General features: G+C 65.8%; 108 protein-coding genes, 1 tRNA gene and 3 pseudogenes (1 of these 112 running past the window's edge). 62 read left to right on the forward strand and 50 right to left on the reverse strand.

Going from position 1 to position 112,625, the window contains the following annotated elements; all coding sequences use genetic code 11:
• Positions 1–63: 63 nt before the first annotated feature.
• The 4 genes from uvrB to QX121_RS22775 form a co-directional block, all read right to left on the reverse strand.
• Positions 64–3,177 carry an excinuclease ABC subunit UvrB gene (uvrB, locus tag QX121_RS22760; RefSeq protein ID WP_315813094.1) on the reverse strand — a complete coding sequence of 1,038 codons (3,114 nt, stop codon included), beginning with the start codon at positions 3,175–3,177 and terminating at the stop codon, positions 64–66.
• A 188-nt stretch (positions 3,178–3,365) separates the two neighbouring features.
• Positions 3,366–3,548, reverse strand: coding sequence for a hypothetical protein (locus tag QX121_RS22765; protein WP_315733962.1), 183 nt, complete (start codon positions 3,546–3,548; stop codon positions 3,366–3,368).
• Positions 3,549–3,751: 203 nt separating this feature from the next.
• Positions 3,752–3,964, reverse strand: a complete 213-nt coding sequence (locus QX121_RS22770; RefSeq protein ID WP_315733961.1) for a hypothetical protein — start codon at positions 3,962–3,964, stop codon at positions 3,752–3,754.
• A gap of 66 nt (positions 3,965–4,030) precedes the next feature.
• The gene (locus tag QX121_RS22775) at positions 4,031–4,954 is read right to left on the reverse strand and encodes a LysR substrate-binding domain-containing protein (RefSeq protein ID WP_315733960.1); all 924 of its coding nucleotides are present in this window, start codon (positions 4,952–4,954) and stop codon (positions 4,031–4,033) included.
• 90 nt (positions 4,955–5,044) lie between these two features.
• Between QX121_RS22775 and QX121_RS22780 the strand changes: the two genes are divergently transcribed.
• The 3 genes from QX121_RS22780 to QX121_RS22790 are packed head-to-tail and all read left to right on the forward strand — an operon-like array spanning position 5,045 to position 6,782.
• Positions 5,045–5,809 (forward strand): sulfite exporter TauE/SafE family protein, encoded by a 765-nt coding sequence (locus QX121_RS22780; RefSeq protein ID WP_315733959.1) that lies wholly within the window; start codon positions 5,045–5,047, stop codon positions 5,807–5,809.
• A 7-nt stretch (positions 5,810–5,816) separates the two neighbouring features.
• Entirely contained in the window at positions 5,817–6,056 is a 240-nt protein-coding gene (locus QX121_RS22785; RefSeq protein WP_315813095.1) for a hypothetical protein, read from the forward strand.
• Between the two features lie 30 nt (positions 6,057–6,086).
• Complete coding sequence (locus QX121_RS22790) at positions 6,087–6,782, forward strand: glutathione S-transferase family protein (RefSeq protein ID WP_315813096.1); 696 nt, start codon at positions 6,087–6,089, stop codon at positions 6,780–6,782.
• On the opposite strand, the gene QX121_RS22795 is transcribed toward QX121_RS22790, so the two are convergent.
• Positions 6,779–7,561, reverse strand: a complete 783-nt coding sequence (locus tag QX121_RS22795; protein WP_315813097.1) for a crotonase/enoyl-CoA hydratase family protein — start codon at positions 7,559–7,561, stop codon at positions 6,779–6,781. The two genes, QX121_RS22790 and QX121_RS22795, sit on opposite strands and share 4 nt — an antisense overlap.
• 102 nt (positions 7,562–7,663) lie before the next feature.
• Between QX121_RS22795 and QX121_RS22800 the strand changes: the two genes are divergently transcribed.
• The gene (locus QX121_RS22800; RefSeq protein ID WP_315813098.1) at positions 7,664–8,293 is read left to right on the forward strand and encodes a helix-turn-helix domain-containing protein; all 630 of its coding nucleotides are present in this window, start codon (positions 7,664–7,666) and stop codon (positions 8,291–8,293) included.
• Here the strand turns inward: QX121_RS22800 and QX121_RS22805 are convergent.
• The 4 genes from QX121_RS22805 to QX121_RS22820 all read right to left on the reverse strand — a co-directional run bounded on the left by QX121_RS22805 (position 8,268) and on the right by QX121_RS22820 (position 10,513).
• A complete protein-coding gene (locus QX121_RS22805; protein ID WP_315813099.1) occupies positions 8,268–8,753 on the reverse strand; it encodes a hypothetical protein in 486 nt (161 codons plus the stop codon). The genes QX121_RS22800 and QX121_RS22805 overlap by 26 nt on opposite strands.
• Before the next feature lie 15 nt (positions 8,754–8,768).
• Entirely contained in the window at positions 8,769–9,440 is a 672-nt protein-coding gene (locus QX121_RS22810; RefSeq protein ID WP_315813100.1) for a hypothetical protein, read from the reverse strand.
• Between the two features lie 171 nt (positions 9,441–9,611).
• Positions 9,612–10,295 carry an HAD family phosphatase gene (locus QX121_RS22815; RefSeq protein WP_315813101.1) on the reverse strand — a complete coding sequence of 228 codons (684 nt, stop codon included), beginning with the start codon at positions 10,293–10,295 and terminating at the stop codon, positions 9,612–9,614.
• Positions 10,292–10,513, reverse strand: coding sequence for a cysteine-rich CWC family protein (locus QX121_RS22820; RefSeq protein ID WP_315735657.1), 222 nt, complete (start codon positions 10,511–10,513; stop codon positions 10,292–10,294). The genes QX121_RS22815 and QX121_RS22820 overlap by 4 nt, the downstream gene beginning before the upstream one ends.
• A gap of 140 nt (positions 10,514–10,653) precedes the next feature.
• Between QX121_RS22820 and QX121_RS22825 the strand changes: the two genes are divergently transcribed.
• From QX121_RS22825 to QX121_RS22840, 4 genes are all read left to right on the forward strand, one after another.
• Positions 10,654–12,174, forward strand: a complete 1,521-nt coding sequence (locus QX121_RS22825) for a DUF1800 domain-containing protein (protein ID WP_315813102.1) — start codon at positions 10,654–10,656, stop codon at positions 12,172–12,174.
• Positions 12,171–13,394 carry a DUF1501 domain-containing protein gene (locus QX121_RS22830; RefSeq protein ID WP_315813103.1) on the forward strand — a complete coding sequence of 408 codons (1,224 nt, stop codon included), beginning with the start codon at positions 12,171–12,173 and terminating at the stop codon, positions 13,392–13,394. Before QX121_RS22825 ends, QX121_RS22830 begins: the two co-directional genes overlap by 4 nt.
• Positions 13,395–13,531: 137 nt before the next feature.
• Positions 13,532–13,852, forward strand: coding sequence for an antibiotic biosynthesis monooxygenase (locus QX121_RS22835; protein WP_315733939.1), 321 nt, complete (start codon positions 13,532–13,534; stop codon positions 13,850–13,852).
• A gap of 570 nt (positions 13,853–14,422) precedes the next feature.
• On the forward strand, positions 14,423–16,405 hold the full coding sequence (locus QX121_RS22840) for an AI-2E family transporter (protein WP_315813104.1): 1,983 nt from the start codon (positions 14,423–14,425) through the stop codon (positions 16,403–16,405).
• Between the two features lie 161 nt (positions 16,406–16,566).
• Here QX121_RS22840 and QX121_RS22845 read toward each other — a convergent pair whose 3' ends face one another.
• From QX121_RS22845 to QX121_RS22860, 4 genes are all read right to left on the reverse strand, one after another.
• Complete coding sequence (locus QX121_RS22845; protein ID WP_315813105.1) at positions 16,567–17,028, reverse strand: GNAT family N-acetyltransferase; 462 nt, start codon at positions 17,026–17,028, stop codon at positions 16,567–16,569.
• Between the two features lie 63 nt (positions 17,029–17,091).
• Complete coding sequence (locus QX121_RS22850) at positions 17,092–17,286, reverse strand: hypothetical protein (RefSeq protein WP_315733936.1); 195 nt, start codon at positions 17,284–17,286, stop codon at positions 17,092–17,094.
• A gap of 513 nt (positions 17,287–17,799) precedes the next feature.
• Positions 17,800–18,450: a glutathione S-transferase family protein gene (locus QX121_RS22855; RefSeq protein WP_315714112.1), complete on the reverse strand. Its 651-nt coding sequence runs from the start codon at positions 18,448–18,450 to the stop codon at positions 17,800–17,802.
• Between the two features lie 193 nt (positions 18,451–18,643).
• Positions 18,644–19,876 (reverse strand): glycosyltransferase family 87 protein, encoded by a 1,233-nt coding sequence (locus QX121_RS22860; RefSeq protein WP_315813106.1) that lies wholly within the window; start codon positions 19,874–19,876, stop codon positions 18,644–18,646.
• A gap of 191 nt (positions 19,877–20,067) precedes the next feature.
• On the opposite strand from QX121_RS22860, the gene QX121_RS22865 reads away from it, so the two are divergent.
• The 8 genes from QX121_RS22865 (at position 20,068) to QX121_RS22900 (ending at position 28,841) form a co-directional block, all read left to right on the forward strand.
• Positions 20,068–21,270 carry a pyridoxal phosphate-dependent aminotransferase gene (locus QX121_RS22865; RefSeq protein ID WP_315757337.1) on the forward strand — a complete coding sequence of 401 codons (1,203 nt, stop codon included), beginning with the start codon at positions 20,068–20,070 and terminating at the stop codon, positions 21,268–21,270.
• Between the two features lie 120 nt (positions 21,271–21,390).
• A complete protein-coding gene (locus QX121_RS22870) occupies positions 21,391–21,915 on the forward strand; it encodes a DUF992 domain-containing protein (protein ID WP_315733932.1) in 525 nt (174 codons plus the stop codon).
• Positions 21,916–22,088: 173 nt separating this feature from the next.
• Complete coding sequence (locus QX121_RS22875) at positions 22,089–22,562, forward strand: DUF992 domain-containing protein (RefSeq protein ID WP_315733931.1); 474 nt, start codon at positions 22,089–22,091, stop codon at positions 22,560–22,562.
• 176 nt (positions 22,563–22,738) lie between these two features.
• Entirely contained in the window at positions 22,739–24,787 is a 2,049-nt protein-coding gene (locus tag QX121_RS22880) for an elongation factor G (protein ID WP_315813107.1), read from the forward strand.
• A gap of 203 nt (positions 24,788–24,990) precedes the next feature.
• Complete coding sequence (locus tag QX121_RS22885) at positions 24,991–25,293, forward strand: helix-turn-helix transcriptional regulator (RefSeq protein WP_315757334.1); 303 nt, start codon at positions 24,991–24,993, stop codon at positions 25,291–25,293.
• A gap of 93 nt (positions 25,294–25,386) precedes the next feature.
• The gene (locus QX121_RS22890; RefSeq protein WP_315784136.1) at positions 25,387–27,150 is read left to right on the forward strand and encodes a SulP family inorganic anion transporter; all 1,764 of its coding nucleotides are present in this window, start codon (positions 25,387–25,389) and stop codon (positions 27,148–27,150) included.
• Positions 27,151–27,276: 126 nt separating this feature from the next.
• The gene (locus QX121_RS22895) at positions 27,277–28,119 is read left to right on the forward strand and encodes a shikimate dehydrogenase (RefSeq protein WP_315771871.1); all 843 of its coding nucleotides are present in this window, start codon (positions 27,277–27,279) and stop codon (positions 28,117–28,119) included.
• A gap of 143 nt (positions 28,120–28,262) precedes the next feature.
• A complete protein-coding gene (locus QX121_RS22900) occupies positions 28,263–28,841 on the forward strand; it encodes a hypothetical protein (protein ID WP_315798235.1) in 579 nt (192 codons plus the stop codon).
• 281 nt (positions 28,842–29,122) lie between these two features.
• Here QX121_RS22900 and QX121_RS22905 read toward each other — a convergent pair whose 3' ends face one another.
• A complete protein-coding gene (locus tag QX121_RS22905) occupies positions 29,123–30,259 on the reverse strand; it encodes an alpha-hydroxy acid oxidase (RefSeq protein WP_315733926.1) in 1,137 nt (378 codons plus the stop codon).
• Positions 30,260–30,660: 401 nt separating this feature from the next.
• Between QX121_RS22905 and glmM the strand changes: the two genes are divergently transcribed.
• The 4 genes from glmM to QX121_RS22925 all read left to right on the forward strand — a co-directional run bounded on the left by glmM (position 30,661) and on the right by QX121_RS22925 (position 34,958).
• Positions 30,661–32,013 (forward strand): phosphoglucosamine mutase, encoded by a 1,353-nt coding sequence (glmM, locus tag QX121_RS22910; protein WP_315733925.1) that lies wholly within the window; start codon positions 30,661–30,663, stop codon positions 32,011–32,013.
• Between the two features lie 597 nt (positions 32,014–32,610).
• A complete protein-coding gene (locus QX121_RS22915; protein WP_315778051.1) occupies positions 32,611–33,456 on the forward strand; it encodes an outer membrane protein in 846 nt (281 codons plus the stop codon).
• 190 nt (positions 33,457–33,646) lie between these two features.
• Positions 33,647–34,474 carry an outer membrane protein gene (locus QX121_RS22920; RefSeq protein WP_315733923.1) on the forward strand — a complete coding sequence of 276 codons (828 nt, stop codon included), beginning with the start codon at positions 33,647–33,649 and terminating at the stop codon, positions 34,472–34,474.
• A gap of 28 nt (positions 34,475–34,502) precedes the next feature.
• A complete protein-coding gene (locus tag QX121_RS22925) occupies positions 34,503–34,958 on the forward strand; it encodes a GNAT family N-acetyltransferase (protein WP_315813108.1) in 456 nt (151 codons plus the stop codon).
• Positions 34,959–34,963: 5 nt separating this feature from the next.
• Here the strand turns inward: QX121_RS22925 and QX121_RS22930 are convergent, their stop codons facing one another.
• Both QX121_RS22930 and QX121_RS22935 read right to left on the reverse strand, forming a co-directional pair.
• Positions 34,964–35,815: an amidohydrolase family protein gene (locus QX121_RS22930; protein ID WP_315813109.1), complete on the reverse strand. Its 852-nt coding sequence runs from the start codon at positions 35,813–35,815 to the stop codon at positions 34,964–34,966.
• Positions 35,812–36,798 carry an aldo/keto reductase gene (locus tag QX121_RS22935; RefSeq protein WP_315813110.1) on the reverse strand — a complete coding sequence of 329 codons (987 nt, stop codon included), beginning with the start codon at positions 36,796–36,798 and terminating at the stop codon, positions 35,812–35,814. The genes QX121_RS22930 and QX121_RS22935 overlap by 4 nt, the downstream gene beginning before the upstream one ends.
• Before the next feature lie 103 nt (positions 36,799–36,901).
• Between QX121_RS22935 and QX121_RS22940 the strand changes: the two genes are divergently transcribed.
• From QX121_RS22940 to QX121_RS22965, 6 genes are all read left to right on the forward strand, one after another.
• A complete protein-coding gene (locus QX121_RS22940; protein WP_315733919.1) occupies positions 36,902–37,192 on the forward strand; it encodes a hypothetical protein in 291 nt (96 codons plus the stop codon).
• A gap of 144 nt (positions 37,193–37,336) precedes the next feature.
• Entirely contained in the window at positions 37,337–38,509 is a 1,173-nt protein-coding gene (locus QX121_RS22945; protein ID WP_315813111.1) for a phosphoserine transaminase, read from the forward strand.
• 275 nt (positions 38,510–38,784) lie between these two features.
• The gene (gene serA, locus QX121_RS22950) at positions 38,785–40,374 is read left to right on the forward strand and encodes a phosphoglycerate dehydrogenase (RefSeq protein WP_315733917.1); all 1,590 of its coding nucleotides are present in this window, start codon (positions 38,785–38,787) and stop codon (positions 40,372–40,374) included.
• 419 nt (positions 40,375–40,793) lie between these two features.
• Positions 40,794–42,461 (forward strand): mucoidy inhibitor MuiA family protein, encoded by a 1,668-nt coding sequence (locus QX121_RS22955; RefSeq protein WP_315813168.1) that lies wholly within the window; start codon positions 40,794–40,796, stop codon positions 42,459–42,461.
• 134 nt (positions 42,462–42,595) lie between these two features.
• Positions 42,596–44,452: an ATP-dependent zinc metalloprotease FtsH gene (ftsH, locus tag QX121_RS22960; RefSeq protein ID WP_315778055.1), complete on the forward strand. Its 1,857-nt coding sequence runs from the start codon at positions 42,596–42,598 to the stop codon at positions 44,450–44,452.
• Between the two features lie 117 nt (positions 44,453–44,569).
• Positions 44,570–46,255, forward strand: a complete 1,686-nt coding sequence (locus tag QX121_RS22965; protein WP_315813112.1) for a methyl-accepting chemotaxis protein — start codon at positions 44,570–44,572, stop codon at positions 46,253–46,255.
• Positions 46,256–46,328: 73 nt separating this feature from the next.
• On the opposite strand, the gene QX121_RS22970 is transcribed toward QX121_RS22965, so the two are convergent.
• The 4 genes from QX121_RS22970 to mgtA all read right to left on the reverse strand — a co-directional run bounded on the left by QX121_RS22970 (position 46,329) and on the right by mgtA (position 52,504).
• Positions 46,329–47,684, reverse strand: a complete 1,356-nt coding sequence (locus tag QX121_RS22970; protein WP_315733914.1) for an esterase-like activity of phytase family protein — start codon at positions 47,682–47,684, stop codon at positions 46,329–46,331.
• Positions 47,685–47,804: 120 nt separating this feature from the next.
• Positions 47,805–48,758: a DMT family transporter gene (locus QX121_RS22975; protein ID WP_315733913.1), complete on the reverse strand. Its 954-nt coding sequence runs from the start codon at positions 48,756–48,758 to the stop codon at positions 47,805–47,807.
• A 113-nt stretch (positions 48,759–48,871) separates the two neighbouring features.
• Positions 48,872–49,801: a DMT family transporter gene (locus QX121_RS22980; protein WP_315733912.1), complete on the reverse strand. Its 930-nt coding sequence runs from the start codon at positions 49,799–49,801 to the stop codon at positions 48,872–48,874.
• A 144-nt stretch (positions 49,802–49,945) separates the two neighbouring features.
• Entirely contained in the window at positions 49,946–52,504 is a 2,559-nt protein-coding gene (gene mgtA / locus QX121_RS22985; RefSeq protein ID WP_315733911.1) for a magnesium-translocating P-type ATPase, read from the reverse strand.
• Between the two features lie 128 nt (positions 52,505–52,632).
• Here mgtA and QX121_RS22990 point away from each other — a divergent pair.
• The 6 genes and pseudogenes from QX121_RS22990 to QX121_RS23015 all read left to right on the forward strand — a co-directional run.
• Positions 52,633–52,772 (forward strand): annotated as a pseudogene (locus QX121_RS22990) (FtsX-like permease family protein); the annotation flags it as partial.
• A pseudogene (locus QX121_RS22995) lies at positions 52,770–53,114 on the forward strand (ABC transporter ATP-binding protein); the annotation flags it as partial. The pseudogenes QX121_RS22990 and QX121_RS22995, both read left to right, overlap by 3 nt.
• Before the next feature lie 347 nt (positions 53,115–53,461).
• Entirely contained in the window at positions 53,462–54,754 is a 1,293-nt protein-coding gene (locus tag QX121_RS23000) for an adenylosuccinate synthase (protein WP_315733910.1), read from the forward strand.
• Positions 54,755–54,790: 36 nt separating this feature from the next.
• Positions 54,791–56,431: a hypothetical protein gene (locus QX121_RS23005; RefSeq protein ID WP_315813113.1), complete on the forward strand. Its 1,641-nt coding sequence runs from the start codon at positions 54,791–54,793 to the stop codon at positions 56,429–56,431.
• Between the two features lie 54 nt (positions 56,432–56,485).
• Entirely contained in the window at positions 56,486–56,932 is a 447-nt protein-coding gene (locus tag QX121_RS23010) for a DUF5413 family protein (RefSeq protein ID WP_315813114.1), read from the forward strand.
• Positions 56,933–56,980: 48 nt separating this feature from the next.
• Complete coding sequence (locus QX121_RS23015) at positions 56,981–57,532, forward strand: DUF4112 domain-containing protein (RefSeq protein WP_409997726.1); 552 nt, start codon at positions 56,981–56,983, stop codon at positions 57,530–57,532.
• 100 nt (positions 57,533–57,632) lie between these two features.
• Here QX121_RS23015 and QX121_RS23020 read toward each other — a convergent pair whose 3' ends face one another.
• The 3 genes from QX121_RS23020 to msrA form a co-directional block, all read right to left on the reverse strand.
• Positions 57,633–57,917, reverse strand: a complete 285-nt coding sequence (locus tag QX121_RS23020; protein ID WP_315733902.1) for a hypothetical protein — start codon at positions 57,915–57,917, stop codon at positions 57,633–57,635.
• A gap of 396 nt (positions 57,918–58,313) precedes the next feature.
• On the reverse strand, positions 58,314–58,724 hold the full coding sequence (msrB, locus tag QX121_RS23025) for a peptide-methionine (R)-S-oxide reductase MsrB (protein WP_315733900.1): 411 nt from the start codon (positions 58,722–58,724) through the stop codon (positions 58,314–58,316).
• A gap of 95 nt (positions 58,725–58,819) precedes the next feature.
• The gene (msrA, locus tag QX121_RS23030; protein WP_315813115.1) at positions 58,820–59,533 is read right to left on the reverse strand and encodes a peptide-methionine (S)-S-oxide reductase MsrA; all 714 of its coding nucleotides are present in this window, start codon (positions 59,531–59,533) and stop codon (positions 58,820–58,822) included.
• Between the two features lie 936 nt (positions 59,534–60,469).
• Between msrA and QX121_RS23035 the strand changes: the two genes are divergently transcribed.
• Both QX121_RS23035 and QX121_RS23040 read left to right on the forward strand, forming a co-directional pair.
• Positions 60,470–60,727, forward strand: a complete 258-nt coding sequence (locus tag QX121_RS23035; RefSeq protein ID WP_315733898.1) for a hypothetical protein — start codon at positions 60,470–60,472, stop codon at positions 60,725–60,727.
• 177 nt (positions 60,728–60,904) lie between these two features.
• Positions 60,905–61,156, forward strand: coding sequence for a hypothetical protein (locus QX121_RS23040; RefSeq protein WP_315733896.1), 252 nt, complete (start codon positions 60,905–60,907; stop codon positions 61,154–61,156).
• 10 nt (positions 61,157–61,166) lie between these two features.
• On the opposite strand, the gene ppk2 is transcribed toward QX121_RS23040, so the two are convergent.
• The 7 genes from ppk2 to napE form a co-directional block, all read right to left on the reverse strand.
• Entirely contained in the window at positions 61,167–62,294 is a 1,128-nt protein-coding gene (ppk2, locus tag QX121_RS23045; protein WP_315733894.1) for a polyphosphate kinase 2, read from the reverse strand.
• Between the two features lie 146 nt (positions 62,295–62,440).
• Entirely contained in the window at positions 62,441–63,550 is a 1,110-nt protein-coding gene (locus QX121_RS23050) for an ATP-dependent RecD-like DNA helicase (RefSeq protein ID WP_315813116.1), read from the reverse strand.
• Positions 63,551–63,811: 261 nt separating this feature from the next.
• On the reverse strand, positions 63,812–64,474 hold the full coding sequence (locus tag QX121_RS23055; protein ID WP_315813117.1) for a NapC/NirT family cytochrome c: 663 nt from the start codon (positions 64,472–64,474) through the stop codon (positions 63,812–63,814).
• Positions 64,471–64,923, reverse strand: coding sequence for a nitrate reductase cytochrome c-type subunit (locus QX121_RS23060; RefSeq protein ID WP_409999362.1), 453 nt, complete (start codon positions 64,921–64,923; stop codon positions 64,471–64,473). Before QX121_RS23060 ends, QX121_RS23055 begins: the two co-directional genes overlap by 4 nt.
• 23 nt (positions 64,924–64,946) lie before the next feature.
• Complete coding sequence (napA, locus tag QX121_RS23065; RefSeq protein WP_315813119.1) at positions 64,947–67,451, reverse strand: nitrate reductase catalytic subunit NapA; 2,505 nt, start codon at positions 67,449–67,451, stop codon at positions 64,947–64,949.
• Between the two features lie 15 nt (positions 67,452–67,466).
• Complete coding sequence (locus QX121_RS23070) at positions 67,467–67,787, reverse strand: chaperone NapD (protein ID WP_315733883.1); 321 nt, start codon at positions 67,785–67,787, stop codon at positions 67,467–67,469.
• 17 nt (positions 67,788–67,804) lie between these two features.
• Positions 67,805–67,990, reverse strand: a complete 186-nt coding sequence (gene napE, locus QX121_RS23075; protein ID WP_315733882.1) for a periplasmic nitrate reductase, NapE protein — start codon at positions 67,988–67,990, stop codon at positions 67,805–67,807.
• 385 nt (positions 67,991–68,375) lie between these two features.
• On the opposite strand from napE, the gene QX121_RS23080 reads away from it, so the two are divergent.
• The 6 genes from QX121_RS23080 (at position 68,376) to QX121_RS23105 (ending at position 73,052) form a co-directional block, all read left to right on the forward strand.
• A complete protein-coding gene (locus tag QX121_RS23080; RefSeq protein WP_315813120.1) occupies positions 68,376–69,332 on the forward strand; it encodes an aliphatic sulfonate ABC transporter substrate-binding protein in 957 nt (318 codons plus the stop codon).
• 34 nt (positions 69,333–69,366) lie between these two features.
• Positions 69,367–70,542, forward strand: coding sequence for an FMNH2-dependent alkanesulfonate monooxygenase (gene ssuD, locus QX121_RS23085; protein WP_315813121.1), 1,176 nt, complete (start codon positions 69,367–69,369; stop codon positions 70,540–70,542).
• On the forward strand, positions 70,539–71,345 hold the full coding sequence (locus QX121_RS23090; RefSeq protein WP_315771890.1) for an ABC transporter permease subunit: 807 nt from the start codon (positions 70,539–70,541) through the stop codon (positions 71,343–71,345). Before ssuD ends, QX121_RS23090 begins: the two co-directional genes overlap by 4 nt.
• A gap of 9 nt (positions 71,346–71,354) precedes the next feature.
• Entirely contained in the window at positions 71,355–72,215 is an 861-nt protein-coding gene (locus tag QX121_RS23095; protein WP_315813122.1) for an ATP-binding cassette domain-containing protein, read from the forward strand.
• Between the two features lie 14 nt (positions 72,216–72,229).
• Entirely contained in the window at positions 72,230–72,805 is a 576-nt protein-coding gene (locus QX121_RS23100) for a flavin reductase family protein (RefSeq protein ID WP_315813123.1), read from the forward strand.
• Positions 72,806–72,896: 91 nt separating this feature from the next.
• On the forward strand, positions 72,897–73,052 hold the full coding sequence (locus tag QX121_RS23105) for a hypothetical protein (protein WP_315733870.1): 156 nt from the start codon (positions 72,897–72,899) through the stop codon (positions 73,050–73,052).
• Here QX121_RS23105 and QX121_RS23110 read toward each other — a convergent pair.
• The 9 genes from QX121_RS23110 to QX121_RS23150 form a co-directional block, all read right to left on the reverse strand.
• A complete protein-coding gene (locus QX121_RS23110; protein WP_315813124.1) occupies positions 73,043–73,567 on the reverse strand; it encodes a hypothetical protein in 525 nt (174 codons plus the stop codon). The genes QX121_RS23105 and QX121_RS23110 overlap by 10 nt on opposite strands.
• Positions 73,497–74,876, reverse strand: coding sequence for a sigma-54 dependent transcriptional regulator (locus QX121_RS23115; RefSeq protein ID WP_315733866.1), 1,380 nt, complete (start codon positions 74,874–74,876; stop codon positions 73,497–73,499). Before QX121_RS23115 ends, QX121_RS23110 begins: the two co-directional genes overlap by 71 nt.
• Before the next feature lie 53 nt (positions 74,877–74,929).
• On the reverse strand, positions 74,930–75,277 hold the full coding sequence (fliN, locus tag QX121_RS23120) for a flagellar motor switch protein FliN (RefSeq protein WP_315733864.1): 348 nt from the start codon (positions 75,275–75,277) through the stop codon (positions 74,930–74,932).
• A 30-nt stretch (positions 75,278–75,307) separates the two neighbouring features.
• Entirely contained in the window at positions 75,308–75,928 is a 621-nt protein-coding gene (locus tag QX121_RS23125) for a FliH/SctL family protein (RefSeq protein ID WP_315778077.1), read from the reverse strand.
• Positions 75,928–77,022 (reverse strand): flagellar motor switch protein FliG, encoded by a 1,095-nt coding sequence (gene fliG / locus QX121_RS23130; protein ID WP_315733860.1) that lies wholly within the window; start codon positions 77,020–77,022, stop codon positions 75,928–75,930. The genes QX121_RS23125 and fliG overlap by 1 nt, the downstream gene beginning before the upstream one ends.
• A 44-nt stretch (positions 77,023–77,066) precedes the next feature.
• Positions 77,067–78,668 carry a flagellar basal-body MS-ring/collar protein FliF gene (fliF, locus tag QX121_RS23135; protein ID WP_315733858.1) on the reverse strand — a complete coding sequence of 534 codons (1,602 nt, stop codon included), beginning with the start codon at positions 78,666–78,668 and terminating at the stop codon, positions 77,067–77,069.
• Positions 78,669–79,005: 337 nt separating this feature from the next.
• Complete coding sequence (locus QX121_RS23140; protein ID WP_002714638.1) at positions 79,006–79,281, reverse strand: DUF1153 domain-containing protein; 276 nt, start codon at positions 79,279–79,281, stop codon at positions 79,006–79,008.
• Positions 79,282–79,553: 272 nt separating this feature from the next.
• On the reverse strand, positions 79,554–80,252 hold the full coding sequence (locus QX121_RS23145) for a flagellar hook assembly protein FlgD (RefSeq protein ID WP_315733856.1): 699 nt from the start codon (positions 80,250–80,252) through the stop codon (positions 79,554–79,556).
• 12 nt (positions 80,253–80,264) lie between these two features.
• Positions 80,265–81,869, reverse strand: a complete 1,605-nt coding sequence (locus QX121_RS23150) for a flagellar hook-length control protein FliK (protein ID WP_409999363.1) — start codon at positions 81,867–81,869, stop codon at positions 80,265–80,267.
• A gap of 356 nt (positions 81,870–82,225) precedes the next feature.
• Here QX121_RS23150 and mnmA point away from each other — a divergent pair, with 356 nt between their 5' ends.
• From mnmA to QX121_RS23185, 7 genes are all read left to right on the forward strand, one after another.
• Entirely contained in the window at positions 82,226–83,422 is a 1,197-nt protein-coding gene (gene mnmA / locus QX121_RS23155) for a tRNA 2-thiouridine(34) synthase MnmA (protein ID WP_315733852.1), read from the forward strand.
• Between the two features lie 27 nt (positions 83,423–83,449).
• Complete coding sequence (locus tag QX121_RS23160) at positions 83,450–84,085, forward strand: class I SAM-dependent methyltransferase (RefSeq protein ID WP_315733850.1); 636 nt, start codon at positions 83,450–83,452, stop codon at positions 84,083–84,085.
• Between the two features lie 75 nt (positions 84,086–84,160).
• The gene (locus tag QX121_RS23165) at positions 84,161–84,511 is read left to right on the forward strand and encodes a hypothetical protein (protein ID WP_315757300.1); all 351 of its coding nucleotides are present in this window, start codon (positions 84,161–84,163) and stop codon (positions 84,509–84,511) included.
• Positions 84,512–84,744: 233 nt separating this feature from the next.
• Positions 84,745–84,821 (forward strand) — tRNA-Met (locus tag QX121_RS23170).
• Between the two features lie 241 nt (positions 84,822–85,062).
• Positions 85,063–85,512 carry a hypothetical protein gene (locus QX121_RS23175; RefSeq protein ID WP_315813126.1) on the forward strand — a complete coding sequence of 150 codons (450 nt, stop codon included), beginning with the start codon at positions 85,063–85,065 and terminating at the stop codon, positions 85,510–85,512.
• A gap of 566 nt (positions 85,513–86,078) precedes the next feature.
• The gene (locus tag QX121_RS23180; RefSeq protein ID WP_315785461.1) at positions 86,079–86,441 is read left to right on the forward strand and encodes a hypothetical protein; all 363 of its coding nucleotides are present in this window, start codon (positions 86,079–86,081) and stop codon (positions 86,439–86,441) included.
• 42 nt (positions 86,442–86,483) lie between these two features.
• Positions 86,484–86,783, forward strand: coding sequence for a hypothetical protein (locus tag QX121_RS23185; protein WP_315813127.1), 300 nt, complete (start codon positions 86,484–86,486; stop codon positions 86,781–86,783).
• Between the two features lie 6 nt (positions 86,784–86,789).
• On the opposite strand, the gene QX121_RS23190 is transcribed toward QX121_RS23185, so the two are convergent.
• From QX121_RS23190 to QX121_RS23205, 4 genes are all read right to left on the reverse strand, one after another.
• Positions 86,790–87,035, reverse strand: a complete 246-nt coding sequence (locus QX121_RS23190) for a hypothetical protein (protein ID WP_315813128.1) — start codon at positions 87,033–87,035, stop codon at positions 86,790–86,792.
• A gap of 204 nt (positions 87,036–87,239) precedes the next feature.
• Positions 87,240–87,689 carry a YbhB/YbcL family Raf kinase inhibitor-like protein gene (locus QX121_RS23195; protein WP_315813129.1) on the reverse strand — a complete coding sequence of 150 codons (450 nt, stop codon included), beginning with the start codon at positions 87,687–87,689 and terminating at the stop codon, positions 87,240–87,242.
• A 15-nt stretch (positions 87,690–87,704) separates the two neighbouring features.
• A complete protein-coding gene (locus QX121_RS23200) occupies positions 87,705–88,364 on the reverse strand; it encodes a dienelactone hydrolase family protein (protein ID WP_315813130.1) in 660 nt (219 codons plus the stop codon).
• Positions 88,365–88,395: 31 nt separating this feature from the next.
• Positions 88,396–88,824 carry a DUF2267 domain-containing protein gene (locus QX121_RS23205; RefSeq protein WP_315813131.1) on the reverse strand — a complete coding sequence of 143 codons (429 nt, stop codon included), beginning with the start codon at positions 88,822–88,824 and terminating at the stop codon, positions 88,396–88,398.
• Positions 88,825–89,052: 228 nt separating this feature from the next.
• Between QX121_RS23205 and QX121_RS23210 the strand changes: the two genes are divergently transcribed.
• Positions 89,053–89,619, forward strand: a complete 567-nt coding sequence (locus tag QX121_RS23210; RefSeq protein ID WP_315778083.1) for an HPF/RaiA family ribosome-associated protein — start codon at positions 89,053–89,055, stop codon at positions 89,617–89,619.
• An 82-nt stretch (positions 89,620–89,701) separates the two neighbouring features.
• A complete protein-coding gene (locus tag QX121_RS23215; RefSeq protein ID WP_315733831.1) occupies positions 89,702–90,679 on the forward strand; it encodes a ribose-phosphate diphosphokinase in 978 nt (325 codons plus the stop codon).
• A 16-nt stretch (positions 90,680–90,695) separates the two neighbouring features.
• Here QX121_RS23215 and QX121_RS23220 read toward each other — a convergent pair whose 3' ends face one another.
• Positions 90,696–91,763 carry a hypothetical protein gene (locus tag QX121_RS23220; protein ID WP_315733829.1) on the reverse strand — a complete coding sequence of 356 codons (1,068 nt, stop codon included), beginning with the start codon at positions 91,761–91,763 and terminating at the stop codon, positions 90,696–90,698.
• A 101-nt stretch (positions 91,764–91,864) separates the two neighbouring features.
• Between QX121_RS23220 and QX121_RS23225 the strand changes: the two genes are divergently transcribed.
• From QX121_RS23225 to QX121_RS31675, 4 genes and pseudogenes are all read left to right on the forward strand, one after another.
• On the forward strand, positions 91,865–92,530 hold the full coding sequence (locus QX121_RS23225; protein WP_315813132.1) for a phosphoribosyltransferase: 666 nt from the start codon (positions 91,865–91,867) through the stop codon (positions 92,528–92,530).
• Between the two features lie 14 nt (positions 92,531–92,544).
• Positions 92,545–93,876, forward strand: coding sequence for a nicotinate phosphoribosyltransferase (locus QX121_RS23230; protein WP_315813133.1), 1,332 nt, complete (start codon positions 92,545–92,547; stop codon positions 93,874–93,876).
• 77 nt (positions 93,877–93,953) lie between these two features.
• A pseudogene (locus QX121_RS31670) lies at positions 93,954–94,166 on the forward strand (DNA polymerase III); the annotation flags it as partial.
• 25 nt (positions 94,167–94,191) lie between these two features.
• Entirely contained in the window at positions 94,192–94,461 is a 270-nt protein-coding gene (locus QX121_RS31675) for a helix-hairpin-helix domain-containing protein (protein ID WP_409999364.1), read from the forward strand.
• A gap of 215 nt (positions 94,462–94,676) precedes the next feature.
• On the opposite strand, the gene QX121_RS23240 is transcribed toward QX121_RS31675, so the two are convergent.
• Positions 94,677–95,525: an outer membrane protein gene (locus QX121_RS23240; RefSeq protein WP_315798190.1), complete on the reverse strand. Its 849-nt coding sequence runs from the start codon at positions 95,523–95,525 to the stop codon at positions 94,677–94,679.
• 354 nt (positions 95,526–95,879) lie between these two features.
• Here QX121_RS23240 and QX121_RS23245 point away from each other — a divergent pair, with 354 nt between their 5' ends.
• Complete coding sequence (locus QX121_RS23245; protein ID WP_315813135.1) at positions 95,880–96,158, forward strand: hypothetical protein; 279 nt, start codon at positions 95,880–95,882, stop codon at positions 96,156–96,158.
• 117 nt (positions 96,159–96,275) lie between these two features.
• Here QX121_RS23245 and QX121_RS23250 read toward each other — a convergent pair whose 3' ends face one another.
• A complete protein-coding gene (locus QX121_RS23250; protein ID WP_315813136.1) occupies positions 96,276–97,613 on the reverse strand; it encodes an MFS transporter in 1,338 nt (445 codons plus the stop codon).
• A gap of 436 nt (positions 97,614–98,049) precedes the next feature.
• On the opposite strand from QX121_RS23250, the gene QX121_RS23255 reads away from it, so the two are divergent.
• Both QX121_RS23255 and QX121_RS23260 read left to right on the forward strand, forming a co-directional pair.
• On the forward strand, positions 98,050–99,075 hold the full coding sequence (locus tag QX121_RS23255) for a histone deacetylase family protein (RefSeq protein WP_315813137.1): 1,026 nt from the start codon (positions 98,050–98,052) through the stop codon (positions 99,073–99,075).
• Positions 99,076–99,299: 224 nt separating this feature from the next.
• Entirely contained in the window at positions 99,300–100,733 is a 1,434-nt protein-coding gene (locus QX121_RS23260) for a lysophospholipase (protein WP_315813138.1), read from the forward strand.
• A 13-nt stretch (positions 100,734–100,746) separates the two neighbouring features.
• On the opposite strand, the gene ppsA is transcribed toward QX121_RS23260, so the two are convergent.
• Complete coding sequence (gene ppsA / locus QX121_RS23265) at positions 100,747–103,200, reverse strand: phosphoenolpyruvate synthase (RefSeq protein WP_315813139.1); 2,454 nt, start codon at positions 103,198–103,200, stop codon at positions 100,747–100,749.
• Positions 103,201–103,374: 174 nt separating this feature from the next.
• On the opposite strand from ppsA, the gene QX121_RS23270 reads away from it, so the two are divergent.
• On the forward strand, positions 103,375–104,502 hold the full coding sequence (locus QX121_RS23270) for an SbmA/BacA-like family transporter (protein ID WP_315778094.1): 1,128 nt from the start codon (positions 103,375–103,377) through the stop codon (positions 104,500–104,502).
• On the opposite strand, the gene QX121_RS23275 is transcribed toward QX121_RS23270, so the two are convergent.
• From QX121_RS23275 to QX121_RS23285, 3 genes are read right to left on the reverse strand one after another with little or no spacing between them, the layout of a single operon-like run.
• Positions 104,462–105,400: a 1-phosphofructokinase family hexose kinase gene (locus QX121_RS23275; protein ID WP_315813140.1), complete on the reverse strand. Its 939-nt coding sequence runs from the start codon at positions 105,398–105,400 to the stop codon at positions 104,462–104,464. The two genes, QX121_RS23270 and QX121_RS23275, sit on opposite strands and share 41 nt — an antisense overlap.
• A gap of 6 nt (positions 105,401–105,406) precedes the next feature.
• Positions 105,407–106,387 carry a glucokinase gene (gene glk / locus QX121_RS23280; RefSeq protein WP_315813141.1) on the reverse strand — a complete coding sequence of 327 codons (981 nt, stop codon included), beginning with the start codon at positions 106,385–106,387 and terminating at the stop codon, positions 105,407–105,409.
• A 3-nt stretch (positions 106,388–106,390) separates the two neighbouring features.
• A complete protein-coding gene (locus tag QX121_RS23285) occupies positions 106,391–107,734 on the reverse strand; it encodes a GH1 family beta-glucosidase (protein WP_315813169.1) in 1,344 nt (447 codons plus the stop codon).
• A gap of 213 nt (positions 107,735–107,947) precedes the next feature.
• Between QX121_RS23285 and QX121_RS23290 the strand changes: the two genes are divergently transcribed.
• The 5 genes in view from QX121_RS23290 to QX121_RS23310 are tightly spaced (at most 34 nt apart) and all read left to right on the forward strand, a layout consistent with a single transcriptional unit that may run on beyond the window.
• Positions 107,948–108,898, forward strand: coding sequence for an ABC transporter permease (locus QX121_RS23290; protein WP_315798198.1), 951 nt, complete (start codon positions 107,948–107,950; stop codon positions 108,896–108,898).
• Positions 108,899–108,906: 8 nt separating this feature from the next.
• Positions 108,907–109,779, forward strand: coding sequence for an ABC transporter permease (locus QX121_RS23295; protein WP_409999361.1), 873 nt, complete (start codon positions 108,907–108,909; stop codon positions 109,777–109,779).
• Positions 109,776–110,786: an ABC transporter ATP-binding protein gene (locus QX121_RS23300; RefSeq protein WP_315813143.1), complete on the forward strand. Its 1,011-nt coding sequence runs from the start codon at positions 109,776–109,778 to the stop codon at positions 110,784–110,786. The genes QX121_RS23295 and QX121_RS23300 overlap by 4 nt, the downstream gene beginning before the upstream one ends.
• Complete coding sequence (locus QX121_RS23305; protein WP_315813144.1) at positions 110,783–111,835, forward strand: oligopeptide/dipeptide ABC transporter ATP-binding protein; 1,053 nt, start codon at positions 110,783–110,785, stop codon at positions 111,833–111,835. Before QX121_RS23300 ends, QX121_RS23305 begins: the two co-directional genes overlap by 4 nt.
• Positions 111,836–111,869: 34 nt before the next feature.
• A protein-coding gene (locus QX121_RS23310) for an ABC transporter substrate-binding protein (protein WP_315798202.1) crosses the window boundary here: on the forward strand, positions 111,870–112,625 show its 5' portion. It continues 735 nt past the right edge of the window; only the first 756 of its 1,491 coding nucleotides appear in the window; the start codon lies at positions 111,870–111,872; the stop codon falls past the right edge of the window.

Consider the following 112,625-nt stretch of genomic DNA (forward strand, 5'->3'; position numbering starts at 1 on the left):
GAATCGGACGAAGCTTGCCTGTCAGGAATCAACCCGGTCTGAATTGTCAGGACTCAGCCCGGTTCATACCCTCGTGGGCCCCCCTCCCTGGCCCTCCCCCACGAGGGGGGAGGGAACGGAGGGACCGCCCGCGCGGCTTGACGCACCGCCGCCGCGTGCTGCCGAGCCGCGGCCCTTCAGGGCCGTGGTCGGGAGGTTGGCGGCGTCGCCGTACTTCTTGGCGCCGGCGTAGCTGCCCGCCTTGCCCTGCACGGTGCGCTGCTTGGCGGTGGGGTCGTCGACGACGGCGAGCTCGGTGGCGCGCAGGCGCTTGACCTCGTCGCGCAGGCGGGCGGCTTCCTCGAAGTTCAAATCGGCGGCGGCCTCGCGCATGCGGGTTTCGAGGTCGGCCAGCACGGCCTCGAAATTGTGGCCGATCGAGATGACGTCGTCGGTGGTGGTGCCGCCGCCGGTCTCGATCAGCACGTGGTCGCGCTCGTAGACCGAGTTGAGGATGTCGCCGATCGACTTCTTCACGCTCTCCGGCGTGATGCCGTGGGCCGTGTTGTACTCCACCTGCTTCTCGCGGCGGCGGTTGGTCTCGGCGATGGCGCGCTCCATCGAGCCGGTCATCTGGTCGGCGTAGAGGATCACCTTGCCGTCGACGTTGCGCGCGGCGCGGCCGATGGTCTGGATCAGCGACGTCTCGCTGCGCAGAAAACCTTCCTTGTCGGCGTCGAGGATGGCGACCAGCGCGCATTCGGGAATGTCGAGGCCCTCGCGCAACAGGTTGATGCCGACCAGCGCGTCGAAGGCCCCTAAGCGGAGATCCCGGATGATCTCGATGCGCTCGATGGTGTCGATGTCCGAATGCATGTAGCGGACGCGGATGCCCTGCTCGTGCAGATATTCGGTGAGGTCCTCGGCCATGCGCTTGGTCAGCACCGTGATCAGCGAGCGATAGCCGGCCTGCGCGGTGGCGCGGACCTCGCCGAGGAGATCGTCGACCTGGGTGCGGGCGGGGCGGATGTTGACCGGCGGATCAATGAGCCCGGTCGGGCGGATGACCTGCTCGACGAACACGCCGCCGGCCTCGTTCAGCTCCCAGCCGCCGGGGGTCGCCGACACCGCCACCGTCTGCGGCCGCATCATGTCCCACTCCTCGAAGCGCAGCGGGCGGTTGTCCATGCAGGAGGGCAGGCGGAAGCCGTATTCGGCCAAGGTCGCCTTGCGGCGGAAGTCGCCGCGGAACATGCCGCCGATCTGCGGCACGGTGACGTGGCTCTCGTCGGCGAACACCAGCGCGTTGTCGGGGACGTATTCGAACAGCGTCGGCGGCGGCTCGCCGGGCAGCCGGCCGGTGAGATAGCGTGAGTAGTTCTCGATGCCGGCGCAACTGCCGGTCGCCTCCATCATCTCGATGTCGAAGGTGGTGCGCTGCTCCAGCCGCTGCGCCTCGAGCAGGCGGCCCTGCGCGTGCAACTGGTCGAGCCGGATCTTCAGCTCCGACTTGATCGACTTCATCGCCTGCACCAAAGTCGGGCGCGGCGTCACATAATGCGAATTGGCGTAGACCTTGATGAACTCCAGCTCGTCCTGCTTGTGGCCGGTGAGCGGATCGAACTCCTCGATATTCTCGACGGTGTCGCCGAACAGGTTCACGCGCCAGGCGCGGTCCTCATAGTGCGCCGGGAAGATGTCGATGACGTCGCCCCGCACGCGAAAGGTGCCGCGGGTGAAATCGTGCTGGGTGCGCTTGTATTGCAAAGCGACGAGGTCGGCGATGAGCTGGCGCTGGTCGATGCGCTCGCCCTTCTTCAGCGCGAAGGTCATCGCGGTGTAGGTCTCGACCGAGCCGATACCGTAGATGCAGGACACCGAGGCGACGATGATGACGTCGTCGCGCTCGAGCAGCGCGCGCGTCGCCGCGTGGCGCATGCGGTCGATCTGCTCGTTGATCGAGGAATCCTTCTCGATATAGGTGTCGGTGCGCGGGACGTAGGCCTCGGGCTGGTAGTAGTCGTAATAGGAGACGAAGTACTCGACCGCGTTGTCGGGGAAGAAGCTCTTGAACTCGCCATAGAGCTGCGCGGCGAGCGTCTTGTTCGGCGCCAGGATGATCGCCGGGCGCTGCGTCGCCTCGATCACCTTCGCCATGGTGTAGGTCTTGCCGGAGCCGGTAACGCCGAGCAGCACCTGGGTGCGGTCGTTGCGCGCGATGCCTTCGACCAGCTCCTTGATCGCCTGCGGCTGGTCGCCCTTCGGCTCATAGGCCGACTTGATCTCGAAGCGGACGCCGCCTTCCGACTTCTCCGGACGGGGCGGACGGTGTGGCGTCCACACCTTGAGCGAGCCGTCGTCCTTGCGGAACTCGGGACGGCCCTCGCGGATCAGCGACTCCAGCGCTTCCGCCGTGGCCTTGACGCCGAGCGCCTCCATCTTGTTGCGCGGCGGACGGGCGAGCGCCTCCTCGTCGTCCTCGGCCGTGGGCAGGCCAAGCTGCCGCGCCAGCTCGGGATCGAGCGTCGGGATGGTGGCGGCGGTGCCGTAATTGGCTTGCGGCGCTTCGGCGAGGCCTGACTCGCCAGCGTTGTCAAAGGGCGCGTCCGCATGCGCTGCGGCGCTCCCTCCCCCCTTGTGGGGGAGGGGTGGGGAGGGGGGTACTCCGGCACGAGCTGTGTCTGAGTCGTCGGCCAACGCGGGAGGGGACTCAGGTCGCGCCGCCACGCTCTCCTCCTCTCCCCCTTGCGGGGAGGAGGCGGGGGTGGATTCACGGGCAGTGTTGCTTGGGGCACCCCCCTCCCCAGCCCTCCCCCACAAGGGGGGAGGGAGCGCAGCGTCCTGCTGGGCTGAAGCTTGTGACGTGTCACGGACGGACGAACGCCCTCCCACCGGCTGCGGATTCGGCCGCAGCGGGATCGGGCGATCGGACGTGTCGCGGGCCGCAACCTCAGCGCTCTTGCCGCGCGTCGACGCCCGCGCGCGGTGCGCGGCGGCCTCGCCGCCGCTGCGGCGGTCCCAGGAATTGTCCGGCGGAGGCTTCAGTCCCGTTGAGGAACCGATGCCGCTCTCGCCGCGGTTGATGGCGGGATTGAGCAGCTCGGCGAGCGCGGGCGCGATCGGCTGCACGTCGGGCCGGTGCGCTCTCGATTTCGGAGTTCGGCCAGGCTTCTTGGGGGTGTCGGGGGTCTTCGCCATGGCCCGAATATGGGACGGATGACGCTGACTTGAAAGAGTGATCGGGCGCCGCGCAGCGGCCTTGCTGACAGCATGGTGGCAGCAGGACGGCCCGAGATGCGCCTGCACGCGGAAGGCCACACGAGATCAGCGAGCGACTCGCGAGCCGCGGCGCGCGCGATGGCGCTCCAGCGACGCCTCGCTGCGGTTCAATGCCGGGTCGGCTGCTCGACGATGTCGAGATGCACGCCGTGGCAGGCGACGCATTGCAGGGCCCAGTACTCGGAACCGCCGCGGCCGTTGATGACGCTCAGGACGCTCAGCTCGGCATCGCAGTCCGGGCATCGCGTACGCACCGAATAAGCGAGGTGTTTGACGGCAGGCTCAGCCATGAATTGCAGTCCGCATTACGAATACACTCGGCATTTCGAATTGGCGTTTGGATTGTTGGCTTGGAACCGTCTGGCCGCGCGGATGGACTCTCGGGGACTTCACTCTCGAAGATTGTTCCACGTCGCGCTATCCGTCTTTTCCCGGGGGGCGGTCGATATCCTCCGTTGCATGCTCGAAGCGACGGCCTATCAGTTGGCCGTCGTCAGTCCCACCGCTTGCGGAAGCGGTCGATGTGGCTCTTGGCATCGGCGATCGCCATGTCTGCATCGGACCAGGCAAAGCCGACTTCGAGAGACGGGAACGAAACACCATTGATCACCACCGGGGTCATGTCCGCGCGGCGGATCCGCGCGTGCCACAAGCCGCGTCCTGCTTCGAACGGCTCGATGGCGAAGTCCTCGTACAAATACGTCATTGCGCAGTCCTGGATGTTCCAAACTGCAACAACAGCATGAGTTTGTCCGAGCATTTGTGAACAGGTTCACACGTCAGCGTCTTTTTTGAGCGCGTCCCTGCGCTGAGAATTCCGGGTCGCGGGTTGCGACGCTGCGCGCATGATCCAGCGCCGGAACGCGGCGAAATCACGTTGGCCGGCCTGGAAATGGCGGTAGACAAGATACCAGCGCTCGCCTTTTGGGACGGTCAGTGCGAACGGTGCAACCAGCCGTCCTGCCGCGAGGTCATCGTCGATATAGGGACGGATGCCCATCGCGACGCCGAGCCCGTCGATCGCGGCCTGCAGCGCATGCCCGTAATACTGGAACTCGGTGCCGCGCGCGCTGACGCGGGTGACGCCCGCGGCCTTCAGCCACAGCGCCCAGTCCTCGGCGGCATGCGACACCCGCAGCAGGCTCGGGCCCTTGAGGTCGGCCGGTTTCTTCAAGGTCGCGGCCAGCCGCGGCGTGCACACCGGCACGAGATCGGCGGCGAACAGCGGCTCGGCGACGAGACCCGGCCAGGCGCCGTGGCCGAGCTTGATGCCGCAGCTCCAGTCGTCGCCGAACGGCACCGCCGCCCCGCCGGTGGTGATGCGGACCTCGATGTCCGGCTGCTCGGTGCTGAAATCGGCGAGCCGCGGGATCAGCCATTTCATCGCGAAGGTCGGACCGACGCCGAGCGTCAGCACGCGCATCGACGACGGCGCCATGATCTGCGCGGTCAGGCTCGACAGCGCATCGAAGATCGGCGTCAGCCCGCTCTGATAGGCGCGGCCCGGCGCGGTCAGCGCCAGGCGGTTGGCCTTGCGCTCGAACAGCACCACGCCGAGCCGCTGCTCGAGCAGGTTGACCATGCGGCTGATCGCGGCCGCGGAGACGTTGAGCTCGCCGCCGGCCGCGGCGAAGCTGCCGGTGCGCGCAGCCGCCTCGAATGCCTTGATGCCGTTGAGGAACAGCAGCCGTCTCATCGAGCCCTCAGGAAAACTGATGGAGGGCAAGATAACTCGGTTTGTGCGGCCGTCACCAGTGCGACAATCTGCATGGCGAGGAGATCAGCCATGACACCAGCCCTGATTGCAGCGCTCGGATTGCTGATGGTGGCGACGGCGTTCCTGTCGGGCCTGTTCGGCATGGCGGGCGGGCTGATCCTGATCGGCGTGCTCTTGGCGATCATGCCGCTGCCGGCGGCGATGGTGCTGCACGCGGCGACGCAGATGGCGTCCAACGGCTGGCGCGCCGTGCTGTGGCGCCGGCACATCCGCTGGCGGCCGGTCGCGGTGTATCTCGTCGGTTGCGCGCTGGCGCTCGGCCTGTGGTCCCTGGTGCGCTACGTGCCTGACAAGCCGGTCGCGCTCCTGCTGCTCGGCGTCACGCCGTTCATGGCGCGGCTGATGCCGGCCGGCCTCAGGCCCGATCCGGACAGCGTCTGGCAGGGCGCGATCTACGGCACGATCTGCATGGGGCTGATGCTGATGACCGGGGTGTCCGGGCCGCTGCTCGACACGTTCTTTCTCGGCGCGCGGTTCGACCGCCGCGCGATCGTCGCCACCAAGGCGACGTGCCAGGTCGCGAGCCACCTCACCAAGCTGATCTATTTCGGCGGCATCATCGATCAGGCCGCGGGCCTCGATCCCGTGCTCGCGCTCGTCGCCGTCGGAGCGTCGATGCTCGGCACGAGCCTGGCGCGGCGGCTGCTGGAGGCAATGAGCGAGCAGCAGTTCCGCACCTGGGCCAACCGCATCATCACCGCGGTGGCGAGCTACTACATCCTCTATGGCGGCTGGCTGCTGCTGGCCGCGCAGAGCTCGGCGGCGGCAGAGTGAGGCGAGCATGGCCGTATCGGCAGACCCCCTGGTGCTCGACTTCGTCGAATGGATCGCGCGCGCGCCGCGCAGCCATGCCGAGGTGGTGGCGACGTGGCGAACGAGCTGCCCGCGGCTGACGGTGTGGGAGGATGCCGCCGATCTGGGCTATGTCACGCGCCAGGCGATCGCGGGCGTCGGCCTCTTCATCATCGTCACCGATGCCGGCGCGCGGCTGCTGCGCGACAACGGCCGCGTCGTGCGCTAGAACGGTCCGGACTTGGAGGAAAGACCGGGAATGGCAGTAAAGCTGTATGAACTCGTCGGGACCGATGCGGGCCGCCCGTTCAGCCCCTATTGCTGGCGCACGCGGATGGCGCTGGCGCACAAGGGCCTGAGCGCAGAATCGATTCCGTGGCGCTTCACCGAGAAGAGCGCGATCGCTCCGCATGGATCGGAGAAGGTGCCGGTCATGCTCGACGGCGACCGCGCGGTGGCCGATTCCTGGGCGATCGCCAACTACCTCGAGGACACCTATCCGGACCGGCCGTCGCTGTTCGGCGGCGCCGGCGGCCGCGCGATGGCGCGCTTCCTCAATGCCTGGGGTGACATCGCCATCGTCGGCGGCATCTTCCCGCTGATCATCGCCGACATCCCGAAGAACCTTGCCGCCGAGGATGCCGACTATTTCCGCGCGTCGCGCGAGGCGCGGTTCGGCAAGAGCCTCGAAGAGGTCATGGCGACGCGCGACCAGGCGGTCATCGGCTTCCGCAGGTCGCTGGAGCCGCTGCGCCAGACCTTGAAGACGCAAGCCTTCATCGGCGGCGACGCGCCCGACTATGCCGACTACATCGTGTTCGGCGGCTTCCAATGGGCGCGCGTGGTGAGCCCGTTCCGGCTGCTGGAGGAGGGCGACAGCGTCCATGCCTGGCGCGAGCGGCTGCTCGATGCGTTCGACGGGCTGGCGCGCAAGTCGCCGGGCCATCCGGTCTAGAAACGCGGCGGCCGGCGCTCGCGCCAGGCCGCCAGCCCATCGGTGAGATCGCGGCTGCCGACCAGGCTCGCGAACTGCTCGCTCTCGACCTGCAGCCCCTCGCCGACCGCCATGTTGAGCCCGCGCGTCGCGGCGGTGATGATGCCGGCGATGGTGTCCGGCCCGTGGCGGATGATGCGCTGCGCCAGCGCGCGCGCCGCCGGCAACAGCTCGTCGTGCGGCACGACGGCGTTGACGAGGCCGATCTCCAGCGCGCGCTGCGCCGGGAAAGAATCGCCGGTCAGCAGCAGCTCGAGTCCGCGCTTGCGGCCGACCAGCCGCGGCAGCCGCTGAGTGCCGCCGAAGGTCGGCGGCATGCCGAGCCTGATCTCGGGCTTGGCGAAGCTGGCGCGCTCGCTCGCCACCGCAAGATGCACGGCCTCGGTGATCTCGCAGCCGCCGCCGAAGGCGAGCCCGTTCACCGCGGCGACGACCGGCTTGCGGAACGCCTCCAGCCGCGCCGTCATCGCCTGGCCGCGCCGCACGAAGTCGCGCAGCGCCGCGGCGCGCCCCTGGCGGACGCTTGCGGTGAATTCGTCGATGTCGGCGCCGGCCGAGAAGGCGCGTTGTCCCGCGCCGGTGAGGATCACGGCCCTGACGCCGGCATCGGCCTCGATGCGGTCGAGCGCGGCCATCAATCGATCGATCAGCGCGTAGCTGAGCGCGTTCAGTCGCTCCGGCCGGTTCAGCGTGATCGTGGCGATGCGGTCGGAGATGTCGAGCAGGAGGAGGTCGGTCATGGCGTCTCGCAGGCTGGCGGTTGGAGCAAGCGAAGACTAGGCGTCGCGGCAGCCGAGGTATATTCACTGGTTAGTATACATTGACCGAGACCGAGCGCCGCCATGCCCCGATCCTCCGATCCCACGCCCGCCCGCATCGTCGCCGCCGCGAGCAGGCTGTTCTATGCCGAAGGCATCCGCGCCGTCAGCGTCGACGCGGTGGCGGAAAAGGCCGGCGTCACCAAGAAGACGCTGTACTATCATTTCCGCAGCAAGGACGATCTCGTCGCGGCCTATCTCGCCGCGCGCGACCAGCCGAACCTGGAGCTGTTCAAGCGCTGGTTCGATGAGACCGAGGGCGTGCTGCCCGACAAGATCGCCGGGATCTTCAATCAGCTTGCGCGCGCCGCGCGGCATCCGAAATGGCGCGGCTGCGGCTTCCTGCGCACCACCGCGGAGCTCGCCAATCTGCCCGGCCATCCCGCGATCAGGATCGGCGCCGCCCACAAGAAGAAGTTCGAGGCCTGGCTGCAGGCGATGTTCGAAGAGCAGGGAATTGCCGAAGCGGGCGAGCTCGCGCGGCAGATGCTGCTCCTGCTCGACGGCGCGTTCGCGGTTGTGCTGCTGCATCGTGACGCCAGCTACATGGAGACCGCGGGCGCGGCGGCACGGACGCTGGTCGCGGCGGCGCTGCCAAAGGGGAGGCGATATGCTTCCCGCAGGACCGTCAGCCTGCGCAGCCGCGTCCCCTGACCCGCTCGCCGCGAACGATCGTCGCGACCATCTGGCTGGCCATGCCGTCGAAATCGGACGGCTTGATGTAGCCGGCGGCGTAGGCTTCCTGGGTCAGGCGTTCGATCCGGCGATCCTCGGCGGTCGTCCAGACGCCGGCGATGTAGGCGGCGCCCGCCGGACCATAGGTCTCGGGATAGCGCTCGTTCTGGTTCTGGCGGTGATAGTAGTAGTGGCCGACGCTGCTGATGAAGTCCTTGCGCTTGTCGCCGCAGCGGTCGCTCCACGCCCGGTCGAGCGCCTTCAGCGCGTCCTGGCGCTGCGAGCGCCGGGCGTCCTCGGTGTATTTCTCGTGCTCCTGAAACTCCGCGCCCGTGACGGGCGGAAACGCAGCCGCCGCACTCGGCGCGTCGGTCAGGAACAGGCGTCCGCCAACCTGCCAGACGAGGATGGCTGCAATGATGAAGATGAGCCGGTTCATGGCAGCGCTCGTTTGCTATCGCCGGTCCCGTTGCGCCTGCCGGATACGGCACACCGACGATTCGTCGGACCAGAGACCCGGTCCGGCGAACATCGGGACGTCCTCGCGCACATCCGCCGGAAAGTCCGCCTTGGTGATCCCCTTCTCGTCGAAGGCTTCGAACAAGGCCTCCTTCACGCGCTGATCGAGCGGCGTGCCGACGCTGTCGGCCGCCTCCTCCATGGATTTTTCGCTGCAGATCTTGGCGCCGAAGAAATTGCGCTTGCAATCCAGCTTGGCGACGTAGGCGCGCGTATAGGCGGTGACCGCCTCGACGAGGTTCTGCTTCTGGGTCTTGTCGCAGGGCGACAGCTTGTAGGCGGTCGCGGCCTGCAGCGCGTCCATGCGCAACGCATCGAGCTTGGGGTTCTTGTCGCTCTGCGAGGTGTGCTCGGCGAGCCATGCCTTGCGATCGAATTTTTCCCTGGACCTGGCATCGCCGAACGACATGTCCACCGTCGCGGACAGCGGTGCCACCACGGCCACCGTCTGTGACCCATTGGCAATATTGGACACCGTCTCGATCGGGGCCGACCAGGTCGAGGCTCCCCAGGACGCGCCCGGCAACGGAAAGCCCCTGACGGCCCAGCTCACACCACCGAATGCCACTACAAATGCCGCGCCCACGGCGCCAATAAATCGCAACATGAAAGAAGCCCATCCGCCAACGCCTGCACGGTAGTGCGTGCGGGTTAATGCATCCGATAGGGCCGCCGGCGGCGCGCAACGACGTGAACCGATCGTGACCGTCTTCTGCCGCCTTTGAAGACAATGGCTGATGAATTAGCGGCATGGCCGGACGAGCCTGCCGACGTGACGTCATGTCTTGACGGGCAACACCGAACGGCGCGCGAGCAGCGCGATGGCGGCATCGAGATCCGGCAGCACGGCCGCCGCATTCGCCCGCGAATGATCGTTCGGCGGCACGATGTCCGGCACCATCAAGGTGATCGCGCCTGCGGCGTGCGCCGAGGCGACGCCGGGATTGGAATCCTCGATTGCGACGCAGGCCGGCGCGCGCGTCCGTAGCCGTTCCGCGGCGAGCAGATAGAGGTCCGGATGCGGTTTGGCGCGGGTCACGTCGTCGCGCGTCAGGACCGCATCGAAGCGGTGGCCGATGCGGGCGAGGCGGAGATGCTCCGCGGCCGTGCTGCGCGAGGACGAGGTGACGACGGCCTTGGGCAGGCCGACCGCGTCGATCGCGTCGAGCAGCGCGACGACGCCGCGCTTCAGCGGCATGCCCGCCTGCAGGATCTCGATCGTCTTGGCCGCGAACAGGCGGTTGACTTCGACCAGCGGAAAATCGTCGCCGAAATGGTCGCGCAGGGTCTGCTCGTTGTCGGGTCCGGGAATGCCGATCATCGCATGGCAGAGCTCGACGACGCCGTCGCTGTAGCCGAGCGCATTCAGCGCCGCGATCGCAGCTTCGAGATAGACCTTCTCGGTGTCGAGCAACGTTCCGTCCATGTCGAGCAGGACCGCTTCGACGTGCCAGCGCGTCACGATCCCGCCTCCGGTTCGCCGGCCAGCCTCTTGAGGCAGTTGACGCACAGGCAGTCCTTGAACCGGCTTTGTCCGTTGTTGGGCAGCGGCAGGCGCACGGCCTCTTCGAAGCACCAGCAGGAGCCGCCGGGATCGCAGCTGAACTCCGCGCCGCACGACTCGCAGGTGAGTTGCCGCGCGGTCATGTCCGCTAAACGATTTGTCACGTTCGGAGCCACGTGCGACCAGCCCCTTTTCATGTTCGGTTCATCTGCCGGGGCAAGTATAGTGCGTGACAATCTGCCGCGCCATCGCAGTCTGCGGTCGCGGCAACACAGCGTTTCGGGAGCTCCCGCGATGACAGGCTCGAGGATGTGGCATGGCGCGTGATGCTCGAGCGGCTCTTGTTGCATTGAATCGCTTCGGCTTCGGCGCGCGTGGCGGCGCCTCGGGCGATCTCGTCAATGCGGCGTCGGACCCGCGCGGCTTCGTCAAGGCCGAGCTCGGGCGTCCCAATGGAGCGCTCTTGGAAGCGCCGGGTCTGCAGCCGACGCCCGCACTCGCCGATGCCGTCTTCGCCTATCAGGACGAGGTCAAGCGGGCCCGCGAGGCCGCGAAGTCGGAGGCTGCGCCGCAGGAGCAGTCCAGCCCCACGCGCGGCCTGTCCACGAACGGCGCGGACAAAGCCACGGCCGCAACGCCATCGGCGGCCCCAGCAGCCGGCGCCGACCCTGCACCCGCGATGCAGGGAACGCCGGCAAAGCCCGCGCAGGCTCAGCAGCCGCCCAACGTCGTCCAGAAGACGTTCCGTGCCGAGGCGCTGGCGCGGCTGCAGCGCGCCGTGCTCGCCGATTGCGGCTTCACCGAGCGGCTGGTGGCGTTCTGGTCGAATCATTTCTGCATCTCCGCAGGCAAGGGCGAGCTGGCGCGGATGTGGGCCGGTGCGTTCGAGCGCGAGGCGATCCGGCCGCACGTGCTCGGACGCTTCGCCGACATGCTGAAGGCGGTCGAGCAGCATCCGGCGATGCTGTTCTTCCTCGACAACCAGGAATCGCTCGGACCGGACTCGCGCGCCGGCCAGAACCGCAAGCGCGGCCTCAACGAGAACCTCGCCCGCGAGATCATGGAGCTGCACACGCTGGGTGTCGGCGGCGGCTACACCCAGGAGGACGTAACCTCGCTGGCGCGTATCATCACCGGCTGGAGCTTTGCCGGCCGCAACAACCGCAACGCGGCGCCCGGCAGCTTCGTGTTCAATGCCAATGCGCACCAGCCGGGGCCGCAGACCCTGCTCGGCAAGGTCTATCAGGATGACGGTCTCGCGCAGGGCGAGGCCGCGCTCGCGGACATCGCCCGCCATCCCTCGACGGCGAAGTTCATCGCCACCAGGCTCGCGCGCCATTTCGTCGCCGATGATCCGCCGCCCGCGCTCGTCGCCCGGCTCGAAGCCGTGTTCAAGAAGAGCGATGGCGACCTCAAGGCGCTGACCTTGGCGCTGGTCGACTCCGACGAGGCCTGGTCGGCGCCGCTGACCAAGATCCGTTCGCCCTATGAGTTCCTGGTCGCCGGCGGCCGGCTGCTGGCGCGCGTGCCGGAAGATCCCGGCTTCTATCTCAGTTCCCTGAACACGCTCGGCCAGCCGCTATGGGCGCCCGCAGGACCAAACGGATTTGCTGATATCAACGCGATGTGGGCTGCCCCTGAGGGCATGAAGCTGCGGCTGGACATTTCCGCGCAACTCGCCGCACGTCTTGGCAACAATCTCGATCCGCGCGACCTGCTCGATCTCGTCGCGGGCGATGCGACCTCGACGGAGACGCGGCGCACGATCGAGCGTGCGGAATCGCGCCAGCAGGCGCTGGCGTTGTTGCTGATGTCGCCGGAATTCCAGAGGAGATGACGATGGACCGGATCGCGACCTCGCTGTTGACCTCGCGACGCCATTTGCTGCTGGCAGGCGCGTCCTTTGCGGCCTGGGGCTGTCTGCCGAAATTCGCGCGGGCCGCCGGCCAGCGCGACCCGCGGCTGATCGTCGTGATCCTGCGCGGCGCGCTCGATGGCCTCGCCACCGTCGCGCCGATCGGCGATCCCGACTACGCCGGACTGCATGGCGCGATCGCGCTGACGACGGCGGGACCAAATCCGGCGCTGCAGCTCGATTCGTTCTTTGCGCTGCATCCGTCGATGCCGGAATTCGCGCGCATGTATCGCGACAAGCAGGCTGCCGTGATTCACGCTGTCGCGACACCGTATCGCGAGCGCTCGCATTTCGATGGTCAGGACGTGCTCGAAAGCGGCTTCGCCGGTCCTGGCCGCGTGCAATCGGGCTGGCTGAACCGCGCAGTCGAGGCTCTGCCGCGCGGCCCCCGCGTCGCGGGCGCGCTCGCGGTCGGTCCGACGGCGCCGCTGGTGCTGCGCGGCGCAGCGCCCACCGTCGGTTGGGCGCCGGTGACGGTGCCGCAGGCCGATGACGACACCGCGATGCGGCTGGTCGACCTCTATGCGCATCGCGATCCCGCGTTGGCGGCTGCATTGTCGCAAGGGCTCAAGCTCGAGAAGGTCGCGGTCGGTGACGACATGAAGCCGAAGCCGGGCGGCAACCAGATCGCGGCGATGCGCCAGGTCGCGCGCGGCGCGGCGAAGCTGATCGCCGCGGAGGATGGTCCGCGCATCGCCGCGCTGGCGTTCGACGGTTGGGACACGCATGCCAATGAAGGTGGTGCGGTCGGTCGGCTGGCGCAGCTCTTGTCGGGTCTCGACGGTGCGCTCGCCGAGTTCGAAAGCGGGCTTGGCCCGTGCTGGCGCGATACGGTCGTGGTGGTCGCAACCGAGTTCGGGCGCACGGCAAGGATCAACGGCACCCAGGGGACCGATCATGGGACCGGGACGATTGCGCTGCTTGCCGGCGGTGCGGTGAAGGGCGGACGGGTGATCGCCGACTGGCCGACGCTGAAGATGGCGAGCCTCTACCAGGGACGCGATCTTGCGCCGACGACGGATCTTCGCGCGGTGTTCAAGGGCGTACTCGCCGATCATCTCGGCATCGGCGAGCACGCGCTCGGCGGCGCGGTGTTTCCGGACAGCGCGGCCGTGAAGCCGATCAAGGGGCTCGTAGCGTAAGGCTCGCTTGCGCCATTTCCTGATCAGGCGTCCTGAAGCCTTCCACATTGCGGCATCAGCGGCCGTCGTCGCAGGCGCATTGCACCGCGAAGTCTGCTACTCCTCGACCTGCGGCATTCATCCCTCAGGAGATCAGCATGTTCATCGCCATGAATCGTTTTCGCGTCGCCAAGGGCTCGGAGGCCGCCTTCGAGCAGGTCTGGCTGTCGCGCGACAGCCATCTCGACAAGGTGCCGGGCTTCGTCGAGTTTCACCTGTTGAAGGGACCGGAAGCCGAGGACCATACGCTCTACGCCTCGCATACGATCTGGGCGTCGAAGACGACGTTCGAGGACTGGACCAAGTCCGAAGCATTCCGCGCCGCGCACCAGCGGGCCGGCGACACCAAGGTGCACTATCTCGGCCCGCCGCAGTTCGAGGGGTTCGAGGTCCGCCAAACGGTGGGCAGCAAGACGTAGGACAAGGACAAAGCCCACCATTGCGATCCGTCTCCGCGACTCGTCTTGGCTGAGCACGGCCGAGCGGACGCTCGTTTTGCGCTGAAGCGACGCGGCGGCCGACAGGACCCGGACGGCCGCCGGTCGTGCGCCATCGCAAGCTGCTCGCGCCGGGCCAGCCGGTCCGCCGGGCCTGCTGGCGTCAACAAGGACAACGCCCTAGCGAAGGTCCGGCTGATTCGAGCAGGTGCGACGGCGCGCCGAAGCTGAGCAGTCGTAGCCGTCGGCAGACGCGCAGGCGACGTCAGGCGCTCTCGGGAACTGGAGCCTCACGAGGCTGTTATCGCGTGTCTGAAACAGGAAGCCGAATGTCCGGCAGGGCGGGCAGCGCCGGCCAGCGCCCTCGGTCGTTCTGTTCTAGCGAAGGCCGGGATGGTTGCTCGGATCGAGACGAACCTTTCGGCATATGACCACCGGCACCGGCGACATCGTCAGAAGCTTCCCTCCGTTGCAACGCGCCGCCTTCGTCGACGTTGACAGCCTGACCGCATGAGCGACGTGCGCCGCCCTCCTCGTTCGCAGAGAGATTCGATGATCATCAGACAGCCGCTCAAGGTCCGCACCCCGGAGGAAGTTCTCGGGCTGATCAGCGCGCTGGCCGTCGCCATTTTTGCGGTCATCATCATCGCGCTGCTGTATTTCGGTCGTGACATCCTGGTGCCCGTGGCCCTGGCCATCCTGCTCAGCTTCGTATTGGCGCCATTGGTCGCGCAACTGCAGCGGCTTCGTGCCCCGCGCGGACTGGCCGTCGTCAGCGTGGTCGTTCTCGCGTTCGTCGTGATCTTTACGCTGGGCAGCCTGCTCGCCACCCAGCTCACCCAGCTTGCCAGTGAGTTGCCGAACTATCAATCGACGATGAGCAACAAGATCCAGTCGTTCCGCGACACCAAGGCCGGGAGAGGGACGCTCGAGCGTGCATCGGACATGCTCAAGGATCTGGGCAAGGAACTCGACAAACCGAAAGAGCCGGAAGCGGCTCGGCCGCCGAGCGGACTGCGAACGAATTCCTCAGTCCCTGTGACCCCGATCCCGGTGGAGGTCCAGCAGCCCGATCCTGGAGCGCTGGACAGTCTTCGCACGCTGATTTCGCCGCTCATTCATCCGCTGGCGACGACCGGCATCATCATCATCTTCGTGATCTTCATATTGCTTCAACGCGAGGACCTGAGGAATCGGCTCATCCGCCTTGCGGGCTCATCGGACCTGCAGCGCACCACGGCGGCGCTCGATGATGCGGCTTACAGGCTCAGCCGGCTGTTCCTCACCCAGCTCGCCCTGAACGGCGGATTCGGCGTCGTGATCGGCCTCGGCTTGTGGTTCATCGGCATCCCCAGCGCCCTCCTTTGGGGAATCCTCGCCGCAGCGCTTCGGTTCGTGCCCTATATCGGCGCCGTCATCGCCGCGGCGTTTCCGCTTGCTCTGGCGGCAGCGGTGGACCCTGGCTGGTCGATGCTGATTTGGACGCTGGCCCTGTTTCTCGTGGTCGAGCCGTTGCTCGGCCACGTCATCGAACCGATGGTCTATGGGCGCAGCACGGGCCTGTCCCCCGTGGCGGTGGTCGTTTCGGCCGCGTTCTGGACCGCGCTGTGGGGCCCAATCGGGTTGGTGCTCGCGACGCCGCTGACGGTCTGCTTGGTCGTCATCGGACGACATGTGGAGCGCCTGGAGTTCCTCGACGTCATGTTCGGTGATCGTCCAGCGCTGTCTCCTCCCGAGATCTTCTACCAGCGCATGCTTGCGAACGATCCGACGGAAGCGGCCGAGAAGGCAGAGGAGTTCTTGAAGGAGCGCTCGTTGATTGCCTATTGCGACGAGGTCGCGGTGAAGGGGCTGCAATTGGCCCAAGCCGACGCCGACCGAGGGGCGCTCGCCTATGATCGCCTTGCAACGATCCGTGACGCCGTCGCCGAGTTGACCGCCGATCTTTCCGATCAGAATGATGGTCCGCTGGCGAAACGCGAGACCACCAGCGATCCGGAGGCGGCATCGGCCGTCGACAGCTCGGCCAGCAGTGGGGCCATCGACACGATACCCATCCTCAGCAAGGACAATCTCGCCGAAGGATGGCGGAGCGAGCAGCCGGTCCTGTGCGTGGCGGGGCGAACCCCGATCGACGAAGCGGCGGCGGTGATTCTCGCGCAACTGTCGTCGGCGCACGGGTTGGGCGCGAAGGTCTCAGGAGTGGAGGCGCTCTCGATGGCGAACGTCATCAAGCTCGAGCCCGCAGGTGTTGCGATTGCCTGCCTGATCTATATCGGCAATTCCGGCGTCGCACATATGCGCTACTCCGTTCGTCGCTTGAAGCGACGGCTCCCCAGAGCAAAGGTGATGTTGGTCTGCTGCGCGGCCGACGTTGATCAGGAGGCCGCGAAGGTGCTGCAAGAAGCCACCAAGGCCGATCTGGTCGCGGCGAGCATGGGCGAGGCTGTCAGAATGTGCGTCGAAGCCGCGCAGGCGAAGGCTTCTCAGCTGGCACCATTGGAGCCGCAGGACACGACGACGAACGTGGCGTGAGACGCGCCACGTCCAACGACCATGCCCGACAAAAAAATGCGGCCCCGGTCAGAGACGGCGACTGACGGGGACCGCTGAAACGCGTGACCGGTGACGGGGGGATGATCAGGCGCTCGATGGAGCGTAGGCCGGCCCCGTGACGGCGGCGTGACACCGCCCGTTCACAGCGCCTTGCGGTAGACGATGAAGCCCGAGCGCTCGGCGATCTTGTCGTAGAGCGCCTGTGCCGTGGTGTTGGTCTCGTGCGTCTGCCAATAGACCCGCGGCGCACCAGCCTGCCGCGCTTCGCGGTAGACCGCCTCGATCAGCGCCCGGCCGACGCCCTTGCCGCGGGCGGCCTCGCTCGTGAACAGGTCGTTGAGATAGCAAAGCGGCCCGATCGTGGTGGTGGCGCGATGAAACAGGTAATGCGCCAAGCCGATCAGCTCGCCACCGCTCTCGGCGACCAGGGCATGCACCGGCTCGTTGGCATCGAAGAAGCGCGACCACGTCATCGCGGTCACCTCGGCCGGCAGCGCCGTCGGCCCGGAACGGCCGTAGAAGGCGTTGTAGCCGTCCCAGAGCGGCAGCCAGCGATCATGGTCGTCGCGCGCGATGGCGCGCACAGTGAGTGCTTCGTGCATGAAGGATTCGTCGTCCGTTTGAAAATCTCGACGGACCTTCGATACGCGCAGCCGTGTTCGCGATCAATCAGGGATGGGCAGCACCGGTTCGGCGGTGGGCGGCCGCATCAGCTCGACGTAGACCGACCGATCCTCCTCGGTCAGCGGCGAGAGCGAGAGCTCGCCCCGTCGCTCGATCAGGATCAGCAGTGACGCCGCCAGCAGGATCGCGAGTGCCAGGGTCACGGCAACGATTACGACCGTTGATTTCATCGCCATTTTGTGTGCGAGACAATCATCGCCTGTTGTCGCGAAAACCGCGAAGGGTTGTCAAAATGGCTTCCTGCTAAGCGGGCATCGACAAGACGGCGCGAATCGACACCACCGCAATGGTGACGCTGACACCCAATGAGAGCGTGCTGGCCGCGATCGTTGCGACCACGGCGGTGGTCAGGCCGGGCGAAAGGGTGAGCGTTGCGTGGCCGTGAAAGCCGCTGACGGGCGTGCGGAGCCCTCTACGGTGGTTCGACTCCTGCGGCGACGCGCGGCCGCGGACCCAACTGAACTTCGGAACGGAAGCACAACGCCACCGGGACATGAAGTCGAAATCCCTTACCCATACATCCGCGAGCGAATCACTCGCAGAGGTAAATTCTAAGGTCGCGCTGGGCAGGATTGCGGCGGCAAATCAGCAAAAAAGGCAAGAACATGGCGCTCGTGGTATTTGTTCCCGCCTAAACGTGTATTTTCCCCGCTGTTCTACGGGCGGTCGGTAGTTTTACGGTGAGCATGTCACCCGTAGTCGGCGGCGATGCCGGCTGAATCGATCAGTGCCGGCTGCCAATCCATCGCGACGAAACCGGGTGTCTGTTCGACGCGGCGCAGCCAGTTGCGGATCTTCGGGAAGGTCGACAGATCGAAGTCGCAGCGATCGGCGACGTGCGTGTAGCCGTAGAGCGCGATGTCGGCGACCGTCAGCTGTTTCGCGGCAAAGTAATCGTTGCTCTTGAGATGATTCTCCATCACCTGGAGCGCGGCATAGCCGCGCTCCATCCAGTCCTCCAGCGCATGGGTCTGAAGGTCGCGCCCGCCCTTGACCAGGAGCAGCCAGAAATAGGCGGCGCCGATGTTCGGCTCGAGCGCATGCTGCTCGAAGAACATCCACTGCAGCGCTTCGGCGCGCTCGATGCGCTGCTCCGGCACCAGCGGCGTGCCGCCGGCGACATACCAGAGGATCGCGTTCGATTCGGCGATGAAGCGGTCCTCGCCGACTTCCAGCAGCGGCACCTGGCCGCTCGGATTCTTGGCGAGAAAATCCGGCGTGCGGCTCTCGCCGCGCAGAATGTCGATCTCGATCGCCTGATAGGGCGCGTTCAGAAGCGCAAGCGCAAGGCGGACCTTGTAGCTGTTGCCTGACCGCTGCATCGAATAGAGCTTGTACATCCGGCCGATTTCGAGTTCGAGGAATCAAGGGTTGGACGCATCGCGCATCCGGACGCCAGATCGTCCCGCAATGCGGCCAGACAATGATGCCGATGAGCGCAGGCTGCAAGTGCCGGCGGATGGAAAAAGTCGAAATGCGCTACTGCACTGCACTCTCGAATAACAACTTTCCAATAGATTCAAACAATCGAGATCACGCTTGTGCGATGCGCGCGTGTCCACCGATCTCGACGGCGCGATCGGTGAGTGCGCGGCGCAGGGTCAGCGCGAACAGGGCCATCAGAATGATGAGGCCCAGCGGTATCGTCGTCAGCCCGGCGACGCTGCGCGAGAGCAGCGGCACGATCCAGGCGGCCGCGAGCACGCTGAGCTCGTAGTCGCGAAAGCCGTTCGCGAGGCCGTGCCGGACGAAGAAAATGATCGCAACCGCAACGACCACGAGGTCGTAGTCGAGCACGTAGGGCGTCGCCAGCAGGCTCGCGCTCGCCAGTGCCGAAGCCTTGAGATCGAACGCAGCCTCGCTCTGCCACAGCCAGGCAAGTCCGGCCGCGAGCGACAGCGCCAGCAGGCTTTGCAGCGCATAGGCGGACCTGACATCGGCGCCCCAATGGCGCGCGGCGGAGAATACCGACTGGATCTTCTCCCACCCGGTGCCGCCTTGCTCGAGCACGACGCTCTGTGTGAAAGTCATGGACTGGAAGAAGGCGTGCCAGACCTCGTTGCCGAGCGCGGCGAAGCTGATCGCGACCAGCGCGGCCACCGTGGCGGCTGCAGCAGCGATCGTCGGCCAGCGCGTGCCTGCGAGCAGCGCCACGGGAATGAGGACGCCGAATTGCGGCTTGTAGGCGAGCAGGCCGATCAGGATGCCGGCCGCCCACGGCCGGTCGCGCTCCATCAGCAACAGCGCGCCGCCGAGCAGCGCCGCGGTGAAGAACGCGTTCTGGCCGTGACCGATGTTGACGAACACGGCGGGAAAGGCGGTCGCCACCAGCAGGGTCTCGGAACGCGGCAGGATCGCGCGCATGACCGTGAGGTATGCGAGCAGGCTCGACACGACCCAGAGCGCGAGCCCTCCGGCATAGGGCAGCAGGGCGGTGATGGCGGCGATCGCGAAGAAGAAGGGCGGGTAGTGCCAGCCGAAGAACGGCACGTCGCGGCCATCGAACACGGCCTTTTCCATCGCATGCTGCAGCGGCGGATCGTAGGCATCCGCCGCCTTGCCGTGAAGGGTCAGCACGCCTGCCGCATAGACGTTGGAGAAGTCGGTCCCGATCGGCTTGCCGTTGCGGTCGATCAGCCCGTCGGACAGCGCGATCCAGCCGGCGATTGCCGCGATCGTGACCGCGAGCAGAATCCAGCTGTAGGACTTGATCCGCGTGGCCGTGAGCCAGTCGCCGGATCGCAGGGCGCACCCGATAGTGGTCATTTCGGCCTGAGACTCTGGACAATCGTGGGCCCACGCTAGCGGGGCGGCTTTAACGTTCCCTAAAGTCTTGGGAGCCATGTGCCCAAGCTTCTTGCGATGCCGCGCCGCGGGCCTTAAAAGCAGGCGTTTCCCTGACATGACTGGTCGTGGCCCTGAAGGGGTGATGCACGACGCCTGCATAGGAGCTGATGATGTCCTTTCTCGCCGCTGCGCTCGACCGTGTGAAGCCGTCCGCGACCATCGCGGTCACGGATAAAGCGCGCGTCCTCAAAGCGGCGGGCCGCAACGTCATCGGCCTCGGCGCCGGCGAGCCGGATTTCGACACCCCGGACAATATCAAGGAAGCTGCGATCCAGGCGATCCGGGCCGGCAAGACCAAGTATACCGCGGTCGACGGCATCCCCGAACTGAAGGAAGCCATCATCGGCAAGTTCCAGCGCGAGAACGGCCTCACCTATAAGCCGAACCAGGTGATCGTCGGCGTCGGCGGCAAGCAGGTGCTGTACAATGCGCTGATGGCGACCATCAATCCCGGCGACCAGGTGATCATCCCGGCGCCGTATTGGGTCAGCTATCCGGAGATGGTGGCGCTCGCCGGCGGCGAGCCGGTGCCGGTGGTCTGCACCGCGGCGCATGGCTTCAAGCTGCAGCCGGAGGCGTTGGAGAAGGCGATCACGCCGAAGACCAAGTGGCTGATCCTGTGCTCGCCGTCGAATCCGACCGGCGCGGCCTATACCAAGGCCGAGCTGAAGGCGCTCACCGAGGTGCTGGTCAAGCATCCGCATGTCTGGATCATGACCGACGACATGTACGAGCACCTCGTCTATGACGACTTCGTGTTCACCACGCCGGCGCAGGTCGAGCCGTCGCTGTACGACCGCACGCTGACCGTGAACGGTGTCTCCAAGGCCTATTGCATGACCGGCTGGCGCATCGGCTATGCCGGCGGTCCGGCGCACCTGATCAAGGCGATGGCGACGATCCAGTCGCAGTCGACCTCGAACCCGTGCTCGATCGCGCAATGGGCGGCGGTGGAAGCCTTGAACGGTCCGCAGGACTTCATTCCCGCGAACAACAAGGTGTTCAAGGAGCGCCGCGACCTCGTGGTCTCGATGCTGAACCAGGCGAGCGGCATCGAATGCCCGCGGCCGGAAGGCGCGTTCTACGTCTATCCGTCCTGCGCCGGCACGATCGGCAAGACGGCGCCGTCGGGCAAGGTGATCGACAATGACGAGGCCTTCGTCACCGAGCTCCTGGAGACCGAGGGCGTCGCGGTGGTGCACGGCTCGGCGTTCGGCCTCGGCCCGGCGTTCCGCATCTCCTACGCGACCAAGACCTCCGACCTCGAGGACGCCTGCAAGCGCATCCAGCGCTTCTGCGGCAATCTGAGGTAATCGGGCAACATCCGTCTCGAAACTCCAGAAGCCAAGTTCCAGGCCGAAAGGCGCCATGTTTTGAACATGGCGCCTTTCTCTTGTCGGTCGATAAGTCTGGTGGCGTAGGGTTGGAGTTCGATGCGGCTGCTTCTGCTGTCGATCATGTTGCTTGTGTCGGTTGCTCCGTTCGCGCAAGCCCACGCAAATCGCCCCATGCGCGCCGGTGTGCTCGAGTGCGCGGGACGAAAGACTTCCGGCAAGCTCGTGATGTCCCAGTCACGCCTGCGCTGCGTGTTTCGCAGCCAGGGCCGCCAGCCGGAGCGCTATGTCGCCAAGGTCCGGCGCTACGGCCTCGATGTCGGGCTGACGGATGAGACCAGGATGGCGTGGGCGGTCAGCGCACCGGTCAACGATTTCGGCCGCAGCGAGCTGCGCGGGCGGTACGGTGGATTGTCCGCCAACGCTGCGGCTCTGGTCGGCTTCGGCGGCAGCTTCCTGGTGCGCGACACCGATCGCGCCGCCGCCCTGCAGCCGATCAGCCTGCAGGGGCAGACCGGCCTGAACATCGCTGCCGGAATCACCGAGGTCGAGCTGGTGCCGCTGCTGCCGATCCACCCGAGCCCGAGCCGTTCATCGTCCTATTTCTCGCGCTTCTATCGCTGAGCCGCGGAAGCGTTCGGGCGAACGCGTCGCAATGGCCGGCGCGATGGCGCGTGCTGACGGCGCGGCGAATCTGGTGCGACTGTAAGGCTTGTGGCATAGATGTGATGCCCCGTGATCGTCAGTCCGATCGACGGGTCTGCATCACACGTTCATTTCAGCCGGAGTTTTTATTCATGCGCTCGACCATCCTCGCCGGGCTCGCTGCTGCGGTCGTCCTCTGCACCGGCGGCGCTGCCCAGGCGCAAGATCGCGTGCGGGTCGGCGTCCTCGAATGCCGCGGTGGCGCCAGCGTCGGCTTCATCGTCGGCTCGGTTACCCATCTCGGCTGCGTGCTGCGCGCCGACGGGCTGCCGGAGGATCGTTACGTCGCGACCATCCGCAAGGTCGGCCTCGATCTCGGCATCACCCAGGAATCGCTGCTGGCCTGGGTGGTCTATGCCCCGGTTGCACGGCTCGGGCCGGGCGATCTCTCCGGCGACTATGCCGGCGCACAGGGCTCGGCCGCCGTCGGCGTCGGCCTTGGCGGCAACGTGCTGGTCGGCGGCTCCGCCAACTCGATCGCGCTGCAGCCACTCAGCGTCCAGGGCCAGGTCGGCCTCAGCGTCTCGGCGGGGCTGCAAAGCCTCGAATTGCGCCCGGGTCGGTGATCTTCCCCTTGCCGTGAATAGCCGATCTTCCCGCCATCGTGCGGGAAGGCGGCGTGCTCCCCGCACTGCAGCGACGTTTTTCGCGGGCCCCCTGCTTGCCAAAGCGGCAGCCGAGGCAGAGCATTCGGCTTTGCCGACCCAATCAAGGGCCGAGCTCCACAACGAGGAGGCGGCGAATGGGACAAGACCTGAGAAGTCCCCGCGGTCCACGGTGCATTGCGCTGGTGGGCCCTTTCCAAAGCGGTAAAACCACTCTGTTGGAGGCGATTCTGGCGCGGACGGGCGTGATCCCGCGCGCGGGCAGCGTCGACGCCGGCACATCCGTCGGCGATGCCAGCCCGGAGGCGCGTCAGCACAAGATGAGCGTCGCCATGACGGCGGCGACTACGACCTTCATGGGCGACAGCTACACCTTCCTCGATTGTCCCGGCTCGATCGAATTCATCCACGACATGCGCGCGGCGCTGCCGGCGGTCGATGCCGCCATCGTGGTCTGCGAGGCCGACGAGAAGAAGCTGCCGCAATTGCAGATCATCCTGCGCGAGCTCGAGGAGCTGCGCATCCCGCGCTTCCTGTTCCTCAACAAGATCGACCGCGCCAATGCGCGCATCAGGGAGACGCTTGCCACATTGCAGCCGGCCTCGCGCGTGCCGCTGGTGCTGCGCCAGATTCCGATCTGGAACGGCGAGCTGATCGAGGGCTTCGTCGACCTCGCGCTGGAGCGCGCCTTCATCTATCGCGAGCACAAGGCGTCGGAAGTCGTTGGGCTCGAAGGCGGCGATCTCGACCGCGAGAAGGAGGCGCGCTTCTCGATGCTGGAGAAGCTCGCCGATCACGATGACGCGCTCATGGAGCAACTGCTGGAGGACATCCCGCCGCCGCGCGACGCCGTGTTCGACGATCTCGCGCGCGAATTGCGCGAGGGGCTGATCTGCCCGGTGCTGCTCGGCTCGGCGCTGCGCGAGAACGGCGTGCTGAGGCTGATGAAGGCGCTGCGCCACGAGGCGCCCGGAATCGCCGAGACCGCGCAGCGGCTCGGCGTGAAGGACACCAAGGAGGCGCTCGGCTATGTCTTCAAGACGCTGCATCTGCAGCATGGCGGCAAGCTGTCATTGACGCGGGTGCTGTCCGGCCATCTCGACGACGGCGCGACGCTGCATGCCGCCTCGGGCGAGGCGGTGCGCGTGTCCGGCATCCTGGCTGCCACCGGCGCCTATGACAGCAAGCGCGCGGGCGCCCAGGCCGGGGACACGGTGGCGCTCGGCAAGCTCGACGCGGTCAAGACCGGCGATACGGTTGCGACCGGCAAGACGGCACCGCCGCCGCTGGCAAAGGTCGAGGCGTGTCCACCCGTGCTGGCGCTCTCGATCGCCGCCGTGGACCGCAAGGACGACGTCAAGCTCGGCCAGGCCTTGCAGCGGCTCCACGAGGAGGATCCATCGCTGACGATGGTACAGAACCCGCGCACCCACGACACGGTGCTGTGGGGGCAGGGCGAGATGCATCTGCGCGTCGCGCTGGAGCGGTTGCGCGACCGTTTCGGCGTCAACGTGAAATCGCATCAGCCTGCGATCGGCTATCAGGAGACCATTCGCAAGCCGATCACGCAGCGCGGCCGCCACAAGAAGCAGTCCGGCGGTCACGGCCAGTTCGGCGACGTCGTGCTCGACATCAGGCCGCTGCCGCGCGGCGAAGGCTTCCGCTTTGCCGAGAAGGTGGTCGGCGGCGCGGTGCCGCGCAACTACATCCCGGCGGTGGAGGAGGGCGTTGTCGACGCAATGGCCCGCGGCCCCCTGGGCTTTCCGGTGATCGACGTCGAGGTCACGCTGACCGACGGCTCCTATCACAGCGTGGATTCGTCCGACCTCGCGTTCCGCACCGCGGCGCGGGTCGGCGTCGGCGAGGGGCTGCCGCAATGCCAGCCGGTGCTGCTGGAGCCGATTCACACCGTTGAGATCGTCTGCCCCACGGAAGCGACCGCCAGGATCAACGCGATCCTGTCGGCGCGGCGCGGCCAGATCCTGTCGTTCGACACCCGCGACGGCTGGCCGGGCTGGGATTGCGTCCGCGCGATGATGCCGGAGGCCGAGATCGGCGAGCTGATCGTCGAATTGCGCTCGGCCACGGCCGGCGCCGGCAGCTTCACTCGCCAGTTCGACCACATGGCCGAGGTGACGGGCCGCGCCGCCGACCACATCATCGCCTCCCACCGCGACGCCGCCTGAGCCGAACGCTCCGCGCCGAGCAGCACCGGCCCGTCATCCTCTCGGGATGGCGGGCCGGATCGCGTCGGGACCTTTGCTCGGGCGCGCAGGGAACAGTGGGCGAGGGCCGGTTCCAGCTTGCCTCCGAAAGCAATTTATGATGTATTTTACATCATTGTCTTTGTCTCAGACATCATTTATGGTGTCTGCTACGTGAGGCCATCGTGATCACGTCGTTCCAGATGCGAGCAGCCCGTGCGCTGCTCGGGATAGATCAGAGAACCTTGGCCGAGCTGGCCGGCGTGTCGCTGCCGACGATCCAGCGGATGGAAGCCTCCACGGGCAACGTCCGCGGCGTGGTGGACTCGCTGACCAAGGTCGTCGATGCGCTCAATCGTGCGGGCGTGGATCTGATCGGTGAGCATTCCCGCAGCGAGAATGGCGGGCGTGGTGTTCGCCTGAAGGACCCGGGGCCGCCCCGCCGCATGGGCCGTCAAACTGACATTGTGCGCGATGACGCGAGCTAGGCTCATCGCGCGGCACGGGGCCCCTGGGCGCTTCGTGTGGGACGCATCGTCGGCTGCGCCGCGGCCCGATGAGGCGACGGGAGCGTGATGGGCATGAGCATCGCAAACGAACACCGTTCGCACGGGCGGGTCGGACATCATGAGCCGACCTTCGCCGAGCTTTATTCCCCCAAACTCCTGACGGTCTTGCGCGAGGGCTACGGCCTCAGCGACTTTCGCGCCGACGCGCTGGCGGGCCTGACCGTGGCGATCGTGGCGCTGCCGCTGTCGATGGCGATCGCGATCGCCTCCGGTGTCTCGCCGGGGCGTGGTCTCTACACCGCCGTGATCGGCGGCTTCCTGGTCTCGCTGCTCGGCGGCAGCCGCTTTCAGATCGGCGGTCCCGCGGGTGCCTTCATCGTGCTGGTCGCTGCGACGGTCGATCGCCAGGGTCTCGATGGCCTGCTGATCGCGACGATGATGTCCGGCGTGATCCTGGTGATCGCAGGATATTTGCGGCTCGGCACCTACATCAAGTTCATTCCCTATCCGGTCACGGTCGGCTTCACCGCGGGCATCGCCGTCATCATCTTTGCCAGCCAGCTGAAGGATCTGTTCGGTATCACGCTTGCGGGCAAGGAGCCGGGCGAGCTGCTTCCGAAGCTCACGGCGCTCGCGCATGGCGCGCCGACCGCGAGCATGTCTGCGGTCGTGACGGCCGCGCTGTCGATCGCGATCATCATCGGCCTCAAGCATCTGCGGCCGACCTGGCCCGGCATCCTGATCGCGGTCGTGGTCGCGGCCATCATCACCTTCGCGCTGCAGCTTCCGGTCGAGACCATTGGGACGAAATTCGGCGGTATCCCGCGCGAGCTGCCGGCGCCGGCGTTGCCGGCGTTCTCGCTCGCCAAGGTCCAGGCGGTGTTCCCCGACGCGATCGCCTTCGCACTGCTCGGCGCCATCGAATCGCTGCTGTCGGCCGTCGTCGCCGACGGCATGACCGGCCGTCGCCATCGCTCGAACTGCGAGCTGGTGGCGCAGGGCTTTGCCAATGTCGGCTCGGCGCTGTTCGGCGGCATCTGCGTCACCGGCACCATCGCGCGCACCGCCACCAACGTTCGCGCCGGCGCACGCGGGCCGGTGTCGGGCATGCTGCATTCGCTGTTCCTGCTGGTGTTCATGCTGATCGCGGCTCCGCTCGCGAGCTACATCCCGCTGTCGGCGCTCGCCGCGGTGCTGGTGGTGGTGGCCTGGAACATGGCCGAGAAGCACGAGTTCGCCACCCTGATCCGATCGTCCTGGGGCGATGCCACGGTGTTGCTCGCGACCTTCGGGCTGACGGTCTTCCGCGATCTCACCGAGGGCATCCTGGTCGGCTTTGCGCTCGGCGCCGTGCTGTTCATCAACCGCATGGCGCAGATGACCGGCGTCGAGGACAGCACGCCGCTGGTCGCGCAGGACCGTGCGGATTTCGAGGACAGCGCGCGGGTGCCCTACAATCCCAAGCTCAGCACCGACAAGGACGTGCTGGTCTATCGCATCACCGGGGCGTTCTTCTTCGGCGCCGCCTCGACCGTTGGCACCGTGCTCGACTCGATCGCCGACCGCCGCAAAGCCTTCGTGGTCGATTTCGCCGCCGTGCCGTTCCTGGATTCGACGGCCGCCAACGCCATGAGCCGCGTCGCCGCCAAGGCCAGGCGCCAGGGCATCCGCCTGTTCATCACGGGCGCGTCGCCGACCGTGCGCCGGGCGCTGCTGACCCACGGCGTGCGGCCGCCGCTGGTGCGCTATCGCGAGACAATCGAGCGCGCCGTGGCCGACATCAAGGGCAAGGAGACGGCGCCGGCGGACGTCGCCGATGGGCTCGCCGCGAGCTGACACGCGACCTCAACGCCGCGTCGTCGTTGGGGCCATGGCGCCTCTCGGCCGCTGCGACGCTTTCCCGGGGGGCGACTGCCGAGCCCCAGCATTGACTCCAGCCGGGGCTTGTCCGATGTCACGGCCATGACCCTCGCCGCCAAACCCCGCGCTGCGTGCCTGATCGGCTGGCCTGCCGCGCATTCGCGCTCGCCTTTGATCCATCATCATTGGCTGCACGAGCTTGGCATTGCCGGCGGCTACACCATCGAGGCGGTGCCGCCGGAAGAGCTGGCGGACTTCGTCATGCATCTCGACCGTCGCGGCTTCGTCGGCGCCAACGTCACGATCCCGCACAAGGAGCGCGTGCTGGAGCTGAGCGAGCCGGACGCGCGTGCCCGCGCGGTCGGCGCGGCCAACACGCTCTGGTACGAGGACCGCATCCTGCGGGCCACCAACACCGACGTCGAAGGCTTCATCGGCAATCTGGATGCCGCCGCCCCAGGCTGGGACCGCACCGACGAGGCGCTGGTGCTTGGCTCCGGCGGCTCGGCGCGGGCCGTCGTGTTCGGCCTGCTCGAGCGCGGCATCGGCCGCGTCCACGTCATCAATCGCACCGCGGCGCGCGCACAAGCACTGGCTGATCAGTTCGGCAGCCATGTCGTTGCCGAAGGCTGGGACCGCGTCGGCGCGCTGCTGCCGCGCGCGGGCCTGTTCGTGAACACCACCTCGCTCGGCATGCACGGCCAGCCGCCGCTCGAGCTCGACGTCGAGCTGTTGCCGCAGCAGGCTGTCGTCGCCGACATCGTCTACGTGCCGCTGGAGACGCAGTTGCTCGCGGCGGCGCGGGCGAGGGGGCTGCGCACTGCCGATGGGCTCGGCATGCTGCTGCACCAGGCCGTGCGTGGCTTCGAATTGTGGTTCGGCCGCCGTCCGCAGGTCACGCCCGAGTTGCGCGCGCTGGTCGAGGCCGATCTCACAAGGGCTTGAACGCGGAATAAGCGCAGATGGTCGGCGTCTCATTGATCGAGCGTCCGCGTAGCCCCGCATTGGACGCGGATGATCTTCTCTCGCCCTCGGAGCCCTGCATGTCCGCTCGTCTCGTCCTGATCCGTTCCGTCGCTTCACTCGCCATGGTTGCGGCTGTATCCGCGCTCGCCATTGCCCAGCAGGCGCCGGTGCCGACGCGCGTGCGCGGCGCCATCGAAAGCGTCGACGCCGACATGATGACGGTGAAAGCCCGCAGCGGCGAGATCTTCAAGCTGCGCATGGCCGGTGATCTGCGCGTTTCGGGTGTCGTCAAGGCGCAGCTTTCCGACATCAAGCTGGGCTCGTTCATCGGCGCCACCACGGTGCCCGGCCCGGACGGCGCGCCGAAGGCGGTCGAGATCCACATTTTTCCCGAGGACATGCGCGGCACGGGCGAAGGCTCGCGGTCGTGGGACCTGAAGCCGAATTCGAGCATGACCAACGCCACCGTATCCGAAAGCTCGGTCTCGACCGACGGTCACTCGCTGCTCGTCAAATACAAGGGCGGCGAGAAGCGGGTCGACATCGCGCCGGACACGCCGATCGTGACCTTCGTGCCCGGCGACAAGTCCGAGCTGACGGCCGGCGCCAAGGTGATCGCCACCGTCAAGCCGTTGCCTGACGGCTCGCTCGAGACCAGCCGCGTCAGCGTCGGCCGCGATGGGCTGACGCCGCCGATGTGACCCAGCTCATCTGGAGCGTATGCCGCATCCTGACAAAAGGTGTCGTCCCTGCGAACGCAGGGACCCATAACCCCAGGATGGAGTGTCGGGGCACGCCAGGGTGTCTTAGTCTGAGCAGATGCCCAAACGCACCATGCAGTGGCGCGACCGCCCGAAATAACTGACAGCGGTGGCTATGGGTCCCTGCGTTCGCAGGGACGACAGCTTTTGCTTGGCAAGCGCTTCGGATCATCACGGTGTGAGACCAGCGTCATGCTTTGTCCCAACCGGTTAAGTGTCGATCAATCCGCCAGCACCTTCCGGTCGATCTCGGCCACCGTGTTGATGCCGCACAGGCCCATCGTCGTCAGCAGCTCGTTGCGGATGATGTCGATCGCCTTGGCGACGCCGGCCTGGCCGCCGGCGCCGAGGCCGTAGGCATAGGCGCGGCCGAGCATGCACGACTTGGCGCCGAGCGCGAGCGCGCGCATCACGTCCTGGCCCGAGCGGATGCCGCCGTCGAACATGATCTCGATCTTGTCGCCGACCGCTTCCGCAATGCCGGGTAGCACGTGGATCGAGGACGGTGCGCCGTCGAGCTGGCGGCCGCCATGGTTGGAGACGACAAGCGCCTGCGCGCCGGTCGCGGCCGCGAGCTTCGCGTCCTCGATGTCGTGGATGCCCTTGATGATCAGCTTGCCCGGCCAGATCGAGCGGATCCAGTCGACATCCTTCCAGTTCAGCGAAGTGTCGAACTGCGCCGCGGTCCAGGCCGAGAGCTTGGTGAGATCCTCGGTGTTCTTCACGTGGCCGGCGATGTTGCCGAAGGTGCGGCGCTTGCCCTGCAGCACGCCCTGCACCCAGGCCGGCTTGGTGGCGAAGTCGAACAGCTTCGACAGCGTCCATTCCGGCGGCACGCTCATGCCGTTCTTGATGTCCTGGTGGCGCTGGCCGATCACCTGCAGGTCGACGGTCAGGCATAGTGCGCTGCACTTCGCGGCGATGGCGCGCTCGACCAGGGCCTTGATGAAGCCGCGGTCCTTCATGACGTAGAGCTGGAACCAGAACGGCTTCTCGACACTGCCCGCGATGTCCTCGATCGAGCAGATCGACATCGTGCTCTGCGTGAACGGGATGCCGGCGGCCTGCGCGGCGCGGCAGGCGTGAATCTCGCCGTCGCCGTGCTGCATGCCCAGGAGGCCGACCGGCGCCAGGATCAGCGGCATCGATGACGGCTCGCCAAGGATCGTCGTCGACAGATCGCGCTTGGACACGTCGACCAGAATGCGCTGGCGGAATTTGATCTTCTGCAGATCGTCGCGGTTGGCCCGCAGCGTCTCCTCGGCATAGGAGCCGCGATCGGCGTAGTCGAAGAAGGCTTTGGGCACGCGGCGCTTGTGCAGCAGGCGCAGGTCTTCAATGCAGGTGACGTGTTTCATCGCGCTCTTCGACTCCCCACCGACGTCTCGTTTCTTCGGCTCGGCAGTCATCTAGCATCTTTGCGGCGCCTGCCAAATCCAACTTGGGAACCGCCACGGCGTCCGGGCAAGACACGCAAACTGCGAGCGTTCCGCAACAGGACGTCAGGGGCCGCCGGAGCGAGCACATTCCTGCTGCGGGGGCGCTCCGAGGGGGGCCCTCCGGAGCCGTCAGGTCGAGTGAAAAATTAGCCTTAACAATGGCTTGCGGCGGCCGTGGCGGTTTCGTGGTAATGATTGATCACATTTTTTGAATCCATCTTAGCTTTAAGGCGACTATAACCCGCGGGCTGACCGGAGGGGCTTGCCATGTGATTCGCCCCCGCCGGTAACGAAATCCAGAAGCCGTTGCTGGGGGTCATATGAGCCGTAACTATTTCGGGACCGATGGGATTCGTGGCCGCGCCAACGGCCTGATCACGCCGGAACTCGCGCTCAAGGTCGGGCAGGCCGCAGGTCTTCTGTTTCAGCGCGGCGAGCATCGCCACCGGGTGGTGATCGGCAAGGATACCCGCCTGTCCGGCTACATGATCGAATACGCGATGGTGGCCGGCTTCACCTCGGTCGGCATGGACGTGCTGCTGGTCGGCCCGATGCCGACGCCGGCGGTCGCCATGCTCACCAAGTCGATGCGCGCCGATCTCGGCGTCATGATCTCGGCCTCGCACAATCTGTTCGAGGACAACGGCATCAAGCTGTTCGGGCCGCAGGGCTTCAAGCTGTCAGACGATGTCGAGAAGCAGATCGAGCAGCTGCTGGACGAGTCGCTCGACAAGAAGCTGGCGCAGAGCGCGAGCCTCGGCCGCGCCCGCCGCATCGACGGCGTGCACGATCGCTACATCGAATTCGCCAAGCGCACCCTGCCGCGCGACCTCTCGCTCGACGGCCTGCGCGTTGTGGTCGATTGCGCCAATGGTGCGGCCTACAAGGTCGTGCCCGAGGCGCTGTGGGAGCTCGGTGCCGACGTGATCTCGATCGGCGTGGAGCCGGACGGCTTCAACATCAACAAGGAATGCGGCTCGACCTCGCCGGAGGCATTGTGCCGGAAGGTACGGGAAATGCGCGCCGACATCGGCATCGCGCTCGACGGCGACGCGGATCGCGTGATCCTGGTCGACGAGCGCGGCCACATCGTCGATGGCGATCAGCTGCTCGCGGTCATCGCGCAGAGCTGGAAGGAAGACGGCCGCCTGGCGCGCGCCGGCATCGTCGCGACCGTGATGTCCAATCTCGGTCTCGAGCGCTTCCTGCAGGGGCAGGGGCTCGAGCTGGTGCGCACGCCGGTCGGCGACCGCTATGTGCTCGAGCGCATGCTGGCCGACGGCTACAATCTCGGCGGCGAGCAGTCGGGCCATATCATTCTCTCGGACTACGCGACCACGGGGGACGGCTTCGTCGCCGCGCTGCAGGTGCTGGCGACGGTGCAGAGGCTGCGCCGTCCGGTCTCCGAGGTCTGCCATCGCTTCGATCCGCTGCCGCAGATCCTCAAGAACGTCCGCTATCGCAGCGGCAAGCCACTCGACGCGGACGAGGTGAAGTCGGCAATCGACACCGGACAGAAGCGCCTCAACGGCCATGGCCGACTGCTCGTGCGCTCCTCCGGCACCGAGCCGGTGATCCGCGTGATGGGCGAGGGTGACGACCGCGATCTGGTCGAGGAGGTCGTCGATGAGATCGTTGCTGCGGTCGGCAACGCGGCTGCGGCCGCCGCATAATCATCAACCGTCATATTCGGCCTTTGCGGCCTGCCATCATCGTCTGATGGCAGGCCGTTTTGTTGGCAGCTTGTCGTCCTGCGCGCGAGAGCGGTGGGCTCGGGTCTGCCGGCGCGATCCGCGGCTCGTCGTAAAGCGGGCAGGGGCCAGGACAGGGCGATGCATCGATGAAATCGGCCAATCGCGGCGGGCAAGTCTGCCAATCCGTTACGTCGTGCCCGGGCTTGACCCGGGCATCCACGACGTTCCTTCCGAGCGCAACAAGGACGGGGCTGGCCGAGACAGGCCGGCCACGACGATGTGGGAGCAGACGGCGCAAAACGCAGATCGCCATATGCGATCGCTCCGTCTGGAGAGAGGCGACGTCGACAATTTTAAGTTGAACTAATTAGTTGATGATTACTACGAAGACGAGACGGAGATGACGAATTGTTAGGAGGTGTTGCGCGGTCGTTAACGGTTCTTGTGCGCTCAGGAAATATCAACCTTAATAATTAGGGTTAAGCGCCGCTTAAGCATTTGGCGCGATTGTACGGTCGTCAGTTGTGATGTGGGGCCGGATTCTCGATCGCCTCACCGGCCAAAGGGACGAAGCCAATGCGTAGCGTTAAGTCTTTGATCGCCGCCGGAGCGGCCTCTCTGTTTTCAACTCTCGCCTTTGCGGCCGACATGCCCATCGCGCCTCCTCCGGTCTACGCGCCGCCGCCGGCGGCCGATTTCGGTGGCTGGTATCTGCGCGGCGACATCGGTTTCAGCAATCAAAAGGTCAAGGACGTTCATTACTCGCGCGAGTCCGCCTACACGCCGATGACGTCGTTCAACCAGACCTCGGCGTTCGACACCGCAGGCATCTACGGCGTCGGCGTCGGCTATCGCTTCAACAGCTGGTTCCGCGCCGACGTCACCGGCCAGTATCGCGGCAATTCGAACTTCAAGGCCACCGACCGCTTCAATGCAACGGCGGGCGGCGTGCCCTATAGCGGCATCGACAATTACAGCGGCAGCAAGTCCGAATGGCTGGTGCTCGCCAACGCCTATGTCGATCTCGGTACCTGGTGGTGCGTGACGCCGTTCATCGGCGCGGGTGTCGGCGGTGCGCGGGTGACGATTTCGAATTTCACCGACACGGGCATCAACAACCTGCCGTTCACGACCACGAGCTTCGCGACGGCGCCGACCTCCTCGAAATGGAATTTCGCTTGGGCGGCCCATGCGGGTCTCGCCTACAACGTCAATCCGAACCTGGTGTTGGAGCTGGCCTACAGCTACGTCGATCTCGGTCAAGGGCAGACCGGCGTCCTGTCCGACTATGTCGGCAACACCACCGGCAACGTCTTCAAGTTCAAGGACATCACCTCGCACGACCTGAAGCTCGGCGTGCGCTGGAATTTCGACCAGCCTCCGCCGCCCCCGATGATGCCGCCCTTGATCCGCAAGGGCTGAGCCGAGCGGTCCTCATCACTGTAAACAATCAAGCGGCGCGGGCCTCCCGCGCCGTTTGGCGTTTCTGATACCGCTGTTCGAACGCCTCCGCGCTGAAAGAATTTCCGTGCAGAGCGCTGCGACAACGAATGATTAAGGTTAACGCGCGATGATCGGAACAGAGAGTTCAAGTGCTGATTGGAGCGTTGCGATGCGTAGCCTGGTGGTGGCGGTTTCGGTGTGCGGCATGATCTCCGCGGCGCAGGCCGCGGATTTGTCCGACCTTCCGATCCTGCGGGGCGGCCTGACCGAGGGCCTGAACAATTCGCGGGTCAACTGGGACGGCTATTACGTCGGCGTCCAGGGCGGCTACGGCTCGTCCGATGAAAATTTCAACGGCTCGACCAAGAACATCACGGCGGCGGTGCTTGCCAACACGCTGATCGAGAGCCAGATGCAGGTATCGTCGTGGAACCCCAATCTCGGCAAGCAGTCCTCGCGCGCATCTGGCTTCGGCGCCTTCGTCGGCTACAACAGTCAGTGGGACGACGTCGTGCTCGGCGTCGAGGCGAGCTATCTGCATGGCAAGTATGGCGGCATGGCCTCTTCGAGCCGCACGCTTGTCAGCACGGCCGCACTGTCTGACGGCAACTTTCACGCCGTGACCTCGACGCAGTCCTCGCAGATATCGATCACCGACATGGCAACGATCCGGGGTCGTGCCGGCTATGCAATGGGCTGTTTCCTGCCTTATGGGTTCTTCGGCCTTGCGCTCGGCAATGCAGATCTCGGCCAGTCCGTGACGGTTCAGGATCGGGTCAGCACCACTTTTCTGGGGACCTACACGCCGCTCGCGCCGCTCAGCGCCAACAACATTCAGCACAATCACCTGATCTATGGCTACAGCGCCGGTCTCGGCGTCGACGTCAATCTCGTCGGCGGCCTGTTTGCGCGGGCCGAATACGAATACATCCGCTTCACCTCGACGGTCGACACCAGCATCAACACGGTGCGCGCGGGCCTCGGCTACAAGTTCTGAGCCGTTTGCAAGCCTGTCCTGAAAGCTCATGTCCATCATGATCCGGCCTGCGCAACGCGACGACGTCGGCGCCATTGTCGTCATGCTCGCCGACGATCATCTCGGCCGGGCGCGCGAGCGTGTCGAGCAGCCGTTGCTGCAGTCCTATTACGACGCGTTCGAGGCGATCGTGCGGGATGAGAATATCACCCTGGTCGTCGCCGTGGAGGCGGACAGGGTGGTCGGCTGCCTGCAACTCTGCATCCTGCCTGGGCTCAGCTCGCAAGGCGCATCACGGGCGCTGGTCGAGGACGTTCGGGTCGCAACCGACTGCCGCAGCCGGGGCATCGGCGAGCAGCTGCTGCAATGGGCGATTGCCGAGGCCCGCAGCCGGCGCTGCAATCTGGTCGAGCTCATGACGCATCAGAGCCGCACCGACGCACAGCGCTTCTATGAGCGGCTCGGCTTCGCCAAGAGCCATTTCGGCATGGTGATGCGGTTCTGATCTAATCAGAGCGGCAGGCGGTAGGCTGCGACGGCGTTCGGGCCGAAGGCCTTGTCGCGGACCTCGGCACCGAGCCGGGCCAGGCAGTGCTGGAGCGCCTGCTTGATTTCGCCATAGCTGCCGGCGAGCAGGCACACCGGCCAGTCCGAGCCGAAGATCAGCCTGTCGGCGCCGAAGCAGCGTGCGACGTGCGCGACATAGGGAAACAGCCGCTCGGCATCCCAGTCGGTCCAGACGGCTTCCGTCGCCAGCCCCGACACCTTGCACCAGACATTGCCGCAGGCCGCGAGCTCGGCGATGCGATCGGCCCAGTCCTGATCGAACCCGGTTACGATCGGCGGCTTGGCGGCGTGGTCCAGCACGAAGCGTGCTCTTGGAAACGCGCGCACGGTCGCGATCGCCGCCGGCAGCTCGCGCGTGCGCACCAGCAGATCGTAGGTCAGGTCGTGCGCGAACACGATGTCGAGGCCGCGCCTGACATCGCCGCGATAGATCCACGCCGGATCGGCCTCGTCATGGACCTGGTGGCGGATGCCGACCAGCCTGTCGCCGCCGGGCAGGCCGCGCAGCCTGTCGATCGTCGACCCTACCGATGGATCGCTCAGGTCGACCCAGCCGACGACACCGGCGACGAACGGCGTCGCGTGCGCGATGCGCAGGAATTCCTCGGTCTCGTCGAGCGACGACCGGGTCTGCACCAGGATGCTGGCCTCGATACCATTCTCGGCGAGCCGCGGAGCAAGGTCGGCAGGACCGAACGGACGGCGGATCGGCGCCAGCGCGTCCCCGGCCATCCACGGATAGTCGGCGCGACCGGGATCCCAGAAGTGCTGATGCGCATCGATGACGCGGCTCATGACGCCTCTCCCGGCAGCGGTGCGCGGGCATCGATCAGATTGCTGGCGCGCAGGTCGCGCCAGAACGTGTCGGGGATTCGCGCCTGCGCCAACGCGATGTTGTCGGCCGCCTCCTGCGCATTGCGCGCGCCCTGCAGGCCGACGGTGACGGCGGGATGGGCGAGACAGAACTGGATCGCGGCGGCCTTGAGCTCGGTGCCGTGTTGCTTGCACAGGGCGTCGAGCTGGCGCGCGCGGGCCACCAAGGCGGCATCGGCATCTTCGTAGTTGAACTTCGCCGGCCCGTAAGGATTGGCGAGGATGCCGCTGTTGTAGATGCCGCCGAGAATGATGGCGATGTTCTTCGCGCGGCAGATCGGAAACAGCGCCGTCAGCGCGCCCTGGTCGAGCAGCGTGTAGCGGCCGGCCAGGAGGAAGCAGTCGACCGGAACGGCCTCGGCGAAGCGCGCCAGCATCTCCGACTGGTTCATGCCGGCGCCGATCGCCTTGATGCTGCCGTCGTCGCGCAGCCGCTGCAGGGCACGGAAGGCGCCAGCCACGGCTTCGTCATAGTGGTCGTCGGGATCATGCACGAGCAGGATGTCGACGCGATCCAGGCCGAGCCGAACCAGGCTCTCCTCGACCGAACGCATCACGCCGTCGTAGGAATAGTCGAACTGCGGCCGCAGCGGCGGCGTGCCCTTATAGTGCGGATCTTCGCCCGACGCCGTCGGGTCCGGCCGCAGCAGCCGGCCGACCTTGGTCGAGATCACGTAGCTGTCGCGCGGCTGCCGGCGCAGAAACGCACCGAGCCTCTGCTCGGCGAGGCCGAAGCCGTAGAGCGGCGCGGTGTCGTAGAAGCGCACCCCGCGCGCCCACGCCGCAGCGATCGTGGCTTCGGCATCGCCATCGCTGACCGGCTCGAACAGGCCGCCGAGCGGCGCTGTGCCGAGGCCGAGGCGGGTGATGTCGAGCGGGCTCCTCCCGAGACGGACGCGTTCCATTGTTCTGTCCTTGTTGTTTGGCGCGTGCAGATCGCGTCATTGTGCATGGATGCGTTTGGCGAGACAATGACGTCGCTTGGTGCAGCACAACGAAGAGGGGACGATGTCGGCGATCAATCCACTCACGGCCTTCGGTGTCGTGCTGGCGACTGCAGCGACCGATGCGGTTTACGTCATGTTCACTTCGGCGGTCGTTGCCAAGCGGCGAGTGTCAGCGGCGACCTGGAGCTCGATCTGGTACATGCTGTCGTCCTTCGCCGTGATCAGCTACACCGAGAACTGGATCTACGTCGCGTTTGCGGCGGTCGGCTCCTGGATCGGCGCCTACGCTTCGATGACCTTCCTGCATCGTCCGCCGGCTGGTCAGGCGCCGGTCGGTGCCGCACCGGAATGAATTGCATTCGCTTGCATGCCAGCACGACTGCGTGAACGCCGACAAGAGGGCGCGAAGTTCCTTGACGCGGAACGACCCTTCCCGTATTCACGCCGGCGGGACACCTCCCCCCAACGGGAGGCTTACTATCTGGAAGGATAGACGATGACTGCAGCGAAGCCCTCGCAGCGGCCTGCCGTGCCGCATTTCTCCTCCGGCCCCTGCGCCAAGCGCCCCGGATGGACCTCCGAAAATCTCAAGGACGCTCCCCTCGGCCGCTCGCATCGCGCGAAGATCGGCAAGGCCAAGCTCAAGCAGGCCATCGAGCTGACGCGCGACGTTCTCGAAGTGCCAGCCGACTACAAGATCGGCATCGTGCCCGCATCCGACACCGGCGCGGTCGAGATGGCGCTATGGTCGCTGCTCGGTGCGCGGCCCGTCACCACGATCGCCTGGGAATCCTTCGGCGAAGGCTGGGTCAGCGACATCGTCAAGGAGCTCAAGCTCAAGGACGTCACCAAGCTGCACGCCGGTTATGGCGAGATCCCCGATCTGTCGAAAGTCGATCCGGCAAGCGACGTGGTCTTTACCTGGAACGGCACCACGTCGGGCGTGCGCGTCCCGAATGCCGACTGGATCAGCGCGAGCCGTGAAGGCCTGACGATCTGCGACGCCACCTCGGCCGCATTCGCGCAAGCCCTCGACTGGCCGAAGCTCGACGTCGTCACCTTCTCCTGGCAGAAGGCGCTTGGCGGCGAGGCCGCGCATGGCATGCTCATCCTCTCGCCGCGCGCGGTGGAGCGTCTCGAGACCTACAAACCGGCCTGGCCGCTGCCGAAGATCTTCCGCCTCACCAAGGGCGGCAAGCTCAATGCCGGCATTTTCGAGGGCGAGACCATCAACACGCCCTCGATGCTGTGCGTCGAGGACTATCTGGACGCGCTCAACTGGGGCAAGTCGATCGGCGGCCTCAAGGCGCTGATCGCCCGCGCCGACGCCAACACCAAGGTGCTGGCGGACTGGAAGGCGCGGACGCCGTGGATCGATTTTCTCGCCAAGGATCCCGCCATCCGCTCCAACACCTCAGTGTGCCTCAAGGTCGTCGATCCCGCGATCACATCGCTGTCGGCCGATGCCCAGGCGGAGTTCGCGAAGAAGCTGGTGTCGCTGGTCGAGAAGGAGAACGCCGGCTTCGACTTCGCGCACTACCGCGATGCGCCGGCCGGCCTGCGCATCTGGTGCGGCGCCACGGTGGAAGCGAGCGACGTCGCACTGCTGACGCAGTGGATCGACTGGGCATTCACCGAAGCCAAGGCCGCGCTGCCCAAGGCGGCCTGACCCACGCTCGTCGTGCCGTCATTGCGAGCGCAGCGAAGCAATCCAGGGCCACGAAGAAAGTCTGGATTGCTTCGTCGCTCCGCTCCTCGCAATGACGAAATTCAAGACGCGTAGGGTGGGCAAAGGCGCGAAGCGCCGTGCCCACCATCAACGTCAACCGACGCGAAAGACGGTGGGCACGCTGCGCTTTGCCCACCCTACGATTCGATTGCTTCCACCCATTCCGGCGCCGATGCGCTGTCCCTCTCTCGCGAGAGGCGTGAAGGAACATCGTCATGTCCAAACCCAAAGTTCTCATTTCCGATGCGCTGTCGCCGGCTGCCGTGCAGATCTTCAAGGATCGCGGCATCGAGGTCGACTTCCAGCCCAATCTCGGCAAGGACAAGGACAAACTCGCCGACATCATCGGCGACTATGACGGCCTTGCGATTCGCTCCGCGACCAAGGCCACGGCCAAGATCATCGAGCGCGCCAAGCGGCTCAAGGTGATCGGCCGCGCCGGCATCGGCGTCGACAATGTCGAGATTCCCGCGGCGACCGCCAAGGGCATCATCGTGATGAACACGCCGTTCGGCAATTCGATCACGACCGCCGAGCACGCGATCACGATGATGTTGTCGCTGGCGCGCGAGATCCCGCAGGCTGATGCCTCGACGCAAGCCGGCAAGTGGGAGAAGAACCGCTTCATGGGCGTCGAGATCACCGGCAAGACCCTGGGTGTGATCGGCTGCGGCAATATCGGCTCGATCGTCTGCGACCGTGCGCAGGGCCTGCGCATGAAGGTGATCGGCTTCGATCCGTTCCTCACCGAGGAGCGCGCGCTCGATCTCGGCGTCGAGAAGGTCGAGCTCGAGGAGCTGCTGAAGCGCGCCGACTTCATCACGCTGCACACGCCGCTGACCGACAAGACCCGCAACATCATCGATGCCGCGGCGATCGCCAAGATGAAGCAGGGCGTGCGCATCATCAATTGCGCGCGCGGCGGCCTGATCGACGAGCAGGCGCTGCTCGAGGCCCTCGACAGCAAGCATGTCGCGGGTGCGGCGCTCGACGTGTTCGCCGAGGAGCCGGCGACCAGCAATCCGCTGTTCGGTCATGCCAATGTGATCTGCACGCCGCATCTCGGCGCTTCGACCACGGAAGCGCAGGAGAACGTCGCGCTGCAGATCGCCGAGCAGATGTCGGACTACCTGCTCACCGGCGCGATCTCGAACGCGATCAACTTCCCGTCGATCACCGCGGAAGAAGCGCCCAAGCTGAAGCCGTTCATCGCGCTCGCCGAGAAGCTCGGCTCGTTCGCGGGCCAGCTCACCGAGAGCAGCATCACCAAGATCCAGATCACCTATGAAGGCCACGTCGCCGAGATGAAGACCCGGGCGCTGACCTCGGCGGTGCTGGCCGGGCTGCTGCGGCCGATGCTGGGCGAGGTCAACGTCGTGTCGGCGCCGGTGATCGCCAAGGAGCGCGGCATGATCGTCGACGAGGTGCTGCGCGCCGGCGAGAGCGACTATGAGAGCCTGATCACGGTCGCGGTCACCACCGAGCACCAGGAGCGCGCGGTGTCGGGCACGGTCTACGCCGACGGCAAGCCGCGTCTCGTCGACATCAAGGGCATCCGTGTCGACGCCGAGTTCGGCAAGTCGATGATCTACGTCACCAACGAGGACAAGCCGGGCTTCATCGGCAAGTTCGCAAGCCTCCTGGGCGACGCCAAGATCAACATCGCGACCTTCCATCTCGGCCGCGTGGCGCCGGGCAGCGACGCGATCGCGCTGGTCGAGGTCGACGGTGCGGTGCCGGCCGAGCTGCTCGGCAAGATCCAGGCATTGCCGCAGGTCAAGCAGGCCAAGGCGCTGGCGTTCTGATGACGCGCTAGAGCGCGCGGTGCTTCTTGGTTGAATCGACTTAGCCGCTGGCCCAGTTCACCTCTCCCGCTTGCGGGGGAGGTCGGCGCGAAGCGCCGGGTGGGGGCTCCCTCCACTCGGGCAGCCTCAATTGAGGAGACACCCCCACCCCAGCCCTCCCCCGCAAGCGGGAGAGGGAGCACACATCCTTCGCGGTTCGCAACCAGACCTCAACTCTTCACGCGCTGGGCCAAATTGACCGACCGGAAAGGGGCAGCACGGCACCGTGGCCGTGCTGCCCTTTTTTTGCTTGGCGGAATTTCAACGGCAAGCTTTGCGGTCGCGCGATTTGAACCCGCGGACCTCTCGTGGCGTCTAACGCCCCGCAAGGGACCGGCTCCTCCGGTTCTCAGGGCTGGGATACGGAGAGATCGATGGCAATGCGAACGACGTGGCTGGTTACGACAACTCTCGTTCTCGGTGCCTCGCTGGCGGCGGCGCCGGGCCATGCTGCAAACCTCGACACGACGTCCACCGTTGATGCCGTCACCGTGTATCCCGACGGCGCGACCGTGACCCGGGTCATCTCGCTCGACCTTCCCGCCGGCGACACGACGGCGATCGCCAAGGACTTCCCGCTCGGACTCGATGCGTCCTCGCTTCGTGTGGAAGGCGAGGCCGGCGCCAAGCTCGTGATCGGCACCGTCGACGCCAAGCCACCGCGTGCGGCGCCGCCCGTCAACCTGCCCGACATCGACAAGCGCATCGAAGCGCTGAAGGACGAGCGCGCCAATCTCGATGGCACGATCGCCGCGGCCCTGGCGCGCAAAAAGTTTGCCGAGCGTTTTGCCGAGGCGTCACCGGCCGGGCTCGGCGAGAAGGGCGAGGCGCGTCCGATCACAGAATGGCGTGCCGCGTTCGCCGCCGTTGCCGACGAGGTTGGACAGGCCGACGCGGCGATCCGTGATGCCGAGCGCAAGCAGCGCGAGATCGATCGCGAGATCGCGCGCCTGCAGGAGAATCTCACGACGAAGCCCCCGAGCAAGCTGGAGGTGCGGATCGAATTGTCGGCTGCGGCAGCGACCAAGGCGACCTTGCGCGTGACCTACGCGGTGCGCAACGCCCGCTGGGTGCCGCTCTACGACGCGCGTCTCGACACGACGGCGAAGGACCGCAAACCGGCTCTCGAACTGGTGCGACGCGCCGAGATCCAGCAGGCCACCGGGGAGGACTGGTCCGAGGTCGCGCTGACGGTTTCGACGGTGCGGACCGGACGCGGCGGCAGCGCGCCCGAGCTCAGGACGATCATCGCGCAATATCCGCCGCCGCCACAGCCAGCGCCGAAGCCGGCCGCCGTCAGCGCCGCGCGAGGACTCATGGAGAGCCGACAGGAGTTTCGCTTTGGCGGAGGGACGACGTTCGGAGATGTCGCGGACAAGGCCGTCGAGCAGCAGACGGTTGCGGAGATCAGCGCCTTTCAGACCGTCTTCCACCTCCCCGGACGCGTCAGCGTCGGTGCCAATGATGGCGCGAAGAGCCTGCGTATTTCTACCGCGATGATCACGCCCGAACTGACGATCCGTTCGGCGCCTGTCATCGATCCCACCGCCTACCTCGAAGCGAGCTTCCCGCAGAACGAGGAGGCACCGCTGCTGCCGGGCAAGGTCTCGATCTATCGCGACGGCATGTTCGTCGGCACCAGCAGACTGGCGTCGGCCGGCAAGGACGAGGTCGTTCATGTCGGCTTCGGGGCCGACGACAAGGTCAAGGTCGAGCGCAGCGTCGTCAAGCGCAACGAAGGCTCGGCCGGCCTGATCGTGACGACGGCGAAGATCGACGAGCGCGCCTTCAAGACGACGGTCCGCAACGCTCACGACTTCCCGGTGAAGGTCGCGATCCAGGATCAGCTGCCGGTCAGCGAGAACGAGGAGATCGTGGTCGAGATGCTGTCCGCGACCACGCCGCCGACGTCGACGAACGTGCGCGATCGCCGCGGCGTCGTCGAATGGGTCATCGACGCCAAACCGGGCGAGGCCAAGGATATCGCCTTCGCCTGGCGGGTGCGCTGGCCGAAGGACAAGTCGATCGTGATGCAGCCGTCGGGTTGAAGCGGGGCGTGAGGCCACGGGCCGGCGCCGTTTGATCCATGACAAGCCGCCCGGTCCCGCTCCTGTTATGCGCGTGGGAACCCGTTCGATCACGTCCTGTCCGGCCGTGATCGAACTCGACCGAGAGCGCCGCCATGGAATCCGACCCGAACACCCGCAAGCAGGCCGTCGCCGTCGGCTACATCTTCCTCGCCGGCGTCGGCATGCTGCTGCTGCAATGGCTGCTGACGACCTACAACACGGTCGAAACCATTCCCTATAGCCAGTTCGAGCAGCTGATCGAGCAGGGCAAGATCACCGAAGTGGCGGTTGGCCAGGACACGATCCAGGGCAAGTTCAAGGACAAGCAGCCGGACGGCAAGACCTCGTTCATCACCACGCGTGTCGATCCGCCGTTGGCGGCGAAGCTTGCCGCGAAGGGCGTGACGGTGACCGGCGTACCCTCGGGCGGGCTGATTCAGGCGCTGCTGTCCTGGGTCGTGCCGGCGCTGATGTTCTATCTGATCTGGGTGTTCCTCGGCCGCAAGGTGATGGACCGCCAGGGCTTCGGCGGCCTGATGTCGATCGGCAAGTCGCGCGCCAAGGTCTATGTCGAGACCGACACCAAGGTGACCTTCGCCGATGTCGCTGGCGTCGACGAGGCCAAGTTCGAGCTGCAGGAGGTCGTGCAGTTCCTGAAGGATCCGAAGAGCTATGGCCGGCTCGGCGCACACGTGCCCAAGGGCATCCTGCTGGTCGGCCCGCCCGGCACCGGCAAGACGCTGCTCGCGCGCGCCGTCGCGGGCGAAGCGGGTGTGGCGTTCTTCTCCATCTCCGGATCCGAATTCGTCGAGATGTTCGTCGGCGTCGGCGCCGCGCGGGTGCGCGACCTGTTCGAGCAGGCGCGCAAGGCCGCGCCCTGCATCATCTTCATCGACGAGCTCGATGCCCTCGGGCGCAGCCGAAGCGGCGGTGGCCAGTTTGGCGGCTACGACGAGAAGGAGCAGACGCTCAATCAATTGCTGGCGGAGCTCGACGGCTTCGACCCAAGCTCCGGCGTCATCCTGCTCGCCGCGACCAACCGGCCGGAGATCCTCGATCCCGCACTCATGCGCGCTGGCCGCTTCGATCGCCAGGTGCTGGTCGACCGTCCCGACAGGGGCGGGCGGCTTGCCATTCTCAAGGTGCATGTCCGCAAGATCACGGTCGCCGACAGCGTCGATCTCGACAAGGTCGCGGCCCTGACGACCGGCTTCACCGGCGCCGACCTCGCCAACCTGATCAACGAGGCTGCGATCGCGGCGACGCGCCGCAAGGGCCACGAGGTGACGTTCGACGATTTCACGATGGCGATCGAGCGCATCGTCGCCGGCATCGAGAAGAAGAGCCGCGTGCTCAGTCCCGCCGAGCGCCGCCGCGTCGCCTATCACGAGATGGGGCACGCGCTGGTCGCAGCCAATCTCGTCGGCGTCGATCCGGTGCAGAAGGTCTCGATCATTCCGCGCGGCGTCGGCGCGCTCGGCTACACGATGCAGCGCCCGACCGAGGATCGCTTTCTGCTCGCGGTCAGCGAATTGAAGAACCGCATCGCCGTGCTGATGGGCGGACGGGCTTCCGAGCAGTTGATCTTCGACGGCGACGTCTCGACCGGTGCCGCCGACGATCTGCAGCGCGCGACCGAGATCGCGATCGAGATGGTCACCAAATACGGGATGGATGCGACCGTCGGGCAGCGCACATACGCGCCGCGTCCACAGGTCTCGTTCCTGCAGCCACAGGATCAGATCGTGTCGGCGGCGGAGGAGACCGGCCGCGAGATCGATCTCGCCGTGCGGGATCTGATCGCAGACGGCGGCGCCCGCGCTCGCGCGATCCTCGAAAGCCATCGCCCGGACCTCGAGCGCGGCGTCGCGCTCCTGATCGCCAAGGAGACGCTGACCGCCGAGGAGTTTGCGCCGTTGCGGCCGGCCTCCGCTGCGGTCCCGGTCCGGGATGCCGTTGTCTCGAGCTGATCCGGGTTTCTACGGGGGGTGTTCGCAACCGAAATCTAACCATCGCCTGATCAGTTGACCAGCAGCTCACCTTGACAGATCGAGGTCGTCGATCGGGGACCGGGCGGAGTTCGTTACGTGCTGCTAAATAACCTGAAGATCGCCCCCAAGCTCGCCATCGTCGTCGGCGTGGCGATGCTGGGCCTTGCCGCGGCCGGTACGTTTGCCGGCACTCTGATGCAAAAGGAGATGGTCGACGCCCGCATCGAACAGTGCCGGGCGATCGTCGAGACCGCGCGTAACATGGCCATGGGCCTCATCAAGGAGGTCGAAGCCGGCAAGCTGACGAAGGAGGCCGCGCTCGACGAGTTCGTCAATCGCGCGAGAACGATGACCTTTGACAAGGGCATGGGTTATCTGTTCGCCTACACGATGGACGGCAATGTGGTGTTGTCCCAGGATCCGAAGCAGCGCGGCTCGAACGTGATCGATTTCGAGCTCAACGGCCGTAAGCTCGTCGTCGAGCTGCGCGACGGCGTTGCCAAGGATGGCGAAGTCACCTTGCACTACGAATACCTGCGCCCCGGCCAGGAGCAGCCGACCCGCAAGATCTCCTATGCGGTGATGATTCCCGGCTGGAATACGTTCGTGGGCACCGGCGTCTATGTCGACGATCTCGATGCGAAGATGAAGCCCCTGAAATGGCTGATCTGGATGGCCTGCGCGGGCATCGCGGTCATCGCCGGCGGGATCGCCTGGCTGATCAGCCGCAGCATCAGCGTGCCGCTCGATCGTCTCGGCATCCGCATGCGCGAGATCGCAGATGGCCGGCTCGATGGCGAGATTCCCGGTGTCGGCCGCGGCGACGAGATCGGCGGGATGGCCGCCACCGTCCAGATCTTCAAGGACAACGCGCTGCGGATGCGCGAGCTCGAGCAGGCCGAGGCCGCCACCCAGCAGCGCGCGGCCGCCGAGCGGACCGCGGCCATGCAGAACCTCGCCGCCGACTTCGAGCGCAGCGTCAACGGCATCGTCCGCTCGGTGGCGTCGGCGGCCGAGAGCATGCAGCACACCGCGCAATCGATGACCTCGACCGCGAGCGATGCCAGCTCGCGCGCCTCGACCGTCAGCGCCGCCACCCAGAGCGCCAATGACAATGTCGGCACGGTCGCGGCCGCGGCCGAAGAGCTGTCGAGCTCGGTCAATGAGATTTCGCGCCAGGTCGCCCGTTCCAGCGAGATTGCGAGCAAAGCCGTGGGCGACGCGGAGCGCACCAATGCGACCGTTCAGGTGCTGTCGACCGGCGCCGAGAAGATCGGCGAGGTCGTCAAGCTGATCCATTCGATCGCGGCGCAGACCAACCTGCTGGCGCTGAACGCCACCATCGAAGCCGCGCGCGCCGGCGAGTCCGGCAAGGGCTTTGCCGTCGTCGCCTCGGAGGTGAAGGCGCTCGCCAACCAGACGGCGAAGGCGACCGAGGAGATTTCGGCACAGGTCGCGGCGATGCAGACCTCGACCCAGGATGCGGTCACCGCCATCAGCGGCATCACCCAGACCATCGCGCAGATGAGCGAGATCACCAATTCGATCTCGACCTCGATCGCGCAGCAGGGCGACGCGACGCGCGAGATCGCCCGCAACATCCAGTCCGTCGCTGCAGGCTCCAACGAGATCAGCGCCCATATCGGCGGCGTCACCAAGGCGGCGGAAGCGACCGGCATGGCTGCCTCCGAAGTGCTGTCGAGCGCGCGCGAGCTCGACAGCCAGTCGGGCCTGCTGCAGCAGGCCGTCGATGGCTTCATGGCGAAGGTGCGAACGGCCTGATCAGGTCAGGGCGCGCCGTTGATCCGGGGCTCTCGGATCAACGGCGGCCGTCAAGTCGTAGGCGTGCCAGCCGTCACTTGGCTTTGAGGAAGTCGCCGACCTCCAGCAGCACGAACTCGTTGTCGTCGGCCTTGTTGGGATCCCGGCTGGACGAGAACGGCAGGTTGTTGTCGTTGCCGACGATGATGTGGGTGTCGTCGACGCGGTCGACATTCTCGATCGTGAAGAACGGGAAGGCGAGCACGCCGTCGTTGAGCGGCTTGCGCGCCTTTTTGTCCGGATCCTTGATCTTCATCAGGTCGATAGAGGCGATCTTGCGGACCGGCTTGCCGACGTTGGCGTCGGACAGCTCGATCTTGTAGACGCGCTTGAACTTGGCGAGATCGGGAAAGCAGTTGCCGCCGCGCGTGCCCTGCGGGCAGGCCTTGTCGCTGGTGCCCTCGCCATTGTCGCGCTCGATGATCAGACCCTGGGTCGGATCGATCATGTTGAAATCGCCGATGGCGTTGCCGTTCTGCTCGAACACATACTGCCAGTAGCGGCCGGTGAACTTCTCCGCGGCGACGTCGAATTCGAGGATGCGCGAGGCTTCCTTGCCGTCGACCTTCTCCCAGTCCTTCTTGTCGGTGTCCCACAGCGGACCTTCGAGCAGGCCATAGATGAACTTGCTGTCCACCGACGACGCAAAGCCTTCATATCCCTTCGAGCGCCGCAGGTTGACGTTGGTATAGGTGGCGCCGGGCGCGGCCGGCGACTGCACCGCCCAGTGGTCGGGCGAGCGCACCGGCTTGCCGTCCGCGATCGTTTCAAACACGGCAAGCACCTTGCCGGTCCTGTCGGCCTTGATGACGTAGGGACCGAATTCGTCGCCGATCCAGAGATTGTCGCCGATGATCTGGAAGCCCTCGGTATCGAAATCGGCGCCGGTCAGGTAGCGCTTGGAAGTGTCCTCGTGCACGATGCGGAAGGGCACCTTCTTGTCGGGATCATGCAGGAAGATCGTCTCGAGCCGCTCGACCTTGCCGCTGGTCCAGTCGATCTTGTGGTGGTTCAGATAGAGCATCGAGTCGGGCGAGTTGTAGCGCGAGCCCATGCCGTTGTCGGTGAGGACCCAGAACGTGCCGTCGGCCATCTTCTTGATGCCGGAGTGGCCCTGGAGAGGTTGTCCCTTGAACGGGAGCGACACCCCGGTCGGACGCTCATAGGACTTGCCCATCACGCTGCCGATCGCGTCGATGCGCTTGCCGGTGGTGTATTTGCCGGAGGTCTTGAGATCGTTCGGGGCATCGGCCGGCGCCTCGACGAAGGACTCGGCCGGCATCACGGCATGGCCGGAGAGCGTCGCCGGGAATTCGCCTTCGCCCTGGGCGAATGCGGAGCCGGCGCTGAGGACCATCGCGGCCACGGTGGTAAGAAGATATCGATGCATGAAAAGCCTCCTGGGAGCTTGAACACGCGCCGTTCTGAACAGGAGGCCTGACGCGCCGCTGACATTTCGATGACAGCCGGATGATGCAGGCCGGTCGTCATGAGGCGTCTTGCCGCACGCTCATTGGTCGGGTTGGTGACCGGCCCGCGTCTGCGGGATCGGGACCCGCGAGGCGACGATCACGCCGGCGATGACCAGCGTGTAGCCCGCGAGATGGAACGGCTTGAGCTCCTCTCCAAGCAGCAGGATCGCCAGCACCGAGCCGAACAATGGCACGAGGTGCAGGAATGGCGCGGCGCGGTTCGGTCCGATCAGGCTGATGCCGCGATTGAAGAACAAATAGGCCAGCGTCGAGGCGAAGACGACGACGTAGCCGAGCGTCGCGATCGACAGCAGGTCGGGCGCGAGCACGAACCCGGACGAATATTCCCAGACCGCCAGCGGCAGCAGCAGAACGGCACCGAGGGCCGTGCAGGACGAGATCAGCGACAGTTGGTGCACCGCCGGCCGCCGCGTCATGGCGGCGGAGTAGAGTCCGAACACCAGCAAGGCGCCGGCGAACATCAGGTCACCGCGGTTGAACTGGATGCCCGCGAGCGCGCCGAGATCGCCGCGCGTCAGGATCACCAGCACGCCGCTCAGCGACATCGCGATGCCTGCGAACTGGGCCAGGCTCAGCCGAACGCCGAACAGCAACAGCGACCACAGCGCCACGAACAGCGGCGTCGACGATTGAATCAGCAGCCCGTTGAGCGCCTGGGTGTATTGCATGGCCCAATAGGACAGCGCGTTGTTGATCGCGAACCCGGTCAGCGCCAGCAGCAGTAGAAGCGGCCAATGCGCGAGCAGCGTTCGCCGGTCGCGCGCCAGGTGCGCGCGTGCGAACGGCCACAGCATCAGGAAGGTCCCGATCCAGCGGATGCACGAAAGCGTCAGGGGCGGCACGTGTCCGGCGACGTAGCGCGCGAGCACGATGTTGCCGGCCCAGAACAGCGAAGCCAGCGTGAGCAGCACATAGGGCTGGTTGTTGAGCCAGGCGAGCGGCGATGATGGCTTGATGTCGTCGACGGACAAGGGAGGCGGGTCGCTCTGACGCGGAAGCGCGCAAGGTGGGCCAAATCGCGGCGCAGCGCAATGCGCTGCCGGGGATTGGTGCCATGCAGGAGCCGTCGCCCGGGAGCAGTGCCTCACGTCGCTTGTTTTCGCGACGCCACGAACACGCCGGCCAGCACGAGGACGAAGCCGATCACGTGAAAGATCTGCGGCTGCTCGCCGAGGAACACGAAGGCCATGATCGAGCCGAACACCGGGACCACGTGAAAGAACGGCGCGGCGCGATTGGCGCCGATCAGGAGCACGCCGCGATTGAAGCAGAGATAGGCGATCGTCGAAGGAAAGATCGCGACGTAGAGCAGCGACAACAGGTTCTGCGCGTCGAGCGCCATGACCGGTCGCGCGTTGAGTTCCCAGATCAGCAGCGGAATGAGGCTGGCTGCGCCGCAACCGAAGGTGAAGGCGACCATCGACAGGCCGTGGATCTGCGGCCGCTTGATCGTCAGCACCGAGTAGAAGCCGAACACCGCCATCGCGAGGAGGAAGATCAGATCCCCTCTGTTGAAGCTGATGTCGGCCAGCGCGGTGGGGTGACCGCGCGTCAGGATGAGCAGCACGCCCACGAGCGACAGCACGATGCCGATGGCCTGCGCCAGGGTCAGGTGCACGCGCAACAGCAGCATCGACCAAATTGCCACGATCAGCGGACCAGCCGACTGCAGCAGCAGGGTGTTGAGTGCCTGCGTATATTCGAGCGACCAGTATTGCAGCGTGTTGAAGGCGCCGATGCCCGTCACGGACAACGCGATCATGATGCCGAGCCGCGACCGGATCGCGGGCCAGTCCTGGCGCAGTTGTTTCCAGGCGAGCGGCAGGATCAGCAGGAAGGCGAGCGACCAGCGCAGGAACGACAATGTCACCGGCGGGATGTGGCCGGCGGCAAGCCGCCCGACGATCGAGTTGCCGGCCCAGCACAGCGCCGTGATGCTGAGCAGCACATAGGGCTGGTTGGCGATCCAGGCGCGCGCGGGCGCGGCGGACGCGGTGGGATCGGCGGCGGACATGCGGCGGTGTTGGCCTGGTTCGATGCGCCGCGGCGCGCGGCCGGGATGTCCGGCCGCCGTTCCTCCCGGCGCTTTCGACAGACACCAATTGCAGATGCCTATCAAGAGGGCAGATGCATCGCGACCATGCAGCGATGGCCGTCGTCAAGATCGCGCACGAGCGTGTCCCTGGTGCGGTCTCCGCGGTCCGGATCGCACCGCGAGCGATTTGAGGCCCTCCGCACTGACCAGATAGGCGACGACGAGGGCGGCGATGGCAGCCAAGACGGTGAGGGGCGGTGCAACGAAGCCGAACCATGCGCCGGCCGGTGTGAAGGGCACGACCAGTGCGACGGCGAGCGCGGTGAGCGACGACGCCGTCAGCATCGGATCCGCCCGGTTGCTCCATGGCCGCCCATTGGTCCGGATGATGAAGATGACGAGAATCTGGGTTGCCATCGATTCGAGGAACCATGCGGTGCGGAATTCATCGGGCGTCGCATGGAACAAATACAGCAGCGCGCCGAAGGTGAGAAAGTCGAACAGGGACGACAGGGGCCCCATGATCGCGGCAAAGCGCATGAGCCGCTTCATGTCCCAGCGCTGCGGCCGCGCGGTCGCCTGCCGGCTCACGCGGTCGAACGGAATGCCGAGCTCGGAGAGATCGTAGAGCAGATTGTTGAGCAGGATCTGCGTCGGCAGCATCGGCAGGAACGGAAGCACCATCGATGCGGCGGCCATCGACAGCATGTTGCCGACGTTCGAGCTCGCACCCATTCGGACATACTTCAGGATGTTGGCGAAGGTGCGTCGGCCTTCTTCGACGCCGTTGGCGACGACGTCGAGATCAGAGGCGAGCAGGATGATGTCGGCGGCCGATTGGGCGACGCCGGTGGCGCCTTCGACGGACAGGCCGATGTCGGCGGCCTTCAGCGCCGGCGCATCGTTGATGCCGTCCCCGAGGAAGCCAACGATCTCGCCGGAGGCCTGCAGCGCCTTGACGATGCGCGATTTCTGATCGGGCGCCAGACGGCCGAACGCATCGGCTGAGTGCACCTGCACCGCGAGCGCGTCGTCGCTGAGCTCGGCGATGTCGCTGCCGGACAGCACGCGATCCGCCTTCAGCCCGACCAGGCCGGCCAGCCGCTTGACCACGACGGGATCGTCGCCGGAGAGGATCTTCAGCGCGATGCCGGCGCGGGCAAGCTGCGCGATCGCAGCCGCCGCGGTCGGCTTGGGCGGATCGGCGAACGCGCACAGCCCTTCGAAGATCAGTTCCTGCTCGTCGTCGGTTTCGATCTCGCGCGGCGCGCCGTTCCACGGCCGTGACGCGATCGCGACCGTGCGCAAGCCCTCGCGTGCGAGCGCGTGAACGCGCTCGTACATCTCGGTGCGGCCGTTGTCGTCGAGCGGCGCGAACGTGCCGCCATGCCGCTGCTGCGTGCACAACTCGATCACCGCCTCAGGCGCGCCCTTCACGATCAGGATCCGATCCTGGCCGCGGATCGCCAGCACCGAGCCGAGCCGGCGCGAGAAGTCGAAGGTCTGCTGGCCGCCCAAGGACCATCCCTCGGCCGCATGATTGGCGCCTGCGACGAGCGCGCAATCGAGCGAGCCGCGATCACCGCCGAGTGCGGCCGCGATCGCGCCGAGCTCCGCAGCTCGCGGATGGTCGGTGCCGTCGGGCGCGACGCTGCGGGCGAGCGTGATCTCCGCGGATGTCAGCGTTCCCGTCTTGTCGGTGCACAGCACCGACATCGCGCCGAGATCATGAATCGCCGCGAGCCGCTTCACGATCACCTTGCGCTTGGCCATGCGCAGCGCGCCGCGCGACAGTGTCACCGTCGTGATCATCGGCAGCAGCTCGGGCGTCAATCCGACCGCGAGCGCGACCGAGAACAACAGCGAGTCGAGCACATCGCGTCCGAATACGACGCGAACCGTGAGCACGATCACGACCAGGGCCAGCGTAAGCCGCGCGATGACGAGGCCGAATTCATGCAGGTCGCGCTCGAACGGCGTGCGCGCCTGCCCCTCGGCGAGCGCCGCGGCGGCCGCGCCGAACATCGTGTTCGGTCCAGTGTTGACGACGATGGCGACGGCCTCGCCGGTCTGCGCCACCGAGCCGCGGAATAGCGCATTCGACGTGTCGTTCTCAACGGCCGGAATGCCGGCCTGTTTCGTCACGGGATAGGGCTCTCCCGTGAGCGCCGCCTCGCCGGCGGTGAACGCCTTGCTTTCGATGACCAGCGCATCGGCAGGAACGATGTCGCCCGCGCGTACGCGCAGGATGTCTCCGGGAACGACCGCCTCGACGTCGATCTGACGATAGGCGCCATCCCGCTTGACCTCGGCCTTCAAGGCGACGGAGCGGCGGAGCTCCTCGGCCGCCTTGACGGCATGTCCCTCCTGAACCGTGTCGAGGCCGATCGACAGCGTCAGGATGAGAACGATGATGGCGCCGCCGATCACGTCTCCCGTCACCATCGAGATGATGCCCGCCACCAGCAGGATCAGCGACAGCGGCTCGAGTAGGCGGCGGAGCACGGCGCGCAATGGACCCACGACGTGCGAGGGCGCATCGGCGTTGTGGCCGTAGCGTTGCAGCCGCTGCTCGGCGTCGGCCGCGCCGAGACCGTTCAGGTCGCAGCCGAGCGTCGCGCCCGCCTGTGCGGGCGACAGGCGCCAAAATTGGTGCGGGCCGGAGGTCGTCTCAGTGCTCACGCGGGCCTGTCCAAGTTGGTGGATGAATAGTCGTGGTCATCATGGTTGATTTGCATGAAGCTCTCCGGGCGGCGGTTGACCTAGCGCAACATCCCGCTGCCGTGATGGCCTCGGTTGCCGCAATGCGCCGCATCGCCGCCGTGCTGATCGTCTCGGTGATCCAGCGCTCCAAGGAGATCGGGATCCTGCGTGCGATGGGCACCTCGCGCGGACAGATTTTGCGTGTGTTTCTGCTGCAGGCGGACTGCTCGGCTTCGTCGGCTCGCTGGTCGATCGCGGCTTCCCGGGCCCCGAGATCGAGGCGCAGGCGTCGGAGCTGCTCGACCAGGTCGGGCTGGCGAAATTCGCCGACCATCTCGCGAGCAACATGTCGGGCGGCCAGCAGCAGCGCGTCGCAGTGGCGCGGGCGCTGGCGATGAACCCCGATCTGGTGCTGGCGGACGAGCCGACCGGCAACCTCGACACCAAGTCGGCCGAGGCGGTCTTTGGCCTGATGCGCGAGGTCAGCCAAGAGGTCGGCACGAGCTTCCTGCTCGTCACCCACAACCTTGATCTGGCCCGGCGCTGCGATCGCATCATCGAGGTTGTCGACGGCCGCATCCAGAGCTGAGAGCGCGCCGCTTCGATCGTAGATTCGCCGCCGTTCGGGTGCTCAATGGAACCGCCCAGGTCGATGCGCCGCCAGAAGCGTACGGCCGGGTCGCCCGATCCGCAGCCGGGGCGGCATGAAATTTTGGGGCTTATCAAAGGCTTGGTGGCGCTCTTGTGTGCTCCGAAGGCCCGTTCTCGCTTGCCTAGCCCGGCGGCTTCCTTTATCCGGTGGGTCGCCTCGCAAGCGAGCGGTCCCGGCCGCGATTTGGGCTGGGCGCATGGTTGGCCAGGCTGGCCCCTCATCGGAAGCGATTTCGTCCGAACCGATCGTGCTGTTTTGGATCTTGGCAGAGGAAAGAGCTGCGAATGGCTAACGTGGTCGTCGTCGGCGCCCAATGGGGTGACGAGGGGAAGGGCAAGATCGTCGACTGGCTGTCGGAGCAGGCCGACATCGTCGTGCGCTTCCAGGGCGGCCACAATGCCGGCCATACCCTCGTCATCAACGGCGCGACCTACAAGCTGGCGCTGCTGCCATCCGGCGTGCTGCGCACCGGCAAATTGTCGGTGATCGGCAATGGCGTCGTGTTCGATCCGCAGGCCTTCCTCGACGAGGTCGGCAAGCTCCAGTCGCAGGGCGTCGCCATCAGCCCGGACAATCTGCGCGTTGCCGAGAACGTCACGCTGATCCTGCCACTGCACCGCGAACTCGACGCGCTGCGCGAGTCCGCGAGCGCGGCGACCGCGATCGGCACCACCCGCCGCGGCATCGGCCCGGCCTATGAGGACAAGGTCGGCCGCCGCGCGATCCGCCTGATGGACCTCGCCGATCTCGATACGCTGCCGCACAAGATCGATCGGCTGCTCGCGCACCACAATGCGCTCCGCCGCGGCCTCGGCCTCGAGCCGATCGACGGCCAGCAGATCCTGCGCGAGCTGACGGCCTTTGCGCCGAAGCTGCTGCCCTATGCGGAGACGGTCTGGCGTCTGCTCGACATCAAGCGCCGCGAAGGCAAGCGGATGTTGTTCGAGGGCGCGCAGGGCGCGCTGCTCGACGTCGATCACGGCACCTATCCCTACGTGACCTCGTCCAACACGGTCGCGGCGCAGGCGGCCACGGGCGCGGGCCTCGGGCCGGGCGCGATCGGCTATGTGCTCGGCCTGTGCAAGGCCTACACGACCCGGGTCGGGCAGGGGCCGTTTCCCACCGAGCAGGACAACGAGACCGGCCGCAAGATCGGCGAGCGTGGCCGCGAATTCGGAACGAATACCGGCCGGCCGCGTCGTTGCGGCTGGTTCGATGCGGTCCTGGTCCGCCAGGCGGTGCGGACCTGCGGCATTAACGGTCTTGCGCTGACCAAGCTGGACATTCTCGATGGTTTCGACACCATCGATGTCTGTACCGGCTACAGGCTGGACGGCAAGGAGATCGATCATTTCCCGGCAGGTGAGGGCGCGCAGGCTCGGGTCGAACCGATCTACGAGACCATCGAAGGCTGGAAGCAGCCGACCGCAAACGCGCGCTCCTGGGCCGATCTGCCGGCACAGGCCATCAAATACGTCCGGCGGATCGAGGAACTGGTGGGTTGCCCGATCGCGCTGCTTTCCACCAGCCCCGAACGCGAGGATACTATTCTGGTCCAGAATCCCTTCGAGGCGTGACGGGACCCGACAGCTGAGCGCGCGAATTGAGTTGATATGGCCGACTACTACCCGCTGATAGCCCGTGCCATTGCCGGATTGGACCCCAACGCTCCCGGGGAAAGCCGGCGTGCGCTTTACGAGCGGGCGCGGGCGGCCTTGATCGCACAGTTGCGCAGCGTCCAGCCGCCGCTGAGCGAATCCGAGATCACGCGCGAGCGGCTGTCGCTCGAGGAAGCCGTGCGCAAGGTTGAGGCGGAAGCGGCCCAGCGCGCCCGCGAGGCACAGCGGGCGTCCAGCGGCGCGGCCCGCCCAGGTGATGCGCTCCGGCGGGCCGGTGCGCGCAATTCGGATGCTCCGGCCACCCCCGCGGCTCAGCCCGCTCCGACTCCAGAGCAGGCCGCCACGACCGCCCCGCGGCCACGACCGGCGGCCCCGGCCGCTGCCCGGGCCGAGCGGCCGCCGCTCGGCGGCGAGACGCGTCCGGCGCCCAATCCGCGACCGGATGCGCCGCCGGCTGCCGCTGGCGCGCCAGCGGTACCGCCGCGGCCCCAGCCGCCTCAAACGCCTCCACAGGATGGGGCGGCGCCTCCAGTGCGCGAACGTCCGGCGGTCGCCCGCCGCGGTGCTCAGGACAACGGCAATCCGGCAACGCCGCCCGCCATGCGCGGCTTCCGCGACATCACCGCTGATGTCGACGATCTCGGCAAGGCCACTGCCCAGGCCAACCGTGCGGCGCGCAAGACCTACGCCAACGTTCCGACCACCGATCTCGATCGGCTCGAGGGCGACGACGATGATCGGCCGCCGCTGCCCGAGGCGCCATACTCCTATGACGAGTCGGTCCAGGAGGCCGAGCGCTACGCGCTGCCTGCCACCTCGACTCGCCAGCGCGGCGCCGCGCCGGATCGCGAGGGCAAGAAGAAGTCGGAGCGCAGCGGCTCGACCTTTCCGTTCAAGGCCGCCATCGCCGCAGGGATCGTGCTGATCCTGATCGGCGCCGGAATTCTGTGGGGCCGGCCGCTGGTCGGGATGGTCAATGGCCTGTTCAAATCTTCCTCGACGGTCGAGGCGCCCAAGGACACCGGCACGCCGCTGAGCAAGCCGAAGATCACCGACCGTGTCGGGCAGTCGCCGTCCTCGGACCAGATCGCGCCGGTCGCGCAACGCGTCGTGCTCTATGACGAGGATCCCGCCGATCCGAAGGGCAAGCAATACATCGGCTCGGTGGTCTGGCGCACCGAGCAGATCAAGGCGACGGGGACGCAGAAGGCCGACATCGCCGTGCGCGCCGACATCGAGATTCCCGATCGCAAGTTCAAGATGACGATGTCGTTCCGCCGCAACACCGACACGTCGCTGCCGGCGAGCCACACCGCGGAACTGACCTTCATCCTGCCGCAGGATTTCTCTGGCGGCGGCGTCGGCAACGTGCCGGGGATCCTGATGAAATCCAACGAGCAGGCGCGCGGGACGCCGCTGGCCGGCCTCGCAGTGAAGGTCACCGACGGCTTCTTCCTGGTCGGCCTGTCCAATGTCGACGCCGACCGGACCCGCAACGTGCAGCTCCTGAAGGAGCGCTCCTGGTTCGACGTTCCGCTGGTCTACAGCAATCAGCGCCGGGCCATCATCGCGATCGAGAAGGGCGCGCCGGGCGAGCGCGCCTTCAACGACGCCTTCGCGCTGTGGGGTGACTGAGCAGTCCGCACGCGCCTCGCGCGTTGGGCGAAACGGCGAGGCAGGAGATTGGGCATGAAGCGATATCTCATCTTCGTTGCCGTGGGCCCGGCGCTGGGCGGCTTCGCGCTGCTTCTGGTCACGACCTACATGTCCGGCTATTGGACCAACACCAATCCCGGCGAAGTGGCCAAGCTGTTCAAGGTCTTCGTCACCTCGCTGCAATACAGCTACCTGTTCGGTTTCCTGCCGGCACTGATGATGTGCGCGATCGACGACATCCTGTTCCACGTCAGGCGCATCGGACCGACCATGCGGATGCTGCTGGTGGGCGGCATCGCCTTCCTGCTTGCCGGCTTCAACTACGCTTCGCACGGCTCCGAATACGGTGCCCTGCAATGGGTCCTTTACGGACTGGTCGGCTTCATTCCCGCGACGGTGTCGTCGTGGCTGGTGCACAAATTCGTCGACGAAACCCCGCCCGAAGCCCCGGCGGCTCAGCCCAGCAAGCACAGCGCGTGACGGCGTGACGCAACTTGCGCCCTGCTGCCGCGTTTCTATGTGATGGGTATGCAAGAGCAGATGACCCCCTCGCCCCGCCGCGCCTCCGGACGCGCCTCGCAGGCACGCTTCAACGCCAATGAGGCGCGCGGACCGATCATCGACCAGGACGGACGTGAGATCCCGCAGGGATCCTTCCAGTCCTCGTTCAATGGCGCCTTCGTCGGCCCGGGCGGCGTGCGCTTCGATTTCAGCACCTCCAATCCATTCGGCAATCTGACCCGTGAGCAGCGCATCGCGCGGCTGGAGGCGGTGGCGAAGCTGCTCGACGTCGCCTTCGTCCTGCCCGGCACCAACATCCGCTATGGCATCGACGGCATCATCGGCCTGATCCCCGTGGTCGGTGACCTCATCGCGACCGCGCTGTCGCTGTGGCTGGTGCGCGAGGCCCGTGCGCTGGGCGCGCCCTGGCACGTCATCACCCGGATGCTCGGCAATGTCGCGGTCGAGGGGGTGATCGGCATGGTGCCGGTGGCGGGCGACGCCTTCGACGTGCTGTTCCGCGCCAATATGCGCAACGCCAAGATCCTGCGGCGGTGGCTCGATACCCAGCCGCGTTGATGCGCCGCGAGACCGGGCCAAAAGCCGCACAAACCGACCCCCATAAAAAAACTGCCCCGCACAAGGCGGGGCAGGGTGTTGGAGAATGGTTTGGCAGCCGTCAGGCCGCATCGGCGTCCGGCGCCTTGTCGACCACCCGGCGCGGCAGCGGGAACGCCTCGCTCTCATACAGGGTGCGGATGCCGTTCTGGTCGAACCGGGCTTCCTCGACCTGCAGGTAGGCGCCATTCAGCGAATCCGCAGGCAACTCCTCCATGGCAAAGCGCACGGCTTCAGCCGCGGTGCCGAACCGCCGATAGGCAAACCCCGCCCGCTTCTTCTTGCGGATGGCGGCGGGAAACAGTTCGGCAGAGGTGTTGAAGTTGAACGGACGCAGTGGACGCATGGTCTGAGACCTCTTCTTGTCGGCTGGAAGCGCTGACGCGAGCTTTCAAAACATTCAGCTTGGCGATGACGCCAGCGATTGCGGGGGTGGAGGGCGGGATTTGCCGCTCCAGGCGGCCCGGCCCTGCATAGTCAGTTACGACCCCTAATATAGGCCGATTTGGCAGAAATGCGAATCCTGCACGCTCACATCGTAAATCCGGCCTGGTTCGGACCGCGCTGAAATGTCCTCTTTTTTCAATAGTTTAATCGATCTGCAACTTGTGAATGCAGGAGAGCCCGATCTGCACGGCTAAAATCTCACCCCTGGTGGCCGGTTTTGGCCGCCCACGCCTCGCCGGCCGCCAGCCCAGCGGCCCCATTACCGTCCGTAACGGAACCGGGGCCGATGGTGACGTCAGCGCGGCTTCAACTTCAGGGCCGCGGAGTTGATGCAATAGCGCAGGCCGGTCGGCCCCGGACCGTCGGGAAAGACATGGCCGAGATGGCCCGAGCATTTCGAGCACAGCACCTCGGTGCGGACCATGCCGTGGGTATAGTCGGTTTCCTCGTCGATGTGGCTCTCCGTCGCCGGCTGGGTGAAGCTCGGCCAGCCGCAGCCGGAGTCGAATTTGGCGTCGGACTCGAACAGGGTCTGGCCGCAGCCGGCACACACATAGGTCCCGGCGCGATGCTCATGCTCGTATTCGCCCGAGAACGGGCGCTCGGTCGCCTTCTCGCGCAGCACGGCGTACTGCATCGGCGTCAGCTCCTCGCGCCATTCCGCCTCGCTCTTGATGACCTTGTCGTCGGTCCTGGTGTCGCTCATCTCTTTTCCTCCGGCGGACCTAGACTCGTCCGCCCCTGTCATTGCGCTGATCGGCCACCGTCGCGGCCTCAAAGTCGTGGCGACAGGTCGTCGCCTCAGTTCGTCGCTTTGGCCTCGCCGACCAGCGTCGGCTTCTCGATGTAGTTCTCCGCGAAGATCTTCTTCAGGTTCTCGATCTTCGGCAGGTCGTTATAGGCAATATAGGGCTGGCTCGGGTGCAGCGTCAGATAGTCCTGATGATAGGCCTCGGCCGGATAGAACGCCTCGAGCTTGCCGATCTTGGTGACGATCGGCTTGCCGAACACCTTGGCCTTGTCGAGCTGGGCGACATAGGCCTCCGCGACCTTCCTCTGCGCCTCCGAGGTGGTGAAGATCGCCGAGCGATATTGCGGGCCTGAGTCCGGGCCCTGTCGGTTCAACTGGGTCGGATCGTGCACGACCGAAAAGAAGATCTGCAGGATCTTGCCGTAGGAGATCTTCTTCGGGTCGTATTTGATCTGGACCGATTCCGCATGGCCCGTCGTGCCGCTCGAGACCGTGCGGTAGTCGGCCGTGGCCTTGGTGCCGCCGGCATAGCCGGACACCGCGCTGATCACGCCCGCCGTGTGCTGGTAGACGCCCTGGACGCCCCAGAAGCAGCCGCCGGCGACCACGGCGGTTTCCAGCCCGTCGGAGGCTGGCTGATCCTGGGCCGGCGGCGGGATCACGACGGCCACCTCGGCGGCGTGCAGCGGCTGCCAGGCCAGGATGCTGGCCGCCATGCCACCGAGCACGGCTGTCTTGACGAAAAGGGAGCGGGTGAGGCGCATCTTTGGATCCTCGTGAGGGGTGGCTCTTCTCGCCAGCCGGAAACACTGGCCCGGTCCGGCCTCTGCTGCAAGATACGTCGGTGCTCGGCCGGCGTTACGGGGGACGCGACACGACTGCGTGAACGGCCGGGGTGGCGCGAGGCGTGCACAATTGCGCACTGGGCGCCGGGAACGACACTGTGAGTTGTGGCGGGAGCGTTCCAGACATGGCGATTTGTTCTCGCGGCTCGAATGGCCCGAGGGATACCGGTTCATTGGCCCTCCGGAAGCGGAGGGCGCAGGGAAGGCCGGACCTCGGCTGAGGCCCGTGGCCCGCCTGCTCAAAAAAATGCAGGCGGCAGGTACCACAGGTGCAGCCAGACAGATCCGGCCTTCCCCGCGCGATGGTGTTAACGCTTATACGTGCTCTCCTCGGGGACCGGCTGTCTTGCCCCCGTCGCCGGCGGATCATCACCACCAGCTTGGCCTCAGCGTCGGGAGGCCAGGACCACACGCTTTCGCCGTCCGCGCCATGTCGTTCGTCCGCAGGCGCTTCGCCCGCTGCAACATGTCGCGTCCATCGCATTTCGCTGCCAACGTCCGTGACGATCGCGATACGTCCCCTGCCGTGCAACGAAACGCGGGCATCATAAGCCTGATTTGGGCAAACCGCGAAACGATTTATGTTTTTCAGAAGACCTTGACAGCTTCTGTCGTCGTTGGCCGATTTGCCCGACGGGCCATCTAGTCCGCAAGCTCACGATGACATCACACTTCGTCGATCTTCGAACCATGATGTGGTTCAGGTCTCGTGGTCGTGATGCCCGCGCGGCGGAGACGCCGCGAATATTTCGTTCTCTCTGCGGTCAATACAGAGGCGGACGCGTCTCGATCGTCAGACCCCTGACCAGACATCGAGTGCGCGTTCTCCGCATCTTGAGAACCTGGAGAACAATCATGACATCCTGGAAATCAAAGGCGGCAGCGGTGCTGCTGTCGATGGCGACTGCCGCGCCGGCATCGGCGCAGGGCTGGTTCTACGGCGAGCAGGAGCCGGGGGCGTTTCAGGCGATGTATCCCGATCGCGACGTGCTCAACGGCGGCGCACTGACGCCGGCGGGACGAATGGGCCTGGTGCGCGCCTCCGGCGCGGCGCCCGCGTTTCCGCCGTCCGCTCATCTCCGCCCGTATGATCGGCTGCCGCAGCGGCGATGACGGGTCGCCTGGAAGGCGTCCTACGATCTGCTGCCCGGACAGCGGCTGCAGCGCTACGTCTGAGAGATGGGCGCGATCACGAACGGCCGTCACCTCGCGCGGTCGTGATTGGGATGCCGCTTTCGCCTGCCTACATCATCGCCTGCGCGAATTGGTACGCAACAGGGAAGACCAATCATGATCGCATTCAGGAGCCTGGCGGCAGCTCTGCTGATGTCGCCACTGGCGGCCACCGCGGCGTCGGCCCAATTCTCCGAGCCGGCGGCATATGCGGCCATGCATCCCGACCGCGATGTGCTCAATGGCGGCGCGCTGACGCCGGCGGCGCAGGCGGAGCTGGCTCGCCGTGGCCCGCCGGCCTTTCCGAATGCAAATGCAGCGATGCCGCCAGCCGATCCCGTGAGGGCGCATCGGCGTCATCGGCGCTGAGCGCGTCGCCTCAGCTCGCGTGCTCCTCGCGCTCGTGGATGACGCTGGCGCGGCCGACGATGAGATCGTCGACCTGCCCGATGCGCGAGGCGTCCTTGCCGGCATAGGGCAGGGAGTGCAGCACGCAGCGCATCGCGTTCAGCCGCGCGCGCTTCTTGTCGTCCGACTTGATCACGGTCCACGGGCAGTCGGCAGTGTCGGTGGAGAAGAACATCGCCTCCTTGGCGCGGGTGTAGTCATCCCATTTGTCGAGCGAGGCGGTGTCGATCGGCGACAGCTTCCACTGCTTGAGCGGATGCGCCTCGCGCTCCTTGAAGCGGCGGCGCTGCTCCTCGCGGCTGACCGAGAACCAGAACTTGATGAGATGCATGCCGCTGCGCACGAGATTGCGCTCGAACTCCGGCACCTGGCGCAGGAACTCGTCATATTCGGCCTGCGAGCAGAAGCCCATCACGCGCTCGACCCCGGCGCGGTTGTACCATGAGCGATCGAACAGCACGATCTCGCCCGCGGTCGGCAGGTGCTCGACATAGCGCTGAAAATACCATTGGCCGCGCTCGACGTCGCTCGGCTTGTCCAGCGCGACGACGCGGGCGCCGCGCGGATTGAGATGCTCCATGAAGCGCTTGATGGTGCCGCCCTTGCCGGCGGCATCGCGGCCCTCGAACAGCAGCACCAGGCGCTGCCGCGCATCCTTCATCCAGTTCTGCAGCTTGAGCAGCTCGGTCTGCAGGATGAATTTCTGTTCCTCATAGTCCTTGCGGTACATGCGGAATTTGTAGGGGTAGCCGCCCTGGCGCCAGTTGTCGGCGAGCTCGTCGGAGGTGTGACGCTTGTCGGGCTTGGCCTTGCCCTCGATCAGCGCCTTCATCAGCTTGGCATCGTCGGGCGCGGCACCATCCAGCATCGCCTTGACCGGCGCAGAGTTGGCGTCGAGGGCCGGCGGTCCGTTGAGCACGGTCTCGAACGCCGACAGCCCGGTGATCTGCGCGGCCTGCATCTGTTCGTCGACCAGCGACTGCGCGATCGGATCGAGCCTGGCGGCGGACTGCCGGCGCGCGACACGCGCGGTGGCGGCTGCGCGCTTCATGCGTTGGCCGTTGGAGGCCTTGCCCTTCGTGGTCCTGGACTTTGCCATGCGATCCCGTCGCCTGCTGCTGGATTAACAGAGATGTGAATCGATCTCTATCCGCCAAGGACCCTGCGTCAGGTTGACGTGGATCAACCGGCCGCAGGCGGGTACCAGCGAGGCGGGCGAAATCGCCTCGCGCGGTAAAGCCGGCGTTACACTACGATCGACAGCCGCTTCGCGGCCCGTGTGATTCCGGTGTAGAGCCAGCGGGCGCGGCTCTCCTGGAAGGCAAAGCTCTCGTCGAACAGCACCACGTCGTCCCATTGCGAGCCCTGCGACTTGTGCACGGTCAGCACGTAGCCGTAGTCGAACTCGTCGTAGGGCTTGCGCTGCTCCCACGGGATGTCCTCGATGCCGCCGCCGAAGCATTCGCCGCGCACCGAGACTTTCGTTACCTTGCGTCCGAGATCCTCGTCGGGCGCGACCCGCATCGTCACGATCTCGGATTTCGAGGTCGCGCGCGACTTCACCCGCCATAGCCCGCCATTGAACAGGCCCTTCTTGCGGTTGTTGCGCAGGCAGACCAGCTTGTCGCCGGCGACGGGGAGGGCGTCCTCGATGTCGAGGCGCTGCCGAAAGCGGTTGTTGTAGGCGCGGCGGGTGACGTTGCGGCCGACCAGCACCTGGTCCGCCTCCATCACGCGCGACGGATCGAGCTCGCGGCGCTCCACCACCTCGCTCTCGCCGTAGCGGCCGATGTCGAGCGTGTTGCCTTCGCGCACGTCCATCGACATCCGCACGATCGGATCGTCCTTGGCCTGGCGATGCACCTCGGTGAGCATCACGTCGGGCTCGCTCTCGGTGAAGAAGCCGCCGCCCTTGACCGGCGGCAGCTGCGCGGGATCGCCGAGCACCAGCAACGGGCAGTCGAAGGACAGGAGATCACGGCCGAGATCGGCGTCGACCATCGAGCATTCGTCGATGATGATCAGCTTGGCCTTGGACGCCGGCGCGTCGTCCCACAATTCGAAGTTCGGCTGCTCCTCGCCGCTCTCCTGCGCGCGATAGATCAGCGAGTGGATGGTGGAGGCATTGTCGCAGCCCTTGCTGCGCATCACCAGCGCCGCCTTGCCGGTGAAGGCCGCGAACTTGACCTCGCCGTCGACGTCTTCGGCGATGTGGCGGGCCAGCGTGGTCTTGCCGGTTCCGGCATAGCCGAACAGCCGGAACACCTGCGGCGTGCCGTTCTTGCCCGGCTTGGCCTTCAGCCAGTCGCCGACGGCCTTGAGCGCGGAATCCTGATGCGGGGAGAAGGTGGTCATGGCTCACGAGGATGGAGCCGCGCGGCGACTCGGGGACATTCCGTGAACCTAAGGGCTGGCGGGGAGAGATCAAGCGCTCGATGCGAATGGGTCCACGCCTCCCCCGCTTGCGGGGGAGGTCGCATCGCATCGGAAGATGCGATGCGGGTGGGGGAACGCTCCGGCGGGACTGCCCGTGTGGCGCCCCCACCCCAGCCCTCCCCCGCAAGCGGGGGAGGGAGCGCAGTGTGCTCGAGGCGGCCGCCGGGCCCGTTAAGAAGGTTACTGCCAGCCCGGAACGCCGCGCATGTCCGGCAGATGGTGCGCGATGCCCTTGTGGCAGTCGATGCAGGTCTTCTCGCCGGTGAAGAGGAAGCGCTGGTGCGCTTCGACGGCGCGCGGCGACTGCTTGGTGATGTCCATCGACTGCGCGCTGTGGCAGTTGCGGCATTCGAGCGAATCATTGGCCTTGAAGCGCGCCCATTCGTGCAAGGCCAGCTCCAGCCTGCGGTCGGTGAACTTCTCGCGGGTGTTGATCGAGCCGAACAGATGGCCCCAGACCTCCTTGGAGGCCTGCATCTTGCGCGCGATCTTGTCGGTCCAGTTGTGCGGCACATGGCAGTCCGGGCAACTGGCGCGCACGCCGGAGCGGTTGGAGAAGTGGACGGTCGACTTCAGCTCTGAAAACACGTTGTCGCGCATCTCGTGACAGCCGGTGCAGAACTTCTCGGTGTTGGTGATCTCCAGCGCGGTGTTGAAGCCGCCCCAGAAGATGACGCCGGCGAGGAAGCCCGCCAGCACCAGCACGCCGAGCCCGAACACGGAGCTCGGCTTCAGCAGCACGTCGATGAGGTCGAGAATGAACTGCCAGGCGCGGCGGACAAGGCCGAGCCGCTTCTCGGGGACGGGCGCTTTGGCGCCCGCCGGGATGTCGGCGCTGCTCATCGCTTGCCACCCGGCCTGTCGTGCGCCAGCAGCGTGTCGATGTCGACGAAGTCGTTGCTGACCGGCGGGTTGGCGACGCTCTGCGGCACGTGGCACTGGGTGCAGAAGAAGCGGCGCGGCGACACCGACGCCAGGAACTGGCCGTCGCGATCCATGAAGTGGGTGATCGACAGCATCGGCGCCTTCGACTCCGCGGTGCGCGCCCGGGCGTGGCAGGACAGGCATTTGTTGCCCTGCATGTCGACCTGATAGCCGTCGATGGCATGCGGGATCACCGGCGGCTGCTCCGGATAGTTGCGCACCTCCCTCTCGGCGGTGTTCTTCATCGGCTGGATCGGCGGCGCCGGGCCTTCGTCGTTGAGCGGCGCGGGACCGCGCAGGGACGAGCTGACGCTCTGGGCGAGCAGCGCGCTCGACCCGGCTGCAACGCTGGCCGCGACCAGCATCATGGCAAGTTTCCTGATCATGATCGTCACACCCGCTCGATGCGCACGGCGCATTTCTTGTAGTCGGTCTGCAGCGAGATCGGATCGGTGGCGTCGAGCGTCACCTTGTTGATCAGCTTCGACTCGTCGAACCACGGCACGAACACGAGCCCGCGCGGCGGCTTGTCGCGGCCGCGGGTCTCGACGCGGGCGCGGATAAAGCCGCGCCGCGAGGCGACCTTGACCTCGTCGCCGCGCCGCAGGTTGGCTTCCTGCGCATCGTCCGGATGCATGAAGCAGACGGCTTCGGGGAAGGCCTTGTAGAGCTCGGGCACGCGGCGCGTCATCGTGCCGGAATGCCAATGCTCGACCACTCGGCCCGTCGACAGCCAGAACGGGTAGTCCTTGTCGGGCGATTCCGCCGGCGGCTCGTAGGGCAAAGCGAAGATGCGAGCCTTGCCGTCGGGGAAGCCGTAGAACTGCACGCCGGTGCCAGCCTTGACGTAAGGATCGGAGCCCTCGCGGAAGCGCCAGCGCGTCTCCTTGCCGTCGACCACCGGCCAACGCAGGCCGCGCTCTTTGTGGTAGGCCTCGAACGGCGCCAGGTCATGGCCATGGCCGCGGCCGAACGAGGCGTATTCCTCGAACAGGCCCTTGTGGACGTAGAAGCCGAACGCCTTGGATTCGTCGTTGGCATAGCCCGGCTCGATCTGGTCGAGCGGAAACTTGTCGACCTGGCCGTTCTTGTAGAGCACGTCGAACAGCGTCTTGCCGCGATATTCCGGTTTCTTGGCGATCAATTCCTCGGGCCAGACCTCCTCGATCTTGAAGCGCCTGGAGAACTCCATCAACTGCCAGAGATCCGAGCGTGCCTCGCCGGGTGCCGACACGAGCTGGTGCCAGAACTGCGTGCGGCGCTCGGCATTGCCATAGGCGCCTTCCTTCTCCACCCACATCGCGGTCGGCAGGATGAGATCGGCGGCGAGCGCGGTCACCGACGGATAGGCGTCGGAGACGACGATGAAATTGTCCGGATTGCGGAAGCCCGGATAGGTCTCCTCGTTCGCGTTCGGGCCGGCCTGCAGGTTGTTGTTGACCTGTACCCAATAGGCGTTGAGCAGGCCGTCCTTCAGCATCCGGCTCTGCAGCACGGCGTGATAGCCCGGCTTGTCGGGGATCGTGCCTTCCGGCAACTGCCAGATGTGCTCGGCCTTGGTGCGGTGCTCCTTGTTGGTGACGACCATGTCGGCGGGCAGGCGGTGCGAGAAGGTGCCGACCTCGCGCGCGGTGCCGCAGGCCGAAGGCTGGCCGGTCAGCGAGAACGGGCTGTTGCCGGGCTCGCTGATCTTTCCGGTCAGGAGGTGGATGTTGTAGACGAGGTTGTTGCACCAGACGCCGCGGGTGTGCTGGTTGAAGCCCATGGTCCAGAACGAGACCACCTTGGTCTTCGGATCGGCATAGAGCTCGGCCAGCGCCTCGAGCCGATTCAGCGGCACGCCGGACATCTCGGCGGCCTTCTCCAGCGTGTAGTCGGAGACGAACTTGGCATACTCGTCGAACGAGATGTCGGTGGCATCGTTGGCCTTGGCGGCACCCGTCGCCTTCTTCTGCAGCGGATGCTCCGGGCGCAGGCCGTAGCCGATGTCGGTCTGGCCCTTCTTGAACACCGTATGCGCCTGGACGAACTCCTTGTTGACGCGGCCGGTCTTGATGATGTGGTTGGCGATCGCATTGAGGAGATAGAGATCGGTCTGCGGCTTGAACACCATGCCGATGTCGGCGAGGTCGAATGAGCGGTGCTCGAAGGTCGAGAGCACGGCGACCTTGACATGCGGCGCCGACAGCCTGCGGTCGGTGACGCGGCTCCATAGGATCGGATGCATCTCCGCCATGTTGGAGCCCCACAGCACGAACGCGTCGGTGGCCTCGATGTCGTCGTAGCAGCCGGGCGGCTCGTCGATGCCGAAGGTGCGCATCATGCCGGCGACGGCCGAGGCCATGCAGTGCCGCGCATTCGGATCGATGTTGTTGGAGCGGAAGCCGGCCTTGAACAGCTTCGAGGCCGCATAGCCTTCCCAGATCGTCCACTGTCCGGAGCCGAACATGCCGACGCCGGAAGGCCCGCGCTTCTTCAGCGCCTCCTTGTACTTCGCGGCCATGACGTCGAACGCTTCGTCCCAGGAGACGGGCGTGAACTCGCCGTTCTTGTCGTATTTGCCATTGGTCTTGCGCAGCATCGGATGCGTCAGGCGATCATGGCCGTACATGATCTTCGAGAGAAAGTAGCCCTTGACGCAGTTCAGGCCGCGATTGACCTCGGCCTTGATGTCGCCATGGGTGGCGACGACGCGGTTGTCCTTGGTCGCGACCATCACGCTGCAGCCGGTGCCGCAGAAGCGGCAGGCGGCCTTGTCCCATTTCAACTCGGAGGCTTCGCGCTCGGTGACGAGGTTCGCCGCGAGCGAGGCGCTCGGCATGCCGGCGGCGGCCGCGGCAATCGCGGCGGCCTCCAGCTTCAGCATGTGGCGGCGATCGATCTTCATGTCGGTCATTGGAGTCTCGTGTGATTAGCCGGCGTCGATGGCGTGGAAGACGAGGCAGGCGGAGTGCACGTGCGGCAGCAGTCCGATCCGGTTCATGGTGGCGCCGAGCGCGCCGGCATCGGGCGCATCGACGACCACGATCAGCTTGCCGCGCTCGTCGCGGCCGTGGATCTCGCAGCCGGACAGCGCGAGGATGTCGGCTTCGACGCGATCGAGCTGCTCGGGGCGGGTCTGCACGATGATGCTGGCGATCTCGCCCTTGGCCGGCGCGACGACGGGATCGGCGGTGAGGACACGGCCGGTGATCAGCGCGCGGCGGTCGAGGGAGGTGCGGTGGGAGAGCATGGGCGTGGTCGTTCCAATCAATGCGCAGCAGGTGGGCCGGGCGGCCCGACCATCATCTGGTAGACCCACACCGTGAGCCCGTAGGAGCCGACGGTGGCGACCGCGAGCGCGGGCATCAGCACGGCGGTGAGAAACAGGAAGGCAAAAATTTCCATGCGTCTGCGACGCGCATGCGCGTTCGCATCGCTGCCAACGAGCGACATGAGAGAATTCTCTGCTAGGGGAGGTTCAGGAGGGATTGCGGCATCCGGGCCGCGCCTAATCCTATGTTTAAGAAAGCTCCGGAAACCGGCGTTGACCTGGATCAAGCGGGCGGAACCTCGCGCACACCGGCGCACCGCCAGAGCGGAGTCGCGCCGGTCCCACCGAGATCTTGGTTGATGGGCCGTGAAGACGCGTGATCGCATCTTTGCTTGCGAGAAATTCTCGCTGCTTTGCGTGGGGGCCTCGATACGATCATCCCCTCTGGTCGTGAGCCGAGAGGACCGGCATCACTATTTTCCAGGGGTGCTCGACACGCGTTTCGCCCGCCACCATCATCCTGTGCATCGCATCAACGTAGATGCACAAGGGTGATCGGAGAGGGCAATGAAGCGGCGTGATTTTCTGAAACTGTCGTTGGCATCGGCTGCGGTGATGGCCTCAGCGGCGCCGCTGCGCGCCGAGGACAAGCTGAAGGAGATCCGCATCGGCACCCAGAAGGGCGGCTTCTTCCCGGCGGTGAAGGCGCGCCGCACCATCGAGGATACGTTCAAGCCTGTCGGCATCGACATCGTCTGGGTCGACTTCCAGTTCGGTCCGCCGCTGCTGGAAGCCATCAATGTCGGCAGCGTCGACTTCGGCTATGTCGGCGACGCCCCGCCGATCTTCGCGCAGGCTGCCAGCGCCAAGATCCGCTATGCGGCCGCCGTCAAGCAGAACGGCAGCAGCCAGGCGATCATCGTGCCCAAGGACTCGCCGATCAAGACGCTGGCCGATCTCAAGGGCAAGCGCGTCGCCTTCGGCAAGGGCTCGAGCGCGCACAATCTCCTGGTTGCCGCGCTGGAGAAGGCGGGCCTGTCCTGGACCGACATCACGCCGGCGCCGCTCGCGCCCGCCGATGCCACCGCCGCCTTCGTCAAGGGCTCGGTCGACGCCTGGTCGATTTGGGATCCGTATCTCGCGCTCGCCGAGCTCAAGGAGAATGCGCGGGTGATCGCGTGGGACAAGGACGTGCACAAGCCGAACTCGTTCTACATCGTCGGCTCCGACTTCGTCGAAAAGTACCCGGCCGTGGTGGCCAGGCTGAACGCCGCCTTCGCCGCGGAGGGCGTGTGGGCCAACAGCCATCACGAGGAGGTCGCCAAGGCCCAGGCCGAGGCCACCGGCGTCGATCTTGAGGCGGTCAAGCGCTTCGTCGACCGCTCGGTCTATAGCGTCGTGCCGATCGACGACGAGGTCATCAAGAGCCAGCAGGCCGTCGCCGACCGCTTCGCCCGGGTTGGGCTCATCCCGAAACAAGTCAACGTCGCCGACATCGTCTGGAAGTGGATGCCGTCCACCTGACGCTCGCCTGCGACACGATCCGAAAGAGAACGACATGAGCAATGCTTCGAAGCCCAATGTGCTGTGGTTCCTGCCGACCCATGGCGACGGCCGCTATCTCGGCACCTCGCAAGGCGGCCGCGAGGTCAACTTCAACTATCTGCGCCAGGTCGCGCAGGCCGCCGACCAGCTCGGCTATTTCGGCGTGCTGATCCCGACGGGGCGCAGCTGCGAGGATTCCTGGATCGTGGCGTCGGCCGTGGCGCCTTTCACCGAGAAGCTGCGCTATCTCGTCGCGGTGCGTCCGGGTCTGCAATCGCCGGCCGTGGCCGCGCGCATGACTGCGACGCTGGACCGCGTCACCAACGGACGCCTGCTGGTCAACGTCGTCACCGGCGGCGATCCGGTCGAAAACAAGGGCGACGGCGTCTTCCTGTCGCATGAGGAGCGCTACGAGGTCACCCGCGAGTTTCTCACCGTCTACAACGCGCTGCTCGAAGGCGAAGCCGTCAACTTCGCCGGCAAGCACATCAAGGTCGAGGATGGCCGGCTGCTGTTCCCACCGGTGCAGTCGCCACGCCCGCCGCTGTTCTTCGGTGGCTCGTCGGATGCCGGCATCGACGTCGCCGTCGATACGGTCGAGAAGTATCTTACCTGGGGCGAGCCGCCGGCAGATGTCGCGGCGAAGATCGCCAAGGTGAGAGCCGTCGCCGACAGCCGTGGCCGCAAGCTGTCGTTCGGCATCCGCCTGCACGTGATCGTGCGCGAGACCAACGCGGAGGCGTGGGCGGCCGCCGACGACCTCATCAAGCACGTCACCGACGACACCATCGCCTCGGCACAGAAGATTTTTGCGCGGATGGATTCGGTCGGCCAGCAGCGCATGTCGCAGCTCCACGGCGGCCGGCGCGACAAGCTCGAGATCAGCCCGAACCTGTGGGCCGGCGTCGGCCTCGTCCGCGGCGGCGCCGGGACCGCGCTGGTCGGCGATCCCGACACGGTCGCGGCTCGCATCCGCGAGTATCAGGATCTCGGCATCGATACCTTCATCCTCTCCGGCTACCCGCATCTCGAGGAAGCCTATCGCTTCGCCGAGCTGGTGTTTCCCAAGCTTGGGCTGAACGTGTCGGAGCAGGCCGGCAACGTGACCAAACTGCGCACCAACACCGGCCCATTCGGTGAGACCATCGCCAACGAGCATCGTCCGTTGCAGAGAGCCTCGCAGTCATGAGCCTGATCGAAAGCCTTCCCAAGGTCCGCAAGCTCGCGGTGCCGAGCGCGGATGCGCTGATCCCCTGGCTGGTGCCGCTCGCGATCATCCTGATCTGGCAGGCGGCCTCTCTCGCCGGCCTGGTGTCGCCGCGGGTGCTGCCGGCGCCGAGCGACGTCGCGCGCGCCGGGTGGAAGCTGCTGTGGTCGGGTGAGCTCGGCCGCAACATCTGGGTCAGCTTCTGGCGCGCCTCGATCGGCTTTTTGATCGGCGGCAGCATCGGCTTCGCCTTCGGGCTCGCCAACGGCCTGTCGCAGCTGTCGGCGAAGCTTACCGACACCACCTTGCAAATGGTGCGCAACGTGCCACATCTGGCGCTGATCCCGCTGGTCATCCTGTGGTTCGGCATCGACGAGAGCGCAAAACTGTTCCTGGTGGCCCTCGGCGTGTTCTTCCCCGTCTACCTCAACACGCTGCACGGGATTCGCACCGTCGATCCGCAACTCATTGAAATGGGCCGCGTCTACGGCATGACCGACGGCGAGCTGTTTCGCCGCGTGATCTTCCCCGGCGCGCTGCCGTCGATCTTCGTCGGCCTGCGCTTCGCGCTCGGCATCATGTGGCTCACCTTGATTGTCGCCGAGACGATCGCGGCCTCTTCAGGCCTCGGCTACATGGCGATGCAGGCGCGCGAGTTCATGCAGATCGACGTCGTCGTGCTCTCCATCCTGATCTACGCCCTGCTGGGCAAGGTCGCCGACAGCGCTTCGCGGGTGCTGGAACGGATGACGCTGTCCTGGCATCCGGCCTTCAGCAAACATTGAGGTTCGTAAATGCAGCAAGCGCTCCGAATTCCCGTGTCCGGCGCCGAGGCGATCGACGGCGCTGACGTGATCGGGCAGGCTGAGGCCTTCCGCCACGCGAGGAAGCCAGGCGTGACCCCGGCCAAACCCGAGACGCGCGGCCTGCCGCTGGTGATCCGCGACCTTCGCAAGGCGTTCGGCGACAACGAGGTGCTGCGCGGCATCGATCTCGAGATTCCGGCCGGTCAGTTCGTCGCGATCGTCGGTCAGAGTGGCTGCGGCAAGAGCACGCTGCTCCGCCTGATCGCAGGTCTGGACAAGCCGACGTCGGGCAGCATCAGCTTCGGTGAAGCCGCGGCGCGGCCCGAGGACGTCCGCGTCATGTTCCAGGAACCGCGGCTGCTGCCGTGGGCGCGGGTGCTCGGCAATGTCGAGGTCGGCCTCGGCCGCGAGCGCAAGGCCGCCGGCGCGCATGAGCGCGCGCGGCAGGCGCTGGAGGAAGTGGGTCTCGCCGACAAGCGCGACCAATGGCCGGCGGTGCTGTCCGGCGGCCAGAAGCAGCGCGTCGCGCTGGCGCGCGCGCTCGTCAGCGGTCCGCGCCTGCTGGCGTTCGACGAGCCGCTCGGCGCCCTCGATGCGTTGACGCGGATCGCGATGCAGCGGCTGCTGGAGCGGGTCTGGGCCGATCAAACCTTCACCGCAATCCTGGTCACCCATGACGTGGCGGAAGCCGTGGCCCTGGCCGACCGGGTTCTGGTCATCGAGAATGGCCGGATCGCCGAGGACATCAGGGTCGATCTGCCGCGCCCGCGCCAGCGCGGCTCTGCGGAGCTTGCGGCGCTGGAAGGCTCGATCCTGGGCCAGTTGCTTGGACCGGGCACGGCGGGTTAGGAGATATCATCGCAATGAACTCCATCATCCGTCACATGCCCGATGCTACGGCGCTTCAGCCTGACTTCCGCTCTGCGATGCGCCAACTGGTCGGCGGCGTCAGCGTCATCACCGTAGGGCGCGGCGATGATGTGACCGGTATGACCGTGAGTTCGCTGGCGTCGCTGTCCATCGAGCCGCCCTCGGTGATCGTGAGCCTGAACCGGAACGCCTCGTCCTGGCCGATCCTGCAGCGGGAGCGTGTTTTCGGCGCCAATCTGCTCGCCGCGGACCAGATCGGCGTGGCCGAGCGGTTCTCGGGTAAAGGCGGTCTCAGAGGCGCCGAGCGGTTCGCCGGCGCCGAGTGGCGCAAGCACGTGACCGGCGTGCCGCTCCTGGTCGGGGCGCTCGCCGCGCTGGACTGCGAGGTCGAGGAGATCATCGAGCGGCATTCCCATGGCATCGTGATCGGCCGCGTGGTGCATGTCGAGGTGGCGCCGCAAGCGGCAGCCCTGGCGTATTGGCATGGCGGCTATGTGCACGTCGATCGCGACGCGGACATCGCCCGACTTGGCCCCCTCGGCGGGGCCGATCCGCAGGACGTGCCGTAGGGGGTGAGCGGCGGTTGGTCGCAGGGTGGCGTCCCGAAGCTGAACGCCGTAAAAGCACCGCGGCCTTGAGGCGGTGTTTGCGGCGGAGCTGATGAAACGGATCGGAACCTGGGCGCTCTACGTGATCGGCACCGTCGCGATCCTTTATCTCGCGCTCTATGCCTATGCCGTGCTGACGCAACGCGAGTTCACGCCCGGCGATCCCATTCACATCTTCCGCAATCCCGAGGCGCCGAACTATTCGTGAGGTCGTGCCCGGCGACGACGCGCCGGCGTGTTCTCGCGAACCCACGGATCCGGGGACTGCTGACAGTCCTGTAGCTGCATCCAATCGTCGGTCAGAAACTGCACGCGGCAGCGGCGCCACACTTTGATGCGCCCGCCATCCGGCGACGTCTCGGCATCGGACAACGAGAGGGTGGGCGGCCGCCAGCGATAGCTGCGTTCATTGTCCCAGCCGTCGCAGCCCTCCCTGCCACAGGCGATCGTTCGCGAGATCAGCTTGCCCTTGCCTGCGAAGCACCAGCTCCGGGCGCCCCATTCCTGACCCGACGACGGATTGACGAGCGGCGCGTGCGACGTCTGCTCCCAGCAGCCGGACAGCACGCCGCGCGTTGCGGCATCAGCCGGCGAAACGGCAAGCGGCGCGCCGAGGGCCAGCGCGCCGCCGAGAACGATCCGGATGGGCAGATTATACGGCGCTCGGCACGCGCGGCGTGTCGCCGGAGCCTGGCGGCGGGATCGGCACGCCGCCGTCGGCATATTCGTTGAGCTTGTTGCGCAACGTGCGGATCGAGATGCCCAAGATATTGGCCGCATGTGTCCGGTTGCCCAGGCAGTGCTTCAGGGTCTCCAGGATCAGGTCACGTTCGACATCGGCGACCGTGCGGCCGACCAAAGCGCGTGTGACCTGTTCCGCGGCCATCGTAGCATGCGCGACGGCAGGCTGGGTCTTGCCGATGTCGAGACGGGTGCCGTCCGGCGTGAGGATGGCATCCGGCCCGATCTCGTCGCCCTGCGCCATCAGCACCGCGCGATGCATCGTGTTCTCCAGCTCGCGCACGTTCCCCGGCCAGCGATTGGTGGTGAGGATGCGCTTGGCTTCCGCCGAGATCGGCCGCAGCGGCACGGCATTGGCCTCGGAGTATTTGCGCGCGAAATGCTGTGCCAGCTCGAGAATGTCGGCGGGGCGCTCGCGCAGCGGCGGGATCTTCAGGTTGACGACGTTGAGGCGGAACAGCAGGTCCTCGCGGAACGTGCCCTCGCGAACGGCGTCGGCAAGGTTGCGGTTGGAGGTCGCGATGATGCGGATATCGACCGGCACCGGGCGGGTGCCGCCGACGCGGTCGATCACGCGCTCCTGGATGGCGCGCAGCAGCTTGGACTGCAGCCGCACGTCCATTTCCGAGATTTCGTCGAGCAGCAGGGTGCCGCCATTGGCCTCCTCGAACTTGCCGATGCGGCGGGCGACCGCGCCGGTGAAGGCGCCCTTCTCGTGGCCGAACAGCTCGGATTCCAGCAGATGCTCGGGGATCGCGGCGCAGTTGATCGAGATGAAGGGACGCTTGGCGCGGGCCGAGCGGGTGTGGACGTAGCGCGCCAGCACCTCCTTGCCGGTGCCGGACTCGCCGGTGATCATCACCGAGGCGTCGGAGCCGGCGATCTGCTGGGCGAGCTTGATCACCTTGGCCATCGCCTCGTCGCGATAGACGAGGTCGCGCGAATCGTTGGCGACGGCGGCGAGCACCGCCGCGATCAGCTCGGGATCCGGCGGCAGCGGAATGTATTCCTTGGCGCCGGCATGGATGGCGGCGACCGCGGCGCGTGCATCGCTGGTGATGCCGCAGGCGACGATCGGCACGTGGATGTGCTCGGCGTCGAGCCGCATCACCAGGTCGCGGATGTCGAGCGCGACGTCGACCAGCAGCAGGTCGGCGCCCTTGCCGCCGCGCAGCACGCGCATCGCCTGCTCATTGTCCTCGGCATGGGTGACGGTGGCGCCGTTCTCCATGGCGATCTTGGTGGCCGTCGTCAACTGGCCCTTCAGCGTTCCGACGATGAGAAGCCGCATGTTGGTCTCCTATTCGGTCGCGCCGCTCTCGATCGGCACGCAGGTCATGCCTGTCAGTTGCGGTCGGACTTGATGATTTCGGTCATCGTCACGCCGAGCTTGTCTTCGACCAGAACCACCTCGCCGCGTGCCACGAGCCGGTTGTTGACGTAGATGTCGATCGCCTCGCCGACCTTGCGGTCGAGCTCGAGCACAGTGCCGGGCCCGAGCTTCAGGAGCTCGCCAACATCCATCTTCGAGCGGCCGAGCACGGCCGAGACCTGAACCGGGACGTCGAACACCGCCTCGAGGTCGGCCGCGATGCGCGCGGCATGCTCTTCTTCGTTGTAGCCGACGTCCCCGCCCAACGGAGGTGCGTCCGCAGAATTGAGGTCGGGAAGCGGGATCTCGTTGTCGCTCATGACTTAAACTCCTTCGGCCGCCACAGCGGCCTAGTTCTTCCTGGACGCCATGTAGCGTCCGACCAGCTCGTTGATCTTGGCGTCGATCGCAGCGCGCTCCAGCACCACGCCGCCATCGGCCCACTCGATGCGGCAGTCGCCGGTCGCGATCTCCGGCTCGGCGAGGATCACGAGGCGTCCCTCGAAGCCGCTCTGCTTGGCGAGCTTCTCGATCTTCTCGCGGGCGAGCTCGTACAGCGTCTCGTTGATGCGCAGCACGAGGTGTGGCGTGGCCACCAGATGCGCGAAGCAGTCGTGCACGAGTCCGACGATCTCGCCGAGCGGCTCCGCGTCGATCAGCGCCGCGCACAGCTTGCGGGCGACGGCGACCGCCACATCGACGGCCTCGGTTTCCATCCGCTGCTCGATGCCTTCGAAGCGGGCGGAGATGCCCTGCAACTGGATGTTGATCTGCTCCAGCGCCGACGCGACGCGGCGGTCGGCCTCGACCTTGGCTTCGCGCTGAGCCGCCTCATAGCCGTTGCGGTAGGCGGCGGCTTCGGCGGCCGCGACCTTCTGTGCGATCTCGGCGGACGTGGCCGCACGCTCCCGCGTCGTCTTCTCCGGCGCGGCGAAGTCGGTATCGAACAGGAATTTCGCGGGCTGAGCCATCAATACACCAGTTCGTCGTCGGCGCGGTTCTTGCTGAGCATGATCTCGCCCTTGGCGGCGAGATCCTTGGCGAGATTGACGAGCAGGGCCTGCGCCTCGTCGACGTCGCGCAGTCGCACCGGTCCCATGGCGGCCATGTCGTCCTGCAGCATCTTGGCGGCGCGCGACGACATGTTGCCGAAGAAGAAGTTGCGGACCTCCTCGTTGGCGCTCTTGAGCGCCACGCCGAGCTTGTCCTTGTCGACATTGCGCAGCAGCGTCTGCGCCGAGGCGGAATCGAGCTTGATCAGGTCGTCGAAGGTGAACATCAGCGCCTTGATGCGCTCGGCTGACTCCCGGTTATCTTCCTCCAGCGAGGTGATGAAGCGGGTCTCGGTCTGGCGGTCGAAATTGTTGAAGATCTCGGCCATGACCTCGTGGGCGTCGCGGCGCCGGGTCTGCGACAGGTTCGACATGAATTCGGTGCGCAAGGTCTGCTCCACCCGCTCGATGACCTCCTTCTGCACCGCTTCCATGCGGAGCATGCGGCCGATCACGTCGAGCGCCATGTCCTCGGGCAGGATCGCGAGCACGCGCGCGGCATGCTCCGGCTTCAGCTTGGACAGCACGACCGCGATGGTCTGCGGATATTCGTTCTTGAGGTAGTTGGCGAGCACCTCTTCCTGGACGTTGGAGAGCTTCTCCCACATGTTGCGGCCGGCGGGGCCGCGGATCTCGTCCATGATGCCGTTGACGCGCTCCGGCGGCAGATATTGCTGCAGCAGCCGCTCGGTGGCGTCGAAATTGCCCATCAGCGCGCCGGAAGCAGACATGCGCGAGACGAATTCGAGCATCAGGTCCTCGACGACGTCGGCTTCGATGGTTCCCAGCGTCGACATCGCGAGCGACAGCTCACGCACCTCGTCGTCATCGAGCTGCTGCCAGATCTTGCCGCCATACTGCTCGCCGAGCGCGAGCATCATCACGGCAGCGCGCCGCGGGCCGCTCAAGGGCTCGGTCTTCGGGCGCTGCGCCTGGCGGCTCGCCAGCGTCGCGATCACCGTGGAAATGTCGTTGTTGTTGGCGTTGGCGTTCTGGGTCTGCGGCAGCGACATGGCGTCTACGTTCTTTTCAGTTCAGGCGGTTCACGTCGGTGGGATCAGTTCTGCTGCGGCTCGGCGAGCCACTGGCGGATGATGGCGGCGGCTTCGCCCGGGTTGCGGTCGGCCAGCTCGCCCACCCGGTGGACGGACTGGGCGTGGACCTGGCCCTGGACCTGGGCGACGTCGATCAGGCTGGCGGTCTGCTGGGCGTGAGCGGCTGCCTGGACGGTTTCGTCGGTGAGCGCCGGCAGGCCGCCGCCCAGGGCGGCGACCTCTTCGGTGGCAATGATCTTCTTCACCAGCGGCCGCACCACCATGAACACGACGACAATGCCGAGCAGCATCATCACCGCGAGCTCGATGACGTACATGACGTCATCCTTGGTGAAGTGGAGCATGCCGAGGAAGCCGGTGGGCTCGTTGATCTGCGGCACCGTGGGAGCGTCGGCGAATTTCAGGTTGACCACCTCGACCTGGTCGCCGCGCTTCTGGTCGAAGCCGATTGCGGAGCGGACCAGCGCGGCGATGCGGTCGAGCTCGTCCTTGCTGCGCTCCTGATAGACCAGCTCGCCCTTTTCGTTCTTGGAGTAGGCGCCGTCGACCAGCACCGCGACCGAGATGCGGTTGACCCGTCCGGCCTCGGTGACCTCCGTCTTGGTGGTCCGGGAGATCTCGTAATTGTTGGTCTCTTCGGTCTTCTTGCTCTGGTCCCGCGGCTGCTGCGGCGGCTGGTTCTGCTGGTTGCCCGGCAGCTCGTTGTTGACCGTAACCTGGCCGTTGCTCTCGTTGGTCGCCGACTGCTCTTCGCGGGTCTGGCTCGAGCGCAGCACGCGGCCTTCCGGATCGTAGCGGTCGGAGGTCTGAGTGATGCGGTTGAAGTCGAAGTCGGCGGAGAGCTGGACGCGGGCGCGGCCCGCACCGACGACCGAGGAGACGATGTCCTCGACCTGCTTGCGCATCCGCTTCTCGAAGGCGTTGCGGCGCTCGTCGCCGACCTGCTGGTCGATGTCGGTCTGGGTGCCGTCGGCGAGCAGCTGTCCGGCCTCGTCGACGATCGACACCCGCTGCGGCTTCAGGCCGTTGACGGCGGAAGCGACGAGGTGGCGGATGGCGCGGATCTGCGCCGGCTCGAGGGTGCCGCGCACGCGCACGACGATCGAGGCGGACGGCTCCGGAGTCTCGCGCGAGAACAGCGGCCGCTCCGGCAGGACGAGATGGACGCGTGCCGCCTGGACGCGGTCGATGGCGCGGATGGTGCGGGCGAGTTCGCCCTCGAGCGCGCGGAGATGGTTGATGTTCTGGACGAAGCTCGTGGTGCCCAGCGCGTCCGACTTGTCGAAGATCTCGTAGCCGACGCCACCGCCCTTGGGCAGGCCGCCCTCGGCGAGCTTCATGCGCAGCCGGGTGACCTTGTCCTTCGGCACCAGGATCACGCTGCCTTCGTTGCGGATCTCGAAGGCGATGCCCTGCCGCTCCAGATCCTTGATGATGCTGGAGGAGTCTTCCATGGTCAGGTCGGTGAAGAGGGTGGTCATCTGCGGCGCCGTCACGCGCATGATGACGAAACCGAAGAAGCCGATCAGAGCAGCGGTGACTGCGATCATGGCGGTGAGCCGCGCGGCGCCCAAACCCTTCAGAAAGTCCAAGAGACCTTGCAAGCAACTGCCCCATAGTTCGGCATTTCGACGGGTGGCTGCTGAAAGGTGATTTGAGCTTCGCGGGCCTTTACGGCCGGTTGCATAGATCGCGAAATTCAATCCTTAACCTTCACCAACACCCGCATTTCAGGTGGCGATCCGATGTCAGCCGCTGCCCCCGCCATTCGCGGGACGGGTTGCGGAGGTTGAAACGAACCACTGGGCAATTATTGCCTATGGGAAGGTTTCGATATGGTTAACGGTGGTTAAAGGGTCCTAACAAAGTGTAGACATGCAAAAAATCGGCTTGGCAGAGCCAAGCCGATTTTCGAAGAAGTCCAGTCGCGTCGGTAACGATCTATTGGCGATATTGCTGAATTCGGGTGGTGCGCAGGCCGGCCAGACCGTGCTGGTCGATCGAGAACTGCCACGACAGGAATTCGTCGACGGTCAGGGTGTAGCGGCTGCACGCTTCCTCGAGGGATAGCAAGCCGCCGCGAACGGCGGCAACGACTTCCGCCTTCCGGCGAATGACCCACCTCTTGGTGCCTGGGGCAGGCAAATCCGCGATGGTGAGCGGGCTGCCGTCAGGCCCGATGACGTATTTCACCCTCGGGCGATGGGGTTCTGTCATGGCGTACTCACAAACTCTTAACCACTGAACTCACGGTAAGACCCTACGCCGCCTCGCTTAAAATTTGCCTAAGCCAAGGGCGCGAATCCGGCGATGTGCGCGAACGCCGCCACTTCCGGTGGCGAGACGCCCCGGGAGCGGAATCGTGGTAAATGATTGGTTAAGAATTTCCGGTGCTTACGCTGACGTGTCGTCGCGGCAGCGGAGCTTGATGTTCAAGCTCAGCTGCAGGCGCATCCGCGGTCTCAGGAGCCGGTTGCGGGCCTTGGGGGCTAGCCGACGATCTGCCGGATCTGGTTGACCGTGTAGGTCTGGCCGCCGATCGTCAGCAATGGCGGCTGCTGGGTCAGGTCGACCGAGGACACCGCGCCCTGGACCTGGGTCTTGATCGCAACCGGATTGCCGTTGGTGGCGTCGGTCGCCACCGTCGTGATCTTGTACTGTCCATCCGGCCATTGCGTGCCGTCATTGCCCTGACCATTCCAGCTGTAGGTCTGGTTGTCACCGGCGTTGGCCGTATATTTGCCGGTGAAGACGGTCTGCCCGGCCTTGTTGATGATGTTGACCGTCAGATTGCAGTTCTTGGGGATGGTGAGGCCCCAGCTCGCCTTTCCACTGGACAGGCTGGTGGTGTCGCCGGCGACGACCGCGGTCTTGCCGACGAAGGCCAGCGCCTGGGTCGCCTGTGCCGTCTGCTGCATCGTGAGCAGCGATGCGAGCTGGTCGTTGGTCTTGAGCTGCTGCTCGACGCCGGCAAACTGCACGAGCTGCTGGGTGAACTGGTTGGTGTCGAGCGGATCCAGCGGATTCTGGTTCTGCAGCTGCGTCGTCAGCAGCGTCAGGAAGGTCTGGAAGTTGCCTGCAATCGTCGAGCCCGCGCTCGAGCCGAGGTTGCTGTTTCCGGATGACGAATTGGTGTTGGTCGTGCCCGAGACTGGCGGGCTTGACGTGATTGCGTCGCCGATTGCCATGGAAGCCTCCTGTTAAACCCTGATATCCACGCCGCCTTGCGCGCCGAACATCCGTCCATAGGACCGGCCGGCGAGCTGGACCGGGACGTTTTCGTCCTCGGTCACGATCAGGCGTTGTGCGTTGCCATTCTGTTGATAATCGCCGCCGTTCTGGCCGGACGAGTTCTGGTCGCGGAGCGAGAACTGCAATCCGCTATTGTTGCTCTTGAGGCCGGCGTCCTGCAGCGCCTGCTGCAGCTGCGGCGCCGTCTGCTGCAGCATCGCCAGCGTCTCCGGCTTCTCGACCCGCAGATGCGAGGTCACCTGGCCGTTGCGGTCGACGTCGATCCGGACGTCGATGCGGCCGAGCTCTGCCGGATCCAGCCTGATCTCGAAGCGGCTCTTGCCGTTGAGCGCGGAGGCTGCGATCTCGACGGCAAGCCCGTGCAGCGGCACGGTGGCCGCCGTGGCGGCTGTCGCGGTCAGGTTGGCCGAGGTGATCTGGCTGGTCGATGCGGTCGGCGTCGACAGCTGGGGCTGCACGGCGGCCGTGGCCTGTGCGCTCGGGTCGGGCGCCGGCGCGTTGGTCGGGCTGGTCGTCGGCGCGGCATTGCGATCATGTGAGGCTGGTGCCTGCACGTTGCCATTCGCCTTCCCGTCGCCGGCCTCGACGGAGTCCGGCTTGGCTGCAACAGCGGGCTGTTGGGCGAGGGCGCCATGGCCCGGCTGCTGAGCGGCCTGGACGTCGCCATTGCCCGGTTCGGTGACCTTGCCGGCGGCGCCGTCGGCGAGCCCCGTCTTGGTCTGGGTGCCCGGCTTGCCCGTCGTCTTGGTGCCGCCGGGAACGGCCGCATCGAGCGCGGCGGTGAAAGTCTGATCGGCAGATGCGGCAGCGTCGCCGGAGGCCGCCGCTGCCGTCTCGGGCGCCGCCGCGGTGGATCCGGCTCCGTCGGCATCCTTGGCCGCCCCGGTGGATTTGGCTGCGGCCGCCAGCAGACCTGCTGCGGCATCGACCGAGCCCCGCGGGCCAACACCGGATGCTCCGATGGGCGCGGTGGCGCCGGGTGCGTTGGATGTGCCGTCGCCGTCCGCCGTGCCATCGCCGGTGGCGGGGTTGGCGAGGGTGATGTCGGGCTGGATGGCGACGGCGACCGGCGTCGGCACGGCCACGGTCTGCTCGGCTATAGCGGTCGTTGCAGCGCTCGCATCCGTGCCGGCCTGATCGCCGTCCTTCTTGTCGCCCGTCTTGCCGTCGCTGGTCTTGCCGTCGGCGGTCCCAGCCGCATCGGTCTTGGTCGGCGTGCCGGTGGTCGCGTCGGCCGTGGTATCCGAACCGCTGGCGTCGGCGCGCGCAGTGCTGCCGTCGGCCTTGTCCGCCGGCTTGTCCTGCGACCTGGCCTGGGTGGTGCGATCGGCGTCGCCGGCCCGCGCCGGCTCACGGCTCGGGGTGGAGGCGCTGCCGGCGCGCGGTGACGGCGACGTGGAGGTGGGCGGCGCCGCTGTCGACGGATCCGGAGTCGCGGCGTCGACCAGTGCCGAGAAGCTGTCGGACGGCTGCGGAGCATCCTGACGGGACTGTCTCGGCGCCGTGGTCTTGAGAGCCGTGCCGGCCTGGATGTCTGACGTGACGCTGAACACCTTGGAACCTCTCGCGATGAACTCGACGAAGCAGTTCAGCAAGGAGCGGGCCAAGCCAGTGCTGTAGAAAATAGTCAATGAATTCAATTTCTTATGGAATCGATCGCGGCGTGGATCCCCCGCCGCGTCCTCGCCATTTCTGCCCGGCCGGCAAGATTTGCCGCCGGCATCTGCGACCGGCGCAATTGCTTCGCAGGAAGTGCGCCTATATTAGAGACAGATGCTTTCGTGTTGTTTCCGATCAGGACGTCCTGTCCGGAGATCGCCCGAAGCAAGCCATCCGCAAAGACGGCGCATGCGAGGCGTTCCCGCGCCGGGAACCCGTTGCCTGACGCCGCGATCGCAGTGACCGGATCATGCTCAACAGTCTCGATCTCGAAGGCCGTCCCGAAGACACCAGGGTCGTCGTCGCCATGTCCGGCGGCGTGGACTCGTCGGTGACGGCCGCGCTGTTGAAGTCGGAAGGCTACGACGTCGTCGGCATCACCCTGCAGCTCTACGATCACGGCGCGGCGACGCACCGCAAGGGCGCGTGCTGCGCCGGCCAGGACATCCACGATGCCCGCAACGTCGCCGAGCGCCTCGGCATCCCGCATTACGTGCTGGACTACGAAGACCGCTTCCGCGAGTCGGTGATCGACAATTTCGCCGCCAGCTACGCTTCGGGCGAGACGCCGGTGCCGTGCATCGAGTGCAACCGCGCCATCAAGTTCGGCGATCTCCTGAAGACCGCGCGCGAGCTCGGCGCCTCCGTGCTCGCCACCGGCCACTACGTCGCCTCGCGGCGGCTGGCGGACGGATCGCGCGCGCTCACTTGCGCGGCGGACAGCGATCGCGACCAGAGCTACTTCCTGTTCGCGACCACGCGCGAGCAGCTCGATTATCTGCGCTTTCCGCTCGGCGACATGACCAAGCCGGAGGTGCGCGAGCTCGCGCGCCGCTTCGGCCTGGAGGTCGCCGACAAGCACGACAGCCAGGACATCTGCTTCGTGCCCACCGGCCGCTATACCGACATCATCGGCAAGCTGCGCCCGAACGCCATGGAGCCGGGCGAGATCGTCGATCTCCAGGGCCGCGTGCTCGGCGTGCATCACGGCATCGCGAACTACACGATCGGTCAGCGCAAGGGCCTCGGCATCGCTGCCGGCGCGCCGCTCTACGTCGTCAAGCTGGACGTCGCCACCCGCCGCGTCGTGGTCGGCCCGCGTGAGGCGCTGCGGACGCATCGCATCACGCTACGCGAGGTCAACTGGATCGGTGACGGCGCGCTCGACGCGGCCGCGCGCGAGGGCCTCGAATTGTTCGTGCGGGTGCGCTCGACGCGGCCGCCGCAGCCGGCCTGGCTGCGCGGTGCGGACGGCCATTACGAGGTCGAGCTCGTCGCCGGCGAAGAGGGCGTCTCGCCGGGCCAGGCCTGCGTGTTCTACGATGCCGCGTCCGGCCGCGCCCGCGTGCTCGGCGGCGGCTTCATCCAGAGCGCTGTTGCGGAAAGCAGCAGCTTGGGCGGCAACGTGATCAGGCCGCAGCGCGTGGCCGAGCCGGTCCGCGGCTGATCAGCATCCATCATTCGGGGCAGGGGCATGGGGGACATCGACCGCGCGGGGGTCGAAAAGGCCTATGAGCGCTGGGCGCCGATCTACGATCTGGTGTTCGGCAAGGTCTTCGATCAGGGCCGCCAATCGACCATCGCGGAAGCCGATCGCATCGGCGGTCGCATTCTCGACGTCGGCGTCGGCACCGGCCTGTCTTTGTCGGACTATGCCCGGACCACGAAGATCTGCGGCGTCGATATCTCCGAGCCGATGCTGCGGCGGGCGCAGGCCCGCGTGCGCGAGCTGAAGCTCTTCAACGTCGAGACGCTTGCGGTGATGGACGCGAAGCATCTCGCTTTTCCCGACAATTTCTTCGACGCGGTGGTCGCGCAATACGTCATCACCGCGGTGCCGGATCCCGAAGCGACGCTCGACGATTTCATCCGCGTGTTGAAGCCCGGCGGCGAGCTGATCCTGGTCAACCACATCGGCGCCGAGAGCGGCCCGCGCCGCCTCTTCGAGCTCGCCTTCGCGCCGATCGCGCGCCGGCTTGGCTGGCGGCCGGAGTTCCCCTGGGCCCGCCTCGTGAACTGGGCCGCGAAGCATGGCGGCGTCACGCTGGCCGAGCGCCGGCCGATGCCGCCGCTCGGACACTTCTCGCTCATTCGCTACCGCAAGGGCTGATCGCCAGATACTCTGGCAGGCGCTTTGCCATGCCCTCCGCGCGGAACGCGAGCGCGGGGTTTGCGTTGCCCCGCCATGAGCATCAGGCAATCCTTGTTCCTCTCGTTCGCACTGGCCTCGGCCGCGGCTGCGGCCCACGCCCAGGCGCCCCCGACGCCGGCCACGCCGCCGCAGGCGACCGCGCCGGCGCCCGATGCGAATGCCGCCTGCGCGCCGAACGTCCGCGCGACGGCGACGCCCGACGGCATCACCACCGGCCGCGCCGGCGAGCCGCTCGGCGACAAGCTGGCGAAGACCAACGGCGTGTTGTGTCCGCCGAGCGGGGTCGATCCGGAGATGCACGCGCCGACCCCGGAGGGCGGCACGACGCCGGTGATTCCGCCGCCCGGCAGCCCCGGCGGCAATCCGAACGTGCAGCCGAAGTGAGCCTCTTGTGATCTGCATTGCCGAGCTGCCGCTCTCTCCCGCGTCGGCCCGTGCCCCTCGGCGAGCGACGGATACATTCGCAAGGCCTTGGAGAGTCGCCTAGAATCCGCTGGTGCGAAAACCGCTGCGGCCGGCGAGCTTTGCTTGACAGGGGCGGAGACGCCTCCTTATATGCCGCCCGTTCACAAGGCCCGGCGCCCGCTTCGGCTGGTCTTGCCTTGATCGAACACCGTGGCGGGGTAGCTCAGCTGGTTAGAGCACGGGAATCATAATCCTGGGGTCGGGGGTTCGAGTCCCTCCCCCGCTACCACGCGTGACCCACTATTGTAGCGGGCCTCTGGGAACACATCTCTCCCGAGCAATGCGGCCAGCTTTCCCTTGACTTCAATCTCAAAGCCCTCCTGGGGTCCCTTCGGGTGAACCGCGACGCCATGCACGAGGGCCCGGAAATCGTCGATCAGGGTGCCTCGGTCGTCCTCCGCGCTGGCGTGGTCCGCCATCGTTTCCGCTAGCGCGCCGACAGTCGCGACATAGCGGTCCAAGGTTGCCGGATGCAGGGCAACAGGGACGGGGGCTTCCTCGAGCGCGGCCAGTTCCGCCTCAACACGCTGTCGTTCCTCCTTCAGCTCGGCGATCCGCTGCCGGGCATCCTCCTCGGAGATGACGTAGCGAATCACAAGGTCGATGTTGCGCTGCCGCTCGCCCTCGATCCGATCGCGCTTCGCCTCCAGTCGCGTGCGCGTTGCGGCCGCGTCTCCGGCAAGCCGCTCTCTCTCACGATTGTAGTTGCGCACGTAGATTTCGATCAGCCGAGGATCCTTCAATCCTCGGCCATGCCGCTTAGGACCAGATTCTCGACGTCCCGAACGTACAAGATCCTGCGGTTCGAACAGCTGCCGCTTTCGCGCACGGCCGAACAGCGGACCCGGGTCTTAGCAATCGCGCGATTTCCGGGTACGAACCTCCTCCGTGCGCAACAGCGCACGGACGCAACGGCGTAGCGCTCCATGCGCGGCGTCCACACGCATTGCGCTGCGTCGCGCCCAATCCTCAAGCCCAAGGATCACGCACAATGTTGCTGCGCTGATTGTGGTTCTTGATGTGCAACTCATGCATTGCGACGGTGTACGAGATAAGTGACCTGTTACTTGGAGCGCGAACAAATTCAAACTTGCCACTCACCGCAGTGCCTTCGATGGACGTTAGCACCAATCGATGTCGATCTCGGTAGAGCACAGGCGTAGGAGATATCGTTCGCGATCGGCGATAGTGGGCATCGTTCTCAAATTGTAAGGCTTGGCCGCGTATCTTAAATTTAGAATGAGGCATATTCGACTTGATGAAACTGATTGAGGTCAAGTCAAGCATTCAAGACCGGTAAGCGGGCGCTGTGCCATTTCGAAAGAATGCGATCAGGCACCTCGGAGGCCGTTCCTGATCGGTCGACGGGGAGGCGCTTCGCGTCGATTGGGACGAACCCGATCGAAATGAAAGCCAGTGGCACCGTTGATCCAGATCAATAGCAGTCGGCTGTAACGGCGCGATCTTTTTACAAAAGAGGTGCACCATGTCCGTGCAGTCGCCTTTGACTGACTCACCGGGACCTTCGAGCCGAGACGAACGCACTCGCCAGATCGATTCAGCAGCCTGGGCGGTGTTCTTCATCTGGGTCGGTGTCGTCATGCTCGCCGACCTTCCCTGGGCTTGGTTCCTTGTAGGAGTCGGCGTCCTCATTGTAGGCGCGCAGATCGTGCGACAGCAACGGGGCCTGAAGGTCGAGATGTTTGGTGTAATCGTGGGGCTCATCATGCTCGCGGCCGGCATCTGGGATCTTGTTGCTCTGCCCTTGCCGCTTATGCCCATTATCTTGATCGTGCTCGGCGGCTATCTGCTTTGGAAGACGCTTTCGCGAAGGGCTGAATCTTCGTAGGCGCGTGGTAGTGCGCGGCGCAGGGAGGCCGGGATGACTTGGATGACCAAATTGGTCGTGCTGGGGTTGGTCGCAGTTGGCGGCGTGGTCGCGCTCCGGTGTCTTCCGGTCGAGCCGCGGCACCGCTTGACGCGCACAGCAGGTGATTGGGTGAACAAGAAGATGCTCGCCCACATGGGGTGGATAATGGCGAGCCTTCCGGAAGGCGCCCCACCCAAGCTGGTTATGTCTGTCCTGCCCAAGCTCCAGGCGCAGAATGAAGAGATACTCGAGCTGCTACGCGTGCAGAACGAGCTTCTTCGGCGAGGGCAGAACATCAGCGAGTTAAGTTTGGACGCCTGACGCACCCTAAGCACCCGGAATGACAATAGCCGCCGGTCCCACCATTCGCGCTAACGTTTGTCGCGCAGGATTCTGGACCTGCTGGTCGTAGCCGCTGCCTTCGCCAGTGCGGCGGATGCGCGGCAGGCGCACCGGATGGCGATCTCCGGCCGGGGTGACGGCTACGACGGATATTGGAATGGTCTCATCATCACTGACGCCGGCACGTGCGATCGCACCTACAGCCTTCCCGTCCATATCGCAGGTGGACATGTGCTGTCCGGAGGAATGGCCGAGGTTGCTGGCAGTGTCCCTCGCAGCGGTGATCCCAGTCTCGCTGGTCCATCATTCGGTTCAGACGATGAGTGTCCTTTCGCCTACTTCATCTTTGGGTTCAGTCGAGAGTCCGCTAAACCCTTGTGGGCGCAAGTTCCAGGCACATTGGGCCGGTCGTGACGATCGGCGTCTCGCACGCGACTATCTATGATACAGGCCGACCAGAGTGGCCTCGGCGAGGGTGAACTTGCGCGCCTCGCGTTCGACGTCGCGGCACGAAGCATTCGCCCGTATATTCAGATGATCCGCCGAGAGCGCAAGGAGCCGGAAATGATAGTGGTGGACGCCATGTCCCGGCGGAGGACACGGTCCTCCATAGCCAATCTTCCGGAAATCGTTGGCGGCCTGCTTCAGCCCGGGCTTCTGTGATGCGCCATCCACGAGGCCGGTTTGCGTGGGCGGAATGTCGTAGACCGCCCAATGATGCCAGGTGCCGCTTGGGGCATCGGGATCGTCACAGAGCAGGACATAACTGCGGGTTCCCTCGGGTGCGTCGGCCCACTGCAGGTGCGGGGACAGGTTTTCGCCGTCGCAGGTGAAGCGTCGCGGAATAGTCGAGCGGTCGACAAAAGCGTCAGACAGGAGTTCCATGGCTCTCTCCTAGCTTCAGATGGAGACAGGCGCTGGTGTGCGCAGATATCGCTCGAACCACTGGCTGGCATGGTCGATGACGGTGTTCATTGCGCCCGGCTCTGGAAACAGGTGCGTCGCGCCGGGAATGATTTCCAGTTCCGTTGGCCCGCCAAGCCGGGTGAGCGCCTCCTCGTTCAGCTCGATCACGCCGGAGTCGGCGCCGCCCACGATCAGCAGGGTTGGCGCATGGACATGGGACAAGGCCTCGCCAGCCAAATCCGGACGGCCGCCGCGGGAGACTACGGCGGCAATTCGATGAGGCAATTGAGCCGCGGCGACAAGGGCGGCCGCGGCGCCGGTGCTCGCGCCGAACAATCCAACCGGGAGGCCGGCAATCGCCGGTTTAAGGCCTTGAAGCCAGTCGATGGCTGCGACCAGCCGCTTTCCAAGCATTCCGATATTGAAAACGTTCGAGCGGTCATGCTCTTCTTGCGGCGTGAGAAGATCGAATAGCAGCGTCGCAAAGCCGCGCTCATTCAGCCCCTGCGCGACCGCAATGTTCCGGATACTGAATCGGCTTGAGCCGCTGCCGTGTGCAAAGACGATCAGGCCACGTGCATTTTCCGGCAGGGTCAGCGTTCCTGCCAGCCCGAAAGGCGGAATGCGAACGTCGAACGCTTGATCGATCTTCATGACGCATCCGCTCTGGGTCAGCCCTTCTGGATCAGCCCTGGAGGTTTCTGAGTTGGGCCGGAAGATGGGCCATCAATTTCTCGAATTCGCCGGGATCCAGCTTTTCCCACAGCACTTCGTAGACTCCACGCGCGGCCGTGAGAGGGTCGATGGGAAATTGCGGCGGAAGCTCTCGGCCAACATGCGCTACAAATTCGTCGATGTGCCGCTCCTTGGTCGGAGTCGCCGCCATATGCCAGCCCTCGTAGTAGATGCCGCGCACGATGATCGGTAGCTGCGCGCCGAGCTTAGCTGCGACCTCCGGCGGCAGACGGTCGCGCAGCGCGTGCAGGACGGCTCGCAACGCATTGTAGGCATGGTGGCGGCTTTCCAGGGCCAGCTGCTCATCGATCGCTTTGAGCCAAACATTGGTTTCCTGAACCGAATGATCCAATGCAGTCACACCCGTTGTTGTGCTCATGGTCTCGCTCCCAGGACAGAGACAGATGGCCAATTAGTCGCAGCCTGTCCTCGGCCTGCTTTGACCTGCCGCAAAGTTCCCCGAAGGAGGGCAACAAAATGAGCGCCGCCGGGCGTTCTGGACCGGCGGCTAGTTACCTGGTTGAGGGCGTCGGGCCGGGTTGATTTCGCGCAAGGCCGTGCGCGGGCGGCGTGCTCAGATCGGTCGCCTTTTCTGAGGAGCAAGATCATGCAAACCCCGGCTCAAATCGAATTCGAGAATCTGACGCCGTCTCCTGAGCTGCAAGCTGCGATCAGCCAGCACATTTCCGAGCTGGAAAAGCGCTTCGGTCGAGCGACCGCAGGGCGCGTCATCGTGCGAGGCCCTGGCGAGCGTCACAAGACGGGCGGTCAGTACCAGGTAAACATCCGGCTCGTTCTTCCCGACGGGCGCGAAGTCAACGTGGGCCGGACGCCCAAGGAGGATGAAAGGTATGCCGACCCGACCTTTGCAGTGGACGACGCTTTCAAGCGGGCGCGGCGGCAACTGCAGGATCAGGTGCTTGTGATGCACCGCGAGACGAAGCACCACCAAGGAGAGCCGGTTGGCACCGTGCTACGGATCGATCCTAGCGGCGAATTCGGGTTCCTCGAGGCGGACGACGGCCACGAGGTTTATTTCAATTGCAACAGTGTTCTGGAAGGCCGCGCGAACATCGCCGTCGGCGCGCGTGTCGGCTATGTCGAGGAGCTCGGAGAAAAGGGGCCTCAGGCCAGCACGGTCAGGCTCCTGAGCAAACACGGCATGCGGACGTAGGTGGTTCCTCATCTCAATTGGTGGTGTGCTCACAATGGACAGTAGCTGGACGCCTCGTACCGCACGGACGCGGAGCGATCGGTTGCGCCTTTTTGCCTTGAATGGCAGCACGGAGCTGGGCGAGCGGATTGCGTCCTCATTGGGCTGCAAGCTGGCGGCCCACGAAGAGCGCAGCTTTGAAGACGGCGAGCACAAGGTCCGGCCACTCGATACGGTTGCCGGGTGCGATGTCTTTGTCGTTCACAGTCTTCACGGAGGTCCGATTGAGAGTCCGAACGACAAGCTTTGTCGTCTGTTGTTCATGATCGGCGCACTGAAAGACGCAGGTGCCACGAGCGTGACCGCAGTCACGCCATATCTTTGCTACGCGCGAAAGGATCGCAGAACGAAAGAGAATGACCCCGTGACGATCCGTTACCTGGCGTCGTTGTTCGAGGCGGTCGGCACGGCCAGGATGGTGACGCTCGATGTGCATAACGAGGCTGCCTTCGAGAATGCATTCCGCTGTCCTTCGATTGCACTCACCACGGCGCCGCTGCTGATCGGAAGGATAAAATCAATCGCCGGCGACAGGCCGATCAGCGTCGTCTCTCCCGATCTCGGTGGTGGCAAGCGGGCCGATCTGTTGCGGGAGGCATTGCAAAAGGCCTTGCAGAGACCCATAGGCAAGGCCTTCGTCGAGAAACATCGCAGCTCCGGCCGGGTGTCCGGCGACCTCTTTGCCGGCGACGTGGCTGATGCGTTCTGCGTCGTCGTCGACGATCTCATCAGCAGTGGCGGAACCCTGGTGCGTGCGGCGAAAGCGGCGCGCGCGCACGGCGCAGGAAGTGTCATTGCGTGCGTCGCTCACGGCCTGTTCATGCCGGGGGCGGAAACGGCACTTGCGGACGCGTCTATCGATCACATTATCGCGACGGACACCGTTCCGCCGTTTCGGCTGCGCCCGGGTCCGGTTCTCGCCAAGCTTGAGGTGATCTCGGCGGCTCCGCTGCTGGCAGAAGCCATCAGACGGCTGCATCAGAACGAGTCGCTGGCTGATTTGATGATGTATCAGGCTTGACGAAGCCTTGCTCGAATCATCGGGCGAGCAGCCGTTCAAGCCGCTTTGCATCGGCTTCGGCAAGGGCGAGATAGTGGCGCGCGACGCGGGGCCATTTTTCCGGCGTGCGCGGCCGGGCATCGAGCAAATGCGCGATGGACAAGCGCGCCCGTAGCATCGCGCGACCAACTCGATAAAACAGGAATACGCCGCTGGCCGGATCATCGTGCAGCGTGCGTGCCAGCCCTTGTCGGATCGTGTCGCCGAACCATCGGCTGCCAAGCCGTTCGCATTCCAGGTGCAGAAACGCGATCTCGTCCAGTGCATCGCTGGCCCGCAAACGCGAATTGAACTCGAGACAGTCGATGATCGGATGGGCAGGCGTGAGCCAGATGTGCTCTGGTCTCAGGTCGCCGTGACCATCGACGATAAGCCTTTGCGAGACCCGATCGATGAGGATCCGGGCGTTCTGCTTGAGAAATCGTCGTTGAACGGATGCAACGCGCAAGATCGTGCCGTGCGGCAGGGCGAAGCGTCGATTCAGCAGGACTTGCAAATCGAGGACGGCGGCTTCGTGCAACGAAGCCAAATAGGTCTCTGGGTCGATCAGGACCCGCGAAGCATGCGAATAGAACCCGGCGAGAACCGCTGCGAGCTGGTCGGCATCGGTCTGGCGAGCGGTGCCGTTGCGCAGCATGGCCTCGAGCGTTTCGTCCTCGTTCAGTCGGCGCATGACGACGAGCCAGTCAGCCACCGGACCGGAGCCGCCGATCGCGTACCCCGAAGCAGTCTCGGTCAGCGGAACGACGCCGAGATAGACGTCGGGTGCCAGCCGGTGGTTGAGGCTGGCTTCTGCCAGGCAGGCCGTCCTGCGGCGAGCCAGAGTCGAAAAATCGAGATAGGCAAAACGGACCGGCTTCTTGAGCTTGTAGACCCGCCCGCCATTCATGAAGACCCAGGACATGTGGGTCTCGCGCGTCTGAAGGCGGTCGGGAACGGGAGTGTAGCCCTCGGGGCGGCTCAGGAATGCGACCTTGCCGGAAAGGGCAGAAACGCTGACGTTCTCGGCACCGTCCGTCGTGAGTTCGTTCTGGCGGTCCAGCATGACAATCACTTGCCAAACGAAGACCGAGACAGTTTGACACCGATCAACGATCCCGGGCGCCGGAGCAATAATCTGACAAAAATTCAAGCGGATCTGCCGACATGTTGTTTCAGGACCGGGAAGACGCCGGCCGTCAGCTGGCAAAAACCTTGCTGAAGTACAAGAGCCGCCATCCCGTGATTCTGGCGTTGCCTCGGGGCGGCGTTCCCGTGGCGGCTGAGGTGGCCGAACGGTTGGAAGCGCCGCTCGATCTGGTTCTGGTGCGCAAGATCGGCGCGCCCATGCAGCCAGAGCTCGCGATCGGGGCGGTGGTGGACGGAGACGATCCGATTATCGTTCGCAATCAGGACGTCATCGATCTGACCGGCGTGAGCGAGAAGACGTTCGACGCCATCTGCGCCGGTGAGCTTGCCGAGATCGACAGGCGGCGCGAGCTTTATCTTGGCGGTCGCCTGCGGTCCGACGTCAAAGGGCAGGTCGCGATCATCGTCGACGACGGCATTGCGACGGGGGCGACGACGCTCGCAGCGATCCGCGCGCTGCGAAGACGAGAGCCGAAGGAGTTGGTCCTAGCCGTCCCGGTCGCGCCGCTCGAGACCTTGCAGCGGTTGCACACGAAGGTCGATGCAGTCGTTTGCCTGGACACGCCGCGAGACTTTGGCGCGATCGGCTACTATTATCGGGACTTCGGCCAAGTCAGCGATGACGAGGTCATCGCAACCTTAAAGCGGTTCCCGGCGAAGACGACGACGACACCGGCCTCCTGATCTCGGGGTTGCTCATGAATACGTCGTCAAGCGCGCTCCTGACGGACCTGTACCAACTGAACATGGTGCAGGCGTATCTGGAAGCGGGCCAGACGCAGACCGCCGTCTTCGAATTCTTCGTCCGGAAGCTGCCGCCCCAGCGCAACTTCCTGGTGGCGGCCGGTCTGGAGCAGGCGCTCGAGTTCCTGCGAGGTCCGCGCTTTTCCGACGACGAACTGAGCTGGCTGGTACGAAGCGGCCGGTTCAGCGCGAGCCTGATCCATTATATCGCAGATTTCCGCTTCAGCGGTGACGTCCACGCCATGCCGGAGGGCACGATATTCTTCGCCAACGAACCTATCCTCCGCATCACGGCGCCTCTCCCCGAGGCTCAGCTCGTCGAGACCCGCTTGATCAATCTGTTGCATTTCCAGTCGCTGATCGCGTCCAAGGCCGCCCGCATGGCGCTGCTCGCGCCGAACAAGCTGTTGGTCGATTTCGGGCTGCGCCGGGCTCATGGCGCGGAAGCCGGTCTTTTGGCAGCCCGCGCCAGCTATATCGGGGGCTTTGCCGGGACTGCGACCGTTCTCGCCGAGAAATGCTTTGGAATCCCTTCCTATGGCACGATGGCGCATTCGTTCGTCCAATCGTTCGATGACGAGACGGCAGCGTTTGAAGCTTTTGCGCGGGCAAGACCGAAGGATCTCGTGCTGTTGATCGACACCTATGACACGGAGATGGCGGCCAGAAAGGTGGTGGCCTTGGCTCCCCGGCTGCGGGCCCTTGGCATTCCCATCCGTGGAGTTCGGATCGACAGTGGTGACCTGGTGGCGCTCTCGAGAAGCGTCAGGCGGATCCTCGACGAGGGCGATCTCGAGGACGTGACCATTTTCGTCAGCGGCGGCATCGACGAAGAAGCACTGTCTTCCTTTGAAGCCGCCCCCATCGACGGTGTCGGGATCGGCACCAGCCTGGCGACATCCTCCGATGCCCCCGCCCTCGACTGCGCCTATAAGCTACAAGAGTATGCAGGCACGCCGCGACGAAAGCGTTCGACCGGAAAGGCGACTTGGCCGGGCCGCAAGCAGGTGTGGCGTCGTTATGATCCCGACGGCCACATGGCCTCCGACGTGCTCTCGACGGACGATGACGTCCAAGAGGGAGAGGCCCTGATCGTCCCTGTCTTGCAACAAGGGCGTCCGGTCACGCATCAGCCCTCGCTCCAGGATATCCGCGCCTACGCCCGGACTCAATTGGGGCGACTGCCGAGAGCTCTTGAGGGACTCCAGGTCGGCTCGTCCTATCCGGTCCATGTGGCGGCACGGCTCCGAGAATTGGCCGCTGCTGTCGACTTGAAGACGAAGTAGGTTGCTGGGGCTAACTCTCGTCATCTGTGCCAAGAGCGGAACGCCCGGTGTGCGCCTAGAAGGCATGGAGAGCGCCTATGCCGGTTCAGAATGCCGAAATTGCCGAGATGTTCGACCAGGCCGCGGAGCTCCTGGAGATCAAGGGCGACAATCCCTTCCGTTCCCGCGCGTATCGTAACGCAGCCCGCCTGATCGAGCGCCTGCCCAGGAGCATCATCAGCCTGCTGAAGGCAGGCGAGGATCTCTCCGAGCTACTTGGGATCGGCAAGGACCTCGCGGGCAAGATCGAGACCATCGTAGCGACGCACAAGTTCGATGTGCTTGACCGGCTCAAGCGTGAGCTGCCAGGGGGCCTCGGTGAGATCGCGGCGCTTCCCGGGGCTCGGGCCCAAGCGGGTCAAACTGCTCTACGACAAGCTGGGCGTCCGCTCACTCGAGGATGTGCGACGCGCGATCAGATCGGGGCGACTGCGCGAGCTGAAAGGGGGCGGGGTCAAGAGCGAGCAGAAGCTCTTGCTCAACGAAGCGCCGCATCAGCTTCCCCGCAGAGAGAATCATCAAATCCGGCTGTTGCCGGTCGGGTGATGGTACAGACGGTGTACCTCCAGCTTCGGAAATACGCCCTCCATTCGGGGGACCGACGTTTCGTGCCATAAGCGGACCAACCACTTGCCGCTAGATCGTACGCGCTGTTGATGGACCAGCTGCGGGGGCAGTGACAGTGCAATCAATTGACAAACGGCACCGCCAAGGAGCGCCATTGTTGCTCTGCGAGTTCAGTACGCATTCAACGTAGTCCGCTAGAAGCGATAGTTGATGCCCACGCGAACGATCTGGAGTTTCGTGCTCACCGTATGGTTGGCTACTTGTCCAGGGGGGCCAAATCCGGGTGCGTTATTGAAAGTCGAATAGGAGAAGTTGCCGAGGTCGGCGTAGAGATACTCAGCCTTCGCGGACCAATGGTCTCGGAATGCCCATTCGACGCCACCGCCGGCTGTCCAGCCGACACGGGTGCTGCTGCGGCCGCCGACATGACATTCATTCAAGCCGTTCACGATCGGGCAGCCGTCGGCAAAATCCCACGCAAATCTCTTTGATGCGTCGACATTGGCGATCGCCGCGCCGCCCGTGCCATAGATCATGAATCGGTCAAAGGCCCAGCCAATGCGCCCTCGGACCGTGGCGAACCAATTCATGCCAATGTCGTCGACTGATGCAACCGTTCTCCCCGATACCGGCTCGACAACATTGCCGGTGTTTCGCGACACTTTGCCGTCAATGCCGTTGAAATCGCCCTCGATACCCAAGACCAGGTGCGACCAACCTCCGGTTGTTGGCTGCCAGTTGCACCCGACCTGTCCGCCACCGGTAATGCCGGTGTGACTAAGGTTCGCCAGACCGGCATTGTTGATTGCCGTTCTTGCAATGCCATTGATGAGATTGGGCGGGAACGGAGGCGCGTCGGTCGTCAGGTTGTGTTTCACCTGGCCCCCGCCGAGGTTCGCGCCGACATAGCATCCCGTCCAACTAAACACGGCGAGCGGCGCAGCGCGGGGCGGGGCCTTCAGCGGCAGATCGGCCGCCGACGCGGCCTGCGCAAATGGAAGGATTGAAACAGCAGAAATGATTGCGACGGATGCGTTACGCATCGTTACCTCCCACCACCAGACCCGAGCCATGCTATTCGGTGCGCGGGTCCGTGGGCAATAACTTCGGGTTGTTTCATTTATAAATTTCAACCCAGTGTGATGTTTTAACCACAGGTTGTATGTTGCAAAATATGAAGCTCATCGCGCAGCCTTGGATTGGGGATGCATTGCTCACCTAACAACGCCGAGATGCAGGGAGCCGCAGTCCATTGCTGGGGATCACCGTGGTTTCGGGGGCGCCTATCGCGCCGGCGGCGGGGACTTTGTGGCGTGTGCCGGGGCAACTTTCCCCGCGCTCCCTTTGCTCGGCTCGATAGGCCTGTCCGCTGATCGGCGGGTTGAGATGATGAGACCGTGTCCGTTTCCACCAGGTCTGGGTTGCTTCTGATGGCTCGGAAAATCATGCTTGCCGGCTTTGCCGTGTTTCCTTTGGTGCTGCTCTGGTTCGGAGGTCCGATCGTCTGGACCGCCCTGCGAACTGGGCGGCTGCTTGGTCGTGGCGCCGTCTACGATCGTGACGTGCAGCCCAAGATGTACTTTTTTTGCTTGGTGTTCTGGCTTTGCATATTTCTCGTTGTGGCAGGGAATAGCGTAATAGTGCTCATGCATGTCGACGATTGGCTGTTCAATTGAACGCCACCTGCGCCATTCCACCGCGCTATCGCGCGTCGGCAGCGAGGCGCCGACAAAGAAAACGGCGGCCGGGGGGCCGCCGTTGGAGTCGAGACCACGCGAAGCGCGGCGTGGTGCTCAGGAGGTTCGGAGCTGGACGCGCTGGATCTTGCCGACGATCAGCAAGTAGGCACACGCCGCGACCAGGGCGTTGAGGCCGACGAACACCAGCGCGCCGTTGAACGAGCCGGTGGCCGACAGGATGTAGCCGATCACGATCGGGGTGGTGATGCTGGAGAGGTTGCCGAAGGTGTTGAACAGGCCGCCGGAGACGCCGCCGGCTTCCTTCGGCGAGGTGTCGGAGACGACCGCCCAGCCGAGCGCGCCGATGCCCTTGCCGAAGAAGGCCAGCGCCATCAGGCCGACCACCAGCGCTTGGCCGTCGACATAGTTGCAGCCGATGATCGCCATCGACAGCAGCATGCCGCCGACGATCGGGATCTTGCGGGCGAGCGTCAGCGATCCCGTCTTGCGTAGGATGGCGTCGGAGATGAAACCGCCGAGCACGCCGCCGATGAAGCCGCACAGCGCCGGCAGGGTGGCGACGAAGCCGGCCTGCAGGATCGACAGGCCGCGCTCCTTGACCAGATAGACCGGGAACCAGGTCAGGAAGAAATAGGTCAGCGTGTTGATGCAGTACTGGCCGATATAGACGCCGAGCATCATGCGGTTCGACAGCAACTGTCCGATGTGCGACCAGGTCGGACCACCGGAGGCGGCCTTGGCGTCTTTCGCGCCCTCCATGTCGACCAGCGCGCCGCCGTCCTTGATGTAGTCGAGCTCGGCCTGGTTGACGCTCGCGTGCTCCTTCGGTCCGTACATGGTCCTGATCCAGATCAGGCCCATGAGGATCCCGAGCGCGCCCATCACGGTGAAGACGTGGCGCCAGCCGAACGCGTGCGCGATCCAGCCCATCAGCGGCGCGAAGATCACGGTCGCGAAGTACTGCCCCGAATTGAAGAAGGCCGACGCCGTGCCGCGTTCGCTGCTCGGAAACCAGGCGGCGACGATGCGGGCATTGGCCGGGAAGCTCGGTGCCTCGGCGAGACCGACCATGAAGCGCAGCGTGAACAGCGCGGTGACGGCGGCGGCGCCGGAGAAGAAGCCGATCCAGCCCTGCATCATGGTGAAGATCGACCAGATCACGATGCTGCAGGCATAGACCCAGCGCGAACCGAAGCGATCGAGCAGCCAGCCGCCCGGCACCTGCGCGAGCACATAGGACCAGCCGAAGGCGGAGAACACATAGCCCATCGCCACGGGATCGAGATGCAGCTCCTTGGACAGCGAAGGTCCTGCGATCGACAAGGTCGCGCGGTCGGCATAGTTCACGGTCGTGACCAGGAACAGCATGGTCACGATAAACAGCCGCACGCGCGATCGGCGCAGTTCGGCCGTGGTTACGATTGCGCTCATGCGCGCCACCTCTCTTGTCACGTTCCTCGAGAACTGTCCTAGAGGAGAGGGAGGGCCGCGGTCCAAACCGAAGCCTGTATCGATCGATCCAAATTTTGGATCAATCCCGGGGTCTCCATGCCGGGCAAAGGCTTCTCTCCTGACCATACGCGCAGGAGCCGATCAGGATTGCCCGTCGAGTTTTTCAGATTTCGTGGCGCATTCCGACGGCCGTCGCGGCAACCGCCAGCATGGCGGGCGGATCTCTCCCACCGCGCCTCACGCGCCGGATCGCCTGGATCCCGGCAAATTCGCTGCCGACAAGATGCGAAGCGCAGCGGTCCGTTCCGCCGGTTGGAAGCCGCCCACGGACCAATGGACGTGCGAACCATCTGTGCTTGTATCGGCTGCTACTGCGTGCACAATCGTCGGTGCAAGCGAACAGGAGCCATTGCGCGTGAAGGCCGTCTACACCGAGCTGCATCGCAGCCATGATCCGCAATTCTATCTGGTGCGCGGCGTCGTCAAGCGCACCACCGAGCAGCCCGAGCGGGCGGATCGTCTGCTTGCGGGATTGAAGGCCGGCCATCACGAGTTGGTCGCGCCGATTCATTTCGGCCAGGAAGCTCGCGCGCGCGTGCACAGTCCGGAATACCTCCATTTCCTGGAAGAGGCGTGGGACGCGTGGGCCGCGCTCGGCGATGCCGGTGCGGAGATGATTCCGAACATCCATCCCGTTCGCAATGCCGCCACCTATCCGACGCACATCGTCGGGCGGCTCGGCTGGCACACGACCGACACCTCGGCGCCGATCGGGCCGGGGACGTGGGAAGGCGCCTGCGCCGCGACCGACGTGGCTGCGACCGCGGCGCAACTGCTGCTCGATGGCGAGGATGCGGCGTATGCGCTGTGCCGGCCGCCGGGCCACCATGCCTATCGGGACATGGCCTCGGGCTTCTGCTTCATGAACAACTCCGCCATTGCAGCCGCGCATCTGCGTCAGCGCCACGAGCGGGTCGCCATCCTCGACGTCGACGTCCACCACGGCAACGGCACGCAGGGCATCTTCTACGAGCGGCCCGACGTGCTCACCATCTCGATCCACGCCGACCCCACGCACTACTACCCGTTCGTCTGGGGCTATGCGCATGAGCGCGGCGCAGGCGCGGGCCTTGGCGCCAACCTCAACATTCCGCTGCCGCTGAAGAGCGGCGACGACACCTATCTCAAGGCGTTCGAGACCGCGGCCAAGACGATCCATGCGTTCGCGCCCGGCGCGCTCGTGGTCGCGCTCGGTCTCGATGCCTCCGAGCACGATCCGCTCAAGGGGCTCTCCGTGACGACGCCGGGTTTCCGCCGCATCGGCGGCGCGATCGCGCGGCTCGGCCTGCCCACGGTGTTCGTGCAGGAGGGGGGCTACCTCTCGGACATTCTCGGGCAGAACTTGACCGCAGTGCTCGGAGGTTTCGAAGCGGCGCGGTAAGCCTTCATCTCCTCCTCGTGATCTCTTCCTGGTGTGCGCCGAGAACGCCATCGCATATCATTCGCATGGCTACGCTTGACGTGCGGAGGCGAGCCGCGACGCGGCCGCTTCAGGCTCGACAGTGCGGGCGACTGTTCGAAACATTCAGGTCCGATTGCTGCACCATTTAACAAGTGCTAGGCTTTACGAACTACCCTCGGCTGTAGTCGGCTCGGAGGGACGTGATGAAGCGGCGAATGATCGGCCTGGATACCCCGGTCGCGGGACCCGAAGAGGCGTTGGCCCAGCCGATGGCCAAACTGACCGGGCCGGAGTTCGGCTCTGCAGCCTTGGCCGGCCGGCCATCCCGCCGAAGGCTGCTGGCCTCAGCCGGCCTCGGCCTCGGCGCTGCGGCCGTATCGTTCTCAGCCGGCCCGGCGATCGCGCAACCACGTGACGGCGCAAGCCTCGGCCGGCCGGTGCGCGTCAGCAAGGACCGGCTCGATGCGCTCGCAGCGAAGCTCCACGCCGTCTTCAATGAGCACAATATCTTGCCGCCATTCTCGGCCGAGAAGCACGGGGCGCGGGTCGACGTCGAACTGCGCCGGCTGACGACCTACACGCGCGTCCCCGAGACCGGTGAGCGCGTCAAGGTCAGCGGCCTGCTCGCGCTGCCCGCCGATCACAAGGGCGCACTGCCGGTCGTGTCGTGGCAGCACGGCACCATCCTGTCGTTCGATCAGGTCCCGTCCAATCTCGTCAGACTGGCCGATCCGAACTACGAACCGCGCGACAATGTCGATTCGATCGAGACGCTGTTCAACGTCCAGCGCCTGGTCGGCAACGGCTTTGCATTGATCGCGGCCGACTATCTCGGCAAGGGACCGTATCGCCAGGGGCGAGGCGAGGCCTATGCGGTGAAGGACGCGACCGTGCAGTGCTGCCTGGACGTGCTGAACGCGGGCCTGCTCGCGCTCGATCATCTCGGCCTGCGAAAGACCGGGCTGTTCCTGAACGGCTGGTCGCAGGGTGCCTTGAACACGCAATGGCTGCGCCAGGAGCTGCAGCGGCGGCGCGTCGCGGTGGCGGCGAGCGCAACGCAAAGTCCGTTCAATAATCTTGCGGATTCGATGCGCTATTGGGTGTCGGCCGAACCGGGCAGCGCGTCGACTGACAGCACCTACCCGAAGCAGCCGATTTGGATCACGCCGTGCGTCATCGTCCTCCTGGGCAGCTATCGCCAGTATTACCGGCTCGGCGACCTGTTCAAGACCGCGATCAAGCCGCGACACCTCGCGCTGGCCGAGAAATACTGGTCCGACTACAGCATGGACGAGACGTTCAGCAAGTCGGTGCCGCAGCCCTCGGACCTGCTGGTCGACGGCTTCTTCGAGCGCTTCACCCACGAGACCAACAGCCGCTTCCTCCGCCGCCTGGCCGGCAACAGCTCGACCTATTGGGATTATGACGCCCCGATGCGGTTCTACTACGGCCTTCTCGACGAGGCGCTGCCGCCGAGCCTGGTCAAGATGCCGCTGGCGGCCGACGGCCGCTTTGCGCAAGGCACAGCGGTCACCGGCGCCAGCCATCGCGGCACGTTCCTGGCAAGCCTCTATGGCGGCGGCGACGTCATGGGCGGCGCTTCGACCGTGCTGGACTTCTTCAAGGCCTGCTCTTGAGCTTCGGCCATGATCAGCTCGCCAGCGCTTGCGGCGTGCGCGAGGCAAGCTCCCGCTCCGCGGTGCGGACGATCTCCATGGTGCGCACGACGCTCGCCGGATTGACGCTGATCGAATCGATGCCGAGTTCGGCCAGATAGCGCGCCACTTCGGGATAGTTGGCCGGCGCCTCGCCGCAGATGCCGACATGGCGACGGTTGCGATGCGCGCCTTCGACCGCCATCCTCAGCATCGCCAGCATGCCGGGATCGCGCTCGTCGAAATCGAACGCGACGATGTCGGAATCGCGGTCGACGCCGAGCGTGAGCTGGGTGAGATCATTGGAGCCGATCGAGAAGCCGTCGAAATGTTTGGCGAACTCGTCGATCAGGATCACGTTGTTCGGGATCTCGCACATCATGTAGATCTCGAGCCCGTTCTCGCCACGCACCAAGCCGTGCCCGGCCATCGCCGCGATCACCTTGCGCGCCTCCTCGACGCGGCGGCAGAACGGGATCATGATCTTCAGATTGGCGAGCCCCATCGTGTCGCGCACGCGCTTCAACGCCGCGCATTCCAGCGCGAAGCCGGCGGCGTAGGCGGGATGCGCATAGCGCGAGGCGCCGCGGAAGCCGAGCATGGGGTTCTCTTCCTTCGGCTCGAAATCGGAGCCACCGATCAGGCTGGCATATTCGTTGGTCTTGAAGTCTGAGAGGCGCACGATCACCGGTCGTGGGTAGAACGCCGCGGCGATGGTGCCGACGCCTTCCGACAGCCGCTCGACGAAGAAGTCGGCGGGCTTCTTGTAGCGCGCAGTCAGGCGCTTGATCGTCGCGCGGTCCTTTGCCGCGGTCACCTTTGCGGGCGTCGCCAGCGCCATCGGGTGGATGCCGATCGCCTGGTTGATGATGAACTCCATGCGGGCGAGGCCGACGCCATCGTTCGGCAGCAGCGCGGTCTTGAAGGCCAGTTCGGGATTGCCGAGATTGACCATGATCTCCGTGCGCGGCTTCTCCAGGCTGTCGATCGCCAGGCGCTCGACACCGAACGGCAGTGCGCCGTCGTAGACATGGCCGGCATCGCCCTCCGCACAGCAGACGGTGACGGTCGTTCCGGTCTTCGCGCGCTTGCTGAAATCCTCCGTGCCGACCACGGCCGGCACGCCGAGCTCGCGGGCGATGATCGCGGCATGGCAGGTGCGGCCGCCATGATCGGTGACGATCGCCGCCGCGGTCTTCATCACCGGCTCCCAGTCCGGACTGGTCGATGCGGCGACCAGCACCTCGCCGGGGCGGAACGCGTTCAGATCCTTGGGAGTGCGGATCAGGCGGATCTTGCCGGTGGCGATCCTTTCGCCCACGGCGCGGCCGGTTGCCAGCGCCTTGCCGGTCTTCTTCAGAACGTAGGTCTCGATCGCTTCGGGCCGCCGCTGCGAGGCCACCGTCTCCGGCCGCGCCTGGATGATGTAGAGCGCGCCGTCGCGGCCGTCCTTGGCCCATTCGACGTCCATCGGTGTCGGCCTGCCGGCCTTCTGCGAGTAGTGCTCCTCGACGACGATGGTGGCCTGCGCGAGCTCCAGCACGTCGGCATCGCTGATGCAGAATTTCGCCCTGTCAGCCGGCGGCGTCGCCTCGGTGCGCGTCGTGGGGCCACGACTGCGCGCGCCGGGCTTTGCGCCGGCTTTGGCATAGACCATCCGTTTGTCCTTGGCGCCGAGCCGGCGCGACAGCACGCTGCGGAAGCCGGCCGCGAAGGTCGGCTTGTGGACGTAGAATTCGTCCGGATCGACCGTGCCCTGCACGATGGTCTCGCCGAGGCCGTAGACCCCGGTGATGAAGGCGACATCGCGAAAGCCGCTTTCGGTGTCGAGTGAGAACATCACGCCGCTCGCGGCGCGGTCCGAGCGCACCATCTTCATCACGGCGACCGACAACGCGACCTTGTCGTGGTCGAAGCCGTTGTCGATGCGGTAGGAGATCGCGCGGTCCGTATAGAGCGAGGCGAAACAGCGGCGGCACGCCTCGAACAGGTCCTTGGCGCCGCGAATGTTGAGAAAGCTCTCGTGCTGGCCTGCGAAGCTCGCATTCGGCAGGTCCTCGGCGGTGGCCGAGCTGCGCACGGCAACCGCGACGCCGCGGCCATACTCCTGCTCCAACTGCTTGTAGGCCACTGTGACCTCGTGGCGCAGGTCGTCACGGTCGGTCGCCGCGAACACGATCGCGCGGGCCTTCGCCGCGCGCTTGGCGAGGTCGGCAATGCGGCGCTTGTCGAGGCCGGCGAGCAGCTTCCGTAGCTCGTCGTCGGCTCCGGCCGCGCGCAGCGCATCGCGATAGGCGGCCGCCGTCAGTGCGAAGCCGTTGGGCACGCGCACGCCGTGCGACGCCAGCGCCGAATACAGCTCGCCGAGCGACGCCGTCTTGCCGCCGACGCCGGGCACGTCCTCGATGCGGAGATCCTTGAACCAGCGGATGTAGCTAGGTGCCGTCATCGGTCATCTCCCGCATCGCAGCGCGAACCTCAGTTTGTCGCGGCGGGCGGCGGCTGCCTTGCGCAAGATCAAGCAGGGCGCTCCGCGAGCTCCTTAAATCGCGGGATGACAACGGTTCCACCATAGGCGAGGATGTTTGCTAAAACCCATCGATCACCTCCATCCGGATCACCAATGATCTCCGACGACCAGAACGAGGACGGCAATCGCGAATGGTCGCGGTTTTGGCTAACGGCGCGGCAATTCTGGCTCGGATCGACGGCATGGCGGGTCTGGCTGCTCTGCGTCGCCCTGGTCGTCCTCGTGGTGCTCCAGCTCTACGTGCAGTTCCGCTTCAATTACTGGAACAGGGATTTCTTCGACGCGCTGGAGGGCCGCGATCCGACGCGGCTGCGGCAGCAGGCCGCTCTGCTCATTCCGCTTTGTCTGGCGAGCGTCGTGCTGGCGATCGTCTCGGTGTGGGGCCGCATGGTGATGCAACGCAGCTGGCGGCAATGGTTGAGCGCCAAGGTGATCAATTACTGGGTCGAGAACGACCGCTATGCGCGGCTCGCGACGGTGCAGGGCGATCTGAAGATTCCGGAGTATCGCATTGCCGAGGACGTCCGCATCGCCACCGATGCGCCGATCGACTTCGTGGTCAGTGTGATCTCCTCGCTGCTGACGGCGGTCGTGTTCGTCCAGGTGCTGTGGCAGGTCGGCGGATCCATCGGCTTCGTCGTGGGCGGGCAGCAGTTGTGGATTCCAGGCTACCTGGTGGTCAGCGTCGTCATCTATTCCGGGCTGGTGACCGGGGCCATGCTGTGGGTCGGTTCGCCGCTCACGCGCGTCATCCAGACCAAGAACCAGGCCGAGTCGGAGCTGATCACCGCGGCCCATCACTTGCGCGACATCGGCGAAGGCATCGCGCCCAAGCAGGAGGAACGCGGCGTCATTGCCGGGCTGTGGATGGCGCTCGACCGCACGATCCAGCAATGGAAGCGGCTGTGCTGGCAGCTGATGCGCAACACCCTGGTGTCTCATCTGAATACGCTGCTCGCGCCGATCATCGGCCTCGTGCTGTGCGCGCCGAAGTTCCTCGGCGATCAGATGACCCTGGGCGAACTCACCCAGGCAGCCGCTGCGTTCACGCTGGTGCAGGGGTCGTTCAATTGGATGGTGGACAATTTCAACCGCCTCGCCGAGTGGATGTCGTCGCTGGAGCGCGTCGGCGGGTTGCTGCTCTCGCTCGATCGGCTCAACGGTGATGCGGCGAGCGATGTCACGCCGTCTCGAGCCGCACGTCAGCCTGCAGACGGCTGACGTCGGCGGGATCGCACAGCGCGGTGCCGGTGCGCAGCAGCGCCGCGGCACCTGCGGCGACTGCAAAGCGAAACGCGTCGTCCAGCAACTCGCCAGCGGCGAGCTTCGCGACCAGCGCGCCGAGAAAGCTGTCGCCGGCGCCGACCGCGTTGACCGGCACCATCGTCAGCGGCTGAGCGCGCAGCACGCGGTCGCGGGTCACCAGCAGGGCGCCGAGATGACCCATGGTCAGCGCGACGGTGCCGGCCTTGCCGCTCGCGACCAGCGCGTGGGCGGCTTTCTCCCACGCCGCTGCATCGGGCAGCGTGCCGCCGGCCAGTTCTTGCATCTCGTGCAGCGACGGCTTCATCAGGTCGATGCCGCCGGCAACCGCCGCGGCCAAAGCTGGACCCGAGGTGTCGAGCACGAATTGCGCGCCGCGTGATCGTACAAGCGTCGCAGCGCGCGCGTAGAAGTCGGTCGGGACGCCGCGCGGCAGGCTGCCGCTGCCGATGACGAACCGGGGGAACGGATCCTGGGCTGCGAGCAAGGCAAGGCCGGCCTGCCATTCGGCCTCGGTCAGCGTCGGACCCGGCAGGATGAAGCGATAGGGCTGGCCGCTGACGCGCTCCTGGACGAAGAAGTCCTCACGCGTGTCCTCGGCCGTCGCCCAGGTGCGGCTGGCGACGCCTTCCTTCTCGACGAGCTGCTTCAGCAGCAGGCCGGTCGGACCGCCGACCGGATAGAGCGCGGTGACGTCGCCGCCGAGGCGGGCGATGACACGGGCGACGTTGATGCCGCCACCACCGGGATCTCGCTGTTGCGTCGTGCCGCGCAGCTTGGCCACCGGCACGATTTTCTCGACGCTCGTCGAGACGTCGACGGCCGGGTTCGGCGTGATCGTGACGATGTCGCTCATTCGATCTCAGTGCGTCGGGGAGCCGCCGCTCGCGGTGATGCCGGCCTCGAAGAACGATTTGAGACCGAGGAAGCTGATGTCGGGCTTGGTGACGATGTGCACCGGGATCGGCCGCAGATAGCTGTCATAGCGTCCCTTGCTCTCGAACTGCCGGCGGAAATCGGATCGTGCAAAGTAGTCGGGAAACCGCGGCGGGATGCCGCCGGCGATGTAGACGCCGCCGCGGGCACAGAAGGTGAGCGTCAGGTTGCCGGCGACGGCGCCGAGCCAGGCGCAGAACATGTCGAGCGTGGCGCGGCTGGTGGCGCAGCCGCCGTCGAGCGCGGCGCTGGTGATGGCGGCGGCGTCGCGCTTCGGCACCGAGGCTCCGTCGACGGCCGCGATGGCATGATAGACGTTTTCGAGACCCCTGCCGGACAGCGCGCGCTCGATCGAGACATGGCCGAAGTGCTCGCGCATCTTGGCCAGCACTGCGGCCTCGCGCGCGGTGGTGGCCGGCAAGGTGGCGTGACCCGCCTCGGTGACGGCAACCGTGGGACGGCCGCCGCCCGGCAGATAGCAGGCCGCGCCAAACCCGGTGCCCGGGCCGATCACCAGCATCGGCGCGCCGGCGACCGCCGCGCTGCCGCCGAGCGGATACAGATCATCCGGCCGCAACGCCGGCAGCGACCAGCCGACGGCCTCGAAATCGTTCAGCAGCTTCGCCGAGCGGAGATTGAATTGCGCGGCCAGCTCGGCGCCGTCGATGGCCCAGGTGCTGTTGGTCAGCATGCCGCGATTGCGCTCGATCGGCCCGGCAATATCGAGCACGGCCGCGGAGGGCGCGCCGCCTTCTGCGTGCCGCGACAGGAAGGCGGTGATCGCATCGGCAATGGTGGCGAAGTCCGCGACCTTCAGGTGCTCGACCTCGCCGATCGCGCCATTGTCGAGCAGCGCGAAGCGCGCATTGGTGCCGCCGATATCGCCCAGAAGAACGCGATCGCTCATGCCTCAGTCTTCCGCCCGGTTGTACGACCCGTCGGAGGTCCGGTGGGCCGCGATCATGTCCGCATACCATCGCGCAGACGCCTTGGGAATGCGACGCTGCGTGGTGTGGTCGACATAGACAATGCCGAAACGCTGCGAATAGCCTGCCCCCCATTCAAAATTATCCAGCAGCGACCACACGAAATAGCCGCGAACGTCGGCGCCTTCTTTCACCGCCTGTTCCATGGCGGCAGTGTAGGCCTTGAGATAGGCGATCCGGTCCACGTCATGAATCTGGCTGTCATTGCCGAGGACGTCGGCAGCCGCGGTGCCGTTTTCGAGCACGTAGATCGGAAGCTGGAACCGCTGGTGGATATCCAGGAGCGTGTCGCGGAACGCACCGGGCACGACCGGCCAGCCGATCGCGCTGCGCGGCACGGTGTCGGGCGCCGGCCCGAAGCTCGCCCCGATCAGGTTGGTGTCCGCCCTCACGTAATGCGGCGAGTAGTGGTTGAGCCCGAACCAGTCGACGGGCCGTGCGATCTGCGCCATGTCGCCGGGCGCGACAAATGGCGCGACGGCCTCCGCCAGCTCCGGCGGGTAGCTGGCAAACGCTTGCGGGAACGGGAAGGCGTCGTTCCAATAGGCCGCGAGCCGCAGCGCCGCCGCGGCGTCCGCCGGCTTGCTGGTGCAGGGATAGCAGGGCTGGCGGTTGTGGATCGCGCCGATCGAGGCGCCGGCAACGTCCTTGCGCAGCACGTCGACGGCGCGGCCATGGCTGAGATTGACGTGGTGGATCGCCTTGTGCAGGGCCGTCTTGTCGGCCACGCCAGGGGCATGCCAGCCGAGGCCGTAGCCGAACAGCGTGAACACGCAGGGCTCGTTGAAGGTGGCGAAGCGCTTGACCCGGTCGCCATAGCGCCGCGCGACCAGCGCGGTATAGTCGGCGAACCAGCCGGCGATGTCGCGGTTCTGCCAGCCGCCGAGCGCCTCCAGCGCCTGCGGCAGGTCCCAGTGGTAGAGACAGAGCCACGGCTCTATCTCAGCGGCAAGCAGGGCGTCGATCAGGCGGTCGTAGAAGGCGAGGCCGGCTTCGTTGGCCGCGCCGCGGCCTTGCGGCAGCACCCGCGGCCAGGAGATCGAGAAGCGATAGGCGTTGAGGCCGAGCTCTTGCATCAGCACCACGTCGCCGGCGTAGCGATGATAATGGTCGCATGCGGTCTCGGCCGTGTCGTTGGTCTTGGTGCGGCCCGGCGCGCGCAGAAAGACATCCCAGATGCTGTCGGCGCGGCCGTCGAGATGGGCTGCGCCCTCGATCTGGAAGGCCGAGGTCGAGGCACCCCAGAGAAAGCTCGGACGGATGGTCATGATCGAGAGGGGCCCTTGCGTTGTTGCGATCAGCCGCATGATGGCGGTCGCCGGCGCTCCGCCGTTGACCGGGATCAAGCCGACGATACCGTGGCCGGTGTGGCCTGCGAAGATGTCCTGCGCCGGGCAATGGCAATCATGCAGGCAACAGGCTTGCATCGGAGCCGAAAGCTGTGGAACGTGCGGCCGCCGAAAACTGGAGTCCCGGCGCGAATGAGCGTTTTTCTGCTGCGGCGCTGCCTGACCTTGCTGGCGACCCTCGTCGGCGCGTCGCTGATCATATTCCTGGTGCTCGACGCGCTCCCGGGCAACGCCGCCCAGATGCTGATGGGCGCGGATGCCTCGCCCGATGCGGTCAGGGCGCTGACGGTCAAGCTCGGGCTGGATCAGCCGCTGGCCTGGCGCTACCTGCACTGGATCGGCGGCATGCTGAGCGGCGATCTCGGCAACAGCTATGCCTATGGCACGCCGGTGGCCGAACTGATCCGCGAGCGGCTGGCGATGACGATTCCGCTCGCGATCCTGGCCATGGGACTCACGACCGTGCTGGCGCTCGCGGCCGGCATCTACACGGCCGCCAATCACAACCGCCTCGGCGATGTCGGCGTGATGTCCCTGACCCAGATCGGCATCGCCTTGCCGAACTTCTGGTTCGCGATCCTCCTGATCCTCCTGTTTGCGGTGAAACTGCAATGGCTGTCGGCCGGCGGCTTCCCCGGCTGGGAGGACGGCACTTGGCCGGGGCTGCGCGCGCTGCTGTTGCCGGCTGTGGCGCTGGCGGTGGTGCAGGCCGCGATCCTGGCGCGGGTGACGCGCTCTGCGGTGCTCGACGTTCTGCGCGAGGATTTCGTCCGGACCGCGCGCGCCAAGGGCCTGACGAAGCGCGAGGTGCTGTGGCAGCACGTCTTGCGCAACGCGATGATCCCGGTGCTCACCGTGATGGGCCTGCAATTCGCAAACCTGCTGGCCGGCACCATCGTGATCGAGAACGTGTTCTATCTGCCGGGCCTGGGGCGTCTCATCTTCCAGTCGATCGCCAATCGCGATCTCATCGTCGTGCGCAATTGCGTCATGCTGCTGGCGGCGATGGTCATTATCGTCAACTTTGTCGTCGACGTGCTTTATGCGGTGATCGATCCGCGCATCAAGGTGCACGAGCTGTGAGTTCGTCCGTGATCGTTCAAGCCGCAGCCGGCACGGCCCCCGCGTCGAGCGCGTTCTGGCGCCGCGCGCTGCGCCATCGCAGCTTCATCGTCGGCGCGCTGCTGTGTCTGCTGGTGCTCGGCGCTGCGCTGCTGTCGCTGGTGTGGACGCCGTGGTCGGCCTATGAGATCGACGTCGCCTCGAAGCTGCGGCCGCCGTCATCAGCACATTGGCTCGGCACCGACGTGCTCGGCCGCGATATCGTCTCGCTGCTCTTGGTCGGTGCGCGAGCGACCATTCTGGTCGGCATCATCGCCGTCGGCATCGGTCTCACCTGCGGCGTCTGCCTCGGCCTGATCGCAGCCGCGCAGCGCGGCTGGACCGAGGAGCTGATCATGCGCTTCAGCGATTTCACCTTCGCCTTTCCGGCGGTGTTGTCGGCGATCATGCTGGCGGCTGTGATCGGCCCGGGCATGGTGACCTCGATCACCGCGATCGGCATTTTCCAGATCCCGGTGTTCGTGCGCGTCACCCGCGGCCAGGCCGGTGCTGTCTGGGCGCGCGAGTTCATCCTGGCGGCACGCGCTGCCGGCAAGGGCCGCTTCCGCATCACCATCGAGCACGTGCTGCCGAACATCCTGTCGATCCTGATCGTGCAGGCGACGATCCAGTTTGCGCTGGCGATCCTGGCGGAGGCGGCGCTGTCTTATCTCGGCTTGGGCACGCAGCCGCCGCAGCCGTCCTGGGGACGGATGCTGAACGATGCGCAGACCTTGCTGTTCCAGTCGCCGAGCCTCGCCGTGTATCCCGGCGCGGCCATCGCGCTCGCGGTGCTCGGCCTCAACCTGCTCGGCGACGGCCTGCGTGATCTGCTCGACCCACGGCTGGCGAGGCAGCGATGATGGCGAGCGATCAGCCTCTGCTCGATGTCAGCGGTCTCGGCATCCGGCTCAACACCAGCCGCGGCCCGGCGCAAGCGGTGCGCGAGGTGTCGTTCGCGCTCCGGCGCGGCGAGACCTTGGGCATCGTCGGCGAGTCCGGCTGCGGCAAGTCGATCACGGCGCTCGCTCTGCTCGGGCTTCTGCCCGACAGCGCTGTCGTCAGCGGCAGCATCAAGCTCGATGGCCGCGAGCTGGTCGGATTGCCCGATGCCGATTACTGCAAGCTGCGCGGCAACCGCATCAGCATGATCTTTCAGGAGCCGATGACCGCGCTCAACCCGATGCATACGATCGGCCACCAGGTGGCCGAGCCGCTGCTGCGACATACCGGCTGCTCGGCGACTGAAGCGAAACGCCAGGCGATCGCGCTGCTCGACCGCGTCGGTCTGCCGGACCCCACCCGACGCTACGACGCCTATCCGCACCAGTTTTCCGGCGGCCAGCGCCAGCGCGTCACCATCGCGATGGCGCTGGCCTGCAGGCCCGACGTGCTGATTGCCGACGAGCCGACCACCGCGCTCGACGTCACCATCCAGCGCCAGATCCTCGACCTCATCGCCGATCTCGTGGCGGAGCAGGGCATGGCGATGATCTTGATCTCGCATGATCTCGGCGTCATCGCCGAGAATGTGCAGCGCATGATCGTGATGTATGGCGGCACGGTGGTCGAGAGCGGCAGCACCGATGCGGTGTTCTCGCGCATGGGCCATCCCTACACGCAGGGCCTGTTCCGCGCGCGGCCGCGGCTCGGGGCCCGCAAGGGTACGCGGCTTGCGACCATCGCCGGTACCGTGCCGGAGCTCGCCGATCTGCCGGCCGGCTGTCCGTTCGCCGATCGCTGTGCGCTGGTCGTCGACGCCTGCCGCGCGGCGCTGCCGCCGGCGATCGAGATCGGCATCGGTCATGGCGTCCGTTGCATCCGGACCGATGTCGCGCTTGCGCGTGATCCGGTGGGAGTTGTCGCTTGAGCACGGCATCGCAAGGAGCTGGCGAGACGCCGCTGCTCGAGGTCAGGGATCTCGTGCAGCGCTATACGCTGCCGCGGGAGAGCCTGCTGCGCCCAGCCGGACAGGTGCTCGCGCTCAATGGCGTGTCCTTGGCGTTGATGCCGGGCAAGAGCCTCGGCATCGTCGGCGAGTCCGGCTCGGGCAAGTCGACCCTGGCGCGGCTGATCATGGCGCTGGAGCGGCCGTCGTCGGGATCGGTGCTGATGGCGGGGCGCGATCTCGACCGACTGCCGGCCGACGAGCTGCGCCGCGCCCGCCGCGATTTCCAGATGGTGTTCCAGGACCCTTATGGCTCGCTCGATCCGCGCCAGACCATCGCGCGCATCGTGGCCGAGCCGCTCACGGTTCTGGAAAGCCCGGATCGCGAGTCCTTGCGGACGCGTGTCGCGAGCGTGCTGCGGCAGGTCGGGTTGCGCGATGCCGACATGGACAAATATCCGCATGAGTTCTCCGGCGGCCAGCGCCAGCGCATCGCGATCGCTCGCGCGCTGATCACGCAGCCGAAGCTGATCGTCGCCGACGAGCCCGTCAGCGCGCTCGACGTCTCGGTGCAGGCGCAGGTGCTCAATCTGATGCAGGACCTGCAGGAGCAATTCGGCCTCAGCTATGTGCTGATCAGTCATGATCTGGCAGTCGTCGACTATCTCTGCGACGAGGTCGCGGTGATGTATCTCGGGCGCATCGTCGAGCGCGGACGGCCCGAGGATCTGTTCGGCCAGTGCGCGCACCCGTACACCCGAGCGCTGCTCGACGCCGTGCCGCGGGCGCAGGTCGGCGCGATCCGGCGCCGGCGCGAGAGCGTCGCGATCGCGTCGCAATCCCTCGGCGCGGCCGGATGCGCCTACGCGCCGCGCTGTCCACTCGCCGATGCCCAGTGCCGGGCGACGGCGCCCTCCCTGCGGGCGCTCACGGGGCTGCATTCCGCTGCCTGCCACAAGGCGGAAAGCGTGATGGCGCTGCCGGTGCACGTTACCGCAGAACACCAGCCTCTTGTCTCGAAGCCGCTTTGACGCGTAACTTGGTTCCGTCCGGGAGAAACGAACAATGTTGAAAAGACTATCCATCGTCGCATTGGCCGCGCTCGTCGCGGCCACCGCTGTGCCGGCCTCGGCACAAAGCAAGAAGGACAGCGTCGTCGTCGGCATGACCTTGGAGCCGCCGGGGCTCGATCCGACCAGCGCGGCCGCCGCGGCCATCGCCGAGGTCACGCTCTACAACGTCTATGAGACGCTGACCAAGATCAACGAGGACGGCTCGGTGTCGCCGCTGCTGGCCTCGAGCTGGCAGGCCTCGTCGGATCTGAAGAGCTACACTTTCAAGCTCGTCAAGGGCGTGAAATTCCAGAACGGCGAGGCATTCGATTCCGCCGCCGTGAAGTTCTCGTTCGAGCGCGCCGGCGCCGCGAACAGCACCAACAAGGACAAGGCGCTGTTCCAGGCGATGGAGGCGGTCAACGCGCCCGATGCCGAGACGATCGAGGTCAAGCTCAAATATTCCGAGCCCAACCTGCCGTTCCTGCTCGGACAGGCCACAGCCGCGATCGTCGAGCCGAAGAGCGCGCCGACCAACGCGACGCAGCCGGTCGGTACTGGGCCGTACACGCTGGGTAGCTGGGCCAAGGGCTCGTCCCTGAGCTTGAACAAATGGCCGGACTATCGCAACGCCGCAGCCGTGAAGCTGTCCAAGGTGACGATCCGCTTCATCTCCGATCCGGCGGCGCAGGTCGCGGCGCTGTTGTCGGGTGACGTCGATGCCTTCCCGCGCGGCACCACGGCGCGCACCATCGCGCAGTTCAAGTCC

The organism is Bradyrhizobium sp. SZCCHNR2028, assembly GCF_032380995.1.
Lineage (GTDB): Bacteria > Pseudomonadota > Alphaproteobacteria > Rhizobiales > Xanthobacteraceae > Bradyrhizobium.

Excerpts from the sequence above, each read along its gene's own strand:
- uvrB (WP_315813094.1), bottom strand. The coding sequence starts at position 3,177 with ATGGCGAAGACCCCCGACACCCCCAAGAAGCCTGGCCGAACTCCGAAA.
- QX121_RS22765 (WP_315733962.1), bottom strand. The coding sequence starts at position 3,548 with ATGGCTGAGCCTGCCGTCAAACACCTCGCTTATTCGGTGCGTACGCGA.
- QX121_RS22770 (WP_315733961.1), bottom strand. The coding sequence starts at position 3,964 with ATGACGTATTTGTACGAGGACTTCGCCATCGAGCCGTTCGAAGCAGGA.
- QX121_RS22775 (WP_315733960.1), bottom strand. The coding sequence starts at position 4,954 with ATGAGACGGCTGCTGTTCCTCAACGGCATCAAGGCATTCGAGGCGGCT.
- QX121_RS22780 (WP_315733959.1), top strand. The coding sequence starts at position 5,045 with ATGACACCAGCCCTGATTGCAGCGCTCGGATTGCTGATGGTGGCGACG.
- QX121_RS22785 (WP_315813095.1), top strand. The coding sequence starts at position 5,817 with ATGGCCGTATCGGCAGACCCCCTGGTGCTCGACTTCGTCGAATGGATC.
- QX121_RS22790 (WP_315813096.1), top strand. The coding sequence starts at position 6,087 with ATGGCAGTAAAGCTGTATGAACTCGTCGGGACCGATGCGGGCCGCCCG.
- QX121_RS22795 (WP_315813097.1), bottom strand. The coding sequence starts at position 7,561 with ATGACCGACCTCCTCCTGCTCGACATCTCCGACCGCATCGCCACGATC.
- QX121_RS22800 (WP_315813098.1), top strand. The coding sequence starts at position 7,664 with ATGCCCCGATCCTCCGATCCCACGCCCGCCCGCATCGTCGCCGCCGCG.
- QX121_RS22805 (WP_315813099.1), bottom strand. The coding sequence starts at position 8,753 with ATGAACCGGCTCATCTTCATCATTGCAGCCATCCTCGTCTGGCAGGTT.
- QX121_RS22810 (WP_315813100.1), bottom strand. The coding sequence starts at position 9,440 with ATGTTGCGATTTATTGGCGCCGTGGGCGCGGCATTTGTAGTGGCATTC.
- QX121_RS22825 (WP_315813102.1), top strand. The coding sequence starts at position 10,654 with ATGGCGCGTGATGCTCGAGCGGCTCTTGTTGCATTGAATCGCTTCGGC.
- QX121_RS22830 (WP_315813103.1), top strand. The coding sequence starts at position 12,171 with ATGACGATGGACCGGATCGCGACCTCGCTGTTGACCTCGCGACGCCAT.
- QX121_RS22835 (WP_315733939.1), top strand. The coding sequence starts at position 13,532 with ATGTTCATCGCCATGAATCGTTTTCGCGTCGCCAAGGGCTCGGAGGCC.
- QX121_RS22840 (WP_315813104.1), top strand. The coding sequence starts at position 14,423 with ATGATCATCAGACAGCCGCTCAAGGTCCGCACCCCGGAGGAAGTTCTC.
- QX121_RS22845 (WP_315813105.1), bottom strand. The coding sequence starts at position 17,028 with ATGCACGAAGCACTCACTGTGCGCGCCATCGCGCGCGACGACCATGAT.
- QX121_RS22850 (WP_315733936.1), bottom strand. The coding sequence starts at position 17,286 with ATGGCGATGAAATCAACGGTCGTAATCGTTGCCGTGACCCTGGCACTC.
- QX121_RS22855 (WP_315714112.1), bottom strand. The coding sequence starts at position 18,450 with ATGTACAAGCTCTATTCGATGCAGCGGTCAGGCAACAGCTACAAGGTC.
- QX121_RS22860 (WP_315813106.1), bottom strand. The coding sequence starts at position 19,876 with ATGACCACTATCGGGTGCGCCCTGCGATCCGGCGACTGGCTCACGGCC.
- QX121_RS22865 (WP_315757337.1), top strand. The coding sequence starts at position 20,068 with ATGTCCTTTCTCGCCGCTGCGCTCGACCGTGTGAAGCCGTCCGCGACC.
- QX121_RS22870 (WP_315733932.1), top strand. The coding sequence starts at position 21,391 with ATGCGGCTGCTTCTGCTGTCGATCATGTTGCTTGTGTCGGTTGCTCCG.
- QX121_RS22875 (WP_315733931.1), top strand. The coding sequence starts at position 22,089 with ATGCGCTCGACCATCCTCGCCGGGCTCGCTGCTGCGGTCGTCCTCTGC.
- QX121_RS22880 (WP_315813107.1), top strand. The coding sequence starts at position 22,739 with ATGGGACAAGACCTGAGAAGTCCCCGCGGTCCACGGTGCATTGCGCTG.
- QX121_RS22890 (WP_315784136.1), top strand. The coding sequence starts at position 25,387 with ATGAGCATCGCAAACGAACACCGTTCGCACGGGCGGGTCGGACATCAT.
- QX121_RS22895 (WP_315771871.1), top strand. The coding sequence starts at position 27,277 with ATGACCCTCGCCGCCAAACCCCGCGCTGCGTGCCTGATCGGCTGGCCT.
- QX121_RS22900 (WP_315798235.1), top strand. The coding sequence starts at position 28,263 with ATGGTTGCGGCTGTATCCGCGCTCGCCATTGCCCAGCAGGCGCCGGTG.
- QX121_RS22905 (WP_315733926.1), bottom strand. The coding sequence starts at position 30,259 with ATGAAACACGTCACCTGCATTGAAGACCTGCGCCTGCTGCACAAGCGC.
- glmM (WP_315733925.1), top strand. The coding sequence starts at position 30,661 with ATGAGCCGTAACTATTTCGGGACCGATGGGATTCGTGGCCGCGCCAAC.
- QX121_RS22915 (WP_315778051.1), top strand. The coding sequence starts at position 32,611 with ATGCGTAGCGTTAAGTCTTTGATCGCCGCCGGAGCGGCCTCTCTGTTT.
- QX121_RS22920 (WP_315733923.1), top strand. The coding sequence starts at position 33,647 with ATGCGTAGCCTGGTGGTGGCGGTTTCGGTGTGCGGCATGATCTCCGCG.
- QX121_RS22925 (WP_315813108.1), top strand. The coding sequence starts at position 34,503 with ATGTCCATCATGATCCGGCCTGCGCAACGCGACGACGTCGGCGCCATT.
- QX121_RS22930 (WP_315813109.1), bottom strand. The coding sequence starts at position 35,815 with ATGAGCCGCGTCATCGATGCGCATCAGCACTTCTGGGATCCCGGTCGC.
- QX121_RS22935 (WP_315813110.1), bottom strand. The coding sequence starts at position 36,798 with ATGGAACGCGTCCGTCTCGGGAGGAGCCCGCTCGACATCACCCGCCTC.
- QX121_RS22940 (WP_315733919.1), top strand. The coding sequence starts at position 36,902 with ATGTCGGCGATCAATCCACTCACGGCCTTCGGTGTCGTGCTGGCGACT.
- QX121_RS22945 (WP_315813111.1), top strand. The coding sequence starts at position 37,337 with ATGACTGCAGCGAAGCCCTCGCAGCGGCCTGCCGTGCCGCATTTCTCC.
- serA (WP_315733917.1), top strand. The coding sequence starts at position 38,785 with ATGTCCAAACCCAAAGTTCTCATTTCCGATGCGCTGTCGCCGGCTGCC.
- QX121_RS22955 (WP_315813168.1), top strand. The coding sequence starts at position 40,794 with ATGCGAACGACGTGGCTGGTTACGACAACTCTCGTTCTCGGTGCCTCG.
- ftsH (WP_315778055.1), top strand. The coding sequence starts at position 42,596 with ATGGAATCCGACCCGAACACCCGCAAGCAGGCCGTCGCCGTCGGCTAC.
- QX121_RS22970 (WP_315733914.1), bottom strand. The coding sequence starts at position 47,684 with ATGCATCGATATCTTCTTACCACCGTGGCCGCGATGGTCCTCAGCGCC.
- QX121_RS22980 (WP_315733912.1), bottom strand. The coding sequence starts at position 49,801 with ATGTCCGCCGCCGATCCCACCGCGTCCGCCGCGCCCGCGCGCGCCTGG.
- QX121_RS23000 (WP_315733910.1), top strand. The coding sequence starts at position 53,462 with ATGGCTAACGTGGTCGTCGTCGGCGCCCAATGGGGTGACGAGGGGAAG.
- QX121_RS23005 (WP_315813113.1), top strand. The coding sequence starts at position 54,791 with ATGGCCGACTACTACCCGCTGATAGCCCGTGCCATTGCCGGATTGGAC.
- QX121_RS23010 (WP_315813114.1), top strand. The coding sequence starts at position 56,486 with ATGAAGCGATATCTCATCTTCGTTGCCGTGGGCCCGGCGCTGGGCGGC.
- QX121_RS23015 (WP_409997726.1), top strand. The coding sequence starts at position 56,981 with ATGCAAGAGCAGATGACCCCCTCGCCCCGCCGCGCCTCCGGACGCGCC.
- QX121_RS23020 (WP_315733902.1), bottom strand. The coding sequence starts at position 57,917 with ATGCGTCCACTGCGTCCGTTCAACTTCAACACCTCTGCCGAACTGTTT.
- msrB (WP_315733900.1), bottom strand. The coding sequence starts at position 58,724 with ATGAGCGACACCAGGACCGACGACAAGGTCATCAAGAGCGAGGCGGAA.
- msrA (WP_315813115.1), bottom strand. The coding sequence starts at position 59,533 with ATGCGCCTCACCCGCTCCCTTTTCGTCAAGACAGCCGTGCTCGGTGGC.
- QX121_RS23035 (WP_315733898.1), top strand. The coding sequence starts at position 60,470 with ATGACATCCTGGAAATCAAAGGCGGCAGCGGTGCTGCTGTCGATGGCG.
- QX121_RS23040 (WP_315733896.1), top strand. The coding sequence starts at position 60,905 with ATGATCGCATTCAGGAGCCTGGCGGCAGCTCTGCTGATGTCGCCACTG.
- ppk2 (WP_315733894.1), bottom strand. The coding sequence starts at position 62,294 with ATGGCAAAGTCCAGGACCACGAAGGGCAAGGCCTCCAACGGCCAACGC.
- QX121_RS23050 (WP_315813116.1), bottom strand. The coding sequence starts at position 63,550 with ATGACCACCTTCTCCCCGCATCAGGATTCCGCGCTCAAGGCCGTCGGC.
- QX121_RS23055 (WP_315813117.1), bottom strand. The coding sequence starts at position 64,474 with ATGAGCAGCGCCGACATCCCGGCGGGCGCCAAAGCGCCCGTCCCCGAG.
- QX121_RS23060 (WP_409999362.1), bottom strand. The coding sequence starts at position 64,923 with ATGATGCTGGTCGCGGCCAGCGTTGCAGCCGGGTCGAGCGCGCTGCTC.
- napA (WP_315813119.1), bottom strand. The coding sequence starts at position 67,451 with ATGACCGACATGAAGATCGATCGCCGCCACATGCTGAAGCTGGAGGCC.
- QX121_RS23070 (WP_315733883.1), bottom strand. The coding sequence starts at position 67,787 with ATGCTCTCCCACCGCACCTCCCTCGACCGCCGCGCGCTGATCACCGGC.
- napE (WP_315733882.1), bottom strand. The coding sequence starts at position 67,990 with ATGTCGCTCGTTGGCAGCGATGCGAACGCGCATGCGCGTCGCAGACGC.
- QX121_RS23080 (WP_315813120.1), top strand. The coding sequence starts at position 68,376 with ATGAAGCGGCGTGATTTTCTGAAACTGTCGTTGGCATCGGCTGCGGTG.
- ssuD (WP_315813121.1), top strand. The coding sequence starts at position 69,367 with ATGAGCAATGCTTCGAAGCCCAATGTGCTGTGGTTCCTGCCGACCCAT.
- QX121_RS23090 (WP_315771890.1), top strand. The coding sequence starts at position 70,539 with ATGAGCCTGATCGAAAGCCTTCCCAAGGTCCGCAAGCTCGCGGTGCCG.
- QX121_RS23095 (WP_315813122.1), top strand. The coding sequence starts at position 71,355 with ATGCAGCAAGCGCTCCGAATTCCCGTGTCCGGCGCCGAGGCGATCGAC.
- QX121_RS23100 (WP_315813123.1), top strand. The coding sequence starts at position 72,230 with ATGAACTCCATCATCCGTCACATGCCCGATGCTACGGCGCTTCAGCCT.
- QX121_RS23105 (WP_315733870.1), top strand. The coding sequence starts at position 72,897 with ATGAAACGGATCGGAACCTGGGCGCTCTACGTGATCGGCACCGTCGCG.
- QX121_RS23110 (WP_315813124.1), bottom strand. The coding sequence starts at position 73,567 with ATGCCGACGGCGGCGTGCCGATCCCGCCGCCAGGCTCCGGCGACACGC.
- QX121_RS23115 (WP_315733866.1), bottom strand. The coding sequence starts at position 74,876 with ATGCGGCTTCTCATCGTCGGAACGCTGAAGGGCCAGTTGACGACGGCC.
- fliN (WP_315733864.1), bottom strand. The coding sequence starts at position 75,277 with ATGAGCGACAACGAGATCCCGCTTCCCGACCTCAATTCTGCGGACGCA.
- QX121_RS23125 (WP_315778077.1), bottom strand. The coding sequence starts at position 75,928 with ATGGCTCAGCCCGCGAAATTCCTGTTCGATACCGACTTCGCCGCGCCG.
- fliG (WP_315733860.1), bottom strand. The coding sequence starts at position 77,022 with ATGTCGCTGCCGCAGACCCAGAACGCCAACGCCAACAACAACGACATT.
- QX121_RS23140 (WP_002714638.1), bottom strand. The coding sequence starts at position 79,281 with ATGACAGAACCCCATCGCCCGAGGGTGAAATACGTCATCGGGCCTGAC.
- QX121_RS23145 (WP_315733856.1), bottom strand. The coding sequence starts at position 80,252 with ATGGCAATCGGCGACGCAATCACGTCAAGCCCGCCAGTCTCGGGCACG.
- mnmA (WP_315733852.1), top strand. The coding sequence starts at position 82,226 with ATGCTCAACAGTCTCGATCTCGAAGGCCGTCCCGAAGACACCAGGGTC.
- QX121_RS23160 (WP_315733850.1), top strand. The coding sequence starts at position 83,450 with ATGGGGGACATCGACCGCGCGGGGGTCGAAAAGGCCTATGAGCGCTGG.
- QX121_RS23165 (WP_315757300.1), top strand. The coding sequence starts at position 84,161 with ATGAGCATCAGGCAATCCTTGTTCCTCTCGTTCGCACTGGCCTCGGCC.
- QX121_RS23175 (WP_315813126.1), top strand. The coding sequence starts at position 85,063 with ATGCAGGGCAACAGGGACGGGGGCTTCCTCGAGCGCGGCCAGTTCCGC.
- QX121_RS23180 (WP_315785461.1), top strand. The coding sequence starts at position 86,079 with ATGTCCGTGCAGTCGCCTTTGACTGACTCACCGGGACCTTCGAGCCGA.
- QX121_RS23185 (WP_315813127.1), top strand. The coding sequence starts at position 86,484 with ATGACCAAATTGGTCGTGCTGGGGTTGGTCGCAGTTGGCGGCGTGGTC.
- QX121_RS23190 (WP_315813128.1), bottom strand. The coding sequence starts at position 87,035 with ATGTCCACCTGCGATATGGACGGGAAGGCTGTAGGTGCGATCGCACGT.
- QX121_RS23195 (WP_315813129.1), bottom strand. The coding sequence starts at position 87,689 with ATGGAACTCCTGTCTGACGCTTTTGTCGACCGCTCGACTATTCCGCGA.
- QX121_RS23200 (WP_315813130.1), bottom strand. The coding sequence starts at position 88,364 with ATGAAGATCGATCAAGCGTTCGACGTTCGCATTCCGCCTTTCGGGCTG.
- QX121_RS23205 (WP_315813131.1), bottom strand. The coding sequence starts at position 88,824 with ATGAGCACAACAACGGGTGTGACTGCATTGGATCATTCGGTTCAGGAA.
- QX121_RS23210 (WP_315778083.1), top strand. The coding sequence starts at position 89,053 with ATGCAAACCCCGGCTCAAATCGAATTCGAGAATCTGACGCCGTCTCCT.
- QX121_RS23220 (WP_315733829.1), bottom strand. The coding sequence starts at position 91,763 with ATGCTGGACCGCCAGAACGAACTCACGACGGACGGTGCCGAGAACGTC.
- QX121_RS23225 (WP_315813132.1), top strand. The coding sequence starts at position 91,865 with ATGTTGTTTCAGGACCGGGAAGACGCCGGCCGTCAGCTGGCAAAAACC.
- QX121_RS23230 (WP_315813133.1), top strand. The coding sequence starts at position 92,545 with ATGAATACGTCGTCAAGCGCGCTCCTGACGGACCTGTACCAACTGAAC.
- QX121_RS31675 (WP_409999364.1), top strand. The coding sequence starts at position 94,192 with ATGTGCTTGACCGGCTCAAGCGTGAGCTGCCAGGGGGCCTCGGTGAGA.
- QX121_RS23240 (WP_315798190.1), bottom strand. The coding sequence starts at position 95,525 with ATGCGTAACGCATCCGTCGCAATCATTTCTGCTGTTTCAATCCTTCCA.
- QX121_RS23250 (WP_315813136.1), bottom strand. The coding sequence starts at position 97,613 with ATGAGCGCAATCGTAACCACGGCCGAACTGCGCCGATCGCGCGTGCGG.
- QX121_RS23260 (WP_315813138.1), top strand. The coding sequence starts at position 99,300 with ATGAAGCGGCGAATGATCGGCCTGGATACCCCGGTCGCGGGACCCGAA.
- ppsA (WP_315813139.1), bottom strand. The coding sequence starts at position 103,200 with ATGACGGCACCTAGCTACATCCGCTGGTTCAAGGATCTCCGCATCGAG.
- QX121_RS23270 (WP_315778094.1), top strand. The coding sequence starts at position 103,375 with ATGATCTCCGACGACCAGAACGAGGACGGCAATCGCGAATGGTCGCGG.
- QX121_RS23275 (WP_315813140.1), bottom strand. The coding sequence starts at position 105,400 with ATGAGCGACATCGTCACGATCACGCCGAACCCGGCCGTCGACGTCTCG.
- glk (WP_315813141.1), bottom strand. The coding sequence starts at position 106,387 with ATGAGCGATCGCGTTCTTCTGGGCGATATCGGCGGCACCAATGCGCGC.
- QX121_RS23285 (WP_315813169.1), bottom strand. The coding sequence starts at position 107,734 with ATGACCATCCGTCCGAGCTTTCTCTGGGGTGCCTCGACCTCGGCCTTC.
- QX121_RS23290 (WP_315798198.1), top strand. The coding sequence starts at position 107,948 with ATGAGCGTTTTTCTGCTGCGGCGCTGCCTGACCTTGCTGGCGACCCTC.
- QX121_RS23300 (WP_315813143.1), top strand. The coding sequence starts at position 109,776 with ATGATGGCGAGCGATCAGCCTCTGCTCGATGTCAGCGGTCTCGGCATC.